The 115,343-nt window shown below is 52.9% G+C and carries 86 protein-coding genes, 1 tRNA gene and 1 pseudogene (2 of these 88 running past the window's edge); 39 read left to right on the forward strand and 49 right to left on the reverse strand.

Translation table 11 applies throughout. The annotated features are described in order from the left end of the window. The 4 genes from MKY64_RS16415 to MKY64_RS16430 all read right to left on the reverse strand — a co-directional run. Nucleotides 1–2,295, reverse strand: the 5' portion of a protein-coding gene (locus MKY64_RS16415; RefSeq protein ID WP_340954317.1) for a chitobiase/beta-hexosaminidase C-terminal domain-containing protein. Its footprint begins 6,432 nt before the window's first position; the window shows 2,295 of its 8,727 coding nt (coding positions 1–2,295); it begins with the start codon at nt 2,293–2,295; its stop codon lies beyond the left edge, outside the window. 86 nt (nt 2,296–2,381) lie between these two features. Continuing rightward, nucleotides 2,382–10,160 carry an S-layer homology domain-containing protein gene (locus MKY64_RS16420; protein ID WP_340954320.1) on the reverse strand — a complete coding sequence of 2,593 codons (7,779 nt, stop codon included), beginning with the start codon at nt 10,158–10,160 and terminating at the stop codon, nt 2,382–2,384. 27 nt (nt 10,161–10,187) lie between these two features. Further along, on the reverse strand, nt 10,188–15,788 hold the full coding sequence (locus tag MKY64_RS16425; protein WP_340954323.1) for a hypothetical protein: 5,601 nt from the start codon (nt 15,786–15,788) through the stop codon (nt 10,188–10,190). 362 nt (nt 15,789–16,150) lie between these two features. Then, a complete protein-coding gene (locus MKY64_RS16430) occupies nt 16,151–16,738 on the reverse strand; it encodes a TetR/AcrR family transcriptional regulator (RefSeq protein ID WP_340954326.1) in 588 nt (195 codons plus the stop codon). Between the two features lie 154 nt (nt 16,739–16,892). Here MKY64_RS16430 and MKY64_RS16435 point away from each other — a divergent pair, with 154 nt between their 5' ends. Next, nucleotides 16,893–17,582, forward strand: a complete 690-nt coding sequence (locus MKY64_RS16435; RefSeq protein ID WP_340954331.1) for an SDR family NAD(P)-dependent oxidoreductase — start codon at nt 16,893–16,895, stop codon at nt 17,580–17,582. 93 nt (nt 17,583–17,675) lie between these two features. On the opposite strand, the gene MKY64_RS16440 is transcribed toward MKY64_RS16435, so the two are convergent. Both MKY64_RS16440 and MKY64_RS16445 read right to left on the reverse strand, forming a co-directional pair. Continuing rightward, on the reverse strand, nt 17,676–18,329 hold the full coding sequence (locus MKY64_RS16440; RefSeq protein ID WP_340954335.1) for a deoxynucleoside kinase: 654 nt from the start codon (nt 18,327–18,329) through the stop codon (nt 17,676–17,678). Continuing rightward, complete coding sequence (locus MKY64_RS16445; protein ID WP_209874512.1) at nt 18,326–18,949, reverse strand: deoxynucleoside kinase; 624 nt, start codon at nt 18,947–18,949, stop codon at nt 18,326–18,328. Before MKY64_RS16445 ends, MKY64_RS16440 begins: the two co-directional genes overlap by 4 nt. Nucleotides 18,950–19,140: 191 nt before the next feature. Between MKY64_RS16445 and MKY64_RS16450 the strand changes: the two genes are divergently transcribed. The 3 genes from MKY64_RS16450 (at nt 19,141) to MKY64_RS16460 (ending at nt 22,336) form a co-directional block, all read left to right on the forward strand. Then, a complete protein-coding gene (locus MKY64_RS16450) occupies nt 19,141–20,673 on the forward strand; it encodes a stalk domain-containing protein (RefSeq protein WP_340954339.1) in 1,533 nt (510 codons plus the stop codon). A gap of 129 nt (nt 20,674–20,802) precedes the next feature. Then, the gene (locus MKY64_RS16455; RefSeq protein ID WP_339255203.1) at nt 20,803–21,309 is read left to right on the forward strand and encodes an RNA polymerase sigma factor; all 507 of its coding nucleotides are present in this window, start codon (nt 20,803–20,805) and stop codon (nt 21,307–21,309) included. Then, nucleotides 21,299–22,336: a hypothetical protein gene (locus MKY64_RS16460; protein ID WP_340954342.1), complete on the forward strand. Its 1,038-nt coding sequence runs from the start codon at nt 21,299–21,301 to the stop codon at nt 22,334–22,336. Before MKY64_RS16455 ends, MKY64_RS16460 begins: the two co-directional genes overlap by 11 nt. A gap of 173 nt (nt 22,337–22,509) precedes the next feature. Here the strand turns inward: MKY64_RS16460 and nspC are convergent, their stop codons facing one another. From nspC to MKY64_RS16475, 3 genes are all read right to left on the reverse strand, one after another. Then, the gene (nspC, locus tag MKY64_RS16465; RefSeq protein ID WP_340958099.1) at nt 22,510–23,646 is read right to left on the reverse strand and encodes a carboxynorspermidine decarboxylase; all 1,137 of its coding nucleotides are present in this window, start codon (nt 23,644–23,646) and stop codon (nt 22,510–22,512) included. A 26-nt stretch (nt 23,647–23,672) separates the two neighbouring features. After that, complete coding sequence (locus MKY64_RS16470) at nt 23,673–24,872, reverse strand: saccharopine dehydrogenase family protein (protein WP_036702452.1); 1,200 nt, start codon at nt 24,870–24,872, stop codon at nt 23,673–23,675. 520 nt (nt 24,873–25,392) lie between these two features. Beyond that, on the reverse strand, nt 25,393–26,214 hold the full coding sequence (locus MKY64_RS16475) for an AraC family transcriptional regulator (protein WP_340954345.1): 822 nt from the start codon (nt 26,212–26,214) through the stop codon (nt 25,393–25,395). Between the two features lie 187 nt (nt 26,215–26,401). Here MKY64_RS16475 and MKY64_RS16480 point away from each other — a divergent pair, with 187 nt between their 5' ends. Beyond that, nucleotides 26,402–28,273: an acyltransferase gene (locus MKY64_RS16480; protein ID WP_340954349.1), complete on the forward strand. Its 1,872-nt coding sequence runs from the start codon at nt 26,402–26,404 to the stop codon at nt 28,271–28,273. A gap of 319 nt (nt 28,274–28,592) precedes the next feature. Here the strand turns inward: MKY64_RS16480 and MKY64_RS16485 are convergent, their stop codons facing one another. Together MKY64_RS16485 and MKY64_RS16490 are read right to left on the reverse strand one after the other, a co-directional pair. Next, nucleotides 28,593–28,799 carry a hypothetical protein gene (locus tag MKY64_RS16485; protein ID WP_209874521.1) on the reverse strand — a complete coding sequence of 69 codons (207 nt, stop codon included), beginning with the start codon at nt 28,797–28,799 and terminating at the stop codon, nt 28,593–28,595. A gap of 19 nt (nt 28,800–28,818) precedes the next feature. After that, nucleotides 28,819–29,481, reverse strand: coding sequence for an ATP-dependent Clp protease proteolytic subunit (locus MKY64_RS16490; protein ID WP_379258861.1), 663 nt, complete (start codon nt 29,479–29,481; stop codon nt 28,819–28,821). Between MKY64_RS16490 and MKY64_RS33430 the strand changes: the two genes are divergently transcribed. From MKY64_RS33430 to MKY64_RS16500, 3 genes are read left to right on the forward strand one after another with little or no spacing between them, the layout of a single operon-like run. Further along, on the forward strand, nt 29,429–29,578 hold the full coding sequence (locus tag MKY64_RS33430) for a Kazal-type serine protease inhibitor domain-containing protein (protein ID WP_379258863.1): 150 nt from the start codon (nt 29,429–29,431) through the stop codon (nt 29,576–29,578). The genes MKY64_RS16490 and MKY64_RS33430 overlap by 53 nt on opposite strands. After that, nucleotides 29,575–30,345, forward strand: coding sequence for an RNA polymerase sigma factor (locus MKY64_RS16495; RefSeq protein WP_340954356.1), 771 nt, complete (start codon nt 29,575–29,577; stop codon nt 30,343–30,345). Before MKY64_RS33430 ends, MKY64_RS16495 begins: the two co-directional genes overlap by 4 nt. Nucleotides 30,346–30,396: 51 nt before the next feature. Then, entirely contained in the window at nt 30,397–31,296 is a 900-nt protein-coding gene (locus MKY64_RS16500) for an NAD-dependent epimerase/dehydratase family protein (RefSeq protein ID WP_340954358.1), read from the forward strand. On the opposite strand, the gene MKY64_RS16505 is transcribed toward MKY64_RS16500, so the two are convergent. Continuing rightward, nucleotides 31,276–33,372: a methyl-accepting chemotaxis protein gene (locus MKY64_RS16505; RefSeq protein WP_340954361.1), complete on the reverse strand. Its 2,097-nt coding sequence runs from the start codon at nt 33,370–33,372 to the stop codon at nt 31,276–31,278. The two genes, MKY64_RS16500 and MKY64_RS16505, sit on opposite strands and share 21 nt — an antisense overlap. A gap of 406 nt (nt 33,373–33,778) precedes the next feature. Here MKY64_RS16505 and MKY64_RS16510 point away from each other — a divergent pair, with 406 nt between their 5' ends. Continuing rightward, nucleotides 33,779–34,348: a YdeI/OmpD-associated family protein gene (locus MKY64_RS16510; RefSeq protein WP_340954364.1), complete on the forward strand. Its 570-nt coding sequence runs from the start codon at nt 33,779–33,781 to the stop codon at nt 34,346–34,348. Nucleotides 34,349–35,095: 747 nt separating this feature from the next. Here MKY64_RS16510 and MKY64_RS16515 read toward each other — a convergent pair. The 7 genes from MKY64_RS16515 to MKY64_RS16545 all read right to left on the reverse strand — a co-directional run bounded on the left by MKY64_RS16515 (nt 35,096) and on the right by MKY64_RS16545 (nt 43,816). Continuing rightward, nucleotides 35,096–36,271, reverse strand: coding sequence for an N-acetylglucosamine-6-phosphate deacetylase (locus MKY64_RS16515; protein ID WP_339255183.1), 1,176 nt, complete (start codon nt 36,269–36,271; stop codon nt 35,096–35,098). Next, nucleotides 36,268–37,047, reverse strand: coding sequence for a glucosamine-6-phosphate deaminase (locus MKY64_RS16520; protein ID WP_340954368.1), 780 nt, complete (start codon nt 37,045–37,047; stop codon nt 36,268–36,270). Before MKY64_RS16520 ends, MKY64_RS16515 begins: the two co-directional genes overlap by 4 nt. Then, nucleotides 37,041–38,684, reverse strand: a complete 1,644-nt coding sequence (locus tag MKY64_RS16525; RefSeq protein ID WP_340954371.1) for a response regulator transcription factor — start codon at nt 38,682–38,684, stop codon at nt 37,041–37,043. The genes MKY64_RS16520 and MKY64_RS16525 overlap by 7 nt, the downstream gene beginning before the upstream one ends. Then, nucleotides 38,677–40,503: a cache domain-containing sensor histidine kinase gene (locus MKY64_RS16530; protein ID WP_340954373.1), complete on the reverse strand. Its 1,827-nt coding sequence runs from the start codon at nt 40,501–40,503 to the stop codon at nt 38,677–38,679. The genes MKY64_RS16525 and MKY64_RS16530 overlap by 8 nt, the downstream gene beginning before the upstream one ends. Before the next feature lie 125 nt (nt 40,504–40,628). Then, nucleotides 40,629–41,990 carry an ABC transporter substrate-binding protein gene (locus MKY64_RS16535; protein WP_340954374.1) on the reverse strand — a complete coding sequence of 454 codons (1,362 nt, stop codon included), beginning with the start codon at nt 41,988–41,990 and terminating at the stop codon, nt 40,629–40,631. Between the two features lie 115 nt (nt 41,991–42,105). Beyond that, nucleotides 42,106–42,894 (reverse strand): carbohydrate ABC transporter permease, encoded by a 789-nt coding sequence (locus MKY64_RS16540; RefSeq protein ID WP_051478036.1) that lies wholly within the window; start codon nt 42,892–42,894, stop codon nt 42,106–42,108. Nucleotides 42,895–42,961: 67 nt separating this feature from the next. After that, a complete protein-coding gene (locus MKY64_RS16545) occupies nt 42,962–43,816 on the reverse strand; it encodes a carbohydrate ABC transporter permease (RefSeq protein ID WP_445671725.1) in 855 nt (284 codons plus the stop codon). A 631-nt stretch (nt 43,817–44,447) separates the two neighbouring features. Between MKY64_RS16545 and MKY64_RS16550 the strand changes: the two genes are divergently transcribed. Genes MKY64_RS16550 through MKY64_RS16560 form a run of 3 tightly spaced genes read left to right on the forward strand, consistent with a single transcriptional unit; the run spans nt 44,448 to nt 47,499 of the window. Then, on the forward strand, nt 44,448–45,212 hold the full coding sequence (locus MKY64_RS16550) for an SIS domain-containing protein (protein ID WP_339313497.1): 765 nt from the start codon (nt 44,448–44,450) through the stop codon (nt 45,210–45,212). Continuing rightward, on the forward strand, nt 45,209–47,020 hold the full coding sequence (locus MKY64_RS16555) for a family 20 glycosylhydrolase (RefSeq protein WP_340954383.1): 1,812 nt from the start codon (nt 45,209–45,211) through the stop codon (nt 47,018–47,020). Before MKY64_RS16550 ends, MKY64_RS16555 begins: the two co-directional genes overlap by 4 nt. Then, nucleotides 47,020–47,499 carry a GNAT family N-acetyltransferase gene (locus MKY64_RS16560; RefSeq protein ID WP_340954385.1) on the forward strand — a complete coding sequence of 160 codons (480 nt, stop codon included), beginning with the start codon at nt 47,020–47,022 and terminating at the stop codon, nt 47,497–47,499. Before MKY64_RS16555 ends, MKY64_RS16560 begins: the two co-directional genes overlap by 1 nt. Before the next feature lie 87 nt (nt 47,500–47,586). On the opposite strand, the gene MKY64_RS16565 is transcribed toward MKY64_RS16560, so the two are convergent. Continuing rightward, nucleotides 47,587–48,381 carry an SDR family NAD(P)-dependent oxidoreductase gene (locus MKY64_RS16565; RefSeq protein ID WP_340954386.1) on the reverse strand — a complete coding sequence of 265 codons (795 nt, stop codon included), beginning with the start codon at nt 48,379–48,381 and terminating at the stop codon, nt 47,587–47,589. A gap of 148 nt (nt 48,382–48,529) precedes the next feature. Then, the gene (locus MKY64_RS16570) at nt 48,530–49,537 is read right to left on the reverse strand and encodes an AraC family transcriptional regulator (protein ID WP_340954388.1); all 1,008 of its coding nucleotides are present in this window, start codon (nt 49,535–49,537) and stop codon (nt 48,530–48,532) included. Between the two features lie 223 nt (nt 49,538–49,760). On the opposite strand from MKY64_RS16570, the gene MKY64_RS16575 reads away from it, so the two are divergent. Next, a complete protein-coding gene (locus tag MKY64_RS16575; RefSeq protein ID WP_340954390.1) occupies nt 49,761–50,747 on the forward strand; it encodes a zinc dependent phospholipase C family protein in 987 nt (328 codons plus the stop codon). 501 nt (nt 50,748–51,248) lie between these two features. On the opposite strand, the gene MKY64_RS16580 is transcribed toward MKY64_RS16575, so the two are convergent. Continuing rightward, nucleotides 51,249–51,437, reverse strand: coding sequence for a hypothetical protein (locus MKY64_RS16580; protein WP_340754955.1), 189 nt, complete (start codon nt 51,435–51,437; stop codon nt 51,249–51,251). A gap of 352 nt (nt 51,438–51,789) precedes the next feature. Here MKY64_RS16580 and MKY64_RS16585 point away from each other — a divergent pair, with 352 nt between their 5' ends. The 3 genes from MKY64_RS16585 (at nt 51,790) to MKY64_RS16595 (ending at nt 55,832) form a co-directional block, all read left to right on the forward strand. Beyond that, nucleotides 51,790–52,947, forward strand: a complete 1,158-nt coding sequence (locus MKY64_RS16585; RefSeq protein WP_340954392.1) for a glycosyltransferase family 4 protein — start codon at nt 51,790–51,792, stop codon at nt 52,945–52,947. Between the two features lie 168 nt (nt 52,948–53,115). Next, nucleotides 53,116–54,513: a transcriptional regulator gene (locus MKY64_RS16590; RefSeq protein ID WP_340954394.1), complete on the forward strand. Its 1,398-nt coding sequence runs from the start codon at nt 53,116–53,118 to the stop codon at nt 54,511–54,513. Nucleotides 54,514–54,659: 146 nt separating this feature from the next. After that, on the forward strand, nt 54,660–55,832 hold the full coding sequence (locus MKY64_RS16595) for a copper amine oxidase N-terminal domain-containing protein (protein ID WP_340954395.1): 1,173 nt from the start codon (nt 54,660–54,662) through the stop codon (nt 55,830–55,832). A 314-nt stretch (nt 55,833–56,146) separates the two neighbouring features. Here the strand turns inward: MKY64_RS16595 and MKY64_RS16600 are convergent, their stop codons facing one another. Further along, complete coding sequence (locus MKY64_RS16600; protein WP_340954397.1) at nt 56,147–57,994, reverse strand: UbiD family decarboxylase; 1,848 nt, start codon at nt 57,992–57,994, stop codon at nt 56,147–56,149. A gap of 192 nt (nt 57,995–58,186) precedes the next feature. On the opposite strand from MKY64_RS16600, the gene MKY64_RS16605 reads away from it, so the two are divergent. Next, nucleotides 58,187–59,275: a low temperature requirement protein A gene (locus tag MKY64_RS16605; protein WP_340954399.1), complete on the forward strand. Its 1,089-nt coding sequence runs from the start codon at nt 58,187–58,189 to the stop codon at nt 59,273–59,275. Between the two features lie 111 nt (nt 59,276–59,386). On the opposite strand, the gene MKY64_RS16610 is transcribed toward MKY64_RS16605, so the two are convergent. Together MKY64_RS16610 and MKY64_RS16615 are read right to left on the reverse strand one after the other, a co-directional pair. After that, a complete protein-coding gene (locus MKY64_RS16610) occupies nt 59,387–60,790 on the reverse strand; it encodes an NAD(P)/FAD-dependent oxidoreductase (protein WP_340958101.1) in 1,404 nt (467 codons plus the stop codon). Nucleotides 60,791–61,245: 455 nt separating this feature from the next. Further along, the gene (locus MKY64_RS16615; RefSeq protein WP_051478024.1) at nt 61,246–61,608 is read right to left on the reverse strand and encodes a hypothetical protein; all 363 of its coding nucleotides are present in this window, start codon (nt 61,606–61,608) and stop codon (nt 61,246–61,248) included. Between the two features lie 165 nt (nt 61,609–61,773). Between MKY64_RS16615 and MKY64_RS16620 the strand changes: the two genes are divergently transcribed. Beyond that, nucleotides 61,774–63,063, forward strand: a complete 1,290-nt coding sequence (locus MKY64_RS16620; RefSeq protein WP_340954401.1) for a S8 family peptidase — start codon at nt 61,774–61,776, stop codon at nt 63,061–63,063. A gap of 77 nt (nt 63,064–63,140) precedes the next feature. Here the strand turns inward: MKY64_RS16620 and MKY64_RS16625 are convergent, their stop codons facing one another. From MKY64_RS16625 to MKY64_RS16640, 4 genes are all read right to left on the reverse strand, one after another. Next, complete coding sequence (locus MKY64_RS16625) at nt 63,141–64,466, reverse strand: amidase (RefSeq protein WP_340954403.1); 1,326 nt, start codon at nt 64,464–64,466, stop codon at nt 63,141–63,143. 157 nt (nt 64,467–64,623) lie between these two features. Continuing rightward, nucleotides 64,624–65,079, reverse strand: a complete 456-nt coding sequence (locus MKY64_RS16630; protein WP_340954405.1) for a hypothetical protein — start codon at nt 65,077–65,079, stop codon at nt 64,624–64,626. Nucleotides 65,080–65,113: 34 nt separating this feature from the next. Continuing rightward, entirely contained in the window at nt 65,114–65,551 is a 438-nt protein-coding gene (locus MKY64_RS16635) for a LytTR family DNA-binding domain-containing protein (RefSeq protein ID WP_036725417.1), read from the reverse strand. Nucleotides 65,552–65,774: 223 nt separating this feature from the next. Further along, on the reverse strand, nt 65,775–66,050 hold the full coding sequence (locus MKY64_RS16640) for a CD3324 family protein (protein ID WP_076086345.1): 276 nt from the start codon (nt 66,048–66,050) through the stop codon (nt 65,775–65,777). A gap of 375 nt (nt 66,051–66,425) precedes the next feature. On the opposite strand from MKY64_RS16640, the gene MKY64_RS16645 reads away from it, so the two are divergent. Next, on the forward strand, nt 66,426–68,117 hold the full coding sequence (locus MKY64_RS16645) for a M3 family oligoendopeptidase (RefSeq protein ID WP_076086342.1): 1,692 nt from the start codon (nt 66,426–66,428) through the stop codon (nt 68,115–68,117). 143 nt (nt 68,118–68,260) lie between these two features. Here the strand turns inward: MKY64_RS16645 and MKY64_RS16650 are convergent, their stop codons facing one another. Together MKY64_RS16650 and MKY64_RS16655 are read right to left on the reverse strand one after the other, a co-directional pair. Further along, nucleotides 68,261–68,647 carry an iron chaperone gene (locus MKY64_RS16650; RefSeq protein WP_340954407.1) on the reverse strand — a complete coding sequence of 129 codons (387 nt, stop codon included), beginning with the start codon at nt 68,645–68,647 and terminating at the stop codon, nt 68,261–68,263. 103 nt (nt 68,648–68,750) lie between these two features. Further along, entirely contained in the window at nt 68,751–69,683 is a 933-nt protein-coding gene (locus MKY64_RS16655) for an alpha/beta hydrolase (protein ID WP_340954409.1), read from the reverse strand. Between the two features lie 259 nt (nt 69,684–69,942). Between MKY64_RS16655 and MKY64_RS16660 the strand changes: the two genes are divergently transcribed. Both MKY64_RS16660 and MKY64_RS16665 read left to right on the forward strand, forming a co-directional pair. Next, the gene (locus MKY64_RS16660) at nt 69,943–70,437 is read left to right on the forward strand and encodes a sigma-70 family RNA polymerase sigma factor (RefSeq protein WP_340954412.1); all 495 of its coding nucleotides are present in this window, start codon (nt 69,943–69,945) and stop codon (nt 70,435–70,437) included. Between the two features lie 20 nt (nt 70,438–70,457). Then, nucleotides 70,458–71,978, forward strand: coding sequence for a DUF4179 domain-containing protein (locus MKY64_RS16665; protein WP_340954415.1), 1,521 nt, complete (start codon nt 70,458–70,460; stop codon nt 71,976–71,978). An 89-nt stretch (nt 71,979–72,067) separates the two neighbouring features. Here the strand turns inward: MKY64_RS16665 and MKY64_RS16670 are convergent, their stop codons facing one another. After that, a complete protein-coding gene (locus MKY64_RS16670) occupies nt 72,068–73,309 on the reverse strand; it encodes an RICIN domain-containing protein (RefSeq protein WP_340954418.1) in 1,242 nt (413 codons plus the stop codon). A gap of 306 nt (nt 73,310–73,615) precedes the next feature. Further along, a complete protein-coding gene (locus MKY64_RS16675) occupies nt 73,616–74,263 on the reverse strand; it encodes a hypothetical protein (protein ID WP_339255161.1) in 648 nt (215 codons plus the stop codon). Between the two features lie 174 nt (nt 74,264–74,437). Between MKY64_RS16675 and MKY64_RS16680 the strand changes: the two are divergent. After that, nucleotides 74,438–75,324: pseudogene (locus MKY64_RS16680) on the forward strand (fructose bisphosphate aldolase). Nucleotides 75,325–75,697: 373 nt separating this feature from the next. Here MKY64_RS16680 and MKY64_RS16685 read toward each other — a convergent pair. From MKY64_RS16685 to MKY64_RS16695, 3 genes are all read right to left on the reverse strand, one after another. Then, nucleotides 75,698–76,747, reverse strand: coding sequence for an Atu2307/SP_0267 family LLM class monooxygenase (locus tag MKY64_RS16685; protein WP_340954420.1), 1,050 nt, complete (start codon nt 76,745–76,747; stop codon nt 75,698–75,700). Nucleotides 76,748–76,907: 160 nt separating this feature from the next. Then, the gene (locus MKY64_RS16690; RefSeq protein WP_340954422.1) at nt 76,908–79,838 is read right to left on the reverse strand and encodes an insulinase family protein; all 2,931 of its coding nucleotides are present in this window, start codon (nt 79,836–79,838) and stop codon (nt 76,908–76,910) included. A 132-nt stretch (nt 79,839–79,970) separates the two neighbouring features. Then, entirely contained in the window at nt 79,971–80,336 is a 366-nt protein-coding gene (locus MKY64_RS16695) for a DUF4180 domain-containing protein (protein ID WP_340954425.1), read from the reverse strand. 63 nt (nt 80,337–80,399) lie between these two features. Here MKY64_RS16695 and MKY64_RS16700 point away from each other — a divergent pair, with 63 nt between their 5' ends. Further along, nucleotides 80,400–80,789: a VOC family protein gene (locus MKY64_RS16700; RefSeq protein ID WP_235191882.1), complete on the forward strand. Its 390-nt coding sequence runs from the start codon at nt 80,400–80,402 to the stop codon at nt 80,787–80,789. Between the two features lie 403 nt (nt 80,790–81,192). Here the strand turns inward: MKY64_RS16700 and MKY64_RS16705 are convergent. Together MKY64_RS16705 and MKY64_RS16710 are read right to left on the reverse strand one after the other, a co-directional pair. Then, a tRNA-Lys gene (locus MKY64_RS16705) sits at nt 81,193–81,265 on the reverse strand. Between the two features lie 145 nt (nt 81,266–81,410). Beyond that, nucleotides 81,411–82,721, reverse strand: a complete 1,311-nt coding sequence (locus MKY64_RS16710; protein ID WP_036725536.1) for an APC family permease — start codon at nt 82,719–82,721, stop codon at nt 81,411–81,413. 219 nt (nt 82,722–82,940) lie between these two features. Here MKY64_RS16710 and MKY64_RS16715 point away from each other — a divergent pair, with 219 nt between their 5' ends. The 4 genes from MKY64_RS16715 to MKY64_RS16730 are packed head-to-tail and all read left to right on the forward strand — an operon-like array spanning nt 82,941 to nt 86,759. Next, nucleotides 82,941–84,134, forward strand: coding sequence for a serine hydrolase domain-containing protein (locus MKY64_RS16715; protein ID WP_340954431.1), 1,194 nt, complete (start codon nt 82,941–82,943; stop codon nt 84,132–84,134). Further along, entirely contained in the window at nt 84,134–84,952 is an 819-nt protein-coding gene (locus MKY64_RS16720; RefSeq protein WP_340954434.1) for an ABC transporter permease, read from the forward strand. The genes MKY64_RS16715 and MKY64_RS16720 overlap by 1 nt, the downstream gene beginning before the upstream one ends. A 32-nt stretch (nt 84,953–84,984) precedes the next feature. Beyond that, entirely contained in the window at nt 84,985–85,767 is a 783-nt protein-coding gene (locus MKY64_RS16725) for an ABC transporter permease (protein WP_340954437.1), read from the forward strand. Next, nucleotides 85,767–86,759, forward strand: a complete 993-nt coding sequence (locus MKY64_RS16730) for an ABC transporter ATP-binding protein (RefSeq protein WP_036725441.1) — start codon at nt 85,767–85,769, stop codon at nt 86,757–86,759. Before MKY64_RS16725 ends, MKY64_RS16730 begins: the two co-directional genes overlap by 1 nt. A gap of 109 nt (nt 86,760–86,868) precedes the next feature. Here the strand turns inward: MKY64_RS16730 and MKY64_RS16735 are convergent, their stop codons facing one another. Further along, the gene (locus MKY64_RS16735; protein ID WP_339313464.1) at nt 86,869–87,936 is read right to left on the reverse strand and encodes an ABC transporter substrate-binding protein; all 1,068 of its coding nucleotides are present in this window, start codon (nt 87,934–87,936) and stop codon (nt 86,869–86,871) included. A 248-nt stretch (nt 87,937–88,184) separates the two neighbouring features. Between MKY64_RS16735 and MKY64_RS16740 the strand changes: the two genes are divergently transcribed. From MKY64_RS16740 to MKY64_RS16760, 5 genes are all read left to right on the forward strand, one after another. After that, nucleotides 88,185–89,291 (forward strand): FecCD family ABC transporter permease, encoded by a 1,107-nt coding sequence (locus tag MKY64_RS16740; RefSeq protein ID WP_340954441.1) that lies wholly within the window; start codon nt 88,185–88,187, stop codon nt 89,289–89,291. Continuing rightward, complete coding sequence (locus MKY64_RS16745) at nt 89,291–90,058, forward strand: ABC transporter ATP-binding protein (RefSeq protein ID WP_340954443.1); 768 nt, start codon at nt 89,291–89,293, stop codon at nt 90,056–90,058. Before MKY64_RS16740 ends, MKY64_RS16745 begins: the two co-directional genes overlap by 1 nt. A 181-nt stretch (nt 90,059–90,239) precedes the next feature. After that, nucleotides 90,240–90,758, forward strand: coding sequence for a sigma-70 family RNA polymerase sigma factor (locus tag MKY64_RS16750; protein WP_076085161.1), 519 nt, complete (start codon nt 90,240–90,242; stop codon nt 90,756–90,758). Further along, nucleotides 90,755–91,606 (forward strand): hypothetical protein, encoded by an 852-nt coding sequence (locus tag MKY64_RS16755; RefSeq protein WP_340954446.1) that lies wholly within the window; start codon nt 90,755–90,757, stop codon nt 91,604–91,606. The genes MKY64_RS16750 and MKY64_RS16755 overlap by 4 nt, the downstream gene beginning before the upstream one ends. A 346-nt stretch (nt 91,607–91,952) precedes the next feature. Then, on the forward strand, nt 91,953–93,095 hold the full coding sequence (locus MKY64_RS16760) for an asparaginase (RefSeq protein WP_036725449.1): 1,143 nt from the start codon (nt 91,953–91,955) through the stop codon (nt 93,093–93,095). A 181-nt stretch (nt 93,096–93,276) separates the two neighbouring features. Here MKY64_RS16760 and MKY64_RS16765 read toward each other — a convergent pair whose 3' ends face one another. The 5 genes from MKY64_RS16765 to MKY64_RS16785 form a co-directional block, all read right to left on the reverse strand. Further along, nucleotides 93,277–95,559 (reverse strand): beta-glucosidase family protein, encoded by a 2,283-nt coding sequence (locus MKY64_RS16765; protein ID WP_036725451.1) that lies wholly within the window; start codon nt 95,557–95,559, stop codon nt 93,277–93,279. A 38-nt stretch (nt 95,560–95,597) separates the two neighbouring features. Next, a complete protein-coding gene (locus MKY64_RS16770; protein ID WP_036725453.1) occupies nt 95,598–98,219 on the reverse strand; it encodes a glycoside hydrolase family 3 protein in 2,622 nt (873 codons plus the stop codon). Nucleotides 98,220–98,339: 120 nt separating this feature from the next. Continuing rightward, on the reverse strand, nt 98,340–100,049 hold the full coding sequence (locus tag MKY64_RS16775; protein ID WP_036725454.1) for a hypothetical protein: 1,710 nt from the start codon (nt 100,047–100,049) through the stop codon (nt 98,340–98,342). Between the two features lie 114 nt (nt 100,050–100,163). After that, nucleotides 100,164–102,674, reverse strand: a complete 2,511-nt coding sequence (locus MKY64_RS16780; RefSeq protein ID WP_340954456.1) for a glycoside hydrolase family 3 N-terminal domain-containing protein — start codon at nt 102,672–102,674, stop codon at nt 100,164–100,166. 34 nt (nt 102,675–102,708) lie between these two features. Further along, on the reverse strand, nt 102,709–103,203 hold the full coding sequence (locus tag MKY64_RS16785; RefSeq protein WP_162174691.1) for a carbohydrate ABC transporter permease: 495 nt from the start codon (nt 103,201–103,203) through the stop codon (nt 102,709–102,711). A 22-nt stretch (nt 103,204–103,225) separates the two neighbouring features. Between MKY64_RS16785 and MKY64_RS16790 the strand changes: the two genes are divergently transcribed. Continuing rightward, the gene (locus tag MKY64_RS16790) at nt 103,226–103,552 is read left to right on the forward strand and encodes a hypothetical protein (protein WP_162174692.1); all 327 of its coding nucleotides are present in this window, start codon (nt 103,226–103,228) and stop codon (nt 103,550–103,552) included. A gap of 44 nt (nt 103,553–103,596) precedes the next feature. Here the strand turns inward: MKY64_RS16790 and MKY64_RS16795 are convergent, their stop codons facing one another. Continuing rightward, nucleotides 103,597–104,496: an ABC transporter permease gene (locus tag MKY64_RS16795; RefSeq protein WP_036725541.1), complete on the reverse strand. Its 900-nt coding sequence runs from the start codon at nt 104,494–104,496 to the stop codon at nt 103,597–103,599. Nucleotides 104,497–104,725: 229 nt separating this feature from the next. Here MKY64_RS16795 and MKY64_RS16800 point away from each other — a divergent pair, with 229 nt between their 5' ends. After that, entirely contained in the window at nt 104,726–106,393 is a 1,668-nt protein-coding gene (locus MKY64_RS16800) for a sensor histidine kinase (protein ID WP_340954462.1), read from the forward strand. A 14-nt stretch (nt 106,394–106,407) separates the two neighbouring features. Continuing rightward, nucleotides 106,408–108,006: a response regulator gene (locus tag MKY64_RS16805; protein ID WP_036725458.1), complete on the forward strand. Its 1,599-nt coding sequence runs from the start codon at nt 106,408–106,410 to the stop codon at nt 108,004–108,006. Between the two features lie 34 nt (nt 108,007–108,040). Here MKY64_RS16805 and MKY64_RS16810 read toward each other — a convergent pair whose 3' ends face one another. The 3 genes from MKY64_RS16810 to MKY64_RS16820 are packed head-to-tail and all read right to left on the reverse strand — an operon-like array spanning nt 108,041 to nt 110,445. Further along, nucleotides 108,041–108,766, reverse strand: coding sequence for an ABC transporter permease (locus MKY64_RS16810; RefSeq protein WP_340954466.1), 726 nt, complete (start codon nt 108,764–108,766; stop codon nt 108,041–108,043). Nucleotides 108,767–108,778: 12 nt separating this feature from the next. Then, the gene (locus MKY64_RS16815; protein WP_445671704.1) at nt 108,779–109,531 is read right to left on the reverse strand and encodes an ABC transporter permease; all 753 of its coding nucleotides are present in this window, start codon (nt 109,529–109,531) and stop codon (nt 108,779–108,781) included. Continuing rightward, complete coding sequence (locus MKY64_RS16820; protein ID WP_340954468.1) at nt 109,528–110,445, reverse strand: ABC transporter ATP-binding protein; 918 nt, start codon at nt 110,443–110,445, stop codon at nt 109,528–109,530. The genes MKY64_RS16815 and MKY64_RS16820 overlap by 4 nt, the downstream gene beginning before the upstream one ends. A 163-nt stretch (nt 110,446–110,608) precedes the next feature. Here MKY64_RS16820 and MKY64_RS16825 point away from each other — a divergent pair, with 163 nt between their 5' ends. From MKY64_RS16825 to MKY64_RS16840, 4 genes are all read left to right on the forward strand, one after another. Beyond that, nucleotides 110,609–111,322 carry a response regulator transcription factor gene (locus MKY64_RS16825; protein ID WP_340954470.1) on the forward strand — a complete coding sequence of 238 codons (714 nt, stop codon included), beginning with the start codon at nt 110,609–110,611 and terminating at the stop codon, nt 111,320–111,322. Beyond that, complete coding sequence (locus tag MKY64_RS16830; RefSeq protein ID WP_340954472.1) at nt 111,322–112,704, forward strand: sensor histidine kinase; 1,383 nt, start codon at nt 111,322–111,324, stop codon at nt 112,702–112,704. Before MKY64_RS16825 ends, MKY64_RS16830 begins: the two co-directional genes overlap by 1 nt. 139 nt (nt 112,705–112,843) lie before the next feature. Next, nucleotides 112,844–113,407 carry a hypothetical protein gene (locus tag MKY64_RS16835; RefSeq protein WP_209874654.1) on the forward strand — a complete coding sequence of 188 codons (564 nt, stop codon included), beginning with the start codon at nt 112,844–112,846 and terminating at the stop codon, nt 113,405–113,407. A 55-nt stretch (nt 113,408–113,462) separates the two neighbouring features. Continuing rightward, on the forward strand, nt 113,463–114,770 hold the full coding sequence (locus tag MKY64_RS16840; protein WP_340954475.1) for a TerD family protein: 1,308 nt from the start codon (nt 113,463–113,465) through the stop codon (nt 114,768–114,770). 418 nt (nt 114,771–115,188) lie between these two features. Here the strand turns inward: MKY64_RS16840 and MKY64_RS16845 are convergent, their stop codons facing one another. After that, nucleotides 115,189–115,343, reverse strand: partial view of an Ig-like domain-containing protein gene (locus MKY64_RS16845; protein WP_340954478.1) — the 3' end only. 4,609 nt of this gene lie beyond the right edge of the window; only the last 155 of its 4,764 coding nucleotides appear in the window; its start codon lies off the right edge, out of view; the stop codon is at nt 115,189–115,191.

A 115,343-nucleotide genomic window follows, 5' to 3' on the forward strand; every position in this document is an offset into this window, starting at 1 on the left:
CGGGTCAGCTCCGGGAACATTCAGTACAGCTGAAGTAATTCCTGCTCGTGTGGCAGGAGCCTCTGTTCCTTCCGAATGTCCGGCAATCCCGCCGGCTTCAGCACGCACACCGCTGGCTTCAATAGACAGCTGAGTTACGGTAGCATTCACCAGTTGTCCGGCATTGAATCCGGTATTCCCGCCAAGCTGGTTATCTGCACCGCTCGCGGTGATGGCTACATTCTCCGCATGATTGAACGGAGCGGCTGCGGCTGAATGGTTCTCACCGAACATGCCGCCAGCTTTTACTGTAGCGCCTGTAGCCTTAATCTCGATACGATTCGTGTGCCCGTTGAACTGGGCAGCCGAGTTATGCCCTGCACCGCCGCCGAAGCTTACCTTATCAGCCTTCAGCTCTGTGCGGAGATCCTGCACTTGCACAGGCACGGCTGCAGATCCGATGACCGCATCCGCCGTCAGCTTGCCAGCGGCGCCGCCGATGGTGTACCCGCTTCTTCCGGCTTCATTCAGGAAGCTGATCCGCGAGGCCTTACCGCCGGTCAGCGTCAACGGCTTGTTGTTCACACCCACGAGTCCGCCGAACGTGATATTGTCCTGCCCGTCTGCCGCATCCGCTACTGCAGCCTGAAGCACCAAAGTGCTGTAGCCTGCCGATTCAGCATCTCCGGCCGTAACTCCGCTTACTGTACCCTGTGCGTTACCGGCAATCCCGCCGATAATACCGCCTGCCGAAGTAACCTGCAGTGTAGCATATTTAATAGAAGAATTATTCAAGGTTCCTTCCAGATAGCCAACGATTCCGCCGATTGTACCATCGGAAGTGATTGCCAGATGTTGCCCTTCCGTCTTGCCGGTCACTGATGATGCAATGGTTCCGCCGATTTCGTAACCCACGGTACCGCCGGTATATACATCCGCAGTCCCTTTAACCTTCAGCTCGCCTGTTGAAGAGGTCTGGGTGATGTTCCCGCCTGCATCATAACCGGCAATCCCGCCGGTGTAGACGCCTGTGCCGCCGTTAACCGAGATCAGCTCTTTATTCTCGAATACTCCCGCTGTAGCGTTGCTGGTGACCAGACCGCCTGCGGCGTATCCGACGAATCCGCCGGTAGCTACATTCTCTGACCCTGATGCTGTAATCTTTTGTGTATTCACATAAGGATGCGTCCAGGTGAATTTGCTGCCCGTATATCCGGCAATGCCGCCAGTATATACGTTTTTGCCACCGTTATTGGTAACCGGCGCCGTATTCACAAATGTAATGGAAACCTCACGGCTGGCTACTGTTCCTGTCGCACCTACCAGCGCCCCGGCTGCCGAGTTCACTGCCGTTGCTGCATTAACGGTAATTGCACCATTATTGGTAGTCATGTTGGAGAACACGATGGTATTGTCTACTTTACCGACAATCCCGCCTGCCGCAACCTGATTCCCGCCAGCGATGGTAACCGCCGCCGTATTGATGATAGGAGTGTCTTCATCATTTAGACTGAGCGGTCCTGTGGTATGACCTGCAATCCCGCCTGCGGTAAGCACGGAGCTGTCCGTCCCCTGGGCAAGAACCGCACCATTATTGACTATTTTTTTGATGATGATGCCTCTGGAGTCGCCATAGCCCATAATTCCTCCCACATCGGCTGAACCAAACGCTGTAACGGTTCCGTTATTGATTGAGTTCGAGATCATCCCTTCGCCCATCCCGACAATACCGCCCGTGTAGGAGTGATACGGGGAAGCGTCCGAAGTGATATTGATCTTGTTGGTAATGTCAAACACAATGCTGCTGCCGCTCATTTTACCTACGGCAGAGCCGGCATAGACATCATAGGTTACTCCGGTCACAGAGATGGTGCCTGATTCAAAACTCAGGCCGCCTAATGTACCGCCTTGCATATTCCCTACCAAGCCTTGGTATGAACGGTTCGCCACTACGTTCAAACCGTAAATCTTCTTGATTAATCCGCCTTCCGTGATTAAAGTTCCCCGGAAGGGATTCTCGGCCGTACCGATGGGCACCCACTGGTAAGCAGAAAGCTCCAGGTCGTCCGTAATCTCCATAATTTTACCGCTGAGTCCATTTACAGTGCCTTCATTCACGAGTTTGGCTACACCAGCAAGCTCTCTAGCATTGTTAATTTTGAAAGTATCATTCGTCGGCACGTACCAACTGGTATCGGCCGTGCTGTCCCAGGTCTGCGGATCAGCCTTGGCCATGATGCCTCCGGCAACTGCGGCAACGACAATTACCGCCAGTGCTATAAGATAACCTATCCATGATCTTCGCTTCAAAGCCATGTTGACACCACCTGAATAGTATTGTGACTTAAGGATTTCCCAGCAGAGTGTGCCCGCCCGCTTACGAGCGAACGGGCACATCCTTGTTATTGCTTAGCTGTAATGAATTGATCCAGACGGATGGCAATGGCTGCCGCCTGCTCACGCGTAAGCGGACTGGACGGATTCACCTTGTTGCCTTCCCCGAGAATAATGCCGTTCTTGATGCTCATTGCCACTGCTTGTCTTGCCCATGCCGGAACCTTGCCCTTGTCAGTGAAGCTGCTGAGGATCGAAGTGACTTCAGCCTCGCTAAGTTCACTGCCCGGATTGACCTGATTCAGCAATCTTCCGAGCATCGTCATCGCTTCAACTCTTGTCAGCGTATCCTTAGGCGCATACTTTCCGCCTTCGAGTCCGGTAACAATACCCATTTCAGCGGCAATGGAGACACTGCGGTTATACCAGCTGCTGCCGCTGACATCACTGAAGCCTGCCGAAGCTGCCTGCTTGTTCATGAGACCTGCAACGCGCAGCAGAATGGTTGGATATTCTGCCCGGGTCACTTTGCCTGCCGGATCGAACAGATCCGCAGATTTCCCTAGAACGAACAGCTTGGCGGATGCAGCCGCAATGCCTTCCTTGCCCCAGCCTGAAGGCATATCCTTGAAGGTCTTCTGGTTGCGGATGAAGAAGAGGCTACCTTCACCGGTCAGTTGTACATTCACTGCCGTACCGCTGCTGTCCAGCTTCCACGGTACCGTTGTCCAGTTGCCGTCTTTGTCCTTAAGCACCATAGCTGTAATTTCCTTGCCCGCAAGCGGCGCAGGAATGGCAATCTTGGCTGCAAGCGCCGGTGTCCAGCTGCTCTTCGGCAGATTAACGTTAACCGTTACACCTTGGCCTGCCGCCATCAGCGTGAAGCCTTGCTGATCGGCAATTGCCTTCATCGCCTGCTGGTCAACAGTGCTATTACCGCCGATGCCGATAGTAAGTCCGGCAGTCACACCTGCAAGATTCTCAGGAGCAATGATCAATTGGCCCATAGGAACTTCAATCACAATCTTCTTCTTCGCGCTCAGCTGCTGCTGAACCACACTCTGGTCTACACGGATACTGAATGCTTTGGCATTCGGATCGGTGGAGCTTACCGTGAGTTCACTGCCTGCTACAGCTTCTTTATCCGTAATGTGTACGATCGCAGTAAGTCCATCCCACTCTGCTGTCGCGGCCTGGCCGTTGACGGTAATCTGAGCTGCCTGCTCCGGTGCTTGTTCTTCAACAACTCCCGGTACGGCACCACCGCCACCGCCACCGCCTCCGCCAGCACCGCCTCCTCCGCCTGAACCGCTGCTGGTCCAGACCGATGCAGGAACACTGCCGGATGCCCTTACGAGCTTGTCCAGGGAGGTACGCTTGGCCACCACAACGATAGCACCTGGATGGGCTGTAACGATACCATCAAGCGGAAGCAGACTCCATGAGCTTACATTGTCATCCTTTTTCAGTTCCACCGGGTTGGACGAGAAGACCTTGTAAGCGATCTGCTGTCCAGTCATATCTCCGGCGGAAGTCACCGTAATCTTCGTATGGTTGCTGTCTCCGCCAATCGGAGAAGATACGGCTTGTACAGTACCTAATTCTTTCGTATCCGGAACAGCTACGGTTGCTGCAAGCATGCCCTTAAGCGTAACACCCTCGGACACCTTATACTCTGCCTCAATCAGGCTGGAGCCGGTGGCAAGTGCGGTAACACTGCCGTCTGCGAGCAATGACACTGCATCACCTACGGCAACTTCATAAGTCAGATTGGCCAGATCCTTGCCAGTAATCGGCTCTTCCTTGAATTTCGGCTTGCCGTTCCCGTCCTTGCCATCCGACACCTTGAGATAGGCCTGAATTTGGCCTGCCGCACCCGGCGTCAGCGTCTCCGCTCCCTTCAGAACGAGAGCAACCGGTACTTTGAAGCCGGCATTGGTAATATCCACAACCGCTGTGTTCTGATTGGTCGCATCGTCAGTTGCGACAATGCTTAGCGCCACTGAAGGCTCCTCAGAATTCACTTCCACCATTCCATTGAAATCTCCCGTCTTCGGATCTACCGTAAGCTCCTTGGAGATGACCTTGTCTTTGTATTTGCCGTCAGACTGTAATTGACTCACGGTATAAACTGCACTCAGCTTAGTTCCTGTAGTTGTCGTGCCGGCTACACGAACGGCGCCCTGTGCGGTACGTTCGCCCGTTACCGGCTCCGTCAGATAGAGGACCGGTGCGATCGTATCTACCGTCAGATAGAGCATGGTCACTGAGATATCCTTGGTCACCGTATTTCTGGCTCTCAGTTCAATCGCATACGGACCGTCCGTCTGGAACTGGTCTAGATTCAAGGTGCCTTCGCTTCCGCCGCCGGCCTTGTTCGTCAGGGCTACAGTCCCAATGGATTTGTCAGCATAGAATGCTTCCACCGTCATATTGGACTGTTTGGAAGAGAGCATCAGCTTCTGCTTCGTTTCATTCGTTAACAGGTTCACATAGTTCCCGGAGGAGGCATCTACCGTCCCCGATGAACTCAATACCGTCAGATCCGGCAGATTCGGAGTTGGCAGCAAGGTGCTGCTGCTCTCACGCCGCTCGGCATAATGATAGTTCTGATGCTTGTCGGCATCCTCGGTTGGAACCGTTGCGGCACTGACGCCGATGACGTAATTCTTCTTCACTTCCAGACCGACATATTTCACCTTGCTCAGATCAATCACTGAGCCTTCAAGGCTGCCCTTATAGACTTCATCTGTTGTAGATACAGCCTTCCAGCCGCCAATCAACAGACCTTCGTATTTGCCTGTGGAGGCGTTCCAGTAAGGCTTAAGCTCCTGTTCGGTATACAAAAGCTCTCCAAACGGAGCATATTCACTCAGTTTGCCTTCAGCATCCAGCTTCGCATCGACCACGTAGCTGTGCTCGAAGCTGCTGTGTCCCGATTTCTTCGCTCCCGGCTTGAAGGAGAGTGAGAACAATCCGTTGCCGGCAGGCTCAACCTTCACCTCACTCACACTCTGCGGTGCCAGCGGATCAATGATTTCAAAGCGTTGCGGGGAAGTCTTCGTTCCGAAGTTCGAGCTGGATTTCAGCTCGGCCCGCAGGTAGTAGTTGCCTTGTCTGAGCAGCCCGCGGATATCCTCGGGATTGCCCATCAATGTTACATTGGTTACATCAATCACTTTGCTGCCGCTTGTAATTCCGCCGCTGACCGAGCCGCCTGCTCCGACTGGCACGTCCTTGGCAATCAGCATACCAGGATCACCTGTCTGCAGAATCTCTTGACCATTCAGCATTTCCTTACGGTTCGTCACGGCATCCTCAGCCAGATACAGGTTCACTGTATCGCCTTCGGCTGCATTGGCAACTTTCCAGGAGGCTGTGAACTTATTCGCATTCGCGCTGTCATTCGCCAGGTTGACTTCATTCAGCGTAGGCAGCGTAGGAACGTTGAGCAGCTTGGTGTCAACCGCCGAGACGGCTGTCAGCTTCCAGGTACCGCCCTTTGTGGCTTCATTCTCCGGAATAATGATATACGCTCTGCGAATATCCACTTCACTGCTGAGCTTAGGCCCATTCTCCGTTTTATAGCTTGCAGGAATATATTGTGTAAAAGCATTTGCCGTAGGATCAGTGTTCGTGTTGTCGAATTTCACCGGATAATTTTTGCCTGAGGCATCCTGCAGCTTGAATTCCGGCATTTCCTTGCTGCTGTACTCCATTTCAATAATGGCATTACCGGCTACGCCGTCCATTGGAATCTCATGGATTCTGCCACCGTTCTTGACCGTAATGCCGCCTACACCGACATTGATTGATCCGTTCTCGACATATTTGACGCCTTCTTCTACCTCACGGTAGATAATTTCCTGATTCTCTTCCTCGGAAGCTACCTTGGAGGTGGCCAGCGTCTGCACGCCCGCACCAATCACCATGAGACGAGGTCCAAGCTCTGGATCATCCACCACCAGATGGATCATTCCTTCCGGCAGCTGATCGGTCGAAGTACCGAATTCAATGCCGCCACTCCAGTAGTAAGTAATACCTAAGGAGATCAGCAGAATACCGATGCTGCCCCAGACCTTATCATTGTTGACGCCAAGGAACATACTGGACAGCGGCATGCCGCCGACAACCGGTACATCGTTCGGAATCTGCACTTTGGAGCTGATATAGCCTTCAAAATCAGTGCGGTTCTTCTCCAGATTCTGTCCGACGAAGATACCCGCCTTCCCGATGATGATATCCCATCCGCCGATATCCATCTCTGCTTCCACGCGCACGAACCATGGGGTTACCCACTGCGCCTCGAGCAGCGCTTTAGTCAGCATCGGAAGCCGGTCATCTTTCTCCGCATCGGCTTTGGCAGCGAAATCCAGCCTGCCTTCCACCTTAAGGCCGGTACGCTTCACTGTCAGGTCCACATCGCCGAAGAAATACGCCGGAGCAATCCCGAACCGCATGCCTACGCCTGCTTGAATGGTTAACGGGAACGGGTCCTCTGCCGTGCCGCCGGCAATAGTGTCCGCCAGTTCACGTACTGCTCCCCGGATGGCTGTCAGGTACGTTGCACCCGTCACCAGGATACCCGGCTGCGGAAGCTCTGCCCCGAAGGCAATCACATCCGGAAGAATCCGGCCGTCTTTTACTTTTTTGAGCGAGAATTCAATCTCCACGCCCATCATATTCTTCAGCTGTGCTGCGAACTCCAGGCCGTATTCATTGCCTATGCCCCCGCCTTGCACAGCGTGCTTAATTGTAACTTTGCCGCTTGGAGCATCCGGACCTTTTTTCTTATCCGCATCCTTCTTCTTATCCGGTCCGAATAAGCCCATCTCCTGATTGAGATCGAAGCCCAGGGAGGCATCGACGCCATAGAAGCCGGCACTGTTGAAGATGACATTCTTGATCTCGGAGTTAATGATCTTCAGGGACAATGAGCCTCCGAAGGAAATCCCATTCTCTCTAAGAATGAAGTCATTGAAGGAGAAGCCAAAGCCGTCAATGGAGAAGCTTGGTGCCCCGAACAGAGACTGCTTGTTGAAGTACACATCCTCAATCATAATCTGGCGCAGCGGATTCAATCTGTCGCCCACGCCGCCGACAGCCCATTTCAGACTGCCGTTCTGTGTATCATCTTCCGGGTTGCCTTCATTACCTTTCTCATCCTTCTTATCGTCATCATCGTCTTTATCTTCTTCTTCTTTATCCTTTGTGGGATCGAAGTCCTCTTCTCCAAGCGACTTGTTGAAGCCGTTGAAGAAGTCGAGGGTCCATTCTCCTTTATGGAAAACGAATCCGCTGCTCGCTACACTCAGCGTTCCTTCACCCTTGACGAACAGGGTATCCAGGAAAGGCAGATCGCCGGGAAGGGTGTTGCCGAAGATATCCAGCTTACCGCGTACAAAAGACAGGTCCTTACCTTTATAAGCTACAGCATCATTAATAATTGCCGGTTCTGTCTTGGTATCCACGATGACCTGCTCTTCGTCACCTGTGCCGACCTGCTTGATCATGCCGCGGACGGTAACCAGAATCTCACGGTCGAATTCCGGGTCCTTGGCTTCCGCTTCTTCCTTGAATTCCTCGAAGTCCTCTTCTGTCGCAAACAGCTTGTAAGCATACATTGGAGTCTCTTTCAGCGCTTCCTCATCCATGAATTCGCTGATATCAAACTTCGGATCAACTGCTTTGCTCGCTGCGCCGAACAATGCCTTGGTTTTCTTGTACTCGGTAACAGCCTTGTACAGGAACGAACCGTCCTTGAAGGGCTTGCCAGGGAACAGAGAGTTCAGCTGATCCAGCAGCTCATCCTTTACCGTAGCGCCGTTCGCAAGACCGCTGATATCTACAGCTTCCTTGTAGACCGCCATTACTCCGGCTTCACGGATTCGTGTGTCGTTATTATCAGTGACCAGGAACGATTGCGGAGTTGTCATATCATAGAGAGCCGCTACTTCCTCATCTCCGCCGGCATCGCCTTTGTAATCAATCTCCACCTGGTATTCACCGAGCGGCAATTCCGGTCCAAGCCCGGCTTCGAGCACATTGCCGCCTGAATCCACCTGCTCACCGCCGCGGTACGTAATCCGCATAGCGCCGGAGAATCCATCGTCTGTCGGCTGCATCACCACTGCATCCTGAACATTGACCTTATACCTGCTACCATCCGCCTTATTCTTGAGATACAGGTCAAAGTTCGGAGCGGTCGTTGCATTGCCTGTATTGTAAGCTTCAATATTCGACAGATTGACCGTCAGATATTTCACATCTGTGCTGTACAGCTCTGCCGGTGCTAGTGCGTAGGAATACGTAGCTGTTGCTTCTCCCACCGGCGGCAAAAGAATGAAATTAGTGCGGGTCGATTCATACTGGGCTTTAATGCCCTCATCCTTGACGCCTTCGATTTTGCCTTGCGTTTCCGGGCTTCTCGCGGAAATCATATACTCCCGGGTAACCGGCCAAGGTCTGCCTTTGGCCTGAACGCGGAAGGTAGCGGTAATCGCATCACCCGGCTTGTACTTCGGCTCAATGCCCATCGCCGCTTCATCAGGTGTGGCTGACTTTTTGAACTCTAGCATTTTGCTGCGGGCATTCTCCAGGACCGGATTCCCGTTTGCATCCAGGACAGTTTCTCCCTTTTCATTCTGCCTGACGAAGCTGAGGCCGCTCTCCAGGGTCATCTCGACTTCAATTTTGGAGTGCTCCATATTGTAAGCCTGAAGGTTCTCTACTTCTGCTATAACGTCGAAGACACCATTTTTCTCATATTTCGTCGGTACGCCTCCGCCTTCAACCGGCTCGGTAGCCAGTTGCTGTACCTGATCTACATAACGGATCGAGAACACTTTATCAGGGGCTGTCAGCTCACCGAGACCGTATACAGTCTCGAAGCTCTGGAAGCCTCCCGGCGCCAGCTTCTCCGGGTTCCAATAGAAGGCAACCGCAGAATCCGCTGTGCCGAAATCATTGGTATCTCTGGTGAAGTCCAGATTCGGATTAATTTTATAATCCCATTTCGTATTCGCCAGGCCGTTCCAGTGCCCGACGATCATTTCATCCACAATATTAATATTCTGTTCGGCAAAGTTATTGAAGCCGTAGGCCACCACATTGGTTGCCTGAGGATTCGTCAGATCCAGCTTGTCGCGCATCACCCAATAAGCAGGAATCTTGAAGTAAGCTCTATCTTCAAAGGGAATCCCCTTATCGTCCTCCGGATTGTGGACCAGCTTCCGCTCCACCTGCAGCGGTGACTTGTAGGCTGTGCCAATCTGGAACTGCGGCCCGTCGTTGCCGCCGACCATCGTATCCAGCAGAATCCGGCTGCCGATCTGCACCTGCGCACCGCTCTTGTTGTTCACTTCATAGCGGATGTTGACATTCCCGGAATTCACAGCATCCTTGCTGTCGGTGTAGAGCATTAGAATCTGCTTGATCTCTACGCCTTTAATCTTCCAGATCATCTCCAGCTGCTTGGTGCCATTTGAATTCTCCACCACTTTAGGTGCACTAGTCTCTGAATAGTGGCTGGCGTCGAACTTGTATTTATTACCGTAGATATAATCCGTTCCATCGATCCGGAACGTCGTGAACGACGTCTCCGGGTCATCTCCCTGGAACAGCAGGTTTACATTATTGTCGTTCTTGCGGATCGGTTGACCCTCTACAGTGCGAATGCCGTAGCGGCCCGTTTCGTTATCCACGGTGACCTTAATAAAGTCATTCTGGATCATGGTTGTCTTGGTACTGCTGGCCGCCTCGACGAGAGCATGGAAGCTCTCGGAGGTGGACAGAAATACCATGATTAAGGTGAGCATTACCGCTACTGTGCGTTTCAACAACTTCACCAAGTATTCCCCCTGTTCTTGTTTCAACTATTTCAGATTGCCGACAAAGAAGGTAGCAAATTCGCGGTCACGTTCCTGGGTTCTCACCACAATGGTGTACCAGCCTGTTTTCGGGAAGGTGACCTTGAAATTACTGCTCACCAGTTCAGCATAGGTCAGCTTCTGCTTCACCAGCTTCAGCTGTCCTTCGCGGTACAGACCAGGGTAATACAGAATATCGAATGTTCCAGCCTGGTTGACCTTGTCTACTCCGCCTACCTTCATCAGATTGAAGCCGGATACCTTGAAGGTAATGGTGTTGGTATTGAACAACGCAGATTCGCCGGAGGAAGCCGAGATTAAGGTATCGTTACCGAAGACCAGCAATCCGCCGTCCTTCACGACCACCACATCCTGATAGACCACCGTCTTATTGCCTACCTGATCAACTGCTGTGTAAGCTACGCGCTGGCGTCCAAGCTTGCTCAGATCCAGCCCGCTGACCGATACTTTCACGTTAGCTTCAGCCGATACATTATCAGAAACGGTGAACCCGCCGAGATCCGTACGGAAGTTAAAGTCTTTCTTGTTCTGAACAATCCCTACGGTTTCCTTGTTCAGTGTCAGCTCAGGTGCTGTGTTATCAAGTCCTGCAATGGTCACCGGAACCTTGTTCACATTGCCCAGCAGATCCGAGATGGCCATCACCGCTGAACCGCTGCTCTCAAAAGCACGCGAGTAGCTGTACGTTCCATCCGCTTTACTGATCTGGTTCGTATAGGCGGCTCCATCTGAAATAGGTCTTACGCCTGAGAACATGTGGTTAGGGGCAGCAACTGTGCCGCTAAGCGTAACCTTCACTTTGCCTTTGGCATATTTCTGTCCGCCGATGGTCACAATCTGATCGGCCGGAACCGCTTTGCCTTCGGCATCTACAAAGGTATAGGCCACTTTGTCCGGTACTGGCGGCGCAGAGAGAACATTCGTTACCTTTTCTTTGATAACTGTTGTATTGCCGTACACATCCGTCACAGTGAATGAAGCCGTTCCATTCTCCATGAGTGTAATGCTCTTATCGGCACTGATGACATTGAATGCCTTAGCCGATGCATCTGCCTTCTCTACGTTAAGTGTTACACCTGTGGAGAACAGCACATTGCCGCTGTTATCCTTCAGGGTGCCGAAGGTTTGGCTTCCATTCTCGCCATATTGGTAGGAACGGACTACTTTTACTCTAGGCACTTCCTTGTTAATGTTCGCAACCGTTGCTTCAACCGTATTGACATTTCCGGCCGCATCCTTAATTTCGAATTCGAACTTGCCGTTCTCAGTGAAGGTGTAGGCTGTCTTGCCGCCATTGTTCACCACCGTCACCGGCTCAGAGGTGCTCTGGAGGAGGGCAACCACATTACCATTCGTACTCTCCATGTATGAATATTCAATGGTTCCTTCAGGAGGCGTACCGTCAATATTCTTCACGACCAGATACAGCGTATCTGTCCGGTCCGGATCACTTAGATCGGTCAGATCGAAGCTGTAGTAGCCGTTCTCGTAGATCTTGAATGAATTGCCGGTCCGTACAGGCACCGAAGGATTAATCTTCGATGGCATGACGCGGATACCCGGCGGAAGCGTAATCTCAATATCTGAACCCACCTTGGCATTAACCGGGCTGTTCACGCTGAGTGAAGCAAGCGCATAGACCGGCTGTACGGTAGTAAGAGGAAGCTTGATTTCAAGCTGGGCCGGCTTGCTGATCAGACCGCCCGGCGTTCTGTACTTCACCCACACCTGAAGCTCCTCAGCCTTACTCGTCGGAACCTTCACGGCTACGAAGTTCGTATAAGGCTTCCAGTTCAGCCAACTCACTCCGTTATCCGGTGAGACTGAATATTCGTAACCGGTCTTGTCTTCCGTTTCGAGACTCAGCTTCATAATGGCTGTGTAGCCGTCCGCTGTATCACCGGACAGATAGATCAGAGAAGACTTGGCATCCGACACCGGCGCATCAGGCTTGGTCGTTGCCGAGACCTTGAAGGTTCCTGCACTTGCCTTGATTGTGCTGTTGCCTGCTCCATCAACCGCAAGTACATATAAGCGGAACTCAGAGATTTCCCCCGATTTCAGCGATTTGTCATCGATGGAGACTGAGCCGCCTGCCGGAACATCTGTCCATTTTGTCGACGACTCTGTAGGTACTTCTGCGCCTACTTCTTGTTTGACCCATTGATACTTGCTGACCAGTCCTGTTTTGCTGTAGAATTCCGACACGCTAATCTTCGTCTTCTGCAGCGGCAGCGGATAAGCAACACTATCAGGGCTGAAATACACTGCCGGTGCTTCATTATCAAAATAATAAGCCTTCGAGTAGTAGTACGTTTTGTCGCTGTGTTTGACCATAAGATGAATGTATTGCGTTCCGTTCAATACTGTTTTAGCAGCAGGAACGATATAGCTGTAAGTAGCTTCACTTACAGAAGCGCCAAGGCCCTTGGCTGCCAGCTTGGCATCGGTGCCGGCTTCTGGCGAAGCAGCAGGCGTCGCTGACGGTTCAGTTGCTTCTGCTGAGCCAGTTGGTGTCGCTGACGGTTCAGTTGTTTCTGCTGAAGCAGCAGGTGTTACTGTCGGCTCAGCACTGTTATCCGGTGCCGGAGTCTCTTCCGATTCAAGCGGCGTCAACGAAGGCGCTGTTGGCCCGGAGGACAGGAACTTCATAATGGCTACCGGCCCGATGCTTGCTATAACTTCCGGCTCGGCCGGAGAGTTGGGTTCAGTCGGCGCGCCAGGCTCCGCCGGTTCGGCTCCGTCTTCAAGCAGGCTTTTCTCAGACAAAGGTGATATATCCGATACCATAGAAGCATCCAGTCCGGTGAAATCACTATCCTTTGGACGAAGAGAGCTGTCGCTGATGGCATAGCCTACATAATCGGGATGCACACCGCTGATCTGGAAGGTGACATCATGACTTTTCACATAGTTAGGATTGGCTTCCGGTGTGAACTGTGTCGGAATAGCCGCTTCCGAACTCACAACTACCGCTCTTTCCTGCGGAGTCTTAATCGTCTCATTGCCCGCATTATCTAGCGCCTTCAGATAGAGCCAGTATGATCCGTCCTCATCAATATCCTCATAGGTAGACCGGGTTACGGTTGTGCCGGAATATGGCGTAGCTGCCCACTTTCCGTCCGCCGGGGAATCCCCGTCCTTCACCCATTGATACTGCACACTTTTGACGCCGCTATGCTGGTCCTTCACAAGAGCCTGTACCGTAGCTGTATCCTCTGCGGCCAGCGTAATGGCAGGTCCCTGGTTGTCCAGCTTCAACACGCCAACTTCGTGCTTCCAGTTAGAGTCGTCATTCTTGAAATCCTCAAGCGGCCAGACACTCTTATCGCCGTATTGTCCAACAGCCGCCAGCGCCTGATTATCGGCATAGAAGATTTTATCTGCCTTGGAACCCGGTGCTTCTTCTATCCAAGCGTCATACTGCGCCTGATGGGTATTCTTGTAAATGTCTTTCTTCTTATGCTGCATCAATTCTCTGGCAGAATCCCAAGACATATCGGCAGTCCATGTATGCAGATACCACTCGCCGCTGTTCCCTTCCTCGAAGGCTTCCGCCGGAGGAGCGAGCAGGTTCGTCTTGTTATTCACTACCGACAGCTCTACATTCTCGAATTCTCCCGGATACAGCTCTTCCGACGGCTGCTTGGCGGAGAGTGCGTAACGCTTAAGCGCTGCATAATGATCTCCGGCTACACCAGCGAATGGATCAGCCTTATCCTGGCTCCACCAGTAGTACACCAGACCTACCGAAGGTGAGGCTTCCGCACTCATATTGGAAGGGCGGTAGATCCCGCGGCTCGGCCGCTCTGTTCCACGGTCAGCTACAGTAGGATCAAGATGCGGTACTTTAATGGAAGGATCGTTGGCGTCAATCGTAACTTTTCCTTTTTTGGCATAGGTTGTATCGGTTGCTCCGCCTGTCTCGAACCGGTACCCGATCACCGGCTCTGTGTTGTCGATGAACAGGTTCGCCCAGTCAATCTTGGAGTTGGCGAGTGAGAGATCACTGCCGTAAGGATTAATTTTCTCTTCGTGTACTCCATCGAAGTTAGCAGGCTGAATCATCAGGTTGCCTGCGTAATCCTGAATGACATCGGTATCCATCTGGATCGGCTCGCTGCCGCCCTTGGCATCATTGGATATGGCTACGGCCTTAAGCAATGGGGTTTCCACCGTTTTGCCGTCAGGCACGGTCATGCGGAAGGTCCAATTTTTTGTATTCCTGCCTATAACATAATAGGCTTTCATTCCGTTATTGAAGAGGATGAAGGTTTTCTTCTCATCCCAGCCGGTTTTGGCAATCGCCTCTTCGGTCATCTGCAGGGTGAAGTCAATGACATCTCCCTTGTTGAGCGTAACCCCGGTCAGAATCTCCGGCTGAATGCCGTTCGCGGTCTTGGAATACTTCGGACGCACAGCATCGACAATGACGCGGTATCCGCCCCGGTCGAAGTCAAACGGGTTCCCGGCTTTGCGCTCCACCCAGGAATTGCTGCCGCTGCTTGGCACAGCGTTGAGATTGAAAACCGCTTTATTGCCAGCTGCATCACTGAGCACGGCTTCTTTCAATTTATTCTCCAGCGACAGATCCATCTGCGCACCGCCAGTGGTTCCCCCGGTAATTAAGGGTCTCAGCGGAAGGTTACTGCTGTTATGGAAAGGAACTCCCGTATATCTATAGGCAATTTTTTTCTGGTATGAACTCAGATTGTTCTCATTAAAGGATATATTCTGCAGATACTGCTGCTGTCCGGCCGCCGGAAGTCCGGTGTCCGGATCATTAATGAACAGCTTGTGCCGCAGGAAATAATCAGAATTGGCCTTCACTACCGTGCTCGGTCTGACCGGCTCGCTGAAGTTGTAGCTTAGGGTGATGTTCTCATCTCTTTTGACATACAGCTCTTTCTGGTTAATATTCTCGTTGAGCCGCTCTGCACCATTCCCGGTGAAGGTATAGTTATCTATGACCGGACGTTTGAGATCCTGGAACTTGAGGTAAAATCCGCGTACACCGGCTGCTTCACCGTCGTCGTCGCCTTCACCCCAGACCTTAATGGTAATAACAGAATTCGGTTTGATGAGGGACTTGGCCGACTTGTTATACCGCTGGCTGCTGCCCGTTCGTTCATTAATAATATTTTTTCCGTCAATGTTTACTGTAATGGACGAATGACGGGTCCATAAGAACCCGGAGTGACGCCGCAGCACGGAGAATCCTGTAAGCATCTCCGCATGTCCGCTCTCCGCCATATTCTTTAGAATGGTATTGTCGGCTACCTTCACCTGGAATTCAACCGTTGCTTCATTATCATCGACACCCGCAAAGATATCTCCCTTGACCCAATCATATTTGGCATCTTTGTCTTTCTCTGTCTGCTTGAAGCCTTCCACCTCGGTATAAAAGTTGAGGAATGTATTGTCCGCAGGATAGCTTAGGTTCCCAACATGTTGTCCGTTTGGAAACGTGACTTCATAATCATCACCCGCAGCCTGTGCCAGTCCGCTAAAGGAACTGGGTATTAACGATAGCAACATACTAAGAATTAAGCTTAGCGAGGTATATCTCTTCAATCTCCTGCTCATTAACAATTGGTGCTCCCCCTTATTCGTTCATCATGTCCTGTCCGGCGTGCAGCAAGCTTCGCTGTAGTCTAAGATTCACTCCCTATGCTTCCGCATTCTCCTTTCGGCCTGCCCTCCCGTGGACAAAAAATACTAGTTATAAAACTACCTATTTTTTCATATCTGCGTTTATTCTATCAGGCGGCTCTAAACAAACTCTTAACAAATCTCGACAAAAGCTGCGTCAAATGCCCCAAAATAGGGTTAATACACTCGGAAAACGAAAAAAGTCCTGAATTTTTAAGAGAAAATGTCTGAAAAGCAAAATAAACCGCACTGAGAACGGCTCAGTTGCGGTTTATTGGTGTGGATTAGTTATTTTTCTATCTAGTATTCTTCAGCAAGTCAACCATGTTATGATAATGAATTTCACTCAGATGGTCGATAAAGTCATCCATCTTATAATTCTCACGTTCAACAATCCATAGACAAATCGCACCTACCAATCCCGATATCATGTACTCGAGGCCAATTTCCATCCTTTCATCGTGGCGGAAATCGCTGTTTCCGGCGAAGATGAACGTTTTAAAAGCGTCTTTTAAGTAGATGGGGAAGTTTGGGTGAATGTTTTGAGTGAGCATGGTTTTAAAGAATATCATGTTTGCATCGATATTGTCGAAAATCGTTTTTATCATCGTACTGAACATATCCTTGTCCATCTCATGGATCGAGCTCACCTCCAGGCTCAAGCAAGCATTCAAATTCTGTACGCTCTCCTGAAATAACTTGTCCATGAATTCAGGTTTATCTAAATAGTGTAAATAAAATGTGTTTCGATTTATCATCGCTTCGTCGGCAATGTCTTGTACAGTAATTCGTTCGTAGCCTTTGGTTTGCACTAGTCTCAAGAAGGCTTCCTTAATCGCTTTTCGCGTTTTAAGAATACGCAGATCCACCCTATTCTTGCCCAATAAAAAGCCACTCCTTCATAAATAATAGTCAAATATATATAAAATGATGTTTAAATGTCATGTTGACTCATATCAACCATTGAACGTTTTAATTGTAGATTTTACAATTAAAATTGTCAATTACACTCACGTATTCATAAAAGGAGAATCAGATATGAAAACACTAGCGATCATTGGTGCAGGTAAGGGATTAGGAATGTCTATTGCGAAGAGCTTTGGAAAAAATAACTTCCAAGTAGCATTAGTCGCAAGAAACGCCGCAAAGCTGCAAGAAATGGTGGATGAATTGAAAGCGGAGGGTGTTGTGGCCTCTTATTTCATAGCGGATATTTTCAGTAAAGAACAAATTGAACAGGCGATCAGTAACATTAAAGCACAGTATGGCCAGATTGATGTGCTGGAATTCAGTCCTACAGCAGGCAACTATCCTCCCACCTCTGTATTGGAGTTAACCGTAGAGAATGTAAGGGACGCATTTGAGGCCAATGTGGTCAGTGCCATCCAAGTTGTCAATGCTGTTCTCCCTGATATGCTCGCTAAGAATGAGGGTTCCATACTCTTTACCACAGGATTATCTGCCATGTACCCCGTCCCAATGATGGGGAATATCGGTATTGCTCTTTCAGGACTGCGCAATTATGTAGCTAATCTCCATACTTCATTGGCTGCTCAAGGCATTTTTGTTGGTCACCGTTCTTTAGGCTTGTTGATTAAGGAGTCGGGTACTGGCGCAATCAATGATCCGGATGTGATTGGCGACATGTGGTATCAAGCCTATATGGACAAAACCATATGGGAGGAAGAATATCCCAAGGGTGTAACCCCCGAAACCATTGTATTTTAACATTCTGTGATGGATTTGGCCTCATTGGAGGAAGGCGGATCAAAAAAGCAGCTCCAGGATAAACCCCTGGTGCTGCTTTTTCACTCTAACTATTTATTTCCCCACCGCAGTCCGGTTAATTACCGCGCTGACCCGGGTCAGAATCTCCGACACCGAAGCCGGGTCCTTCACATCATACTCATCAATATTCAGCCGCAGCACCGGGCAGGCGCTGAATTCGTTGATCCACTGGGAATAGCGGTCGTGCATATGCTCCCAGTAGGAGACGTCGGTCTGAATCTCCATCTCACGCCCGCGCTCATTGATGCGGGTCAGGATCGAAGGCAGGCTGCCTTCAATATAGATTAGCACATCGGGATGCGGGAAGTATGGCGTCATCACCATTGCCTCATAGAGGCTGGTGTAAGTGGCATAATCGGTCGGGGACATGGTGCCTTGATCGGCGTGCATTTTGGCGAAAATCCCGGTGTCTTCATAAATCGAACGGTCCTGCACGAAACCGCCGCCCAGCTCGAACATCTTCTTCTGCTCCTTGAAGCGTTCCGCCAGGAAATAGATCTGCAGGTGGAAGCTCCACCGCTCGAAGTCGTGATAGAACTTCTCCAGGTACGGGTTATGATCTACCTGCTCCAGTGAGGTCTGGAAGCCCAGGCGCTCCGCCAGTGCTGCGGTCAGTGTCGATTTGCCGACGCCTACGGTTCCGGCCACAGTGATAATGGCATTGTTCGGGATATTGTAACTGTTCATTTCATAAGCTCCTTTACTTGTTCCGCGATGGCGGTGAAGTCTTCGGGGTTCTCCACGAAATCCACCTGGTTTCCGTCGATCGTGACGATTACGGTGGATGGTTCGCGGAGGGCCAGTGATGCCATCGCATCGTCGTAATCCTCAATTAACTGCTCGAGGTAGGCAGGGGCAATGATCTCTTCGAAGGTACGCGCACGCTTGGCAATCCGGGCCAGCAGCGTATCCAGATCCGCCCGGATATACAGAATAATGTTCGGCTTGGGGAAATCATCGGTCAGAATATGATAGATCTCACGGTATTTGTCCCGTTTCGATCCCTTCAGCGTCCGTTCCCCGAAGATCAGATTCTTATAGATATGATAATCCGAAATGACCGGCTTCCCTTGATCTATGTACTGCACAGTCGTGTCTTCCAGCTGCTTGAACCGGTTGCAGAGAAAGAACATCTCAAGCTGGAAGCTCCAGTCGTCCATATTCTGATAGAACTTGTCCAGAAACGGATTCTCGTCGACAATTTCTTTAATGACCGGAAGCTGCAATTCGGTGGCGAGCATCGTGGCGAGGGTGGTTTTACCGGCTCCAATCGGGCCTTCCACGGCTATAAAAGGTGCATGTTTCATTAACGCTAATTTCCTCCTCAAGTACGGACAATTCCAAAAAACAGACTAAATTATTGTACCACAGGAGCGCCGCCAGCAACGGTTAATTTTCAAAGAAACTTTTCGCACCTATGCAGCGTCTATATTCAAGGTAATATATTCATTTATTTACCTAATTCAGTAATTTCCTAAAGAGAGTAGAGGATATCTTGATGAAAAAAAGAAATTTGCTTGTGAGCATGGTGATGGGTTTGACGGCGTGTCTGACTGTTGGGACTCCCGAGGCTGCAACAGCAGCAGCTAGTGGCGGTAGCTCCGGCATCGCTTCCTACGGACCCGATTATCTGATTAAGGATGACGGGAGCCTGTGGGTCTGGGGTGAGACGAAGTCTGTACCTACACAGGTACATGGACTAAGTGATGTACAGTTTTCTTTCCCGCTATATTACAGCGCAATGGTAACCACCAAGGATGGCTCGGTCTGGAAGTGGGAGAGCAACGCCCGGACGATGGCCATCGAAGTTACGCCAGTGCCGGAATTGAAGAATATAACCAGTTTCCAAAGAGTATACCCGCGTCATTTAGCAGTCACCGGAGAGGGTACGGTATATACTTCAGTTACGTCAACTGACGATAATACGACCCCACCGTTTGCGCCTGTTCCGGGCCTGGATCACGTTGCAGCTATCTCTCAATATTACGAGAGCAATAAGCTTAACGATAAGGTTAGCAGCTGGGATCGTTATCTGTTCCTGAAGACAGACGGGACGGTCTGGACCAGCATTGACGAACTTGCCACTTTTACACCCGTCCCCAATCTGAAGGATATTGTGCAGCTCGAACAGAATTATGCGCTCAGCAAGGATGGCAGCGTCTGGACCTGGCCGGACCAGGATAGTTATTTACCTGAAACCTATAGTGACCCGGCGCAGATAACTGCAACCCCTTTTTCCGGCTTAAAAGATATTCAGGCGCTGTACAACAATGGCCGCAGCCGGCTCGCGATTGACAAGCAATCCCGTCTATGGTTCTGGGGCTCCACGGTCACCGGATATTCGGATGGAACCACATATCAGGATGAACCCGTTCCGGTAGTCTTCTCAGGAATCAGCAAGGTGACCGATGCCTACATTGTTGAACAATCTATTGTCGCCCTGACCTCAGACGGCAAAGTCTATGCAGCTTCGATTGCTGCAGAGCTTATGTCGCCGAATGCAAAGTTCACCTTACTTGCTTCCGATATTCAGTCGATAAAAGGCGGCGGAAGACATGTCATTATGCAGAAAAACGATGGCACGCTCTGGGGCTGGGGCGTGAACAAGAATGCTCAACTAGGGTACGGTACTTATGAATTCAGCTATAAGCAGCCTGTCCCGATGCAGAAGCCGATCTCCGTTACCCTGAATAGCGAATCCATCGCCTTCACGAACGGAGTAATTACCCGTAACGGACAGAATTTCATTCCGCTGCGTTCGCTGTTCACCAAGATGGGCGCTACTATCGGTTATTCCATGGACAAAGTAGTAACGATCACCGGTACCGCTGCCGATAAAACTCCGCTATCCATCGTCATCAATACCGTGAACGGAGCCACCACCGTCAATGGCAAAAGTGTCACTCTGGCCACGCCGCCGTTTGTAGTGAATGGCACCGTCTACCTACCGCTTCGCTTCATCAGCGAACAGCTTGGAGCGAAGGTTGACTGGCTGCCGCAGGAGAGCAGAATTGCGATTAGTATGAAGTAAGGGGATTCTCTCCTGACATAAGAACATAGCGGACTATTCTCAAATGGAGAATGGTCTTTTTTTAATCTAAAATTCGCCTTTTGAGATATTTTGAAACCTTCAATCGTGTTGTTTATAGGAGGCGAAATAATGAAATCCAGCTCTTTGTTAGACACAGATAAAGAATTCGCTGAACTCTATCAACGACATGCAGATATGGTCTACCGGCTTTGCTATATATATTTAAAAAACCCTGTTGATGTTGAAGACGCTGTTCAATCTGTATTTCTCAAACTAATTAACACTCCAATGGTCTTTAACGACCACGAGCATGAAAAAGCATGGTTGACAGTAACCACTAGGAATTACTGCAAAGATATCCTTAAACATTGGTGGAGAACCCGCCGTGTGGCATTGGAACCTTTGCCGGAGATTGTCATTTGGAATGGTATTGAGCCTTCGGGTAAAGTCGTTTCAAAACTTCTTTCACTCCCCGAAAAATACAAAACCGTTTTGTATCTATATTATTTAGAGGAATACACAGTAAAGGAAATCGCTGAAATGTTAGGTCGCAAAGAAAGCACGGTCCAAACACAATTATTTAGAGGCCGCAAACGACTTAAGATGGATTTGGGAGGGAATTATATTGAAGATTAAAAATATCCGTAAGGTTTTTGAAGCTTTGACTCCAACAAATGATCAAAAAGAAAAAATCTTTCAAAATCTTTTAACAAGTAGCCAGATCGAATATAGAAGTCAAAGAAAAACTTCTCCTATAAAACTTAGAAGATATACTATAATTGCTGCTGTACTGATGGTTGGTTTAACCACTACAGCTTTTGCAGCAGTATATACAGGACTTGATGAAGCACTGATTCAATTTCTTAAACCATCCAATAAGAATCAGGTTGTACATATGTCCAATGGCGCTTATACAATAAATAAAATAATTAAAAATAAGCAGGGGTCTGTTGCCATGAAGCAGGTGATCGGTGACAGCAATCTAACTTACATTTTAATGGACTTTACCGCTCCTAAAGGCACTATTTTGAATGCAGCCCGCTATCGTTTGCATGCCCTTATCAACTCTAATCAAAGCTCGTACAGTACAGGATACGAGGTACTCGATGACGGGAATCCTTATGACAACAAAATTAGCTTGGTTATGAATATAATGACCGATAACTCCTTAGCTGGTCAAACTGTTGATATTACTTTTAGAGATCTAGAAGCTGCTGATCCGTTTCCCGGTATTTTTGAAACCGTAGTATCTGGTTCCTGGGAAACCTCACTTAAGCTTGATTTCAAAGAGTATTCTACCCTTCATCAGATTAATCAGGCCATTTCACTGTATGGTTATAAGGCAATCTTAAAGACGATCTCTGTCTCCCCCATCTCAATCACCTTAAAAATTGAGAGCGATTCATTAAAGGAGATAAATAAATTCGTCTTCAAATCAAAGGAAATTGGTCCAAATATATATTTGGATGACTTACCTATCACAATTAACTTTAAGGACGGCACTTCAGAGACAACCCGCATTTTTACCGGAATGTCTTCAAGTCATTATGTGAGCAACCAGCTGATTACACTAAAAACGTTTGATAATGTTATAAATGATAAAGAAATCGAGTCTTTCGTATTCTTTGGTAAAAAGATTCCGATTAACACGGTTCCGCGCTGATTGTTAGTCCGGTTTAAATTATGCACATAATGCAGGATTTCTGGCTGGTTGAGGAGCAACGGTGGATATTGTTTCACTTTTTTCAGGATTCCCCCCAGTTGGCACAAAAGCGCCCCAACAGCCAAAGCTGAAGGGGCGCTTCTATTATGCATCTATATATTCGCAGCTATTCCTTAAGACAACCGGCCGCTGAAGTCACTATATTCGAACTCGCGGATCACCTTGAGTCCTTCTGCTTCATTATAAGAAGCGATGGCCGGGAGGTTGACGCCGTTGAACATGTGGTTCTTCACCATGGAGTAATGCGCCATGTCGGTGAAGATCAGCTTGTCGCCGTATTTCAGCGGCTCCGGGAAGGAATAATCGCCGATAACATCCCCCGCCAGGCAGGTCATGCCGCCCAGCCGGTAGGTGTGGGCGAATTCACCCGGTTCTCCGGCACCGATAATGCCCGGACGGTAAGGCATCGCCAGCACATCCGGCATATGGCATTCCGCCGAAGTATCGAGAATCGCAATATCCATGCCGTTATGCATGGTGTCGAGTACCGTTGCAACCAGATAACCGGTATTCAAGGCAACGGCCTCGCCCGGCTCCAGATAGATCTCTACATTATAAGTCTCTTTCATGTGCAGAATACACTTGATCAAGGTGTCGAGATCATAGTCAGGACGGGTAATATGATGCCCGCCGCCGAAGTTCAGCCATTTCATACCGTGCAGATATTGGCCGAACTTCTCCTCTACGACCTTAAGCGTACGCTCCAGCGTATCCGAGTTCTGTTCGCACATGGTATGGAAATGCAGGCCGTCAATGCCGTCCAGCTCGTCCGGCCGGAAGTTCGGCAGGGTTACGCCCATGCGGGAGAAGTTGTAGCAAGGGTCATAGAGCGGCACTTCAATCTCGGAATACTCCGGGTTGACGCGAATCCCGCAGCTAATCTGCTTCGGCGCGTTCTGCACGCGCTGCTTGAACCGGCTCCATTGGTCAAACGAGTTGAACACCATATGATCGCTGTAGCGAAGCAGCTCATCGAACTCGCGGTCGACATAAGCCGGTGCATAGACATGGACCTCTTTGCCCATCTCCTCAAAGCCCAGCCGGGCCTCGAACAGGGAGCTGGAGGTTACCCCATGCAGGTATTTGCCCACCAGCGGGTACACGGCGTGCATGGAGAAGCCTTTTTGCGCAAGCAGAATCTTGGCTCCGCTCTTCTCCTGCACATAATTCAGGGTCTCCAGATTCTTCGTCAGCAGCCGTTCATCCACCAGATACGCAGGGGACGGCAGATTGCTGATATCAATATCGATGTCCTTGTTCTTCATGGTCATACGCCTTAATCCAGCAGCGTCGGCGAGAAATCTTCTTGCCAAGGCAGGCCGTGTTTGTTAAGAGCATCCATGAACGGATCTGGGTCGAACTCTTCGATATTGTGTACACCCGGCTTGTTCCAGATGCCTTTGATAATCATCATTGCCCCAATCATCGCAGGAACGCCGGTAGTGTAGGAAATGGCCTGGGAACCAACCTCTCTATAGCACTCTTCATGATCGCAGACATTGTAGACATAATAGGTTTTGGGCTGGCCGTCTTTGGTGCCCTGAATGATACAGCCGATATTGGTTTTACCTTTGGTTCTTGGTCCCAGGGAAGCCGGGTCAGGCAGAATGGCCTTTAGGAACTGCAAAGGAATAATCTCTTTACCTTCGTAATTAATGGGCTCAATAGAAGTCATGCCGACATTCTCAAGCACCTTCAGGTGAGTCAGATAGTTCTGCGAGAAGGTCATCCAGAAGCGGATTTTTTTGACGCCAGGAATGTTAACAGCGAGTGATTCTAACTCTTCATGGTACAAAAGGTAGATATCCTTCGGGCCGATCTCCGGGAGATCGTATACTTTCTTCTCGGACAGCGGCGCTGTCTCAATCCACTCGCCATTCTCGAAGTAACGTCCGTTCGCAGTAATCTCGCGGATATTAATCTCAGGATTGAAGTTAGTGGCAAACGGATAACCATGGTCGCCCGCATTCGCATCCACAATATCAATCGTATGAATCTCGTCAAAATAATGCTTCTGCGCATAAGCCGTGAACACACCGGTTACGCCAGGGTCAAAGCCGCTGCCGAGCAGCGCCGTAATTCCGGCCTTCTCGAATCTTTCCTTGTAAGCCCATTGCCAGGAATATTCGAACTTCGCCGTATCCTGCGGTTCATAGTTCGCTGTATCCACATAGTGCACTCCGGTAGCCAGGCAGGCATCCATGATCGTCAGATCCTGGTAAGGAAGAGCCACATTAATCACGACATCCGGCTGGAAGCTCTTGATCAGTTCAATAACCTCTTCCGTGTTGTCAGCATCCAGCTTGGCCGTAGAAATCTTAGTCAGGCCCCCGTCCAGCTTCTCCTTGAGCGCATCGCACTTCGACACCGTACGGCTGGCAATGCAGATCTCTTCGAATACATCCGGGTTCTGGCAGCATTTATGAACAACAACGCTCGCTACACCGCCAGCGCCAATAATTAACGCTTTTCCCAAATTAATAACCCCCTAATTATGCTTAAGTTATTAGTTATTAGCCTCGCACTCTGGAACAGGCTACATCCTATGAAAAATCAACAACGCTGATTATACAGAAACTTTCTCAATAAATCAATAAAATCCGACAAAAACTGTGATCTTCCGTGTAAAATCTGCAGTTTTCTACATTAATACTCTGTAATTCACTTCATTGCACTGAAATCCTTCATTTTCCTTCGCTTTTAAGCTTAATAAATTGAAAATCAGCTTAGAGTCCCTTCCACATTTCAGTCCATCAGGCCAACCGGATAATTATATCACAACGGCGGTGTTGTTCAACTTATTTATTTCAAATTTAAGCAAGGTCAGCCGGACAAAAGTGCAAATGATACACATGATAATAAATTACCCGTTTTTCGCTGCTGTTAACTGATCATTGTAAAGGCCGCCCAGTGTGGACTACTCTGATCTTGTCCATCCGTTTATTATGCGTAACCCTCTCTATCCCATACCTCTGTCGTGCCTAGCCGTTGCGGGATTAGCGGGACCTCATCGCAGACGGCGGCTGTCCGCTGAGCTGCTTGAAGGCTTTGCTGAAATGAAACTCATCGCTGTATCCGCAGGCGGCAGCAATCTCCTTCAGGGTTAGCCTGGTATACAGCAGCTGCTTCTTCGCATGCTCATAGCGGATTTCACTTAAATACCCTTTGGGACTCTTGTGCAGATATTGCTGAAAAAGACTGCGCACATACGAGGAGGAGATGCCGTAGCGCACCGCCAGCTCATGGATCTGCAAGGGTTCACTGTAGCGCCGCTCAAGCTCCTCCTTCATCCGTAAGAACAGTTCATAGCCTTGCCCCCGGTCAGGATTACCGCCATCCTTAGCCTGAAATATTTCGTACAAAAGCTGATAGATCAGCGCCTGAGTCTTAAGCTGGCTTCCGGGATTACCTGGAACAAAATCACCGGCAATCTGGCGGAACAGCTGACTCAGCTGTCTGCCTGGCTCCCTCCCCGGCTTCAGGTGGAACGGCAAAGGCAGTGCATGAAGCGGCTCCACCCTCCCCTGATTGTCCGCCGAAGGCGACAACGTATACAGTGAGAGCAGGATCATGGTGATCCTCAGGGGCTCCCCGCCTCCGCTGCTCATCTCCATGGACAGGCCCGGCCGCAGATAGAACAGCATGTCCGGCGACACCTGGTGCTCCTCTGTGTCTGTCCGGAATACTCCCTCCCCCTCCTGAATCCAGTACAGGCTGTGTACATGTATATTCTGACGGATATCCTTCCAGTGCGGGAAGGTGGTCTTGTCATGAATCCAGTGGATATCCATCACCAGATTCTGTGGAATCTCCTCCATGTATAGCTCCTCCGTTTCTCGGTTTGCCATTTACCAGAGATGGGATCAATCAGGAATGGGATTAACCAGAGATTAATACTGAAGCGTTTTTGACATGCCAATTCTGTTCATTATACCATGCCACTCCCCTGCATTCATTGCTACACTTAGGACATTAACGGCTGGAATGATGAAGGAGAGATACCAGATGACTGAAACCCTGTCCACCCAAGCACAAGCCCTGGATTACATGCCTTGGATTGGCTTGTCCGAGCAAGAACGGCTTCAGCAGGACCGCTACCAGCAGCAGCTTGCTGCGGATTATCCCTGCACCTTCGGAGAAGCCTGCTTCGTCTCGCCGCAAGCCATCGTGCTGCCGGATCAGCTGGCGCTCGGCGACCGGAGCTACATTGCAGGAGGTGCGATTATCCGCAGCACACGGCTGGTCACAGGCAGCGACTGCTCTATGAACAGCTATAGCATATTGTCAGGCGATATTACCATGGGTAATGGCGTGCGGATCGCTTCCCATGCAAGTCTATACGGCTTCAATCACGGCTACGCCGTGACGGATGTTCCGGTCTTCCGCCAGCCTTTGACAGTCAAGGGCATTGTCATAGGAGATGATGTGTGGATCGGGGCTAATGCCGTGATTCTTGACGGGGTGCGGATCGGCTCGCACAGCATTGTTGCGGCGGGGGCGGTAGTAACCCGCGATGTGCCGGCGTACAGCATTGTCGGCGGCAATCCGGCCAAGCTGATCCGCAGCCGGCTGGCCGGGGAGGCAGCTGCAACGGCTGAGCCCACCAAGGACAAGGAGGAATCAGTGATGAAGATGAAGGATGGAATGGGAATTGAGGAGGCTAATTTGGGGGGAGAATCTGGGCAGAGGGAGGAAGGAAGTAAGGGGCTGGGGAAAAACGGTGAGCGGTTGGAGACAGGCGTTGAACTGTTCGGCGAGGGCGTTGAGCCAGCGGGAGATAACGCAGGGCCGGGTGATGGAGTTGCCCCCTCTTTTAGGACACTTTATGGACTGTTGGCAGACTTCAGCAAGCAGGTGCAGGAGCAGCTAACTTCCCTGCTGGAGTTCTACTCCGAAACAATAGAGGGAGAGAAGCAGTTCCGGGACCGGCCGGGAGCGGGGCGGACCGTACGGGCCTACTGCGATGCTGTGGAGATTGCTGCGATGTTCGGCAGTCTGCCGCCAGGCTGGACGAAGGAAGAGCTGATCGCCACATTAGAGCAGTTCCAGAATAACCGGACCGGATTATTGCCCGACCCGTGGTCGCCGCCCGGACCGGAGGATCAGCCGGAGCGGTTAGCTGATCATCTCTCGCGTTATCATCTTCTTGCTGTAGGCTACGCGCTTGAGGTGTTAGGTTCTGCTCTGCCCCATCCCGTTGCTGTTGCCGAGAATATGGATACTGCTACACTGTATCATCAACTTAATAGTCTGCCATGGGCGGACAATGCCTGGGGCGCTGGCGACTGGATCGACTGTTATGCTACCGGCCTCTATCACAACCTGAAGTCCTTCGGCTCCGGCAAGCGCCCGGATGATCTGTTCGGCTGGCTGACGACGCATTGCCGCCGGGACTCCGGGCTGTGGGGTCTGCCTACTGCGAAGGAGGGGTGGCTACAGCCGGTGAACGGCTTTTACCGGCTTACCCGCGCTACCTACGCCCAGTTCGGTCTGCCCCTGCCGTACCCGGAGCGCAGCATTGATACCGTGCTGGCTCACAGCCGGGACCGCCGCTTCTTCCGCCTGGATGCGCTGAATGCCTGCAACGTGCTGGATGTCGTCCACCCGCTCTGGCTCTGCCAGAAGCAGAGTGATTACCGGCAGGCGGAGATCCGCGCGTGGGCGGAGAAGCTGCTCGGAGAGGTGCTGCCATTCTGGGTTCCCGGACGCGGCTTCGCCTTCCAGCTGTCCCGGCAGCAGGAGACCGGCCTGCAAGGCACGGAGATGTGGCTAAGCATTATCTATCTGTTGGCGGACCTGTGCGGGTTAAGCTCAGCCCTGAGCTACTCCCCGAAGGGAGTACACCGCCTGGAGCCTGCCTTCTCGTTATCCGTATAAGCGGGACTGGCGTTCATACGGCTGCCAGAACTTACTTCCATAAGTGGAAACGGCTTTGCCGTCCTTTTAAAAGACGGTACCGTTTCAGTGAGAAGTAGAAGGCCGCGTGCCACCACAATGTATGCTGTTTTTGGCATACATTCGGGCCATATGCAGACTCTACGAATCATTCGAAGAACTCTTATCCATACCTCTACACCTGCCTTATCCTCAGCAGACGGATACTATAATTTCCTATACAAGCGCAAAAACCCCGTCGTCTCCGCTCGTTCTGAGCAGGGATGACGGGGTTTTGTACGCTTTTACCTGCAGCTCCCGGTTATTGCCCGAAGCCGACGCGCGGACGCTCGCGTTCCTTGGTCTGCAGCTCTACCGCCCGGATCGAGGTAATGGGAATGTAGAGGGTCTGATACTCCGTACTGTATTTCACGAACCGATCATCCAGTTCCTCCAGTACGCCTCCCCTAACACTTGTACCATCCAAAAAATGAATATGAACTTCCTGTCCCTTCAGCGCTTCCAGCATGCTCTTCCTCTCCTTCGTCTCACAGATGGGTGATGATGGTGTCAATAATTCCGTATTCCAGTGCCTCCTCAGCCGACATGAAATAATCCCGGTCCATATCCTTCTCCACCTTCTCCGGCGGCTGTCCGGTCCGCTGCGCGGTGATCCCGACAATCTTCTCACGGATCTGGAGAATACGTCTGGCGCTGATGGCAATATCGCTGGCCTGCCCCTGCGCCCCGCCATGCGGCTGATGGATCATAATCTCGCTGTTGGGCAGCGCGGACCGTTTGCCAGTTGCTCCCGCCAGCAGCAGCAGAGAAGCGAACGAAGCAGCAAAACCGGTACAGATCGTGTTGACTTGAGGTTTAATTACCTGCATCGTATCATAAATACCGAAGCCTGCGGTAGTCGAGCCTCCGGGGCTGTTAATGAACATCTGAATATCCTTCTCCGGCTCATCCGCCGCGAGGAACAGCAACTGGGCAATAATGCTATTGGCCAGCCCGTCATCGATTGCCGCACCTACGAATACAATCCGGTCCTTCAGCAGCCGGGAATAGATGTCGTAGGACCGCTCTCCTCTAGCCGTCTGTTCAATCACATAGGGTATTACACTCATTCTGGTGTGCCTCCTCTGATCTGTTTTAGTGTGGATACCCTGTAAACGGTCAGCCTGCCCGAAAAGATACGGAAGACGCAGCGTGTGCGGAAATAGCGGGAGTGCGTATCTTTTACATTGTGCCGTTCGTTTATATAATAGAAGCAACACAACCCATCGAAGGAGAGGGCCACTATGACGATGCTTGAACATCACCGGACATCCGATAAGATAGCTATGGATACAAGACATCTGCAGGAGCTGGGAACAACACTCCAGCGGTACTGCCTGTCGCTCACCCGCTCCCGCTTCGACGCCGACGATCTGGCGCAGGAGACTTGGGTCAAAGCGCTGGGCTACCGCAAATTCACCATCAGCCCCAATCCCGAAGCCCTGCTGCTGCGGATTGCCAAGAATACCTGGATTGACGCCTCCCGCCGCCAGGGGTCGCTCATCCGTGCCATGGAAAGGTCTGGAGTGTCATCCGATCCAGCTTCTGCGGCGTCAGCCCTAGAGGAGCTGACCGAGACGGAGCTGACCTTTCAGGCGCTGCTCGCCCATCTCTCGCCGCCGCAGCGGACCGCCTGGGTCCTCCGCGATGTGCTGGGGTATTCAGCCTCCGAGTCCGCCGGACTCTTGGCAACCACGGAAGGCGCGGTAAAAGCGGCGCTGCACCGTGCACGCCAGGCCTTGAGCAAGGTCCGGGAGGAGCTGCTCCAGCATGAAGGACCCGCGCTTCCGCAGGATGCCGATTACCGGGGTTATCTGCGGGCTCTGGCTGGGGCTTATGAGCAAGGGCGGATTCCAGTATTGCTGGAGCTACTCCGCCAGGAGAACGCCGGGGAGGTGACCGCTGCTGTAAGCACGTTTACGGTTCAGTCCGTGGATTCCATGTATACAGACAACGCGAGATACGCCTATACCTATGGAGCGCCTGCATACGGTGAGCTTCGGATGGCTGCATAATACGGCTGAATGGAGCAGTAGCTCTGACTATAACTTAGGAGAGGTGATCCCATGAAGAAGGTGCTTGTGCTTGGAGGGACGAGATTTTTCGGCAAAAGGCTGGTGGAGCTGCTGCTCCAGGACCAGGACAGCGAGGTCAACATTCTGACCCGGGGCCTAACAGAGGATTCCTTCGGTGAGCATGTCACCCGGCTGGCCGCGGACCGGACGGATGAAGCGGCGCTTGAGCAGGCTGTCGGGGACACTGTATGGGATATCGTCTACGATAACATTTGCTACACGCCGGATGAGGCGGCGGCAGCTGTGCGGATCTGGGCGGGGCGAGCCAAGCGGTATATCCTGACTTCCAGCTTATCCGTGTACGATCCGCAGCCGGAGGCGCTGGCTGAAACGGACTTCGATCCTTGGCATTATCCGCTGAAGTCTGGCGGGAAGACGGATATCAGTTACCAGGAAGGCAAAAGACAAGCCGAAGCCGTTCTGCTCCAGACAGCCGATTTCCCGGTGGCTGCGGTACGTTTTCCGATTGTGCTGGGCACGGATGATTATACGCGCCGGTTGCATTTTCACATCGAGCATGTTCTTGCGGGAAGGCCGGTTGGCATCCCTAATCCGCAGGCGGAGATCTCGTTCATCCGTTCGGATGAAGCGGCTGACTTCCTGCATTGGCTGGGCCGGGAAGGCTCAGCCGTCACGGGACCGGTGAACGCCTGCTCAGACGGTACCCTCACCATTGGCGGCGTTATCTCCATCATCGAGCAGATTACCGTAAGGAAAGCTATCGTCCAGAGTGAGGCGGCGGAGACGGATCAATCGCCTTTTGGCATCGGTGCATCCTGGTTCATGGATACGGCAAAAGCCCGCAGCGCGGGCTTCAGCTTCCTGTCCTTATCAGAGTGGTTCCCGGAGCTGGTCTCTTCGCTGACCCATTCACTTCGCCAGGACCAGTAGCTCCTCCTCCAGCTCTTTGGAGATCTCTTTATCAGGTTCGTTAACAAGCGTACTCAGGCCGGGCGCAGGCTTATCTTGCACCGGTATTCCCGCAGGCAGGGGCTGGTGAATTCCGGCTTCTGCCCTTTTTGCTGTCTGTTCCGTCTGCTTCGTATGCATCTCCCGCTGTAGCTTGGGCTGGATTTCCCCGGCTGTCTCCGCTTCCTGCTGCTCTTCCGATTCCTGCACCATCCCGCGAACCTTTGGAGCTGCATGTGTTGAACTTGCATCTGAACTTGCATTTGAATTTGAATCTGAATCGGAATCTGGGTCTGCCTCTAGCTCAGACGCTGCTCCCAGCTCGAATCCGGCCTCAGCAGCCTCCGATATTTTGAACACATTGATCTCCCGGAACAGCCGCTGCGAGATTTCATTAATCTCCCCGGCCTGCTTGGCGATGTCCCCGATGGCCTGATCCTGCTGGGTGCTGGAGGCGTTCACCTCCTGAACTCCGGCCGCCGTCTGCTCAGCTACAGCCGCAACAGAATGTACAGATTCGGCAAGCCGCGAATTGAGGGTACGCGTCTGTTCCACCTTGTGGTGAATTTGCCCGATCTGTATGCTGATGCCTGTAATCGATTCGTCGATAGCGGCGAAGGAAGCCAGGGTCTGTTCCACCTGATGGTCCTGCTGCTCCAGACGGTCCCGGGTCTCCATCATATGTCCCTGGAAATCCGCCATACCGGCCCCAAGCTCCTGAATAATCCTGCTGATAAGTACCGAGGAGTCATTCGTCTGTACGGACAACTGCCGCACTTCATCGGCAATCACGGCGAAGCCTTTGCCTGCTGCCCCCGCCCTGGCAGCTTCAATCGCTGCGTTCAGTGAGAGAATATTCGTCTGCTTCGAGATTTCGGTAATCGAATGGGTAATACGCGAGATATCCTTGGACTGGCTCACCAGCTTGTCCAGCGCACCATAGACCTTGCTGATGGACACCCGGGAATCCTGGGAGCTCTGACGCAGCGCCGTAACGGTCTCCGAGCCCTGCTGCCTGTTCTGGTTAGCGGCTTCACTCGTAGTCAGCATGACATCCGTATAATCGGCAATCTCCTGAACCCCGCAGGCCAGCTCCTCCAGCAGCTGTGAGCTCTGCTCCGACTGGACAGCCTGCTGGTCTGCTCCAAGCGAAATCTCCTGGATGGTTCTGACAATATTCTGGTTCGTATGCGCTGTAACGGCCGAAGACCCCTGAAAAGATTGCGCGTAATCGGCAAGCGAGCCTGCCGCTGACAAGGTCTGCCGCAGCATCCCCTGTACCCTGCTGACCATATGGTCGAAATGATGGCTCAGTTGTCCCAGCTCATCATTGTACGGGGAGTTAATCTGCTGCCGCAAATCGCCCTCCGCGATCTGTCTGAGCGCCGCCTGCAGCTTGCGCACCGGTGACAGGAACGAGCGGATCAGCAGCCAGGCGAGCACCAGCATGAACAGGGACACTGCGATCGCAGCGTACGTCACGATGGATACCGTATCATCCAGCAGGGCGAAGGAGACCCCCTGGGCCTGATCAGCATTGGCAGCAGCAGCGGTGTACAGCTCACCGTTAGTCTTCAGCATGTCCTGATTCAGCGCAAGCGCCTTCGTATGTATACCATCGATTTTCTCCAAAACACTTAGCGGGTCAAGGGTCTCGTCCGACATTGTGGTTACCAGTTCCTTCGTCAGAGCGCTGTATTCTGCGGCCTGGGCAGACAGCAGCTTATAGCTCGCAGAAGCAGGCGTACCCAGCTCAAAATTTACCTTGGCCAGCTCCGTGGATAGCTGCTGCTGCTTCTCCTTCAAAGGCTCTGCCTGCTCCAGGTCACTGGATTCCGCCAAGGAAGTCTCCGCACGGTTCAGCTCCTGCAGCTGCTGGGTGATGGTTGAAACGGTAATTCTATTCTCCATCTCGCTCTTCTGCCGTTCCATAGATCGCTCGACCTGCTTGATTTTATGTCCCTGGTACACAGCCACGCCCAGAAAAATAAGTGTAATCGCCGAGAAACTCAAGATCAGCTTCCATTTCATCGAAAAGTGCAGCCGCTTCCCCTTCAAAAGTATCATCCCTTCATATCAAGCCTGATTATGCAATAGGTATATTATGCTAATAACCTCATTGTAAAAGCCGGATATTAATTACTCTCTCAAGTTGTGTATGCGCAGCGTAAAGAATGTGTTGCGAAAATGTTAACAAAGCGGCAAAATTTAAGGAATTAGGAGGATGTTGCACTAATTGCAACTTTGCTTTATGGATACTGGTGTAGGGGCAGGAATGTTGTATAAAATGCAGGAATTCTCGCCGCCTAGCCACTTAGAGTAGAGGGAATGCTGTCATTAGTGCAACAATTCCGGATTAGGGGCATTTTCTTGAAGGAGAAGTTGCATAATCTGCAGGATTTCGATCGGGCAGAGGGCAGACAGAGAGACGGAAGCAGAAGACAGAAGGGAATGAACCCTATCTATGAGTAGCGAAAATAGACTTGAAGCTGCAACGAGAGAAGATTTGAGAAAGTGGCTGATTGCAAATAGCACCACAGAGGGCTCTTGCTGGGTAGAGGTCAGTCTGAAGCCGCTCCCGGGGACAATACTGTATCTGGACGCCGTGGAGGAAGCGCTGTGCTTCGGCTGGATTGACGGGGTGAAGAAGGCGGCGGCTGACTCGAAGCTGGTACAGAGATTATCCCCGCGCAGCAAGCGCAGTTCATGGACCGAGCTGAATAAGGAGCGCGTCCGAAGGCTGGAGAAGCTGGGGCTGATGCGCGACGAGGGACGGCGATGCCTGCCGGATATGGATGTCGGAGCTTTTCGAATCGATCCCTTGATTGAACAGAGATTGAAGGAGGACGAGCAGGTGTATCGCCATTTCCTGGCCTTTCCGGCGCTGTATCAGCGGGTGCGGATCGACACCATTCAGAGCTATATCCGCCAGCCGGAGCTGTTCCAACGTAGATTGGACAAATTCATAGAGAATACCAGAGTTAACAAAATGTACGGCCAGTGGCATGACAACGGGCGTCTGCTGGAGGATTAGTTCTGCTGTACTCCTATAGCGTTCTGGAGGGATTCCGCAAACGGTACGGGTAGATGTAGATGTGCGACTTGAAAGTATGCGATTTGAAAGTAACTGGGGTTTACTTCTAGACGATACGGAATTAGTTGGAAAAATGCAGCTTAATCTGGCTCAGTTGGAGCGTTCGCGGATATTAATTGGATTTATGACATTTATTCTTGTGCAAACTCCCTCTAAGGCTCTGATGCCAGCATATTAAGTGCCTTTTTTCCAACTACGATTGGGTGTGGTCCCTTCCGCCCCTGAACAAGTGCCTAAAATCCAACTGTTCCCTGAGGGAGGGGCTGAGGTTGACGGTGAGGCTGGTGCTGAGGCTAATGCAGATACATATGTTGATGCTGATGCAGCTACTGGTCCAGGCGCTGGCGCAAACGTTGACGCAAGTGTGGATATAGTGCGGGTGCTAGTGTGAGTGTAGGCGGAAAACCGAAAACAATCGGTGCGCGAAGGCGAACGGAGCCAATGTAGGCGGAAAACCGAACACATTTCGCTGCGCGAAGGCGATCAGCGAAATGTATACGGAAAACCGAATACATTTACTATTAATGTTACTGGCGTGGTGCAGACGCTGGCGCAACAGCCATACCCATGCCCATGCCCAACCAATACCGCTCCTGCCCTCTGTAATCGCTCAATTTGAGCGATTCACTTCCAAATCAAAACAGGCCCCCGTAACCGGGGGCCTGTGCTCACCTTACCGCCGCTCACTCACTCCCGGCGGTACACCCAGCCGCCGGCCTGGCACAGCGCCGTCAGTGCAAGCCCGCCGCCACCCGGCCCGGTGCGGCGGATCAGCGCCAGATCCGCCGGCGCTCCGGCCGCCAGGCCCGCGGCCGCAGGCAGGGCCATGAAGCCTGCCGGATGCACGGACGCCATGTCCCAGGCGTCCGGCAGGCTGGCCAGGCCCGCGGCGCTAAGGCGCGCGATGTGGCGCAGCAGCATCTGCGCCGAACCCGCCAGCAGCCCGGGCTCGCCGGCGAGATGCAGCCGGCCCGCCGGGGTCAGCACGACACGGCCGCCGACCGGCGTGTCATAGCTGCCGGGCGCAAGCCCGGCGAGGGCAACGGCATCGCTGACCAGCAGCGCCCGCCGGCCCTTGACCTTCATCGCCACCTTCAGCACCTCATCCGGGAGGTGGAAGCCGTCGGCGATCAATGTGCACCACAGCTCATCTGCGGCGAGCTGGGCCCACAGATAGTTCGGATGGCGCGGCAGCATAGCATGGGCACCATTGCCCAGATGCGTGGACAACCGCGCTCCGGCGGCAACCGCCCCGGCAATCTGCGCAGCATCCGCTGACGTATGCCCGATGGAGACCGTCACTCCCCGCCGTACGCAGTGGCGGATGAATTCCGCGCTCCCCTCCCATTCGGGAGACAGCGTCACAATGGAGATTCGCCCGCCCGAAGCCTCCTGCCACTGGTCGAACAAGGCCGTATCCGGCGGACGGATATGCTCCAGCGCATGTGCCCCGCGAGGCCCGTCCTCCGGCGAGAGAAACGGGCCTTCCAGATGGATGCCCTTGATCGTCGCAGCGCTGGCCTCATCCTCCTCACAGGCCCGGGCAATCGCCCGCATCGCTCCGAGAATCGTATACGGAGCGCCGGTAATTACAGTCGGGTAGAAGCCGGTCACCCCCTCCCGCCACACCGCGCGGACCGCCTTCTTGACATCCTCTGCCCCCAGTGCCGGATGATTGAAATCATATCCGCCATAGCCGTTGATCTGCAGATCCACCAGGCCCGGCGCAACAATTGGAAGCCCCTCCCGTTCCTCCAGCGGCAGCTCCCGTATGCCCAAGGCTTCAATGGCAGCAATCGCCCCATCCTCCACGTGAACCCGAACGGGTTCGCCTGTCCGGTAATGCAGTGCGTCAATGTTCATGAGAAGACCGCCCCGAAGGAGTCGGTGTCCACGAACATCCGGCAATCCCCGTGCTCCCGCAAGATAGTGGACGGACATGCCGTGGAGATGGATTCATGCAGTGTGCGGGTAACCGCACCGCGCTTGGAAGCGCCCGGCACCATGCAGAACAGCCATTGCGCAGACAGCAGGACCGGAATCGTCAACGTTAAGGCCTGCTGCGGCACTTCCGCCAAGCTGGGGAAGCACCCGTCATTCACCTGCTGGTTCCGGCAGACCTCATCCAGTACTACCAGCTTCACAGGAAGCGGGTCATTGAAATCTGCCACGGGCGGATCATTGAAGGCCAGGTGACCATTCTCCCCGATGCCAAGGCAGACGATATCGATCGGTGCTTCCGCCAGCAGCCGTCCGTAACGCTTGCATTCGGCTTCCGGGCTGGCGGCAGGGTTCAGATAATGGACCGTTCCCGGCCGTACCTTGCCGAACAGCGCCTCCCGGAGGAAGCTGCCGAAGCTCTGCGGAGAGCCTGCCGGCAGGCCGATATATTCATCCATATGGAACGCGGTAATCCGGCTCCAGTCCAGATCAGGTGCAGCGGCAAGCTCCGCAAGAAATTCATTCTGGGAGGGTGCAGCGGCGAACACGATCCGCACCTGTTCCTTGGAGGCCAGTAGCGCCCGGATGGCCGCCGCTGCCTCACGCCCGGCAGCAGCTCCGAGCTGCGAGCGGTTCTTGTATACTCTGACAAGCATAGCGCCCGACAGTTCCGTATGAATCGGTTTGATGCTCAGCATGGGTAGTGCCTCCTTGTGCCTAATGTCTGTGCAGACCGGCTGCCTTCCTCCCCCCGGAACTCTCCGGGCGTAGTGCCTGTATGCAGCTTGAAGAGCTTCGTGAAATAGCTTTTATTCTCATATCCCAGCTGCTCCGCTACCTGCTCCACACTTTGCGGAGACTGGTCCAGCCATTCTTTAGCTTGCTCCATTTTGGTATGGGTGACATAGTGGATGAAGCTCATTCCGGTTTCCTTTTTGAACAGGCGGCTGAAATAGCTCGAATTCAAATGTGTGTATTCCGCCACCTCCTCCAGGGTGATTTTACGGTTCAGATGGCGGTCTACATACTGCTTCACCTTCTTGATCTCATCCCGGCGGGTCTCCTGGTACATCTCCCGGATCACCGGCAGGCGTTCGCTGAAGAACTGCTGAGACCATTCCTCCAGATGATCAATATGATCAATGGCCGTCAGGGTATCATGCAGCAGCTCCAGGGAAAAGGTGGACTGGTATTGCTGGCGGGCCATCAGCCGCATCTGGTTATCGTAGAGCAGCTTGAGCATCCACTCCTTCACCTGGCGCGGCGCATACCGTCTGGCACGGATGGTATCCATCCATTTCGACAGCAAGGCCGCAAGCCTGTCCGCCGCTTCCTCCAGGAAGGCCTCACGGATCTCCTGCGCGGCTTCGGCATAATGGAGAAACAGATCCTCCTCCGTGAACGGCGGGAGCGTCTTCAGGCCGTTCAGCTCTCCCGGCTTCAGATAGAAGGCATATTCGCGGCCTTGACTAAGCAGATCAATGATCCCCTCCCGGAAATGCCCGCTGCCCGCCGGTATACATAAATATTGAAAGGAAGCCGTAACCCCCGGCAGCGCTTGAATGGCGGAACGCAGCCTGCCCAGCATGGAGATATGGCCTGAGTCCGCTCCATTGCCCATACCGCCGCTGAAGACCAGCACACAGTCGCGGCCGCTGTAAGGCAGGCACACGGCAGCGGTATCCTCCTGCCTCACGGCTTCGGCGGCGGATTCCACCCATGACATTAGTGCAAGCTCCTCCGGTTCATTCTCCCCGGCGTTGCCGCTGATCCGGCAGAGCACGGCTACATGGGCCGTGAGATCCGGCATAATTCCCAGCTCGGCGGCGTCTGCCCGCCATTCGCTGTCCGGCAGCTCGCGGGCAGCGATTCGCCGCAGCACACTTTGCTTCAGCAGCACCTTCTGATGCTCGGCCATGCTTTTCCACTTCAGCGTCTGGGCCTTGTCCGCATCCCTGCGGCGCAGATCCTCGCCCAGCTCCCGCAGCAGCCCGGTAATCAGCTCGCGGCTGATCATCTCCTTCAGGATATAGTCGCTCACCATCAGCTTCACCGCCTGCTGGGCATATGTGAAATCATCCATGCAGGACAGCACCACCACACGCAGCTCTTCGCTGCGCAGCTTCAGCTCGCGGATCAGCTCCAGACCATCCATATAGGGCATGCCAATATCCGTAATGACAATATCGGGCATATCGGTCTGCGCTTTCTCCAGGGCAACCAGACCATTCTTGCAGGCCGAATGCAGCGTTAATCCAAGCTCGTCCCAAGGAATCATTGCCAAGAGAAAGTCCAGTACCGGCTGATCATCATCCACCAGCATTACGCTATACATCGCTTCCACGCTCCCTTTCATAGCCTTGATCCGGAATCTCTTCAGGCAGCACGAACCGGAAGGTCGTCCCTTGTCCGGGCAGGCTGTCAATCGTGATCTGGAAGGCTGCACCGTAAGTCAGATACAGCCGCTCATAGACATTGGACATGCCGATATGGGCCAGTCTGCTGGACGGCATCGCTTCCTTCTCCTGCCATTCAGAGCTTAACTCGGCGCGCAGGCGGTCCAGGGTCACCTCATCCATCCCCTGCCCGTTGTCTTCGATCTCGATAAGCAGCCGGTGATCCTGCGTCCGGGTCCGGATCAGAATACGTCCGCTCTCCTGATGCAGACCATGAATGTAGGCATTCTCGATGACCGGCTGCAGCAGGAACCGGGGGATCTTCACGCCAAGGCTCTCCGAAGTACAGTCTGTATCCAGCGACACCTCCTCGGACTGGCGGAAATTCAGCAGCTCTACATAACTCCTGACAATATGCAGCTCATCATGCAGGGTGGTGTACTCGTCCCGCTGCTGAATGGTCATCCGCAGCAGCCGGGAGAGCGAGAACAGCAGCTCCGCATTCTCCTCATCGCCCCGCATCATGATGCGCAGGCGGATCGAATTCAGAATATTGAACAGGAAATGGGGATTGATCTGCGACTGCAGCATGGCCAGCTCGGCCTTACGCTTCTGCGCCTGCTCCACCTTGATCTGGATAATCATCCGCTCCACCCGGTCCAGCATATGGTCGAAGGACTTGCCCAGCCGTCCGATCTCATCATAGCCGCGAACGCCTGAGCGGATGCCCAGCTCTCCTCTGTCCACCCGTGCTGCCACCTGATCCAGCCGGATCACCGGCTTGGTGAACTGCCGGACCAGCAGAACCAGAATCAGCAGGAAAAAAGCGCCTGATACGATCTGCACGGCACTGCTCCAGCGGTGGGTGGCACTGATCTGGCTCACGGCCTCACGGTATGGCGACAGGCTGACAATCCGGTAATTTCCGTAAGGAATCTCCAGGCTGCTCAGCAGATATTGCTCGCCCCGGTAATCCATAAACCCGGAACCTTCTGAATGCTTCACAGCATCCATAAGCGCGAACGTCCGGCCCAGCCGGGTCTTGTCCCTGGCGGCAAGAACGGTTCCGTCAGGCGCAATCAGCAGCGTCTCCTGGCCCTGCCGGTTGTCATTAAAAATCTGGCTGATCCGGCTCTCGGCGATGCTGATGATCAAGGTAGCATAGGTTGAATTGGAGGACAGCTTGAGATTCCTGGCAATGGTCAGCACCTGGGGGCTGCTTGGGGCAGCGGTCGGAATATAGTTGGCAAGCACACCCGCCCAATACAGCTCGAAGGCAGGCTGCTGGCGGGCTTGTTCCATCCAGGGCTGCTTCAGCAGTGCGCCGATATCCAGCTTGGCGTAAGCATAGTTTGAATAATATTGTCCATCTGAGGTGAGGACGGTGACGAACGTTTTTTCCATCATGGAGGTGACGCTGTTCAGCTTGTCCGTAACCTCTTTGAAATCGAGAATGTGCTTGGCGGTATCAGGCTCGTGCAGCTTATTGCGCTGCCAGTTTTCTTTGAGAATAAGAGTGATGCCGGGGTCGAACTGGATATAATTCGCCACCAGCACCATATTGCTGAGAAGGTTAGATATATATAGGCTCTCCTGCTCCAGCGAACGGCGTTCATTCTGAATCACCTGGGAGCGGAGGATATGCTCGGTGTAGGAATTGGAGATATACAAGGTAATAGAGGCGGGAAGCAGCAGACAGAGCAGAGATGCGACGAGCAGCTTATTGCGAAAACCGAGTCTCCATCCTCTAGGCAGCAATGGCAATCCTCCTTCACAATCAGACTATCGTTTTCTATGCCTCTATCATATCAGCTTTCCGCCTCCAGCAGCTCATTTCAATCTATTATTCCGGGTAAAAAAGGGCTATTCAGCGCTTCCAATTTTTACTTGTTGGCGTCTACAATCTTCTGCAGCTCAGCCTGCGCCTTCTTGATGGTAGTCTCCAGATCCTGCTGTTTCAGGATGTACAGCTCGGTTTCTTTGGTAAAGGCTGTTTCCAGCTCGCCTTGATAGGTCGGCGGCACGCTGAGCGGTGCGGGCTTGGCATTCTTAATTACATAGGCCAGTGAGGCTTCGTCAATCTTGTCGGGGCTCATGGCACCCGATTTGACGCCGGCAATGAACTTGTCCACATCCTGCTTCTTCCACGCGGAATATACATTCTGCATCTGCTCGCCCTCTGTGGAGTACCAGCGGATGAAATCATAGGCTTCCTGCTGATGTCCCGACTTCTCCAGGATACCTACATAGTTGCCGTTGGCAATGCTGACTCCCGCAGGTTGTCCGGCACTATTGGACGGCATCGGAGCGAACGCGGTAGTGAAGGTTGCAGGGAATTCTTCCGACCCGCCTGCTTCACCGATCATCCAGTTGCCGGTCACGATCATCGCGGCATGTCCAGTGAAGAATTCCGAGCGGTACGCGAGCTTCTGGGAGATGGTGTCGGCATACGGCACCGCTACTCCCGATGCCTCTGCCTTGCTGCGCAGCTCCAGGGACTGGCGGATACCCGCACTATCGATGTTTACGACACCATTGTTGACCAGATTATTGTCCTTCTCCTGGTTGATGACGGCCAGCTCCCAGTACATAGCCCAGGTATGGAAATACGTACCGAAGGTCTTGGACGGCCCGGTGCCGCTGGTCAGCTTAGCTGCGTAATCAAGGTAATCGTCCCAGCTCCATTCGGTGGGAACGGCTAAGCCCGCCGCATCCAGCTTGTCCTTGTTCAGCAGGACGAAATAATTCTCCAGCGTATCCGGCAGGGCATACACTTTACCGTCAACGGACGGATCAACCGTATACTCATCTGTCAGCGTGATGCCTTCCTTGCTGATCAGGTCATTCAGCGGAGCCAGCAGTCCGAGTCCGGCACGCTGTGAATAATCGGTTGCCCCCGGCATGAATACCACATCCAGGTTCTCGCCGGATGCGACGAGCAGATCCAGCTTCTTCATTCCGGCCACTGAATCACCGTTGTCAGCCAGCTCCACGTATTCCAGTGTAATTCCCGGATGGGAATCCTCGTACGCCTGCAGAATCGGTTCCATATCCGCCGCAGGCGACCAGTTAGCGACTTTGATCGTTACCGGTTCTGCTGAAGGTGCGGCACTCTCCCCCGCCTCCGGTGCAGCCGTGCTGCCGGAAGCGGGAGATGCACCATTTGTGTTGTTTGAGTTGCCGCAGCCCGCCAGGGCTACCAGAAGCACGATGATCCATACCAGAGCGAACACATTCTTTTTCATAACTAACACCCCTTCTAATGTGGTCTACAGTTCCATGCAGTTCTCATGCACATCCTGACCGTCCTATCCGTCCGCCTGTCTTCCGGTTATGCAGCTTCCGGGAACTTGCCAGCCCTCACCCCTTCACCCCCCCCAAGGAAATACCTTCGATTACCTGTTTCTGCCCGAGGATGAACACGACCAGCAGCGGGACAATCGCCGAGACCGAAGCCGCCATGATGAGCGAATAGAAGGCGCCGTTGCGGTCAGCGAAGGCATTCATGCCAAGCTGAAGCGTATAGAGTGTCTTGCTGTTCAGGAAGACCAGCGGCGTCTGAAAATCATTCCAGGTCCAGATGAACCGCAGAATGGCATAAGTGGCAATGGCGGGACGGACCAGCGGGAACAGAATCGAGAGGAAGATACGGATATGTCCCGCGCCGTCGATCTGCGCCGATTCGATATACTCATTCGAGAGTGAGGCAAAAAACTGGCGGAGCAGAAAGGTGCCCAGCACGCTGAACCCGCCAAGCAGGATCAGGCCCAGATGCGTATCGTACAGGCCGGTGGAGCGGAAGATAATGAACAGCGGCACCAGCGTGGCTTCCGCAGGAATCATATAAGTGGCCAGCACCAGTACGAAAAGTGCATTTCTGCCGGGGAAGCGGATTTTGGTGAAGCCATAGGCCGCCATGCTGGACACCGCTACGGAGAGAAGTGTTGTGAGCGCCGTGACTTTAATCGAATTCCAGTAATACAGGGTGAAGTTTGCTTTGCCGAACCAGACGGAATGATAGTTGAACGCCGCCCTCCATGTCTGCGGAATCCATTCGATCGGATATTTGAACACATCGGCCTCAGGCTTGAGCGAAGCGGACAGCATCCATATAAAAGGGAGCAGAAACACAATGCCCAGCAGTGCCATGATCAGGGTGATGATGGCTTTTCCCCAGTCCAGATTGCCTATTCTCACAGGTATGTGCCTCCCTTATCTAGTAATTGACCCAATAACGCTGTCCCAGCCACTGCAGGCCGGTAATGGCAAGCACGATAACGAACAGAATCATGACCATGGATGAAGCATAACCGGTCTGAAGATCAACAAATGCGGTCTGATACATGTCGTACACTACGACAGAAGTGGAGTTAGCCGGTCCGCCGTCCGTCAGCACCTTGACCAGGGCGAAGGATTTGAAATTGCCGATAATGCCGGTCACGAGCAGGAAAAAGGTCGTCGGCGTCAGCAGCGGAAAGGTAATGGAGCGGAACTGGGCGAGCTTGGAGGCGCCGTCAATCGTCGCCGCTTCATACAGGTCGGCAGGGATATTCTTGATCCCGGCAATGTAGATAATCAGCGAGACCCCAAGGTCAATCCAGATCATCAGCAGCATGACCGATGGAAGCGCATACGTTGGATCGGCCAGCCATTTGGGCGGATTGTCCACCCCGATCGCCGACAGGAAACCGTTGACCGGACCGTACGAAGGATGGAAGAGTACCTGCCACACTACCGCCACAGCAACTACACTGGATATCTGGGGCATGAAGTAGATGACCTTGAAGGCACCCGCCGCATATACATGACTCGTGATAATTACCCCGAGGATCAGCGCGATCGCCATCCCGACGGGTACGGCCAGCAGCATAATGAAGTTATTGCCCAGCGACTTCAGGAACACCTCATCCTGGAACAGCTGGCGGAAATTATCGAGGCCGCTCCAGCGGATCTTATCAAACCCGGTAACGAACGACCATTTGGTGAAGCTGAGCATGAAGGAGAATATCATCGGAATAAGCGTAAATACCAGCACCCCCAGCAGCATGGGACCGGTGAAAAAGTAGCCCATCCCCGCTTCTATCCGTTTTCTTTTTCTGCTGCCGGCGGTTGGTGTCTGATGGGACTGCGGTAAGGTAACTGACGTCTTCAAAGGCTCTGTCCCCCCTCTTGCGTGATCTTATCTCTCATTATAGAAAAGCAAAGAATTTTACATAAGTCACGATCCTGACCCGTTCAGAAAAATTTTTACCTGCCGCAGACGGGAGTTGTCCATTAGAGCGTCTGGCCCGGCATAACGGACTGAGGCGCGCTTATTCCGGATGAAAGTCTCCACTTTGGCCAAGGAACGGACCCTATGGTCCTTATTCTTGGAATTTCTACTTGAAAACATCTTATAGAGAGACGATAAGGGCTACTCCGTCCGTTAAACCGCAAAAAGTGGCGTTTTCCAGGGAGTAGGGGCTCTCAGGTCCGTTAGAAGCAAACTCATCGGCCGGTGCAGTTTCATTTCACGGAACCTCAGGGATCTGATCCTATTCACAGATTACATCTGATGCTGCTCTATGACATCCGGTTGGCCAAATCAGTCAAAAACGGTCCCCATTTGCGCAAAATAGTTGATTTACTTGGTTTGCCCGCTTTGTTATCTTCTAGGCAAGCACACACGGGCTTGTACTTATAAACTTTTAGGAGGAATCCAGATGAACGCCAAGCCAGATATTATGTCCGCTTATATGGATACTATTGTTGAGCTGCTGAATGAGATCCGGAACGAACCGCAGGACAAGCTGCAGCAGGTGGCAGAGCTGCTTGCGGATCATATCGCACAGGACAAGCTGGTCTACCTCTACGGCCCGGGCGGCCATTCCAATATGAATGCGACTGAGGTCTTCTTCCGCGCCGGCGGCCTGATGCATATTAGCGCCATATTAGATGAAGGCACAATGATCTCAAACGGCGCCCTGCGCTCGATGGCCGTTGAACGCACTCCCGGCTACGGAACGCTTGTTATTGAAGACAACCGGCTAGGCGAGGGCGATATTCTGATTCTTGCCAATGCTTACGGCATTAACACCGCCTGTGTCGATGCGGCTGTAGAAGCCCGGCGCCGGGGAGTCACAACGATTGCCGTTACTTCGGTCGGTCATGCTGAAGCTACGCCTAAGGATCATATTGCCCGCCACCCTTCAGGGCAGAATCTGTATGAGCTGTGCGACTATGTCCTGGACAGCAAGGTGAAGCCCGGTGACGCTGCGCTGCATATTGACGGGATTGAACCGAAGATGGGTTCGACCTCCACCTTCGCCAACGCTTTTCTGCTCAATTCCCTGATGATGACTACAGCGGCCTATCTCGGAGCGAAAGGGATCGAGGTGCCGGTCTGGCGCAGCGGTAACGCTCCCGGCGGGGATGAGTGGAATAACCGCTTCATTGAACGCTTCAAAGGCCGGGTCCGCTGGCTATGAACCTTCAGCTGATCCCTGAGCCTCAGGTGGTGCAGAGCCGGGGACCGGAGCCGGTCAGCGGTATTCGCGGCTGGACGGTGCAGCTTCAGCTCCCCGTGAAGGATGTCCGGCTGCTCACGGCAGCGCAAAGGATATTCACAGAGGTGACGGTGCGTACTACGCATGACGGCAGCGGTGTATTCTCCCTGGTCACGGGCGGTACCCCGCTCAACCCGCTGATGGCCCGGCGGGTTGAGGGCAAGCATGACGGCTACGTGCTGATTACAGACACGGACCGGATTGAGCTGTATGCGCTTAGTGCGTCCGGCCTGTTCTACGGCATTAAGACGCTGGAGCAGCTGATAACCTCCGGCAAAGGCACTGTGCCTGCACTTACGGTTGCCGACTGGGCGGAGCTGAAGCTGCGCAGCGATTATCTCGATCTGCGCACGGTCTATCCGACCTATGAGCATATCCTGGAGTATATCGCGGAGCTGGCCGATTATAAGATCAATACGCTGGTCATTGAATATGAAGACAAGCTGCCCTTCCGTAAGCTGGGCTTCCTGCGCCATCCTGAGCTTGCCTTCAGCGAAGAAGAACACCAGCGGCTGCTGAAGGCCGCACATGACCACTTCGTCACCGTGATTCCGAAGCAGCAGTCCTTCGGCCATCTGGAATATATCCTGAAGCATCCGGCTTATATCGGTCTGCGCGAGGTTCCGGAGACAGTCTCGGAGCTGTGCCCGCACCGCCCAGGCTCCTTCGAGATGATGGCCGGCATTCTGGAGGAAGTGGCTGCCCTGCATCCCCACAGCGACTATCTTCACCTGGGCTGCGATGAGGTCTGGACCCTCGGCACCTGTGAAGACTGCAAGCGGTCCGGGCTTACCCCGGAGGCTTCGTTCATCCGCTTCGTCAATCAACTGGCGGAGAAGACGGTCAGCCTTGGCAAGCAGCCGATGATCTGGCATGATATGATTATGCACGCTACTGCGGAAGAGATTGCGGCGCTGGACAAACGGATTGTAGTCGTCGTCTGGATCTATGGCGGACACCGGATGAAGGCCGATGCCCGGCTGATTCTCCATAAGCTGCGGGATGCGGGCATCGAGACTCTCGGCGCTTCCTCTGTCCGCTGCTGGGATGATAACGGGGACCAGAATTATCCGGTCATCCATAACCGGGTCAAGAATGTGTTGGACTGGATTGAGCTCGCCCGCTCCGAGCAGCTGGGCGGCATTATTCATACGAATTGGGGTTGCCCGTTCTCGCTGGGCAGTCCTTACGGGCTGTTCGAGACCTCGCGTTATCCGGCCTTCCTGGCCGCAGAGCAGAGCTGGAATGCCGGGGCAGATCTCTCTACCTTCCTGGTCCGGTTTCTGCACCGCTTCCACGGACTGCCCGCCGCTCTCCTTAGCGGGGAAGAATGGGCAGATTATGCGGTAACCGACTATTATGCCCTGATCCCGCAACTGCTGCCTGAGGTGAGGAAGAACCGCTTGACCGCCGAGCTGATCGACGCCATGATCCAGTATGAGATTCCGGCACAGCGCCGTTCCCCGTTGCATACCTTCCTCTTCCGGGGCGCGATGTCGCCGGACAGTGAGGAAGTGCTGACCTTCCTCCGGGACAAATACAGGAGCGGATACGGAGATCTGCGGAGAGCCAAGCTAAGAATGCAGAACGTGCTTGCCGAGCTGCTTCCGCCGCAGATGGCGGAGCTGTTCATCCGCTCCCGCTTCTACCGGCCGGAACTGTTTGAAGCAGACCTGCATGCCATGATTACCGATCTTGAGATCATAGAACAGAAAGCGGGGGATAGCTGATGCCTGATATGCTTGTGAAGCTGTACGATCTGCCGGACAACGGGGCGCTGCTGGAGCGTCTGCGTGGACAAGGCATTGTTATTAAACGGGCGATGACCGGAGATAAGCAGGCCATTGTGGATTTTGTCGGCCGCCATTTCACGGAGAGCTGGCGGAATGAATGCGAGGTAGCCTTCGCCCACCTGCCCGTCCACTGCTATATCGCAGTGAAGCAGGGCGAGGTGATCGGCTTCGCCTGTCACGAGGTTGTAATGAAGAACTTCTTCGGCCCGACCGGCGTGCTGGACGATTACCGGGGCCTGGGCATCGGGAAGGCCCTGCTGCTGGAATGCCTGTCCGCGATGCACCAGAACGGCTACGGCTACGCCGTCATCGGCTGGGTCGAGGACGCACTGGCCTTTTATGAGAAGACCGTCGGGGCGATAGCGATCCCTGACTCTTTTCCCGGAGTATTCCGTGACATGATCAAACTGGGCTGAAATCGGCCCTGATACAGCAAAACAGCGGCACTCCGGGGCTTAACCGTCCCGGGTGCCGCTGTTTGCTGTTGAGCATGTACACCTCCATCAATATATAGTCGGCACCATCCCTCCATCCATGCGGATGGGAGAACCTTTAAAGGCCGCCGCATAAGGACTGCATACGAAGGCAGCCAGCCTGCCGATTTCCACCGGCTTGATGAAACGCTGTAATTCCGATTGCGGCAGGTTGGCCGCCATGAATTTCTGCTCTTTTTCTGCAAAAGTTAAATTTTCGTCAGGATACATTCCCTCAATGATGTGATGCACTTTTTCAGAGAGTGTTGGTCCAGGCATAATGGTATTCACTGTAACCTCTGTTCCTGCTGTCACTTTAGAGATACTTTTGGACAGGGACAGCAGCATGGATTTGGTCATCGCATATTGAGGCATTTGTCCTGAGGGCATGACAGCCTCTTCGCTGGCAATGAAGATCACGCGGCCATAATTCCTGCTTAACATTCCAGGTAAATATAATTTCGTTAATCCGTTTGCAGCCAGCACATTCGTGCGGAAATACTTCTCCCAGATGTCATCGGCCACTTCCTCATACTGCATCAATTCATAAATGCCCATACTGTTGATCAGAATATCAACGCTGGGGAATTGGGCGAATAAGGCTTGTCTTTGTTCAGGATCGGCAAGATCGGCTGCGGCATTCTGAGGAGCGGTGGCTGGGTAATTCAACTTCAATTCACGGACAATCTGTTCTACCTCTTCCCTATTCCGACCATTGACCAATACGTTGACGCCTTCCTTGGCAAGCTCTATCGCGATAGCTTTTCCTATACCCTTCGTTGATCCTGTAACTAGCGCTGTTGTATTGTGTAATCCCATCTCCATAATGCACTTCTCCTTATTCATTCCTTGTTGTGTTGCGGATAGTGATTATATTATCTTGTTGGGATCGTTCAGTAACTAGCACCTTACGCCAAGCTTCTTGCCGGACACGCCAAAAGTTACAGCTCAGCAAATTCGTGCATTCAGGTGTTCAACTATTCAGGTGTTCCGCACGCCACTGTGAAGGCGTAACCCCTTCCCAATGACGGAAGGCACGGAAGAAAGAGTTCTGATCCTCATACCCGGTCAGAAACGCCACCTCTTTAAGATCAAGCGAAGGATTGGCCAAGTACTCCCGTGCCTGCTCATGTCTGACTTGTGTCAATAGCTGCTTGAAGGTCATCTTCTCGTCAGTCAGCCGGCGCTGCAAGGTCCGCCCGCTCATCGTAAGCTCCTTCGCAACTGTCTGGAGGTCGGGGCATCCACCTGCGAGACAGTGTGCAATGATCACCTTGACCCTCCCGGATACAGAGAAGCTGCCAAGCTGTTCGTCGAGTGAGCGGTCCAGTGCGGGAGCAAGAATCTCCAGCAGTTCTTTGTTATACGAAACAAAGGGAAGGTCCAGATGGCTTTGCAGCAGGGTCAATCGGTTATACTTCCCGCCCGTTTGAATCGCGCAGCCGAAATAAGCTTCGAGCACTTGTTCATCGCCCATGGAGTGGACAAATTCAGCGGCCTGCGCTTTCAAGGGCTGACCCGTCCCCTTTCTTCCAAGCTCCAAGAGAAAAGCCAGCGTGATCCCCGCCAGCACCGGCGGACCGGGCAGCCCTGTAGGCCCCCACTCCAGTTCTATGGTGCACTGCCCGTTCTCCTCAGTCATCCGCAGGCTTTCGGGCGGACACATCTGTTTGTACCTGACCATACGGTGCAAGGCATCGCGGTAGTCACGGGCGTGATACGTCGCTAATACGGCGGGAGGATACTGCGCGGTGTCAAAGGCGGCCGCAAGCCTGGTAATGCCTGACGCAAGATCCCCGGCGAGCTCGGAATACGCCTGCCAGATTGCGAAATATTGGGCAGTGGTAACCGTGGCTTCTGTTGTTATCGTTACAGGGAGCTGTGCCTGGCGGGCTACGTCGCGGGCAGCAATCCCCAGGCGGCTTATTCCTGTCCAGAATCCCGGAGGCATTTTAACGCGTTCAGAGGAACGGGACTTCATAGGTATGGGCCTCCTTTTGCCAGTTGCATATTACAGTGTTATGGTTGTCTTAAGGCCATATAAGAATACTCTTGTGCCCGTGATCATGTCTACCTTAATGTACGGGAATGTACAGCTCTGCCTAATTTCACACATATTTCTTATTTAGTTTTAACATATAGGCATTACAATGGATTAGATTATCACTGCATGGTATCCATCATAACTAGTAGGAGGATCAATCATGCCCAATATTTGGATGCATATCGAATTCGGTCAGCAGCTGGCCAGAGAATTCAGCAGCCGTTTCCCGTGTCTCCACCTGCTGGAACAACAGCCGCGGCTCTATAATCTCGGCTGTCAGGGTCCGGATTTCCTGTTATATCACAGCTTTCTTCCTTGGAGACGAGATACCGGGGCACTTCATCTCGGAGACCAGATGCATACACAGAGCTGCGGGCCTGTACTTGTTGATTTCTGGGAGGCTGCCCGGAGACTTGAAGGAACGGAAGCGGCCCAGGCCCAGCTCTATTTCCTCGGTTTCCTGACCCATCATCTGCTGGACCGCAACCTCCATCCCTATATTAACTGGAAGGCGGGCTATAAGTACCGTGCCCATCAGCGGTTTGAGATTGACCTGGACACTTTGTTCATGAAGCGGCTGCACGGGATGAACACCTGGCAGCACGCTGCCTGGGCTACAATTGACACAGGTGCCCGGCTGCCTGAGCCGGTTCATCGCATTCTTCATGCCACCGCCCTTAAGCATTACCCGGAGACTATGGATCTGCTGCCCGCAGAGATCTGGCAGAGCGCGTACCGCGATATGGTGCTGGCTCAGAAATGCCTTTATGATCCGAAGGGCTGGAAGAAGGCTATAACCTGGGGCCGGACCCGCCGGTTGTTCTCACGGAAGCTCACTGCCCGCGAGGAACGGCTGGATTATCTGAATGAGCGGCACTCCCGGTGGCGGCATCCCGCACTATATTCCGAGGTGCAGACCGAATCTGTGTGGGAGCTGTGGGAGGCAGCCCTTGCGGAAGGACGGACGGTGCTCGGAGCGCTTACCGATTGGCTGGAGTGTACGGAGGACTCCGCTGCGGCAAGCCGCAAGCTTGAGCAGTTCACACTGGCACTGGGCAACCGCTCCTACGATACCGGCAAGGATTGCAGCATGAATCTGCAGAATCAATACGCCGAGCCGATCTGGACAAGTCTCCCTGGGAGTTGAGGTTGGGCCTGCCAAACGTCAGCCAACGTCTCTATTACCGCCGAACCCTTTTCCAGCTGAGGAGACGGCTGCCTGCCGCAAACAATTGGAAAAACGTATCTTAATTTCGCCGGTTTCTCAAGAATATCGGGTAAGAAGTGCATTTTGTACATTTATTCCAGTTACTTTTCGCTACTTTGGAGGATATGTGCGAATTAAGTGTTGTTATTCCAACTATTGTTGCAGCAGAGGGCTTTTGGTCATCAGCAAGTGTACAAAATCCACCTATTTCCCTTTACAGTGACTTCTTGCTTGTCCGAACGCCCCTCCTGCTCGCGAGCACAATCTATGCTGTTTTTCACATACATTCTCCTTCTTTCCAAGAACTCATATCCACAAATTTACACTCACCTTTCCACAGCAGCAGGAAACTATAGTTTCCTATATAATCATAAAAACGCCCGGTTTCCCGGGCGCTCAGCACAATCTATACATTATCCTTCTGTCAGACAGCATTCCAGCTTACAGCGGATCATTCGGAAGAATCTCGGGCGGGGCCGGCGGCACCATATCCGGCTGCTCCGGCGGTGCGATTTCGGGATGCTTCTCCGGCACAATTTCCGGCGGGATCACAACCGGCTCCGGGAGGATATCCGGCTTCACATCGGGGACAACCTTCGGCGGAACCTCTGGCGGCAGATCTTTGCTCATCTCCTTATACCTCCTTCATTCCTGATACCTCATGTATACCCGATCCACGCTTCCTTTAACCTTGTTACCCTGGTCTTCCCTTGTCCTCCCTAGTCCTCCCTAGTCCTCCCTTGCCCTCCCTAGTCCTCCCCGGTCTTCCCTTGTCCTCCGCGGTCCTCCCTAGTCCTCCCTTGCCCTCCCTAGTCCTCCCCGGTCTTCCCTTGTCCTCCGCGGTCCTCCCTTGTCCTCCCTTGTCCTCCCTTGCCCTCCCTGTAAATTCCCCTCTTCATGCAAGATGTTTAACCTGCGGTTGATCTCCAAGTAATAGTTGGTTGTTAAGATCAAGGCAACAAGATTACTGGGAGGGATACCGATGCGTCTGGCTCTATTCACGGACACTTTTCTTCCGCAGACGAATGGCGTTGCCCGTACACTCGGCCGGCTGACCAGCCACCTGCACCGCCGGGGAATTGAACATCTGCTGTTCACTCCAAAATCCGCTCCAGAGAGCAGCTACCCCGATCCTGTCAGACCCGTGGCCAGCATCCCCTTTTTCCTCTATCCCGAGTGCAGACTGGCCCTGCCCGGCATGTCCTCCATGCAGAGTGAACTGGCTGCGTTCGCCCCTGATCTGCTCCATCTCGCCACCCCGTTCAATATCGGCTTAACCGGCCTCCGGTATGCCCGCAAGCAGCAGCTCCCCCATGTCGCCTCCTATCACACCCACTTCGACCGTTACCTCGAATATTACAAAATGAGAAGAATCCTCCCGCTCTACTGGAAATACATGAAGTGGTATCACCGGTCCTGCGATGCCGTCCTGGCCCCTTCCCGCGAGACCCTAACCAGCTTGCGCATGGAGGGCTTCACCCGGCTGCGCTTATGGTCCAGAGGCGTGGACTGTACCCTCTACTCACCGGAGAGACGAAGCGAAGAGACCAGGGAGCGTTACGGCAAGGGGGCAGCGCTGATGATGCTCTATGTCGGACGGATTGCCCCGGAAAAAGATCTCACCACCCTCCTTCAGGCTATGCAGCTCCTGCCGGAGTCCGTGCGTTCAAAGATTCAGCTGGTGATTGTCGGCGATGGCCCGCTGCTGCCTGAGCTGAAGTGGCAGGCACCGGAGAATGTCACCTTCACCGGTGCCAGACACGGCGAAGAGCTGGCAGAGCTGTACGCCTCCGCCGATCTGTTCGTCTTCCCCTCCTGCACGGAGACCTTCGGCAACGTCGTGCTTGAAGCCATGGCGTCGGGGCTTCCCGTGATCGCCGCAGATGCAGGCGGAACGCGGGAGCTGATCGCACCCGGTGTCACCGGCATGCTGTTCGGGCCGCGCAGCCCGGCAGCTATGGCAGAGCAGATCTGCACCGCCGCCGCCAGGCCCCTGCTGCGGAGCGCAATGGGCCGTGAAGGCCGGCACCAAGCCCTCCAGCGCTCCTGGGAGCAGATTTTTGACAGACTGATTAAGGATTATGAAGAAGTCATCGAGCGCCGCAGGATCAAGAATGAAGCAGGGATCTACACCGCCTGATCCGCTGTCTGCCCGCCTATGAAGACTAAGCGTTCCTGGGACCACGGGAATGCTTTTTTCCATTGTTCACGGTTTCTCCCCATCACTCTATTGACCATTGGAATAATGACTTATATTATACACATATACAATAATCCAAAATATGGAATTCAGTCAGGCGGTGATCCCTTGAAGCCTCTCACAACGATTCGCAGTCATCTTGAGGCTTATCTCTATTCCCAGCAGTTGTCCATCAACCAGTTCTCCATTCAGTCCGGCGTTAATTCCGGCACCTTAAGCCGTATCCTTAGCGGCCAGCAGCCGATTGCCATGAATCACCTGAAATTGATCACCCGGGGCATGTCATTGCCGGAGGATCATTTCTATAGCATGTATGTCGATGAATGCTTTTTATATTCGGCACCCACCTGGCGGCGGCTGCGCCCCTTCATCCTGAATTCGGCGGAGCTGGGGCGGCTGGACTGTATAGAGCTAGTAGTCAAAAATCTGCTGGACAACCTAACCTATGCTCCGATGCTTTTTGAAGTGGCCGAGGACTTGTTCCAGCAGCATCACTGGCAAGCGGCAGCCGTGCTGTACAAGAATATCAGCGCGAGCGAGAAGTATCAGCATTCCGAGCGGCTGGCCCTCTGCCAGTACCGTTTGTTCCGCATTGCCCTAGGAGACAGCCAGACACTCAACCTCCAGGCTGCTCTTTTATTCGAATGTTATATTGAACGGCTTGAGGTGTCTGATCAGCTCGATGGACTGAAAGCTCTGATGCATGTCTATTACTCGCTGCACAAGTGGGACAAGGTGGACGCGCTGGCACAGGAGATGCACCGTCTTGCCATGCTCAGCTACCACCATCTGCACCGGTCGCAGCGCAGAGACCGCCAGGATAAATGCCCGGAGAAGCCGGTATTCTTCTACGCGCTGTATTCGCATCTGATGCGGGCAAGCGTGTGCGAAGAATTCCGGGACTATGAATCGGCGCTGAAATACGTAGCTCTATATATGGATAGGAGCTGGATACGCGAAAAAGGGGAAGACACCCGGCACATCCTGGACCAATTTCAGGAGTGGGGCACGGCCAATACCCTCCTCTACCGGATGATGTCCGGCGACTATGGAGTGCTGCCTGAATATGTGGCCTATATTGCTCCGCATGCCAGTGAGATCTTTGTAGCCCTGTACCATATTGTGATCTCAGCCAACCGCTTCTCCTGGAATGTGGATGAGGTGCTTGAACAGTTCCCTTCCTATATCCCTTACCGGACCAATCTGAAGGACTTCGGCGAGCTTCACAACCAGCAGATCCTGGCCGACCAGTACTCTACCTTTCTAGCGGAATTAGCCAACTATTATTTACGCAATCACCGCCTGGAAGGAATGGCCTTCCTTCTGCAAAGTCTGGAATCTTCTGCTAAAATAAAGAGTGATAGCATAATCATTAAATGTGTGAATCTGTTTGAACAATTCCGGCATCAAGCCACTGAGGAACAGACAGAACAATACAGACTTCTGATTGGAGAGGTGCAAGAATCCAATGATAAGAAAAATGATTATGCTTCTAGTGTCATGTAGCTTGGCCGTTATAGCAGCTATTCACCCCCTGGAGGGTTATGAATCTGTAACAAAGGCTACTGTACAATCCGTGGTTCAGCCTATGGGTCACGGTACGGGGGACGGCTGATTTAGCAGCCGCCGCGCCCCCAGAAAGGATGATGAACATGAAGATCACCCGGAGGTTATTACTCCTCCCCGCACTTGCACTGGCTCTGGCCGGAGGAGCTGAAGCCGTTCCGGCTTCGGCCAAGCCCGCCCCGAAGGTGCAGCTTCAATTAACCTACAGCAACGGAAGCGGGATATCAGGCATGGCCGGAGGCACCGCACAGATCAAGAACGGAGTCTCTTATATGCCCGCTAACCTGGTCACAATCATGGGTCTTGAGGGCAAGTGGAGTAATGCAGACAAAACCGCTACCTTCAACGGGTGGAACAAAAGCTTCAGCATGAAGCTTGGTCAATCCACCGGCGTACTGGACGGGAAGAAGGTCTCCCTTGGAGGCACACCTTATATAGCGGATAAGCAACTGTATGTACCCGTCAAGTTTGTGGTAGCGGCTCTTGAAGGCGGGCCCGTAAGATGGGATGCCGCTACGAATACGATACGGGCCAACGGTCTGCATATGTACCGCGGTTATTCGGAAGTGTTCGACGGCGGAGTGTACTCCCTGTCGCTGGACAGCGGGGAGCTGTATCTGACCACGAAGCAGAACACCAGGCATAAGCTGGCTGTTCTCGGCAGAGGGCTGGATGTAGTGGATTTCACCTTCGAGCGCACACCTGCCGGTCTGACTCTGCTTCAGGTCGTGAATTCGTATGGCGAGCCCCATGTACACGCAGAGTATTACACCTATCTAGTGAAGAACAACAGTGTGATCCGCCAGGGGCATACGAATATCCATACCTCCTTCGGCACAGCCCCGGTCTGGGCCGAAGGCAAGCTGGTATTTAATGACGGCCGCACGCTAAGACTCATTGAGGATGGGACCGGAGCGGTCAGCGAGACCGTAGATATACCAAAACTGCTGGGTACCACCGTTGCCCAGGATGTCTACTACAATGTCGAAGCCGTATACCCGGATGCTCTGCTCGTCCGCCCTACAGACACCGCCTTCCTGACCCTTGTTGACCGTGCTACTGGTAAGCAGACAGTGTTATATAAGCAGCTGCTCAATGCAGAGCGCCAGCGCGAAGTAGAACAGCCCGACTTCATGTTCCCTGGAGACTATATCTATTTCACTGGACGTACAGACAATGTCTTCACCTTCAAGCTTCACAGAATGGACGGCAGCCAAGACATCATCAAGTCCTACACTTGGCCAAGCAACCAGAACTGAGCAGCTACACTCCACATTCGGTTGAGCCCGGTTTTTCGCCTACATTTTTTCGGCCGCAACAAAAAACGCATAAACGTCATTATAACAAACAATGACGTTTATGCGAGCAACATCCAACACCCACCAAATGAAAGACAGGGCGTCTACAAACGCCCCTGCCTTTTCATTCTCCGCGCTATTCTTCTCTCTCTTCTTCGTTCTCTTCTCCGTTTACGGTCCTTACGGTAGAGCAGGAGATCCAGCATAACTTCGAAAAGCACCCCGAATAGCTCAGCCATACAACCCCTCTTTTCAGCGGTTATAGAAGTGCTGCTTCACCCCTTACGGCTCCGCAGTCCACCCAAGCTTGCTCCTTCACTAAATACCCGTTCAATCCTCCGCTGCACCTCGGGGTCAGGAATTAACGGCGGCGCTTGATGCGGCTTCACCCGGGCATCGATGATCACATTATCACAAGCCCAGTGCTTATGCTTCACCGTGCTGTTCACCCCATGGATGTCATGGGACGGATTGCTGCGGGTGAAGGTCGCCCACAGGAAGTTGTTCAGCGACTCCGACATGAAGCTGCTGTCATCGCACAGAATAATCATCGGGCAGGAATCAAGCGCCCCCTGCGCTGCAATAGCAGCGCTCAGGCCGGAGATTTCCTCTGCCGCCGAGGAGTAATCCCGGAACGGCTTCCCCTGCATGGCGACAATCCCCGGCATAATCATCGCCGCCGGACCCCAGCCCTGCTCCACCCGCCGAAGAACCTCAGGCACCTCCGTGCACAAGCTCCGCTTCTGCTCCCCAACGGCTGCGAAGACTACCTTGCTTCCGCTGTTGATCCCGGTGCCGGAATAATCCAGCGTATCAATCGTTGTATTCGTCTGGAAGTGAATATCACGTCGCAGATTGATCCGCTCCAGGATGTAGGTCAGGAACCCGGCGATATCATGCGTGCTGACCGGCTTGTCCTCTTCTGCCGTGATGAACAGATATTTCGCCAGACTGAGCTGTCCGGTTCCGAGAATCCGATTGCTGATCGTCAACAGCTCTGCAGGCTGCTTAAGCTGCTGATACGGGGTATACCGCTCACTGCCGATCGCGAACAGCAGCGGGTGCACTCCCGCAGCATCTATCGCATGTACCTCCTTCACGCCGGGAATCTCCGAGCGGATCGCCCCGCCGGTCAGCTCATGGATGAGCTCTCCGAAGGCAGTGTCCTCCTGCGGCGGACGGCCAACCACCGTGAAGGGGAAGATAGCCCCTTTTTTGGCGTAAACCTTGTGTACTCTCATCACCGGAAACGGGTGAGTCAGGCTATAATAGCCCAGATGATCGCCGAACGGCCCCTCCGGCTTCGTCTCCCCGGGATGAATCTCTCCGGTAATCACGAAGTCAGCATCGCTGCTGACGCAGAAGCCGTCTACATAGCTATAGCGGAAATGACGCCCCGAGAGCAGCCCGGCAAAGGTCATTTCACTTAAGCCCTCCGGCAGCGGCATCACCGCCGAGAGCGTATGCGCAGGCGGGCCGCCGATGAAGCAGCTGACCTTCAGCGGCTCGCCGCGCCGGTTCGCGTGGGCCTGATGAATGCCGATGCCGCGGTGAATCTGGTAATGGACGCCTACTTCCTTATTCAGCTCGTATTCGTTGCCGCTAAGCTGGATACGGTACATCCCCAGATTGGAGTTCATGATGCCCGGCTTATCGGGATCTTCGGAGTACACCTGCGGAAGCGTGACGAATGCCCCGCCGTCGCCCTGCCAGTGCTTAATCTGCGGAAGATCGGAGATTTGAATCTCCTCGAATCCGGCCGGTACACCGCCGCCCTTCTTGATCGGCAGCGCTTTGCGGGCGGCAAGGCCTGTCCCGATATATCTAAAGGGCTGCTTGAGCGCCTTCATGGGATTGCTGCGCAGGGCGATGACCGCCTGCGACGATTCCCAAGTGTCGCGGAAGATGAACTTGCTGCGCTCGATTGTTCCGAACAGATTCGAGACCGCACGGTACTTCGAGCCCCGTACATTCTCGAACAGCAGAGCGGGACCGCCTGCCTCATAGACCTTCATATGTATCGCCGCCATCTCCAGATGCGGGTCCACCTCTTCATGTATGCGAATTAAATGCCCGTGCTTCTCCAGGTCAATAATACATTCTTCCATATTGCGATATGACATGCTTCTACTCCCATTCTCTCAAGAATATGAACCTCTTTATTATCAATGAGTGTGCCCGTCAGGTCAATTGCCGCCAGGGCAACCTCTCCAGTTGTCACAGATATTCTTGCCTTCTTCTGTGGAGAGCCATTATTATACTTGTAAACCGGACGGCTCCGGGCAAACATTCGGCAAGCAAAGGGGACTAACGCAATGATCATCAAAAAGGTAACCTGGCTGGAGCTCTTCTACGATCTGCTGTTTGTCGCTGCAGTCTCCAAAGCCAGCCATGTGCTGCTGCATGTAGAAGACGAGACCCTGTCCCTTGAGACACTGGGCAAATTCGTACTGATCTTCATTCCGATCTGGTGGGCCTGGGTCGGCCAGACGCTTTTCGTTAACCGCTATGGTCAGGATACGGTGATGCACCGGATTTTTCTGATTATCCAGTTGTTCTTCGTATTGATTATGACAGCCAGCCTGTCAATAGATTTCGATGCCAACTATCTGCCGTTTCTGATTGGCTACCTCGGACTCCGGATCATGACCGCGGTCCAGTATCATTACAGCCATTCCAGAGAAAGCGGGCATCTGCGCGACACGGCCCGCTATCTGGGATCACGTTTCTGGATTGGACTTGCGATTTCGGCCTGCTCCCTGTTCTTCGATTCTTGGCTGCGGTATGCGGTACTGTACGCAGGAATTATGCTGGACATCATTCTCCCGCTGACGGGACGGAGGATTCTGGTGAAGACGCCCCCCAATACCCATCACCTGCTGGAGCGCTTCTCCCTGTTCGCCTTGATCCTGCTCGGCGAATCTGTGGTTAGCATCCTCGCCGTGCTGCAATCCAGCCGCTGGACCGGGCAATCTGTCGGCTTCGCTGCGCTGACCTTTGTCCTGATCATCGCCATATGGTGGCAGTATTATGACAATCTGGAGAAGAAAGTCGATATGCATATCCAGACTGCCGGACAGACCATTATCTACGGGCATCTGTTCATTTATATGTCGCTATGTATGCTCGCTGCGTCAATCCAGCTATTGTTCCTGGATCAGCTTCATTATGAACAGATGCTGAACCTGTTGTTCGGCTCCGCGCTGCTCTACTTCGCTTCCACAGTACTGGTCTTCCAGGTCTACAGGCATAAGCAGCATCGGCTGGGAATGAAGCCGCTGGCAGGGCTGACCGTCATTCTGGCCTGCTTCTATGTGCTGGATCTTATAGTCCATGTACCGAATGTCCTGATCATGGGTGAGCTGGCGCTGTTCTTCGCGCTGTACGCCAGAATTACTGCCTGACCCGGCTGCCCGTCAGCTCTCAGGCACTGGCCCCCCATCTATTCGCTCTGCACGCCAAGAGGCTGCACCAGAGGTCATAGCCCGCCTCAGGTACAGCCTCTTCCGGCCGTCTTACTGGCCTGTAAATTCAATCTCATCGTACTCATAATAAGCCTGTAGGATCTGCTGCCGGTCATCCAGGAACAGCTGGTCAGCCACGCCGCTGACCAGTCTAGGAATCGCATTCCGCAGGCCCGAGATGGCCGATGCCGATAACCCGCAGCTGGCCAGTGCGGAATAGTTGAATACGAATAAGCCATGCAGCAGCTTGCGGCCCGCTTCATCCCGGCTCTGAAGCGCAAAGCCTGGACTAAGGTAAGGGTGCGCATCCAGCAGCGGATTCGCCGCTCCCGCAGGCGCCGTATACCGGTCGCTCCAGCGGGCAATATAAGGCTCCACCTGCCGCAGCTCCGGCCGCAGGGCAGGATCGCTAAGCAGGCCCGTGCTGACAATCAGATAGTCGAAGCTGAACTCTCCCGCGGGCGTAGTCACCACCGCCTGCTCCCCCGAAGCCTCCACCTTCAGCCACGGCGAGCCGAGGTGCAGCCGGAAGCCGGGCCATGCCGCTGCACGGCGGAAGGTATCGCTTGTCGGCGGCTGATTATACTGGAAGAAATGCGAGATCACTGCATATTTGTCCGCATCCGCCAAGGTATGGAACCGCTCAATCATACCTGAGCCCTCCATCTGGCGGATCGGGTTCACCCCCGGAAGCTGCGCCCGGCGGACGAAGACCTGGGCCTCAGCCGCGCCCTCCTGAAGCGCGTAATTGGCATTGTCGAAGGCGGACGCCCCGCCGCCTAGAATCCCCACCCGCTTGCCGCGCAGGGCAGCGAAGTCAATCTGCCGGGAGGTGTGGGCGTACAGGTGCTCCGGCAGATGATCTGCAATCATCGGCGGAACATGCCACTGCCCTCCGCCTTGAATACCTGTAGCCAGCACCACCTTACGGGCCAGCAGTGTTCCGGCCTGCGCACCCGCTCCTGTAACCTGCAGACGGTAGATTCCATCGTCACCAGGTTCAACCAGCCTTAGCTGCACCTCGTTACGTACCGGCAGCTTCAGAACCTGCCGGTACCAGCGCAGATACTCCATCCACTGGCCGCGCGGGATTTTGTCCACCTCACTCCAGGCCCCCGCCCCATGCTGAGCCTCCCACCAGGAGCGGAAGGTCAGCGACGGAATTCCGAGATCAATCGAGGTCAGATGCTTGGGTGTGCGCAGCGTCACCATCCGGGCATAGGTCTCCCACGGCCCCTCCAGCCCGTCACGATTCTCATCGATGATCAGCAGATTCGAGATCCGTTCGCGCAGCAAGCCAAAAGCCGCACCGAGCCCGCTCTGGCCCCCGCCCACAATGACGACATCATAGACATGGCCTTCATCATGCTCCACAGGGCGGACCCAATCTGCGCCGCCATAGGCGAGATAAGCGAGATCCGTGTTCACGCGTTCATTCAAGGCTTCCAGGCTCATCATTCCTCAGACCTTTCCGGGGCATCTTCAGCTCATAGCTGCTGCTCACTTTGCATTCTGTTCCATAATCCCTGTATACATCTATGGCGATATTATATAGGGTATGCCCCCGCTTTTGAACATTGATGGAAGGTTTATTGTCATAAGAGCTGAATTCAGTGGACGGGATTGTACATTAAGCCAATATTTTAACGCCAACTCGCCTTAATGCTTGACAAACGAAATATTATCTCACACGTATCCGCAAAATAAACCCCACAAAGTGAGGCTTTAGCTTCGATGATGACTCAGATACTTTGCGGGGACCCCAAAACATATAAATTCTTTCAAAAAAGAGCTGCCCCATCAGCCCTCCGGCCCCGGAAACAGCTCTTTCGTTCAGTCATTCACAGCTACACTATGCAATCTGGCTCTCTATCTTCCTCTGTTCATAGAATATAAATAGGTCCGCCACCTTAGAAGCGTGCTACAAAAAACTCGCGGTTCGACGGGACGAACTTCTGTGTGCGCTGCACATTATCCGCATCGATAATTCGGAGCGTGTAGCTGACTGTTGTCAGCGTACTGATCGTATTAAACTGGGCGACGCCGAATTCATCGAACTGAGCCGTGATCACAGTGCCGGAGCTCCTGGTCAGTGTAGCCGTCCAGCCCTGCGTTTCGTAAGGGACATTGTTATTGTTCACGGCAAGCACGATGAAATTATTAAGCACCTGTCTGATCCGCCGTCTCTTGGGTCTTACTACCGCCGCTGCTCTTGCTTTTTTAGCCATCAGTTGACGTTTTGCCAGCAATGCCTTCTTCTCTGATTCTTTCATTTGCTTCACCACTTTCTATTGGAATACAGTAGTAAATGCAAGAGAAGAATCAACCGAAACGCACGATTGCCTGTTATTTACATAAATGTATCGCTGTACTCATTCATGGTTTCGTACCCACGAGGCAGCTTGCCGCATACACTGCTTCATAGAGGTGATTACATTATGAAGAGTGTACCATCATGGGTCAGGCGTCACGCCGCCAAGCTCAACCGGCCCTTGAAGCATAAGATCCGCAGTGCTTATTCCACTAGTGCTGCAAATGCTGCTATACCGGTGATCATACAGTTCAGACAACCGATTACTCCAGCGGGACTCCGCGAACTAAGGACACATCTGGGACGGCATGTCCTCCCGGTCAAGCATCATCTGCGGCTGCACCAGGCCGTGGCTTCACAGGTATCCCTGAAATGTCTGGAGCATGTATGCCGCTGGAACGGAGTCCATAAAGTCTATCTGGACGGCATTAAGAAGGCTACGCTCAACATTGCAACTCCATCCATAGGCGCTACAGCGGTTAGACGCTCAAGAGGGCTTACCGGCAAAGGCATCAACATCGCTGTGCTTGATACCGGAGTCTATCCGCATCCCGATCTGACCCGGCCGGTGAACCGCATTCTGGCGTTCAAGGATTATATCAATCACCGGAAATGCCCGTATGATGACAACGGACACGGCACGCATATCACCGGGGATGCCGCTGGTAACGGCTGGTCCAGCCGGGGCAAGTACCGGGGACCCGCGCCGGAAGCGGGGATTGTCGGAATCAAGGTGCTGGATAAGTATGGGGACGGCTATGACTCCACCATTATCAAGGCAATTGAATACTGCATTACCCGCCGCAAAAAGCTGAAGCTGCGCATCCTCTCCATGTCCTTCGGAGGACCGGTGGCTCCGCATGTCAAGGATGACCTTCTCGTCCAGGCCGTTGAAAAAGCCGTCAAAGCCGGGCTCACCGTAGTCATCGCCGCCGGTAATGCCGGCCCCAGGCGCCGGACTATTGAGTCCCCCGGAATCAGCCCCTCCGCGATCACCGTCGGAGCCGTCAATGACCGCCGGACGCTGACGCAGAAGGATGACCGGATCGCTGTCTATTCCAGCCGCGGGCCCGCTCCCGGCGGCAAGGTGAAGCCGGATCTGGTCGCACCCGGCGATTCAGTGATCTCGCTGCGTGCCCCCGGCTCCCAGCTGGTCCGTGAACTGCCGCGCAATAAGGTCGGCAAGCGGTATTTCAAGCTGTCCGGCACGAGCATCTCCACGCCCATCGTGTCCGGTGCCGCCGCCCAGCTGCTCCAGCTCCGCCCATGCCTCACGCCGCGGCAGGTGAAGCTCTTGCTGAAGCGTAATGCCTTCCCCCTCCGCCTGAAGCCGAATACCGGCGGCAGCGGAGAGATCGACGTACGTTTCCTGAAGCGGCGCTGCTCCCCCAAGAAACCCTACAAAGCGAGACTTTAGCTTCGATGGATATTCAGGTACTTTGCGGGGACCCCAAAACAAAATAACCGGCACCGTAACCAACCGGTAACCGCTCCTTATTCCACGGGGAGCGGTTGCTCACCCGCCAGACACGGCCATAGCTGCCGTGCCCAAGCTAACAACTCCTCGTCTTCTCCATATCTTCCTATACACTGGAAGCCTAGCGGCATGCCTTCAAGCGTTGCCGCAGGCAGACTGACCGTGGGCACTCCCGCGAAGCCCCAGACCGCAGGCATCCCTGCCCAGCCCGTATTCCGCTCCTCAATCTTCGGCGCAGTCCCCCCCTGGGCCGGAGAGACCCACAGATCGATTCCTTCTTGTTCCATAAGCTCCATTAGGTCCTGCCGCAGCTCCCTTTGCCGGGTTCGGTACTGCTCCAGCTCCTCCTCCGGAATCTGCTGCCCTCTAAGGATCGCTTCCTGCACGGGAAGACCGTATTCCGCTCTATGCTCCGCGAATCTATGCTCATGCTCCCGTGCCAGCTCACCCTCAATGAAACGCAGCATCGCATTTCCGTAGATGAGTTCATCCTCCCAAGGCATTTGGACGTAACGGACTTCATATCCAAGCTGTTCAAGCCCTGTGATCTGAGCCCCGAACAGCCCTTTGACTTCCGCGCTCATCAGCTCCATATAGACTCCCTTGGGAATACCCAGAACCGGCTTGCGGGGCATTGGGGCAGCAGGAGCCTCCCAGTCTGGGACAAGCAAGGCCGCCGCAGCCTCCATATCAGGCAAGTTTTGTGTGAAGAACCCTACTGTGTCAAAAGACGGTGAGAACAGCAGCACCCCATCCAGCGGAACCCTCCCGTAGCTGGGCTTGAAGCCGACCACTCCGCAAAAGGACGCCGGGGCGATCACCGAACGCAGCGTCTGTGTGCCCACTGCCAGCGGACAGAGCCCCGCAGCCACCGCTGCGGCGGAGCCTGCACTGGAACCTCCAGGAGTATGCCCGGTATTATGCGGATTAAGCGTAGCAATCGACCCGTTATAGGCGAATTCCTCGGTCACCGTCTTGCCTGCAATCACGGCCCCTAGGGCACGCAGCTTAGCGACCAGAGATCCCTGGGCACCGGCTAACAGCTCAGCGGATAGCTGTGATCCCGCCCGGGTCGGCAGGCCGTCTACATGCAGCAGATCCTTAATGCCCACAGGAATGCCGAAGAGGGCCGGTTTACGCTCATCTCCGCTGTAGGTACGTTGCAGCAGAGCTTTTTCCGAATCCAGACGCCCTTCAGCCTCATCCTCAGGGACAAATGCATGGATATGCGGCTCAACCTGTCTGTAACGCTCCAAGTACGGGTCAAGCACAGTTTCGGGTGAATATCCGGGTTCGTGAATCCGGCTCATCATTTCTGTCAGGGATACCTTGTGAAGCAGCATAAGATCATCTCCATGGAAGATTATGTATAGCATTTGGCTTATTACGGTTCAGTCTGCAAAAGGTAACAGAAATCCCCAACCTTACTTAGCACCAAAAAAGCCACCCGGGCCGCTTCCCCTCCAAGATGGCTTTCATAACCCCTATCACCAGAGATTCCTAAAGCTCTTCTTCTTTTTGCTCCCCGTCCTGCTTATACTCATTCAGCTTCTGATTAAGCTGCCTGGCTTCCCGTTTCCCGTCGATGTGCATCATCGCGTACACCATACTTTTGACCACCAGAATAACAATAACGAATGGCACCAGCACTCCCTTATCCATCAGCGGACCGTCAGCGAACAGCCATAGCCAGAGAATCACCAATACATCAGCAAGGATGAAGCAGAGGTAGAAGCTGATCGTCTGCACTTTGGGATCAACCTCATACGTATTCACCAGCGCATAGCGGAAGCAGGTAAATGCCGCAGCCCCCAGGAACAATTGCACCAGCAGCGAGCCCCGGATCATCTCCGTTGAGTTCAGAGCCAGCACAACCGCCGCGAGCACCATCAGACCCCCGCAAGCCACCAGCAGATCCTTCACGAACAAAGACACATACTTTCTGGTTGTAATCATGAGTTTTCCTCCTAGTCAAGTTTGGACAGCACAGCTATAACCCTAACTTCCGTTTGAGCACCGGGACGTATTGTCTGGAGATGTAGACCTTCTCACCGTTGTGCAACAGCGCCTCGTATCTTCCGTAGAGCACCGGGCGGAGCGACTCGATCTTGGCCACATTCAGAATACTGGATTTGGATGCCCTGAAAAAATCGCCAGACTCATACTCCGTCTCCAGCTCATACAGCTTCAGCCTTGACTCATACACCTTCTCCTGGCAGTAGATGAACACCTTATGATCCACCGCCTCGAAATAATAGACCTCATGCGGATGGATGATATGCATCTGCAGCCCGTTCATACCAATCAGCTTCCTTGCGCCTGCGTTCACCGAGTAGATCAGCCCCAGCAAGGCTTCATCCGGGTCATTGCACCTGAGAATAATTTCAGGCTCACCGCCCTCCGGCACCTGTTCAATTGTGATTTTCACCGCCACCGCCTCCTGCCTTCTCTCCCTACAGCTACAGTATATTTTTGTAAAATGACTTATACAATGGCCTTTGCGCAAGCTGCACTCTAGCGGCTTCAAGCTGCAAAAACGGAATCTCAGTCCGCAACCTCGTCTGCAATTGGCTACACTTCTAATGGGTCCGCCTAATTTACAGGATTCAGTCGATAATGGCGTATCATCTGAGCAGCAAAAAACCCGCAGATCAGCTCTGCGGGTTCTTGGAATATACAATTTTGCGGATGCTGTCGATGGATAACCCGTATTGCTCGCACAATTGGTACAACTCTGCACCTTCTTGGAAGCGGCTACGGATCTCAGCATTGCGGACTTTATAGTAATCGGCTGCTCCTGAGCTTTCACCCCATTTTCGGCGTTTGCTCGGGCAGGTTGGAATATACAGGGCTTCCCCTTGAATATATTGCTGAATCTCCTTCAGCAGGTGTTCTGGCAATAGCTTTGCTGCATTTATACATTGCATCTCTGGCTCGCTCCTTAAAATATATTAATCTTTTAAGGGCAAAGCCTGTGTATAAATAACTGTATTTCTTAAAACATACTACAGGCGAATAAATCCGCTCCATGCCAAGCTTTCGCCTTAGTTATTTCACAGGCTTTGCATGGAGCGTGCCGTTCACATACTGACTCATCCGAAACATGGGTCATCACCTCCCGGGATTCTGGAATTGGTGCAGATTACCTCTATTCTAGAATAATTCCCATGTCCATTCAACCACTAGACGCTGCTGCACCCACAATTAGCTATAATCAAACTTTACGGCCTGAACATTAGTTTTTTGCGGGCGCCGATTATATAATAGAATCTATATGGTAAAGAAAGGATGCGATACAGCAAATGAAATTCTCAGAATATGTATACGAACGCCCGGATGTGGAGCAATTCAAGCAGGAGTTCACCACGCTGCTGAAGGACCTGGAGACAGGCAATCTGGAGGAGCAAAAAGCTGCCGTGGCAGCAATCAATAAGCTGCGCAGCCGCTTCGATACGATGGAGACGCTCGTGAGTGTCCGCCACTCCATTGATACGGAGGATGCATTCTACAAGGCAGAGCAGGATTATATGGACGAGACCGGACCGGTGATCCAGGAGTACATCACGGATTATTACAGAGCCCTCGTCAACTCCAAGTACAGAGCCGAGTTCGAGCAGGAATGGGGAACACAGCTGTTAAGCCTGGCCGAAATCTCACTGCGTACCTTCAGCCCTGAAGTGATTGAAGATCTGCAGCTGGAGAATAAGCTGTCCTCCGAATACTCCCAATTGATCGCGTCCGCCAAAATCATGTTCCAGGGCGAAGAACGCACCTTGGCACAGCTGATTCCGTTCGATTCTTCCACGGACCGTGAAGTTCGCAAAGGCGTATTCGAAGCCCGTAATGCCTTCATGGCAGAGCATGAACCCGAATTCGACCGGATCTATGACGAGCTGGTGAAGGTCCGGGCGGGAATCGCTGCCAAGCTGGGATACAAGAGCTTCGTGGAGCTCGGGTATGACCGGATGGGACGTACCGATTATAATGCTGAGATGGTAGCAGGCTTCCGCAAGCAGGTGCATGAGCATATCGTACCGGTTGCGGGGAAGCTGAAGCAGCGCCAGCGCGAACGCCTTCAGCTGGACGGACTGAAATTTTACGATGAGGGTATTAAGTTCAATTCCGGTAACGCTACCCCTAAGGGAGACCCGGACTGGATCGTGGCGAATGGTGCGAAGATGTACCAGGAGATGTCCCCGGAGACCGGTGAATTCTTCAGCTTCATGCAGGAGAACGGGCTGATGGATCTGGTCAGCAAAAAAGGCAAGGAATTCGGTGGCTACTGCACCTTCTTCAGCGACTACCGTGCTCCGTTTATTTTCTCCAACTTCAATGGAACCTCCGGCGATATCGACGTGCTGACCCATGAGGTAGGGCACGCGTTCCAAGCGTATTCCAGCCGGAATATGGAGGTTCCTGAATATACGTTCCCGACCTCCGAAGCCGCTGAGATTCATTCGATGAGTATGGAGTTCTTCGCCTGGCCATGGATGGACCTGTTCTTCAAGGAGGAGGCGGACAAGTACCGTTTCAACCACCTGGCGGACAGTTTGGAGTTCATTCCTTATGGCGTATCTGTCGATGAATTCCAGCATTTTGTGTACGAGCATCCGGAAGCTACGCCGCAGGAACGCAAACAGGCTTGGCGGGATATTGAACGGAAATACCTGCCGCACCGCGATTATGACGGCAACGCATACCTGGAGCAGGGCGGGTTCTGGCACAAGCAAGCCCATATCTTCCGTCTTCCGTTCTACTATATCGACTATACCCTGGCCCAGCTCTGCGCCTTCCAGTTCTGGAAACGCTCGAATGAGGACTTCGCCTCGGCCTGGCCGGATTATCTGAAGCTCTGCCAGGCCGGAGGCAGCCGCTCCTTCACGGAGCTGGTGAAGCTTGCCGGATTAACCTCCCCGTTCGAGGATGGCTGCATCGGCTCCGTCATCGGTGAGATTGAGAGCTGGCTGAACAGCATAGACGATAAGGCGCTGTAGGGACTGGGATTCATACACCGAATACAATTAAGTTATATTCACCATCAAGCGTAGCGTCAACTATTAGGGGCTGTCCCAAGTAGCCAGTTCACGGCTTCGGGACAGCCCCTAATTTTAAATTGGATCGACATGAGCCCGTCCTCTTATTTCTTCTTCCGCTTCTCTGCGGCCAGCTGCTGATTCTCTTCCACTCTGTATTTGACGATTCTGGTAATGAGCTCATAAGGGAGCGGCTCCTTGATGGGAAACTGCACCGAACCCTTGGCTCCTTTGTACTGCGCCAGTTCCTCCTTGAAGGCTTCGATTCCACTGGGTGCCGGGTAGAACCCAATATGCGTCTTGTAGGCGGCAATATGCACCAGATTCTTATGCAGGAACCAGGTCGGCATCTGATAGCTGATCTTCTCCACTGCCTCCGGCGCGGCTTCCGAAATGACCTTACGCAAGCTCTGCAGTAGCTCCTGGACCTCCGGCGCAAAGGCGGCAATATACTGGTCCACCGATTCATAGGTAACTTTATTCTTTTCCACTTCGGCTTCATCTCCCTTGGGTTGGTTCATAGACGCAGTTAAAGTAAGCCCAACTTATATGTAGCACACAGCTTTTCAAAATTCAAATTGTAATTCATAAGCGTCATGATCCCTTCGTTCTCCCGGCATAGAACTTCAAATATTCGTCCATGTGGCTCTTCCAATAGTCCCCGTCATGCTGGCCTGCTCTGAGGTGATATTCTACCGGCACGCCCTCCTCCTTAAGCAAGGTATACAGTTGCTCCGTGCCTTCATAGAACCGGTAGCTATCCTCCGCTCCGCAGTCCAGGTAGATACTCAACTTCGATAAGTCCCTGTTCTGCGCCAAAAGAAGCGGGTCACGCTCCTGCCGCAGCGCTTCCGTCGGATAGAGAAACTGGACCAGGCCGTTCTCGCCTCCGGCAAGAGACCAGTCATCCAGGAACAGCGCCGGGCTATGCCCGCCAACCCTACTATAGACATCGCTATGCAAAAATGCCGAATGCAGGCTGATAAAACCGCCCATCGATATACCGCCAATATAACGGGAACCGCGCTCAGCCAGAGTATTGAAATGCGAATCTGTATACTCCACAACATCCTTAACCAGATAATCCTCATACCGTTCACCGCCCAGCGCTGCGGGATCACCTGGATTAACTACAGCATTCAGTCCATAGCTGTTGTCCATCTGTGGAGCAACGATAATGATCGGTTCGATTTGATCGGCCTCAATCAGCCGGTCTGCATTCTGCTGAAGGTTCAGTCCGTCAAAAATATCCGTCTCCCGGCTGCCGTAGCCATGGATGAAATAGAGCACCGGATAACGCTGAGAGGCATTATACCCTGTAGGAAGATAGACACTGAGCTGCATATCCCGGTCGAGGGCCTCACTGTGAAAAACCAGATTCTGTACGCCCGGGCTATGCAGCGGTGCCGTCTCAACCTTGTCTGCTGCCCCTTGAGAGTCTTCGCCTGAGTTCCGTGAACAACCTCCCAGCACTATACACAGTATGATCAGAAGCAGATACAGCCTGGAGCTTGGAGAACCTTTCATATCGACCGCCTCCCGTTCTCCGCCACAATCGCAGCGCTTACAATTAACAGTACCACAAATCTGGATATTTATAGTAGTACAATTATACCGCTTGGCTGCGGCCTGTTTGTCACTGGTCGGCCTATCTGATATGTGTTTTAATAAAAATCAATCGTTTTTCCGGTCAGCTCCGTCTTACTTATGAAAACATATTTCGAGGACGACTTCTTCCATAGACCAACAGAACAAGGAAGAGGGGATGGTGAATGGGGGGAAGACAATGAACAAAGCCAATACAGCAGATCTGGCGCTTATGGATGAAGAGGTGTTCTATGAGCGGCTTGCAAAGGAGCACCGTAAACTGTATGCACTCGCGTACAGCTATCTGCGCTCAGAAGCAGATGCCCTGGAAGCGGTGCAGGAAGCCTCGTGCCGGGCCTGGATGAAGCGTAAACAGCTTAAGAACGAGCAGGCCTTCACACCGTGGCTGCTCCGGATTACCATCAACTGCTGCATGGATGAGCTAAGGCGTAAAAAACGCGTCGTGCTGGCGGAGAAGCTGGAGGAGAAGGAAGCCCAGGAGATGAGGAGCAGCGACCGCCTCGATCTGGAGCGGGCATTGAATCGGATGAAGCCGAAATACCGGCATACCGTGATGCTTAAGTATTACCAGGATATGACGACCACTGAAATTGCCAAGGTACTGAATAAGCCCGAAGGCACGATCAAAACCTGGCTGCGTGAAGGACTTAGGCTGTTGCGGAAATATCTGTGAGCAAATCGGAGGTGACAGAAATGTTGGAAAAAGAAGAGCGTGTCCTGAACCAGGATGCCCAGGAGGTCCATCTTCATACAAAGGAGATTCAGGAAATGAAAATTTATAATGCCATGCGCAGCGGAATGGCGCAAGGGAAAAAACGCAGCAAACGGCGTTTCTATTCCTATGGGGCCGGAGCCGTATTAGCCGCGGCCGCAGCCATTTTTGTGCTTGTCTCATCCATCGGCTTGCCGGCCGAAGGTACAGACGATTCGGTCCTCGGCGGTTCAGTGCAGGCGGCCAGTACCACAAGCTGGAATGATTTTGCGGACTATCGCAAACAGCCATTAAAAAACCAGCTGGTTGGCGGCATCCTGGAACGAAATCTGGTCCAACCGGTGCGTCAAAGCGCATCAAACAAAGGATATCGTATGGATGTGGATGGCGCCGTCACAGATGGCCGTAAAGTGTATATCCTATTCAATGTGCACAATGGTACGGATAAAGTAGTCAATCCTGGGCATACAAAAATTCAATTCGGTGATTATGAGGTTCCGGATCCGCATCGGGGCGCAGCCCTGGAATTAGTGTACAGTGGCGAATCCAGAATTCAGCCCGGCGAAGACAAGAAATTTATTTATTCCACTAACTATCCGGCTGCCATCACTGCATCCAAGGAGGTGAAGTTCACTGTAATTCTAACCGGAACGTCCGATCAGGCGCTCGTTTCCAGCAGCAACAAGTATCGGACCAGCCTGGAGGTATCGTTTCAGCTTGACCAGGACGAATTCAAAGACCAGGTGCACACTCTCTCTGTGAATCGCACGCTTACAGTGGACGGTCAACAGATCAAAGTGCGCCAAGTGCAGTATACTCCGTTCAATACTTATGTCGATCTGGAGTATGACGAGGCGAACACCAAACAGATTTTCAGCCTGCTGAATCCTGTTCTGATCGCAACGACCGGGAGTCAAACCGAGAAATTGGTTTATCCGGGCAGAATCACGGCCGATAATTCCGAGGTGTACAAAGACCACTCTCAGGCAACGCTGGTGTTCAGGTATACCCAGCTTAACCAGCCAGACTCCACCACGCTGAAGATTGCCGGGATCTCGGCGCTGGAGCCGGACCGTATGAAATTTGTGGTCGATCTGAATAAGCAGCAAGTGATTGAAGCACCGGCAAACGATTGGGAAATGATCACCTCCAAACAAGAACATAATGCAGCGGCTGAAGAGATTCTGCTCCGGCGCAAGGTGACCGACATGTTTTATTATACCGATTCGCAAGGGGCGGTACAGGCAGAGTCCATCGGCGTAGGACTGGACGACAAATTCACCGATGCCAGCGGCCAGGTGCATGATAGAACCAATCGGGAAACGCCACTAATCGAATTCGGCGGAACCACGGTCTCTAGAGATGGTACGGGAATTGTCGAGATGAGTTTATCTTTTGGCAGTCAAGCTGCAGATTACCCGCAGCCGCTTACCCAATCGGTCTGGCGCATTTGGAATCCAATTATGGAGACGCATAGTATCGAGTTGTTCGCGAAGAAATAGAAGCTTGCCGCAAACAGCAAGAAGCCCCGCCCAGCCGACAGGCTTGCGGGGCTTCTTGCTTATTTATCTGGACTTTGGAACTTCCACTCCTAATTAATTTTGGTAAGCTGCCATTTCTGGGCGTCGGTTCCGTTGTCCGTCCATTGCTGCACGACCGCTCCGTCTGCGGTAGAGGAGTTAGAGACATCCATGGCCAGCCCGCTGGCTTTGGAGATCAGCTTGTAATATCCGCCGCCCACATCGATGATGCTCCACCGCTGGGCGTTGCTGCCGTTGTCATTCGCCTGCTGAAGCTGGACTCCGCTTGCCGTGGAGGCATTCGGCACATCCAGCAGTTTGCCGCTATGCATCGCTGTAAGCTTGTAAAAGCCGTCCCCCGTGCTCTCCACTCTGAATTGCTGATTGGCGGCGGTGTAATTAGTCCACTGATGCATTTTGGCCCCGTCTGCCGTAGAGACATCCGTCACATCCAGTACTTTGCCGCTCGCCTTGTTCATCAAGGTGTAGACTCCGCCGCTGACAATTCCGCTCGAAGGAGCGCCCGCTTGATACACCCGCACAAAATCCACGAGCATCTGCGCCGGGAAGGGGGTGGAGCTGTTCGGAGCGCCCGGCCAGTTGCCGCCCACCGCGAGGTTCAGCAGCAGGAAGAACGGTTTCTGGAATTCCTCCGTATTGCCGGTTCCGTTCTCAATATAGAATTCATTGAACTGGTTGCCGTCGACGAACCATCTGATGTACTTCGAATCCCATTCCACACTGTATACATGGTATTGGGAGAAGTCCAGATTACCGGATACCCTTCCGAATTCAGCATGGCCGCCTGCATCCCAGTGCACCGTACCGTTGACGGCAGCGTTATTATTTACCCGCTCCATAATATCGATCTCTCCGCAGGCCGGCCAGCCGGGCGGGGTGTTGATATTGGAGCCGAGCATCCAGAACGCAGGCCATAATCCTTGCCCGGAAGGCAGCTTGATTCTGGCTTCAATTTTGCCATAGGTGAAATTCTTGAGTCCCTGTGTCTTAATCCGCGCCGAGGTATAATTCATGCCTTCATAGGATTCTTTCTGCGCCGTGATGACCAGGTTGCCGCCGGTAACCTTCAGGTTCTGTGAACGGTTCGTATAGTATTGCAATTCATTGTTGCCCCAACCGCCGGTACCTGTGCCAATCTCAGCCGTCCAGTTAGCGGTGTTCAGGGAGGAGCCGTCGAACTCATCGCTCCAGGCCAGATTCCAGGTTGCTGCGCTTGCGCTCCCCGCAGGGAGCAGTGCGATGAATAACGTGAACAGCATGAACAGACTTAAGAATTTACCTCTTTTAAGCATTATTGCCCTCCTCTATTGATTTCAAAATGGCCAGCCTTATTTCAATGCACGCGTACGTTCGTGCAGTTGAAACCTTACCCAACCGGTTTCGGACATGGATAATGGCAGCGCCTTCTTCTGCTACATCCCATATATATCGTTTTTGCTTCCTGGAAGAACCTGAAATTTGACAATTCAGCGAACCTGGAGGAAAAGGGGGGCCGGCCTTTCGTAAGACACTGCCTTGTCAGCCCCAAGCACAGCAAAAAACCGCTCTCCAACGGAGGCGGTTCATGCTTTTGCAAAGATGATACCTTGATTGTCGTACTACTCGAGTCCGTGCTCTTCGCGGATCTTATACATCCCTTGCACGAGCAGCTCCGAAGGATCACGGTTAAGCTGCAGATGCGTCAGTAACAGATGGAGCGGGATAGCGCATACGTTATTTCCGTCCGTGATTGCAGGGAAGCCTGCTTCAAAGACCGGTCCATGCTCCTCGTTCCAGGCCAGTCCGGCATGCACCTGCTCCGGTGCGAACTCCTCCGTTACAGCGGCGATACACATCGGAACCAGCACATTATCGACAGCGGCCTTGGCTTCCTCTTCACTGGCGAGCGGCTTAGGCATGGAGTTGCCTCCCTTGGTCTTCATCAGCTCGTGGAAGAAGGAGGCCATCCAGATCTCCGGACTGTTGCCGGACTGGAACCGGGCAGCCAGCTCACGAAGGAAGAAGCCGCAGTAATAATCAGCGTTATCTTTATCCTTCACACGGAATACAAATACCGGCCCGTAGTTGTCCAGGTTCAGCACCTGTCCTTCCACATCGCTGAAGCTCATTTTGAGCGCTACAATGCCGTTATGAAAAACAGCCTTGAGCAGCTCATTCCAATTCTCTTCGGTCATGGCCTGCCCGGCAGCTTCCGCTTCACCGTTCACCGGCTCATTCGTGGTCTCATTGGTAGTTTCGTTTGTCATAATTAAATTCACCCCACTTTCTATCATACCATCCTATTGAACAAGGTAACATACCATATCTCTCAACTCAAATGGAAAGCTCTGCCGGACCCGGATGTATGTCCTTATGCGCAAGTGCTATACTAGACAGGGTACAGTAACCATCTCATTTTGCAGAAGGGAATGAACCTAACCATGAATACTGAACAATTGGACCGGATTCACACTGGCCAAGGCTTTATAGCTGCTCTGGATCAGAGCGGAGGAAGCACCCCCAAAGCACTGCTGCAATACGGTATTAAGGAAGACCGTTATTCAGGGGACGAAGAGATGTACACCATGGTTCACAGCATGAGAACACGCATTATTCAGAGTCCCGCCTTTAACCGGGAGCATATTCTAGGTGCAATTCTGTTCGAGAACACGATGGACCGCCTCATAGACGGGCAATATACCGCCGATTACCTGTGGGAGCAGAAGGGCGTCGTGCCTTTTCTCAAAATAGACCAAGGACTGGCCGCTCCTCAGCACGGAGTCCAGCTCATGAAGCCTATCCCCGCCCTCGATGATCTGCTGAAGCGGGCAGTCAGCAAGCATATCTTCGGCACCAAAATGCGCTCCGTAATCCATGAGGCGAACCCGGAGGGTGTCCGGCAAGTCGTGGAGCAGCAGTTCGAGCTGGCCCGGCAGATCGCCGCCTTCGGACTCGTTCCGATTATTGAACCGGAAGTAGATATCCTCAGCAGGACAAGCAGGAGTCAGAGCAATTGCTGAAACGGGAACTGGCCGCACGCTTGTCTGAGCTGCCAGATGGCGTGAAGGTCATGCTCAAGCTGTCGATCCCGACAGAGGATAATTTATACAGTGAGCTCGCCGCAGATCCCCATGTGGTTCGGATCGTAGCACTCTCAGGAGGGTATACCCAGGCTGAAGCCAACGAGAAGCTGGCCCGCCAGCATGGAGTGATTGCCAGCTTCTCCCGCGCCTTATCCCAGGGGCTTAGCGATCAGCAGACGGAAGAGGAATTTGGCCGCACCCTCGCTGCGTCGATCCAGGCCATCTATGAGGCTTCGATTACTTGATCAGATCCATGCTCATTTAAGCTCACAGCTCCATATACAGAAGAGGACCCCAGGCCTAGTGCCGCGGGGTCCTCTTCTGTATATTCCGAATATAAGTTCCGAACTCAAAACTACGCCTGATAAATCACCGGCTGATCGCTGCTGGTACCGCAACAAATCTAAAGTGTTGCAGGATCTGCAACTTCCAGCCCTGTATACCTGGGTATGCGGGAGAGATGTTGCATGATATACAGGATTTCTCGAGCTAATCCGCACAAAAGAGGGGGAAATGCTGCCTTTCCTGCAACAATCTTCGATCAAGACCTGTTTAGTGGAGAGAATGTTGTATTTCAGGCAGGATTTCATAGCAGTAGCGCTCTTGCTCTAGCAGGAGCTATGCTTGCTTCAACCGCTTAATTCCCTCCCGCACCCTAGGCGCTACCTCTGTCCCGAAGAGGCGGATGGCCTGCATCACCTCGGCATGCGGCATAGAGCCGTGCGGGACATGCAGCAGGAAGCGGGTGATCCCTACGTGCTCGTAGAGGTGGAGGATTTTACGGGCAACTGTGTCCGGGTCGCCCACATATAGAGCACCGTCAAAGCTGCGGGCAGCATCGTAATCCGCACGGTGATACGAAGGCAGCCCTTTCTCCACCGCCCGGATATTCGTCCGCGCATGTGTAGACGGGAAGAAGCCCTCTACCGCAAGCTCGTCCGTCTCCGCAACATAACCATGAGAGTGTGAGGCAATAGGAAGCTTGGACACATCATGACCGGCCTTGGCCGCTGCCTCCTTGTAGAGCCGTACATGCATGGCATAATCAGAAGGGTTCACATTGCCGATAATCGCCAGAGCAAAGGGCAGGCCCAGGTTACCCGCACGGACCGCAGACTCCGGAGTTCCCGCACTCGCAATCCATACCGGCAGCGGATTCTGCTCCGGGCGCGGATAGATCTCCAGATTCGTTATAGCCGGGCGGTGCTTACCGCTCCAGCTCACCTTGCCGGGCTCCCGCAGCTTGAGCAGCAGGTCCAGCTTCTCGTCAAACAGCTCTTCGTAGTCCTTCAGATCATAGCCGAACAGAGGAAACGACTCGGTGAACGAGCCCCGGCCCACCATAATCTCGGCACGGCCCCCCGATATCCCGTCCAGTGTTGCGAAATCCTGAAATACCCGCACCGGATCGGCTGAGGACAGAATCATGACCGCACTGGTCAGGCGGATTCGGGTCGTCAGCGGTACAGCCGCCGCCATTAGCACAGCAGGCGATGAAGCTGCAAAATCAGGCCGGTGATGCTCACCCACGCCGTATACATCCAGTCCGACCTGATCCGCAAGCACGATCTCCTCCACCACTTCGCGCAGCCGCTCCGCATGGCTTAGAGTCACTCCGGTATTCACATCAGGCGTTGTCTCGACAAAGGTGCTTATTCCAAGTTCCACTTGTGTTCCTCCTAAAAGTCAGTAATCTTTATATTCTAAAACTAAATAGTCAAATATTCAAAGAAAACTTTAACCCGCAGCAAACAGGGCGCCCCGGCTGTGTCAACAGCTCTTGAGGCACCCTATTGTGTGTTAGCTGGTTAATCGTAGCCGCTCCCGCTTATTTCACCAGTTCCTCCAGGCTGCCAAAGGCACCTGAAGCCGATTTCAGCTTGGATTCGCCTCCGACCACACAGAAGTAATTCTGCTGCGTTACCGCCTCAAGCAGACTGGCATAGCTCCTGATATCCCCGGCGGTGGCCGACAGGATTTCATTACGCTCCTGCTGAAGGTCTTCCGCCGTAACCTGCTCGAAATAATGCCGGTCCGCCTGACGGCCTGTAGCGCCGGGACTCAGCGGCTGGTCCAACATGGCCAGGGTCCCGATAATTGCCCTCTCCATCTCCGCTTCATCTGACGAATATTCTCCGGCAAACTGAGAGGCCCGGTCATAGACCTCCAGCGTCTCCAGCAGGTTCGGATCGCGGTAGGAAGTGAACAGGATTACCCCGTCGCGGCGCAGGAGCAGATTGCCGCCATACGCTCCGCCCTTGACCCGGACCGTATTCCACAGGTAGGTCAGGCTGAGGATCTTCTTAAGCACCTGCAGCTTGCCGGAATAGGCGAAGCCCAGCTTCTTGTAATCATAACCTTTGACTACATATTGCACCTGGCTCGCGGACATGAAGCCTTCGTTGACCGCCTGCCCCTGTGCAGATAAGAGCGACTGGGACTCTACTACCCGTCTGCTCAGGTCCAGCTCCTGCACATGTGCGGCGAATTCCGCATACGAATCCGCCGTACCGGTGAGGGAGAGCGTCAGATTCTGCGTATTGAACAACAACCCGCAGATTTCCTTCAAGGTATCTGCAAGCCCCTCAGCCTGCTGGTCAATGCTGCGGGCAAGCTCCTTGATAAAGCGGTAATACGCCACGCCGCCAAGCTGCTCCTCGTACATCCCCCGGTCCGAGAAGTAGGACAGCACCCGGCTGGCTGCAATCTCATTGCCTTTCTGGGTCAGCATCGCTTCCATGCCGGAGGCTTCCCGGCGGACAATCTCCTGCAGCTTGGACAGGTTATCCAGATTGCTGCCGTAGAGCAGCTCATGCAGCAGCTTCAGGGAACCGCCGATGTTGCCCTGCATGACCTTGATGCGCGCGCTGAATTTGGCCTGATAGCTTCCTTCCGCAGACTTCCCGGCTCCGAACACCTCATTCTGGAAACGAATGCCGCCCGTAGTAATCCCGATCTCACTGGTCAGCTCCTCAATACTGTAGGCTTCCGTCTCCAGCTGTCCGAGCACTCTCGCCAGCAGCTCCAGATAAGGAATCTGCTGCGCTGCAAGCACGCTGGTGTCCCAGTACAGCTTGATATAGGCAATTGCACCGGCAGCCACTTCATGATGCAGCACCTTAATCCCGTCCAGCGCAACCTCCACTGTGGGTACCCCGGCCGGGGCAATAGGGTTAACATCCTGGAGGGTCAGCTTCGGCAGCTTCTCCAGCTCCTCTGCGGGGTCCGGTGTGTTCTGCCGAGCCAGCAGCTTCTGCGTGCTAAGCACCAGTTCATCCAGCTGGGCCGGGGCCAAAGACGCTTTGTATGACGCCAGACGGCTGCGGACCGCCGCATCCTTTTCCCCCGCCAGGGTCTGAGAGGGATGGAGGACAACGACACTACAGTGGTTACTGTTCAGCAGGTAGGTCTCAATCAGGCGCTCGAAATAACGGTTGGCACTTTGTTCACGGATCGCCGCAAGCGCCGCTTCATATTCCAGATACGTGGACGGCAAGCCGTCATACAGCCAGGCCTTCATCACTTCCATGTTGTAGGTGAGACCCTTCGGATATTGGCTGAAATCGGCTTCACGCAGTTCAAATTCCTTGCTGTTCACCGCAGCGAGCACCAGCTTCTCATCCAGACCGTCCGCAGCAAGGCGGCTCAGAGTTGCTCTGACCAGATTCACGAACTCCTCCATGGCTTCAGGATTAGAATGTGTCAAGGCAATACCCAGCATAGGTTGAACCATACTATCTGAATAAAAAGCAACCACATCCTTGCCCAGGCCGCTCTCCAGCAGCGCTTGCTTCAGCGGGGCCGCATTGCTGTCCATCAGCATGCTTTTCAGAATGGCAAAGGCCAGATTCAGCTCCCGGTCCAGAGAGGTCCCAATTACATAATTCAAGCTCAGGTATGTCTTGTCGGCAGCCGTTTCCGTCTCCAGAATGGGATACTCCCCCGTAAGCTGGGTCATGCCGGTCGGTGCCTGTAGTGCAATCGAAGTATCCATAGCCTTGCGGGTATAGCGGCTGAGATATTCTTCATGGATAAACTGCAGCCGTGCTTCGATATTCAGGTCACCATAGAGATAGAAATAACTGTTCGAGGGGTGATAATAATTCCGGTGCGCCTCCAGAAACTGTTCATAGGTCAATGCAGGGATATGCTGCGGATCGCCGCCGGAGGAGTGACGGTAGATCGTACCCGGGTAGAGCGATTTTTTGATCCGGTCAATCAGCACCGTCACCGGCGAGGAATACGAGCCCTTCATCTCATTGTAGACGACACCCTTATAGATCAGCTCATCCCCGGAATTGGGCAACTCATAGTGCCAGCCCTCCTGCTCGAAAATCTCCGGCTGACTGTAAATGTTCGGCTGAAAGACGCTGTCCAGATAGACCTCCATCAGATTGGCGAAATCCTGGTCATTCTGGCTGGCTACCGGATACATCGTTTTGTCGCCAAAGGTAAAAGCGTTCAGGAACGTCTTCATCGAGCCCTTCAGCAGCTCCACGAACGGTTCCTTTACCGGGAATTTGCCGGAGCCGCAGAGGACCGAATGCTCCAGAATGTGAAACACTCCCGTGCTGTCCGCAGGCGGAGTCCGGAACGTAACACTGAACACCTTATTGTCATCCTGATTCTGTACATAGAGCAGCCGTGCGCCGCTCTGCTGATGCTCCAGCGTGTATACGGAGGATTCGATTTCCCGTATGTACTCCTTGCGTATCACTTGAAACCCGGAATAGACCTCACCTGCTATTAAGCTGCTCATATCTTTCCCCTCCTTAGTTCAGGGCTGCCCTGATTCCATGAGCTTATCATATCCGGGGTTTCCGGTTCCACTATGAGCTGCATAGAGGACCAGGCTAACGGATGCAGCCCTCAGCTCTTAAGCTGCGAGAATCTAGACCCGGCTCAACCGCTCAACTGCCTGCTGCTCATCCGCTACGAAAAATACATCCTTCCCTTTGTTGCATTCATAGATGAAATCACGCAGGCTGCGGCTGGTATAGCTGCTGAAATCACCCACCACGGCTGCCTTCACCTGATAGTTTATGAACTTCTGCAGAATCTCACCGGCCAGCCGAGTCTTGAGGTCGAAGAACTCCTCGCTCAGCAGCGCCTTATGGATCACAATCCGGTCACAGTCGGTCTCATAGCGTACCGTTGCCATAAGATCCAGCGCACTCTGGACATCACTTACCACGGCTTCGTTGCCGCTCACTACAGCGATGATCGTGCCGCCAGCTTCTATAGTTGTTATGTTCATTGTTATAACCTCCTGATCAAATATGTTAAAATATGCGGATAGCTTATCTTAGCAGCAATTGAAATGTACAGCAAAGGATGGATCATGATGGAGCTCACGATGAATTGGATTACACTCAGGGTACGCAATCTGGAGGCTTCCCTTGATTTCTATCACCGGATTCTAGGGCTTCCTGTGGAGCGCAGATTTGAGAGCAGAGGGAAGCAGATCGTCATGCTGGGGATAGAGGGGCAGCCGAAGCTTGAGCTGATAGAGGGTAATGACCCGCCGGTGAAGCCGGAGTGCGGAGTGTCTGTAGGCTTCGAGGTCGCATCGCTCGACAAGGCTATGGCCGAACTTGCTAAGGAAGGAATCCCGGTAGCCCGCGGCCCCATCGCGCCGAATCCCAGCCTGCGCTTCTTCTATATTCTGGACCCAGACGGGTTCGAGGTGCAGCTTGCGGAGCATATGTAACGGCGTTCGGATGGGCTTGCTATCCACGGACTAGCACTAGTAGTGTACCTGATTTGCTGATTTAACCTGCGATTGGGCCTAATGAGATGCATTAGTGCTCCTCATTTGACCCACGCGCCTGCATGCCAGCACAATGTATGCTGTTTCCCGCATACATTTGGCCTATATACCGCTGTACCAGCCGTTTGTACTCGGTTTTTCGCATACATTCAGCCTTTTACCGATGAAATTAGATACACTCCTGCTCTCCCGGCGACCCTTCAGTCCCATTAAGCAACCAAGTCACTCTACGAATCATTCAAAGAGCTCTTTTCCACAAATGTAGACTGACCTTGTCCACAACAGGAGGAATTATAATTTCCTGCACAGCAAAAAAACGGCATTTCTGCCGTTTTTTAAGGTATGGACTCTCAGGGGCTCGAACCCTGGACAAATAGATTAAGAGTCTACTGCTCTACCAACTGAGCTAAGAGTCCGTATGGTGTCTATGTATGATTCTTCTAGACGATGATCTCTAAGCTGACTGCGTCCGCTCAAAAGTACTTTCATAGTATACTTTTTTGAACGGGCGCTGTCAACTGTTTTATTAAAAGTTTCTCACCCCCGGCTATGAACAGCTGTCTACACGCGATTCTTCCGCATCATCATCACCACATACACGGGGAGTCCGGCAAGCGTGATGCCAATCCCAATAAGCGAGCGCAGCGGATCACTGATGATCGTGCTGGCCAGAATATAGAGCCCCCCTGCTACGCCAAGGATCGGGGTGAACGGATAGAGCGGCACGCGATAGCGGCCTTGTACGGGCGGCAACTTCCTGCGCAGGAGGAACACGCCGAACACGCCCATGGTGAAGAAGATCCAGAGCACGAACACCAGCAGATCCGTCAGCGTATTGAAGGTCCCGGAGAAGATATAGATCACGGCCAGTATACTCTGAAAAACAAGCGCATTCGCCGGTGTCTGGAACTTCGGATGAATGCTGCTCAGCACCCGTGAGAACGGAAGCTGTCCCCGCTCCCCCATCACATGCGGCACCCGTGCTGCGGTCATGAGATAACCGTTCAGCGCACCCAGCACAGAGACAATAATGCCTGCCGTAATAAAGGCTCCGCCGCCGCTACCGAACAGCGCCTCTGCTGCATCGGCACCCGGAGTCGGGGACGACACAATCTGGTCATAGGGCAGCGCCTGGAACACCGCAATATTGAACAACACATATACGGCAATGACAAAAATAACACCGATCGAAATGACCTTCGGCAGCGTCCTGGCCGGGTCTTTGATCTCTCCCGCCATATTGGTTACGCTGATCCAGCCGTCATAAGCCCAGAGTGTGCCGAGCACTGCAGCCCCGAAGCCTGCACCCGCAGCCGCTGTACCGATGCCGCCGAAGCCTGGAGCCAGATCCGAGAACAGTCCGACGCCCACAATGCCCACCACCGGAATCAGCTTCCCAACCGTAGCCACCGTCTGAATGATCCCGCCGAACTTCGTCGCTATAACATTCATCAGCAGAATAAAGGCCAGAATGCCCACGGCAAGCAGCTTCTGCTGCCATGCATTCAGCGGCAGGAAGTAACCCGAATAGGTCGCGAAGGCAATAGCCAGCGCCGCCACAGAAGCCGGATAGGAGATCACCGCCTGCACCCAGCCAAGCAGATAGCCGAATACCCCTCCGTACAATTCACTTAAATAAGTATATAGGCCTCCCGACTTTGGAATGGCCGCAGCGATCTCCGCCACACTAAGCGCCGAAGCCAGCGTAATGATCCCTCCAACACCCCAGGCCAGAATACTCATCCATGGGCTACCCGCATTATTCAATACAATTCCGGGCTTCAAAAAAATCCCCGATCCGATAATCATCCCGACCACCAGGGCCAGGGCTTGCATGAACGTAATACTTTTGGTTAACGGCTTTGTTGTCATGATGTGATTCATTGTCCTTCCGTTCTGTGAAATATTTATCATGCTTTTATTTCTCTATTTGTCCTGTTCACCCCTCTTTTTGAGACGGAGAAATTGGTTATAAACCAAACTTCCCATTGTAACTAAAACTATATGGAAGATATACTGAAGCCTGGGCGTATTTCCCTGGGCATAGCTGGTTCGCTCAGCGCCACAACCTTCGAGGAGGCATATACCTTTATGCTGTACACTCCAGGCATTACCGACTGCTCACCGGCAGAGGTGAATTATGACGCAACAAGAATCGGGGTATTGCATACCCACTTCCAGCAACTGATCGATGACAAAAAGATTCAAGCCGCCTCATATTGTATATCCAGATACGGCAAGACGTTCATGCACGGCGCCATCGGCCCCCTCTCCTACCGCGAAGAGCGGACGGAGCCGTTGTTGCCGACTACCGTTCATAGAATTGCTTCAATCACCAAAGCCATTACCTCCGTGGCCATAGCCAAGCTTGTGGAGGATGGCGTGCTCCGGTTGGACCTTCCCGTCGGCACTTTTCTGAAACCGTTTAACGTGGAGCCCTTTGCCAAAATCGATATCTACAGCCTGCTTACCCATACCTCCGGCCTGTTTCCCGACTGCGCGGGCAGCATGATTCCCTATCACAAAAGCTATTGGCAGCTTATCGGCGAATACTTCGACAGCTACAGGCCGGAGGACGGGGAGCCGGACTGGATCACCGCCGCGCTGAGCTGCGGCGTGAATAAGAAGGTAGGCGAGGAATGGCAATACTGCTCCTTCGGCTTCTGTATTCTTGGCGAGATTATCAAGAAGGTGACTGGCGTTACCGCCGAGCAGTACATAGAGGAGAACATCCTGAAGCCGCTCGGCATGAGGGATACGATGTGGGAGCCGACGCCGGAGCTGGCGGGGCGCTTCATTATCCGCAACGAAATGCGGGAGAAGCAGTTGAATGAGCTGGCCCAAGGCATCCAGCCCGAGGTCTCTGCGGCAGAAAAGCTGTGGGAGACGGTATCCAGCACCGGCGGAGGGCTGTCCTCCACACCGGCTGACCTGATCCGCTTCGCCAACATGCTGCTGGGCATGGGCCGACTGGGCGAGACCCGCATTCTCGGCCGCAAAGCCGTCGAGAAGCTCACCACCCGTACACTCTACGGGGTTCCCGACTACTGTTGGGGCAATGATGTCAAAGACCGGAGCTACGGCATTGGACTGGATATGCGGAAGGGTCCCGCCTTCTTTTACTCCGAGGGCAGTTATTTCCATGAAGGAGCCGGAGCCTGCTGTATGGTGATGGACCCTGCCGAGCAGCTTGCTGCGGTATGGTTCGTGCCGTTCAAGGACGATAACTGGTATGCGGAGGCGCTGTTCAATGTCACCAATATTATCTGGTCAGGCGTGATCTGATGAACCGCCTTAAGCATAATTGGAGGATCTGCCGCTCCGTGGCGGCGGTAACCTATAAGGAGTGGAGTGCCTACCGCACCCACTCCCTGGTGTCCGTAATCGTCGGTCCTGTCTATTTCATGGTGCAATATTTCATCTGGACCGCAGTCTATGGAGGGCAGTCTACACTGGGCGGGCTTGATCTCCAGCAAATGATCCGCTACTTCGGGGCAACGGCGCTGATTGGCTACCTGATCATGGATTTCGCCGACTGGAATCTGTCGATGCTTGTCCGCACCGGCAAGTTTCTGACCTTCCATCTGCGTCCGGTCGATCACCGTTCCTTCGCGCTGTTCCAGAAGCTCGGACACCGCTTCCTCGGCTTCGTGTTTGAATTTCTGCCGTGCCTGCTGATTTTCATCTTTATCTTCGGCATCGATATGCGGCCGGCAAGCCTGCCGTGGACCATAGTGTCCGTGCTGCTCGCTTTTCTGATGAATTTCTATGTCAACTATACGATTGGCCTCACCTCCTTCTGGCTGGTGCAGTCAGGGGGCATACGTAGCGCGTTCATGCTGGTGTCGGGGATTTTCTCAGGTGCGCTCATTCCGCTGGATTTCTTCCCGCACTGGCTTCAGGTGACCCAGTTGTTCCTGCCATTTCAATACATTGCTTATATGCCTGCCATGGTGTTCACCGGCCATTATTCACTCGGCGGCCTGGAGTTATCCATCCCGGAGGCTGTCGGCATGCAGGGAGCGGCTGTACTGGTAATGTTCGGGTGCAATGAGCTGGTCCGCCGCCGGGCCATGAAGCAGTTTACTGCGGTCGGCGCGTGAATGAATGCCCTGAAGAAAGGAACATTCTTGACATGAAAAGGTATGTAGATGTATACAAGCAGTGCATGTACTCCGCCGTGCAGACGGCTTCGGCCTATAGAATGAACTTAATCGTCAGCAGTCTGATTACCCTCATCGGTAATATACTGTTTCCGCTGGTGACCCTGCTGATCTACCGGGCAGGCACCAGCTTCCCCGGCTGGAGCTTATACGAGGTCTTGTTGATCCAGTCCGTATTCACGATGTCCAGCGGCCTCTCCAGCCTTGTCTTCGGAGGGGTCATGTGGACCACCATGTCGCATGTCCGGGAGGGCAGCTTCGAGGTAGTGCTGCTTAAGCCGCTGAATCCGCTGTTCTACCTTGTGGCTACGACCTTCTCCACCGAAAGTGCCGGGCTGTTCCTGGGCGGAGCGGCGTTATTCGTGTTCTCCGCCTGGCATGTAGGCGCGATTCCGGCCTTAGCCTGGCTGCAATTCGCAGGCATGTTCTTCGCCGGAACGGCAGTCCTGGCCGGGTTATCACTGATGATGGCGGCGATGTCTTTCAAATGGGTCGGTAATTCGCGGATTTCCGAGCTGGCCGACAGTGTACTGAGTGTCGGCAAGTATCCGCTGCCGATCTTCCCGAAGGCGGTGCAGGCGGCAGCGACGATGATCATTCCTGTGGGCATGGTCGGCTTCCTCCCGGCCTCGGCGCTGCTTGGCCGGGTAGGAGCCAGTGATTTTGCAGCGATACTGCCCTGCTTTGTCTTTCTCTGGGCAGGCATTTGGGTCTACCGGCACATGATCAGATTATATGAGGGGGTTGGCGGCTGATGCCGGTTATAGATGTGAAGCATTTAACGAAGACATACACCACTTATAAGCGGGGCGCAGGTATGGGACAGACTTTCAGGAGCTTCTTCAAGCGTGAAGAAGTCTCGGTCCAGGCTGTGAACGATATCAGCTTTGCCATTGAGCAGGGCGAAATCTGCGGCATGCTGGGGCCTAACGGGGCCGGCAAATCGACGACGATCAAAATGCTCTGCGGCGCACTCTACCCGACAAGCGGGGAGATTTCGGTCCTCGGCTATTCCCCGGCCCGTGACCGGAAGCGGTATGTCGGCAAAATCGGAGCTGTCTTCGGCCAGAAATCCCAGCTCATTTGGGATATTCCGCCCATCGACAGCTTCAATATGAACAAGGCCATCTACGGAATCTCCACCCCGGATTTCAATCATCGGCTGGAGGAGCTCGCGGCGCTGCTGGAAATCTCCCAGGTCATTGAGAAGCCTACCCGGGTGCTGTCGCTGGGCGAACGCATGAAATGCGAATTCGTCATGGCCATGCTGCACCAGCCGGACATCCTGTTCCTGGATGAGCCGACGATCGGGCTGGATGTGATCGCCAAGGTCAAGATCCGCGAATTCATCCGCCAGATGAACAAGAAGCTGAATATGACCTGTATCCTGACTACCCATGATCTGGAGGATGTGGAGGAGCTGGCGCACCGGGTCATCGTCATTAACCATGGCGAGAAGGTGTTCGATGATTCGCTGCAGCGGCTTAAAGTCTTTCTGGGAGAGAAGAAGCAGGTCAGCTTTACCTTTGTAGAGTCTGTGCAGAACACCCCCTTCGACAACGATTACACCAAGGTGGTAGAGCGGCCGTCAGACTTCCAGGTTACGCTGGAGGTGGACACCGCCCGCATCTCGATCAGCGAGTTCATCGAGAATATCTCCCGCAAGCACGGCTTCTCGGATATTTCGGTCAAGGAGCTGCCGATTCAGCAGGTGGTCATGAATATTTATGAGAGTGCACAAGCATAAACCAACAAACAGCCTGAACCGTCACTTTACCGTGACAGCTCAGGCTGCTTTTTTCCAGGCATTTATTAGCTCTTATGGACGGAGTAACTCCCGCTTAGGCAGCTTCGTCTTACTTCCCGGCAGCCAGCTCAGACGCAAGCTTCTCCGCCCCGTCAAAGATGGAATAGCTATATCCCCAGAACTGGTTGAAGTCAATCTTATAGATCGCTTTGTTCTGGATCGCCTTCAGACTCTGCAGTGACGGATCGGCATAGAACGCTTTTATCGACTGGTCAGCATCAATACCGCCTGTGTACACCGAAATCAGCAGGACATCAGGGTTGGTCGCGATCAATTGCTCCTTGCTGATCTCACCGGTCACATCCGCGTAGCTGTTGGTCAGTCCAAGCAGTCCCAGCACATCTCCCGCAAAAGTATCCACATTCCCGCTATAGACGGCGATCGCGCCGTTGCCCCCGTCAGAGACGTAAGCAAAGGTCTTCCCTCCTGCTGCTGCCCCTTCCTTCAGCTTCGCTGCACGCTCCTTCAGCTCTGCAATATATGCAGTAGCCTTCTCCTGCACATCAAAGATCTGGCCGAGCTGTTCAATATCCTTGTACAGGCTGTCGAGCGTTGCCCCTTGCAGACTGGTGCTCTGCACGAAGGTCTTGATGCCCAGCTCATTGAGTCCGCCTACCGTCCCGACTCCCCAATCCGCATCCGCGAACAGGCCGCCGCGCCCCATCACCAGATCCGGACTTGCGCCTACAACGAGTTCTTTGCTGGCATAGTCCTGGGAAATCACAGGAATCTTCTTGAATTCCTCTTGAACCGCCGGATCGCCTGCACCGTAGAGAGCCGCAACTCCGACCATTTTGTCGGTAAGCCCCAGCTTAATCAGCAGTTCAGCCGCACCTTGGGTATTCGCTACTACCTTCTCAGGAGCCTTATCGAAGGTCTGCGATTTAGTCGTCCATTCGGTGCCTTCCCCGTTATTCGTATGGTTCTCAACAGTAAGCGGATATACCGTCTTGGCCGCCGCAGGTGCAGTCTCCGCCGGTGCGGGACTGGCCGATGCAGGTGCAGCCGTTGCCGCCGCTTCCTTCTCATTACCTGCATTGGAAGAACAAGCTGCCAGCATGACCGCCATCACCAGAACCGCCAGCAGCGGTACATATCTTTTGAATATTTTCTTCATTCTCTTAGGTCCCCTTTTCTGTATGTACGTTAGTTATCCTGCGGGTAGGGCATTAAGCCCATAGCCTTGCAGGGGATACCTCCGTAGAATATAGAAAGTTGGATCACATGTCAATGAGAATTATTATCATTGACAATCGTTCTCAATATCCTTTATATTTAAAAACATGTTACGATATTCTGCTCACAGTGTCTTCTGATGAGTCAGTCCATACTAATCTTTTAATGTAAAGGAGCCTTCCCATTGTCATGCATACTGATCTAGCCGTACCTTCACAGCCTAAGCAATCTCTCATTCATTCCCGTTACGGCTTCATGGCTGTTATAGGCGTCCTGTTCATTATCACCCTGCTGTCTGCCGGGGCTGCGGTCTCCTTCGGCCAGGTGGACATTCCTGTCTCGCAATCGTACCGGATTCTGCTGCATCACATCACAGGCATCCAGATTGGAGATATGCAGGAGCTGACGAACGGCTCGTTCGTGGATATTATCTGGAAAATCCGCTTCCCGCGTGTCCTGTTGGCGATGTTCATCGGCGCCGGACTTACGCTGTGCGGGACGATCATGCAGGCGGCGGTACAGAATCCCCTGGCTGATCCATACATACTCGGTATTTCCTCCGGCGCTTCGCTGGGCGCAACCTTCGCCATCCTGATCGGCTTCGGCTCGATGGGGCTGCTCGGCCAGTCGGGAGTCGCCTTTTGGGCTTTTGCAGGGGCGGTTGGCGCTTCTCTGCTAGTCCTCACACTTGCCAGTGCGGGCGGCAAAATGACCTCCGTCAAGCTGGTGCTGGCCGGGATGGTCATTAACGCGTTATGTACCGCTTTTGCCAACTTTATCGTCTATTTCGCAAACAATGCCGAAGGCATTAAGACAGTTACCTTCTGGACGATGGGCAGCCTGGCCGCCTCCAGCTGGGACAAGCTGCCGCTGATCTCGGTCACCGTTCTGCTCGCCGTTATCCTGTTCCTCTCGCAGTTCCGCGTGCTGAATGCTATGCTGCTTGGGGATGAGGCGGCGGTTACGCTGGGCATTCATCTGGGTGCCTACCGCAGAGTCTACATGATTCTCACGGCGCTGATTACCGGAGTTATGGTAGCAAGCTGCGGAATGATCGGCTTCGTGGGACTGATTATCCCCCATCTGGTGCGGGGACTGGTGGGCTCGGACCACCGCAGACTGCTGCCGGCGTCGATTCTGTTCGGAGCGATCTTCCTGATCTGGACGGACGTCATTGCCCGGACCATCGTCCCGAATGTGGAGCTGCCGATCGGGATCATTACCGCCCTGATTGGAGCGCCGATGTTCATGTACATGCTGATTAGAAAAGGCTACGCCTTCGGAGGGAAAAGCTGATGAATCTGAATGTTGAACGGCTAAGCGTCTCTTTCGGTGAGGCGAAGATTGTGCAGGAGGTCTCGCTGAGGGTTCAAAATAAGCAATTCGTCGGTCTGATCGGCCCGAACGGCTGCGGCAAATCGACGCTGCTCAAAAGCATCTACAAAGTCATCAAGCCCCGTCATGGAGAGGTCTTCCTCTCTGAGCTTAATGTGATCAAGGCCAGCCCAAAGCTTGTTGCCCGGAAGCTGGGCGTAGTCGGCCAGTTCAACGAGCTGAGCTTCGACTTTACCGTTCGTGAGATGGTGGCGATGGGCCGGACGCCCCACAAAGGCATGCTGGAAACGGACAGCCAGCAGGATGCCGACATTGTCTCGGCCGCACTCCGCAAGGTCAATCTGGAGGGGCACACAGGCCGCAGCTATAACTCCTTATCCGGCGGCGAGAAGCAGCGTGTCATTCTGGCGCGTGTGCTGGCCCAGCAGCCGGAATTCATGATTCTGGACGAACCGACCAACCATCTGGATATCAAATACCAGCTGCAGATTCTGAATATCGTCCGAAAGCTGGATATCGGCATTCTCGCCGCCCTCCATGATCTCACCCTGGCCGCTGAATACTGCGACTATCTGTATGTTATGAAGGAAGGCCGGGTCGCAGCCAGCGGAGTCCCTGAGGATATTCTAACGAAGGAATTAATCCGCGAGGTCTTCGATGTGGAGTGCGAGACCTACCGCAATCCGGTCACCGGAGCGCTGGGCATCGCCTATCTGGAGACAAGGTAATCCTTCGGACAAATGGAAACGGCTTTGCCGTCCTTTTAAAGGACGGTACCGTTTCAGCGAGAAGCTTCTACAGCCTGCGGCTCTGTGCCCGCAGGTTTATTCTTTTTGCAGGATGTTGAAACTATTTTCACCCCTTGACGGTCTAATGGTCAATCAAATGCTTCAAGAAGCCAATAAAGGAGTGAAAGAACTGAAAGCCCAGCCGCAAGTATACCAACCATTCGCTGAACAGCTTCAAGACTGCCGGAACAACCTGTTCCGCAAGGCCTACTGTTATGTTAAAAACGAGCATGAAGCGCTAGAAATTGTCTCGGAGGCTACCTATAAGGGGTATCTTGCGTTCGGACGGATGAAGACACCGCAGTATTTCGAGACCTGGATGACCCGGATTGTCATCAACACCGCTATTGACCATCTTAACCGAAACAAACGGGTGACTTACATGGAGGATCACCCGCAGAGCTATACCGGGGATGAGCATGCAGTTCCACTGGAAGAGAAGCTGGATCTGTACCAGGCTCTTGACAGACTACTGCCGGAAGAGAAGGCTTATATTATCCTGAAATTTTTTGAGGATCTGCGCTTCAGGGACATGGCGGACATTCTGGAGCTGCCGGAGAACACCGTCAAGACCAGGTTCTACAAGATTATCGGCAAACTGAAGGCTCACTTAAAGGATGGGGAGGTCGAGGGAATATGACAGGAAAAGACCGCTATGCACAGATCGAAATTCCCGCACAGCTTGGAGACATTCTGGAGGCAGCGCAGAGAAAGGCAGTGGCCCGGAGAAGAACAGTCCGGCTGAAACGATACAGCTCGCTGGCCGCAGCCATCATTGCCTGCCTGCTTGTCGTTAATATTCCCGATGTAGCAAACGCCCTGTCTAAGGTTCCCGTAGTCGGAAGCATCGTGAAGGTGCTGCAATTCGGGACTGGAGGCGAGCGGACCGACGGAGCCGCCGTGAGCACCGTTACTGCAGAGGATACCGTCCGCATTGTATTCGATCAGGAAGGCGATACAGCCGCAAGTGTACCTTCCTATACAGTCGACCAGAGGGAGGCTCCGGACCGTCTGATCTTCACCTTTAACGGTGTCCGCAGCTTCGATTATGATGCGCTGGAGCAGGATATCCTGGCCTCTCCGCTGGTCAGTGATGTGTACAGAAATATCATCCTGGATGATTCCGCCATGCGGTTCGTGGTTGAACTGAAGGAAGGTACGCGCCATACCCTTACCGAGTACAGCAATCCGGGTACGCTTGAGCTGAAGCTGACAGCAGAGGGCAAGGCCCCTGCATCTAAGGAAGTCTACTATGTACGCAGCGAAGGAATGCCTCCGGGAGAATCACTGGCTATCCTGGAAGAGATCTATCTGGATGACGATGTTACCTTCCTGAAGACAGCCTCTGGTGATTTCGCCGCTGTCATCGGCGGTTTCGCCACCCGTGAAGCCGCCGAGCAGAAGCTCGCAGCAATCTCCGCGCATGAAGACTATGCCGGAAACCTGCGCGTGGATAGCTGGATGAGCAATGGACATCCGGACGATTGACCGTATTCCCACAGGCAGGTTGTGAAGCAGCGGCCGCTTTTATTGCCCTACCCATCCGCGTCAGCTTTAAGGAGGGGAAGAGCATGAAAGCGGCCTTTTTGTGCGGCAATTGCAGCTCCAGATGAATTTCCCTCTATACACCTGATGGGCGATCGCTCATCGTTACGGACTTAAATGTAAAGTATGTGTCATTTATATGTTTTGTATAATCACATAAAATTAATTTTTATTAAATTTTTATGCATATTTATGAATTTATTTTACATATAAGTAAAATTATCATTTTGACAATTATGAATAATGTCATATATACTTACACAGAAATCAAATTAAGAGGAGGTCACTTATGAATCTTATGCACAAAAGAAGTCTAAGTCTCTTTACCGCTCTGTTGGTTCTCTTCACCATGTTATCCTTCCCTTCTATCACGAAGGCCGCCGAAGTCACCACTCCCGGGAGAATCATACCGAATGTCGTAGTAGTCGGTGTCGGAGGAACCATCACCTCCACTTCTCCTTCCAGAGAGCTGTTTCAGACGTACGGAACGCCAAAGGTACCCATTAATGATATTATCCAAAGACTACAGCCCGAGCTATCCAAAATAGCCAATGTCACCAGTACAGAGCTAAGCAATATCAGCTCGGCGCAAACCACCTCCAAGGACTTATACAACCTTACCATCGCTATCGACAAGGAACTGGCCAACCCGGCTGTTCATGCTGTAGTTGTTACTACCGGCACCAACATCATGGAAGAGTTGGCTTACTGGACTGATCTCACTGTCCGCAGTCCCAAGCCTGTTATCTTCACCGGGTCCATGCGACAATCCAATACGATCTCCTTCGACGGAGAAGCTAATCTGCTGAATGCAATCCGGCTGGCTGCAAGTCAGAAAACCACTTACTATGGTACAGTTTTGATGATGAACGATGAATTCTTTGCAGCCAGGGAAGTTACCAAGACGGATGCGCTGCGCCTGGATACCTTTGACGGGGGCCGGTACGGCGCTCTGGGAACGGTAGACGAGAACCGGATTCGTGCGGTTCGTGCGCCAGCCCGCGTCAGGGATGCCGGAACAGAGAAGTGGAAAACTCCTTTTGATCTCAGTACGATCCAGCCAGAGGATTTGGCTAAGGTTGATGTTGTATACAGCTATACAGAAGCCTCCGCTGCGCCCATTACAGCCTTGGCTAATGAAGGAGTTAGAGGGATTGTAACGGCGGGCCATGGTGCCGGCGGGATCTCTACCGCGCAGCAAGCAGCCCGTACGGCGGCTATCGAGAAGGGTGTTCTATTCGTAAGCGCTACGCGAGCAGGCTCAGGGGCAGTATACGACACCGGAGCCAAAGGCATCATCGGTGCAGGCGATCTACTCCCGCAAAAGGCAAGAATCCTGCTTCAGCTGGGCCTTACCTTCTCCAAGGACCAGGAGCAGATCCGTCAGTGGTTCTCTACCATTGGAATGCCGGATTACGATATGAGCAAATAATAACCGGCAGCTCTACAACTGACATTCAACTAGAAACATTTTGAGCGAAAATACAGAGCAGCGAGCCTCCAATCACAGGAGAATCGCTGCTCTGTTTAGCTTTTACTGTTATAACATATGAGTGGATCAAGTCAGATCAGATCCGGCAAATACTCTTCCTTCATTTCTTATCTTCACACACTCATTGAACCGAACCTGCTACCTGATTCAACTGGTCTAGCAGCTCGGGCAGCAGTTCCTCGTTCATCTCCCCTCCAACAAGGGACAAGAACGTGCGCAGCGGCAGATCCCGGAGCATGGCAGCCATCATCTCAGATGAAACGGCGTCGGAGGGTGCAAATCCCGTCTGCTTGTTCCTGTTTCTCAGCTGCTCAAGAATCGGTGCGGTCTTCGGATTGCCCATCAGCTCGCCAATCGTTGTATTCCGGTGGATCGGTGCGATGAATTCTTGCGTCGATTGAACTGTAACAGAAGTCCGGCTTGCAATATCCCGGGAGGAACTTCCGATCAACAGTTCGAACTCACCCGATTCCACGTGCCAGTCGCTCAGGTCAACGTTGTAATAGGCAAAGCTGCGTTTATTTAGCGTAAACGTTACCGTCTTCGTCTCAGAGGGCGCTAATTCTACCTTCGTGAAGCCCTTCAATTCTTTCTCCGGACGAATAACGCCGGATTCCACGTCGCGGACGTACAGCTGAACCGTCTCCTTGCCGGACCGGCTGCCCGTATTCTTCACATCTACGCTGACTTGCAGCGTATCCCGGTCTGTAATCTCCTTCGAGGCCAGCTTCAGATTGCTGTATTCGAATGTTGTATAGCTCAAGCCGTAACCGAAAGGGAATAGCGGCTCGATATCCTTCGCTTCATAATACCGGTATCCGACGAACAATCCTTCCCGGTACTCAACCCGATCCCTTTCCCCTGGAAAATATGGATGTGACGGATTCTGCTTCACATGCTTAGGGAATGTCTCGGCCAGCTTTCCGCTTGGATTCGCGTCGCCGAACAGCAGGTCGGCGATAGCTCCGCCCAGCGCCTGTCCGCCCAAATATGCTTCCAGCACTGCCTTTACCCGCCCGAGCCAAGGCATAACCACCGGGGCTCCGTTGCTCAGCACCACTACGATATTCGGCTGGACGGACGCGACTTGTTCGATCAGGCGGCATTGATTCGCCGGCAAGTCCAGATGCTTCCGGTCGTAGCCCTCCGATTCATACCGGTCAGGCAAGCCGATGAACAGAACAGCGGTTTGCGCTTCGCCCGCGATTCGCTTTGCTTCGTCCAGCAACACCTCATCACTGTCATCACTATCCAGATCATAGCCTTGTGCGACAATTATCTCTGCACCTTCGCCTGCCGCTTTCCTGATCTCCTCTTGAATCGAATCAAGCCTGGTGGGATTCACGTGAGAGCTCCCGCCGCCTTGATAACGTACCCGCTCCGACAACGCGCCGATGATCGCAATCTTGCCCGTCTTCACCAGAGGCAGCAGCTGATCCTCATTCTTCAGCAGCACCATCGTTTCCCGCGCGACTTCACGCGCCAATTGGTGGTGAGCCTCTTGATCGTATGCAGCACCCGATTGCTTCTGGTCTGCAGCCTTGAAAATAACCGTCAACAGCCTTTCCACCGAACGGTTCAGGACCTCTTCACCGAGCTCCCCGCTTTCCACTGCCGCTATGATCTTCTTCTGCCCGATTCCATGGCTCGACGGCATCTCCAGCTCCATACCTGCAGCAACGCTTGCAGCAGCTTCGTTCACAGCCCCCCAATCCGACACCACGATTCCCTCATGGCCCCATTCTTCCTTCAGGATAGAAGTTAATAATGCCTCATTCTCTGAGCAATAGGTTCCGTTTACACGATTGTAAGCAGACATGACAGTCCAGGGTTGAGCTTTCTTCACAGCGATCTCGAAGCCGGGCAAATAGATTTCCCGAAGCGTCCGTTCATCTACGATTGCATCTGCCGTCATACGGCGATGCTCTTGGTTGTTCACGGCGAAATGCTTGATCGACGAGCCGATCCCCTGACTCTGTACGCCCTCAATATGTGCAGACGCCAGTTCGCCGGTCAGATATGGATCTTCAGAGAAGTACTCGAAATTCCGGCCGCACAGCGGCGAACGCTTGATGTTCGCACCCGGGCCCAGCAGAATCGAAACCCCTTCTGCCTGAGCCTCCTTCCCCAGCGCTTCCCCGACGCTGCGAATCAATTCCCGGTTCCATGAGCTTGCTAATCCGGCCGCCGAAGGGTAGCAGGTCGCCGGCACGCTTTGGTTCAGTCCGAGATGATCTGCCGCTCCAGCCTGCTTCCGAATACCATGCGGACCGTCCGTCATCATAATTGAAGGAATGCCGAGACGCAGAACCGCCTTCGTCGTCCAGAATGTATCTCCGGAGCATAGTCCCGCCTTCTCCTCAAGCGTCAGCTGTTCCACGATTTCACGGATATTTCTCCCCATAAACTTCTCCTCATTTCTGATAAATGGTATGCTGTTCCTTAGCCCTGTGCCCTCTTAAGAACGACTTTGAGAAGATACCACACGTTCTTCTCCAGACGAACCCGCTCAATTCTTCCTTCATTCACGCCATTCACAATGGGGAGAACATACGTGTCGTCGTTCGTACCCGGCGTCATCCAGCAATTCCCCGCCTGTACAGCTTCAACTATATCTGCGGTTTCATAAGATCCCCAATCCGTCATGACATACCCGCCAAATCCGAGTTCTTCCCGGAAGATGCCTTGAATCATCTCTTCATCGGCGGCTGCAAACACGCCGTTCACTGCGTTATACCCCGTCATGATGGAATCCGGCTGATGGACTTCAAGCGCCACCTCGAAGGCTTTCAGATAGATCTCTCTCAGTGCGCGCTCCGTGATCAAGCTGTGATTGCGGTTGCGGACTGTCTCGCAGTTGTTCGCAACAACATGCTTCAAGCAGCTGGATACCCCGTGCTCTTCCAGACCTTTGCTGAAATAACCTGCCATCATGCCTGTAAGGTAAGGATCTTCGGAGAAGTACTCCGGGTGACGGCCGTTAAGCGGATTCCGGTGAATATTCATCCCTGGAGCGAGGATCATATGAATGTTATTTTCCGATGCTTCCTCGGCTATGACTCTGGCTACTTCATAGGATAATTTCGTATTCCATGAAGAGCATACGACAGTACTGGTCGGCATCCCTATATTCGGTTGTTTCAGATTAACCCCGCTGTTGCCATCGGCGACCACAAAAGGCTTCATATCATAGCGGTCCAGCAGGAATACCCTTCCGGCCTCGCCCTTCTCATGCATGCCCCAGCCGCTGGATCCGCACACAGACAATCGTGCCAGCTCTTCGTCGGAAAGCTGCTTCACAAAGCTGTCCAGCCGCTCCGGCTGCTTTATCACATCCGTAAATTTAATAATGGTGTCCGGTACTTCTGTGGCAACCGGCAACTTATCTTGATATTTCGGACGATTCGCCTTCGGTGTAAGCTCAGTAGCATCCGGCTTTAACCCGGAGAAGGCCCCTTGGGGATAGGTCGCTTCGGGATCAAGCTTGGACAGCGTCTGAATAGGAACAGGAGGGACCATTCGGTTAACGACTTTCTTCAGCGTACGATTCTCTGTGAGCTCGAATTCTCCGGCTTTTTGCACATGCATCACTGATGTACCCGCCCAGATGATATAGCGGCCTTCTTCCATCAGCCAGCAAGCCGTATCTGAGTCGAAGGAAGCATAACGTACAATAGGAATATGGCAAATAATCTCCTGCGTTTCACCAGGCTTCAAGGCTTCCGTCTTGGCAAAAGCAATCAGCTTACGGGACGGCTTCTCCAGCTTTCCGTCCGGCTCTTCTGCGTATACCTGGACGACCTCTTTCCCTGAGGTATTTCCTGTATTCTTAACCTGCACCTTCAATGTCGTTCCCTCATCGCCATGCTCCAAGCTGCTGATATTCAGGCCAAAGGTCGTATAGCTAAGCCCGAATCCGAAGGGGTAGGCTACCGCTTTCCGGAATGTCTCGAAATAACGGTATCCCACATAGATATCCTCTTCATAATAAGTGTCTACAAATTGCGGCAAGCTGCTGTTCAGAACCGGCTTCCCGTCCACAGCATCATAGAAGTTGCGGCTTGCCGGATGATCGTAATAGTCATAGCTCCATGTATCGGGCAGCTTGGCTGAAGGATTAACTCTTCCGTCAAGAATTTCAACCAAAGCCAGCCCGCCGAACATCCCGGCAAATCCGCAATTGATCAGCGTCTTGATGTTATACTTCTCCACCCAGGCCATATCCATCGGATACCCCGAGTTCACAATAGCAATCGTCTGTTCAAAGGTTCCGGAGACAGCGCTAATCATTGCCTCCTCGTCGGAAGACAAGTAATACTCGCCCGGGACGGCACTGTTGTCCAGATATTCTCCGGATCTCCTGGAGATCACGATCAGGGCAACCTTAGACTGCCGATATGCGGATTCCAAAATCCCCTTGTCTGGTAGTGTTTCTGTTCCGTTTCCATATAAGGCCTGGACTTCAGAATTCAAAGTGAACTCGCTGTGCTCCTCAATGGCCCGAATCATACTGATCAGGTATCGGGGGTTAATTTTACCCGCACCTACAGTACCCGCGCGAAAATCGAACAAGCCGGTGCCAAACACATTCAGCAGCTCACCCTTGCTTAGTGGAAGTATATTGCCTTCGTTCTTAAGCAGCACAATGCCCTCTCTGGCGGCCTCTAACGCCACACGGTCATGCTCTTCATATCCGGATACGGGTTCTTTACGGGGCAGAGTCGTAACGGTGATCTCTTGCGGCTCCATCATAACCCCTGTCATGTCTACGAATCCCTCGATTCGAACCTTATATGTCCTTCCATACTCCCGTATGATGTGACGTACAGGCAATCCAAGCACCTGTGTATTTTTTATTTGCGTGAACGTGCGCAACCAGACCCTGTCCAGCTCGATATCGTTCACCGTGACTTTCCCCTTAATAGTCTCATCCATTTTCCTGAACAGCGGAAGAACAATGCTTCCCGCAAAGCTCCGGTCGAACATGGAAATTTGTCCATCAACCTCATCTATATCAAACAAAACATCACCTTGTGTTATGGCAGTAGGAATTTCTTTCTCCATCCTAATTCTCTCCTTCACAGATTTTTGGGGTCGTAGCGGGGAAGAGTTACAATCCAATATATGAGTTCAATCTCATTTAAAACGGCCCTGGAATTTCTTAACCAAGGCCGTTACACCGTATTATTTTACAGAATCATACCATTCGTTGACTTCCTTCGTGATTTCGTCACCACCGGAGGATTTCCACTTACTGACGAACTCATCGAAAGCTTCCACCGGCTTCTTCCCATATAGAATTTCTGTATAAGTGTCCATTTGAAGCTTCTTAAGCAGCTCGCTTCTGGATAACATCGTGTCTGTAGTTGGACCCTGGAAATAATCCGGTACATCCGCGGATGTTTGTTCAGAAATAACCAGTAATCCTTTTCTTGTCGTCATGTCCAATGGAGTAATATCACCCGATACGATCCCGACATTCGCCAAGACTGCCAGATCATTATTGGTCAGTTCCTCACCTCTTGCCAGTTTGAGATCAACTGCCAACATTTTAGATGGATACATGGCATATACACCCGTCAGCGTATACTTGTCCGTCCCTATTTTGCCGCCGGGAATATCCTTGGTATCAGCGGTAGCCTTACCATCTTTGATTACATAGTCGTAGCCCTCTTGGTAACCTTTGAAGATAAACGGATCGTCACTTTCATAAGCGGAAAACATCTTATTCTGGTAGTGAAATAAGGCTTGAAGCGCTTCTTCCGATATATCCTTGCTGATCAGGATAACACCGTTATAAGGATCATTGACAGTTCTCATATTCGTACCATCGGCCCCTTTAGGAAGCGGGAACGGGGTAAACATTGCATTCGGATTCGAGCCAAGCGCCAGCGCTCCCGGATAGGTCATAAACCAGCTTTGGCCGCCAATGATACCCACCTTCCCCCCAGCAACCAATTCCACCATTTTATTGATATCATGAAGCGCGACATCGGTTGCAATATAACCTTTGTCTTTCCATTCCTTAAGCTTCGAGAGCGCTGTCTTCACACCGGGTTGAACAGATCCGTACTGAAGTTTGCCGTCTTCTCCCGGATACCATCTTTCAGGAATTGCTCCAAACAACCCATAAATCCACGATCCATCTCCAATGACATAGCCGCTAACTTTATCCTTCATGCCGAACGCCAGCGCAACCGAATCCTTCTGTCCATTGCCGTCAGGATCTTGGTTCGCGAAGGCATCCATGACCTGCTCCAATTCCTCAACGGTCGTGGGAGCCTTCAAATTCAGTTTATCCAGCCAATCTTGGCGAATCCACATCGCGGATTGGCTTCCCATCGAATTACTGATAATCGGAATGCCGAATTTTTGTCCGTCTCTGGTAAACGGAAGCCATGCCCTTTCATTCTCAGCCATCGCTTCCTTCCAGACCGGAGAGGCGTACTTCTCAAAAGCAGCCCCTGCATCCAGCACTTTGCCAGATTCGATAAACATGTTCGCAACATCTTTATCGTAGACGACGAATACATCCGGTAATGTATCATTGGCAGAAAGCATCAGCTTTAATTTCGTATTGTATGACCCATCCGCCATGGCCGATCCCCACAAGGTTTCAATATTGACTCCAAGTGTATCTCTAGCCCAGCGCGTGTGTACATTATCAGACCAGCTCTCTCCTTCTCTGAAGCTCCCGGTCGGATCCTCAGCTCTGATGGTTTTTATGGTGACCGCAGGCTCAATCTTGCCGTTTACGATGTTTAACTCCGCTCCGGCCGTGCTCTCCGGACTTGCTGCATCCGAGTTTTTGTCTTGCGCGGAGCAAGCCGCCAGTGTTCCTAACATGAGGACTGCTGCGAGTAATGCTGACAACTTCTTTCTTGTGTGATTCATACTGAACCCCCCGTATTTGTTTTCTATCTTACCCTTTGATTATAAAATCGCTGTCACTCCACAGATATAACGCATTCTTAACTTCAGATAACCTAATCCAAACATAGGTGTCACTTATTCCAGCCGAAAGCTCACCTCTTGAACATCCCGCGAATTCGGACCCACATAAATCTTGAAATCACCGGCTTCCGCTTTGAAGGTAAGATCCGCGGCATAATATTTCAGATCCTCTTCCGTAATTATAAAATGGATTTCCCTGCTTTCACCTGGGGATAAGCATACCTTTTCGAAGCCCTTCAGCTCCTTGACCGGTCGGACGACGCTGCCGCAGATATCCTGAATGTACAGCTGAACGATTTCTTCACCCTGAGCCTGCCCCGTATTCGCAACTGTAACTTGAACTGTCAGACTGTCTGCCCGCTTCAGTACATGCTTATCCAGCTTAATCTCCGAATAGTCAAAGGTAGTATAGCTTAACCCGAATCCGAACGGATACAGCGGATCATTGGAACCATCCAAATATTTGGAACTGAAGTGCTTCTCCTGTGATGCCGGTCTTCCCGTATTGAAATGATTATAATAGACTGGAATTTGACCTGCATGCCTAGGGAAGCTCATCGTCAGTTTTCCCGAAGGATTATACTGGCCGAATAACACGTCGGCGATAGCATGTCCAGCTTGGGACCCCAGAAACCAGGTCTCCACGATAGCATTGACATGACGATCGAACCAATCCAGTATCAAAGGACGCCCATTCGTTAAGACCAGCACCGTCGGCTTGCCGAGCTTCGCTATCTCTTCGGCCAGCTTCAATTGAACCTCAGGGAGTGTAATATTCATACGGGAAGCGGCTTCTCCGCTCATCCGGCTGGATTCTCCCAACGCCAATACGATTACATCCGCTTCTTCAGCAACCTGCAGTGCAGCCTCATATCCACCGTCAATGGGCTGGTCAACTGCGCAGCCGTCGGCAATGAACACCCGTCTTCCGCTAACAGCTTCCGTTACACCTTGTTCCAGGGTAACCGTCGCATTCCCATGTCTCGAGAATTGCCATGTACCCAGCAAATCCTTGCTTCTTGCGAACGGACCGATCAACGCAACCGTACCGGAACTTGCATTCAATGGAAGAACTCCGTCGTTCTTGAGCAGCACGATCGATTTACGCGCAAGCGCCCTGCTCTCCTGCAGATGTTCCTCAGAGAACTGACACTCCAGTGCTTTCTTCGGCCGGATATACCGGAATGGATCATCCATAATGCCGATTCTATATTTGTAGGTGAGAATACGCCGGACTGCCTCATCCAGCTGCTCTTCCTTCACGATGCCTTCCCCGATCAATTTCGGTAATTGGTTCGCAAATGCGCGGGTTACCATCTCGATATCCATCGTAGCATCAAGCGCCATTCGGGCAGCTTCGGCCTCATCCTCGGCGCAGCCATGAATCGAGATTTCTTCGATAGCCCCATAGTCGGAAAGCAGGATGCCATCGAAGCCGAGCTCGTTCCTGAGCAAATCCTTCATCAGGAACTTGCTTCCAGCCGCCGGAACGCCTTGATAAATATTGAATGCATTCATGACCGAGCCGGCACCGGCCTGAATTCCCGCTTGGAACGGAGGCAAATGAACATTCCTTAGCGTGCCTTCCGAGATATCGACTGTATTATAATCACGGCCGCCCTCCGCCGCACCATAGGCGATAAAATGCTTTAAGCAGGCAATAATCGTGTCCTGATCAAATAGGGAATTGCCCTGAAAGCCTCTTACTTGTGCTTCTGCAATCCGGGCGCCCAAATAAGGATCTTCTCCTGCACCTTCAACGACACGGCCCCATCTCGGATCACGCGTAATGTCTACCATCGGGCCATGATTATAGGTAATGCCTGCGGAGGAAGCTTCTTTTGCCGCAATCGCGCATGCCCGCTGAATTCCTTCTGTATCCCAACTGCAAGACCAGGCGAGTGGCACCGGAAAGATGGTCTGATGGCCGTGAATGACATCGGCATTGAAGAATAACGGGATGTTATGCGGTGATTGCTCAACAGCAATACGCTGCAGCTCAAGCACACGGTTGATATCGAAAGCCCCGAGAATGGAACCGGCCTTCCCCTCTGCAACGAGCTTCTCCGGCGGTTCAGAAGCAACCTCCTCCCCAAACGAGAAGTCCGACGCCAGGCACTGGCTCATTTGCCCCACTTTCTCTTGCAAGGACAACTGGCCGAGCAGTTGCTCCACAGCTGCCGCAATACTCTCCTCTGTTCGTTCCACGACTCCAGTCATACGATACTGGTCCAGTTCTTGTTCTAACAAATCAGTCAAAGATGTCCCTGGGCCACGCTCTCCCGCCAAGGAAAGGGTTCCAAAAGTTGGAATATTAAGAGTTCCTGTGAACTTATTTTGTGAGAATATCAGTTCAAGGTAAGCCTCCCCCTCCTGCAGGGACTTCGCTCTCCCGGATGCCCGCAGACCGCTGCCTTCCACTGTAACGTGATCGAAATCCAATGCTACCGGGAAGGATTCCACTACTGCCGATATGGAATACTCTCCATTTGGATCCTTTATGCTGAAAGTAATTTTCAGCTTGGCAATCTTCGTTTCCACTATCGCATGCCATGTTCCTATCATTCTCGTGACCTCCACAATATCCATGATTTTGTGCTTACTCCTTGACCGCCCCAATCACCAAGCCCTTCGTAAAGAACTTCTGCAGCACCGGATAAATGAGCAGGATGGGCAGCGCTCCAACCAGAATTTGTGCAGAACTGATCGAACGGCTGTTTAATTTGGCAATGTCTGCGGCATTATTCCCGTTCACCATCGGAACGGCGATAATCGTCTTCAGGAACGAGCTAAGCGGAAGATTATCCGCCTTCATATAGATCGAACCGGCAAGCCATTCATTCCAGTCATGAACAACCGTGAACAATCCAACCGTCGCAAGTACCGGAAGCGAGAGCGGCAAGAACAATTTCGAAAAAGCCTGCCAATGATTGGCACCATCCATGAAGACCGCTTCTTCCAGCTCCTTCGGTAATGCCTTGAAGAAGTTCATAATCAGGATTAAATAAAAGACATTCACCAAGCTTGGAAGCACAAGCGCCCAAATGGAATTGTAGAGCCCCACCTTGGTCACAACCAGGTAAGTGGGGATCATCCCTCCATTAAAGAGCATAGCGATGACGAAAAAAGCTACAAACGCTTTATACCCGGCAATTCCGCCCCGTCCCCCTTCTTTCGATAAAACATATGCCGCCAAACAATTGATCAGCAAGCCCAGGGACAAGCTTAGAAAGACCCGCTGCATGGATACCCAGAGGGAGTTGAGTAAACGGGGGTCCCCCAGCGTTTTCTCAAAAGCGTTAAAATTGAGACCAATGGGCCAAAATGTCACCTGGTTCGACAGGACAGCAGGGCTTGAACTCAATGAAATGGATACGACATGGATGAGAGGTAAAATACAAATCGCTGCCAGAAACAGCATGAATAGATTATTTATGGAATAAAACCATCGTTCTTTCGTTCTAGTTGCATGCATATGATACGCTCCTTAGAATATTTTGTAGCCTGCCACTTTATAGGCCAGCCTGTAGCCTCCGATGATCAAGAACAAGCCCACAACAGACTTGAATAACCCAATTGCCGTACCAAAGCTGAAGTTGCCGCCAATCAAACCGATTCGGTAAACGAACGTGTCGATAATGTCTCCTTTTTCATACACCAGAGAGTTATACAGGTTAAATACCTGATCGAATCCGGCATTGAGCACCTGGCTCAGCGACAGCGTAAAGACTACACAAATCGTGGGCAGAAGTGACGGGAGCGTAATACTCCGCATTTGCCGCCACTTCCCTGCCCCGTCCAGCTGCGCCGCTTCGTAAAGGGCCGGGTTAATCCCTGCCAAAGCCGCAATGAAGATAATCGATCCATACCCGAATTCCTTCCATACCTCACTCGATACCAGAGTAAACAAAAACCAGTTATTATCGCCAAGGAAGAAGATCGGTTGCATACCTAATGCTTGAAGCAGCCGGTTGACCAGCCCGTAATCCGGGTTCAACAATTCAATGAAGACACCTCCAAGCACGACCCACGACAGGAAGTGGGGAAGAAATACCAGAGTTTGAACCGCACTGCGTACAAATTTTACGCGCACCTCATTGATAAGCAAGGCGAAGGTTAACGTTGAGATCAATCCGAAAATCAGCTTGAGCACTGAGATCCGAAGTGTATTCCAGATCACCTGAACACTGTCCGGATACTCGAACAGGAACTTAAATTGATCGAGTCCGACCCATTTGGAGCCTGTGATGCCCAGATAAGGTTTGTAGTCCTGGAACGCCATGACAAGGCCTCCCATGGGTGCATAAACAAATATAGCGGTCAGCACAACAGCAGGAAGCAGCATTAGGTAGAGATGCCAGCTGTCATTTCTGTGCACTTTTTTCAGGCGCACCGCTTTCTTGGATGATGTGTTAATATAGGTTTCCATAAGCTCCCCCTGTGAAATGAATTTCTATGTCTCCTTTATTGTAAGACCCCTAAACTCCATACAGATATAGCGCGATCCAAAGGTGAATAACGCGATCTTAATATCCGCTCCGGGGGACATTGTAAAAAGACATAAGGAATCCTACAATGGGTGTACACCAGTCTATCTAATGAAGGAAAGATGCCTCATGTTCAAGCAGTACCGGACATTCTATACGATCCTTTCGCTCATCCTGCTATCCACAGTCATTGTGATGGTTATGTACACAGTCACCATTAATACCAGTCTTACCACCGTGAAAGAGGATATCAAAACTAACAATTTGAACAGGATGCGTTTTCTAATACAGAACCTGGATCATAACGTAGGACAACTCTCGATGGTAGCTACCGCGCTGGAGACGGATTCTATGGTCGGCCTGCTGCCCTCCATCGATCTAATGGACAAATATGATCAAATTAAATTGATTCAGGATCTGACGGACAAAATGAAGCTGCAAAGCTTCTCTGAAGGATGGAACAATCAGATTTCCATCTATTCTTCCCTGCTGCATCAATGGATCGGCTCCCCATCCTCCGACAGCAGCCCTCCGCAGGCTACGCCGGATAATCAATGGACATTGGAGACACAATCCGGGCAGTTCGTTGCTTATAGGATTCATCCGTCGTACTCCATTCGGGTTACTTTCCCCCAGGATAATCTGCGTGCAATGCTGAGCAGGTCCGACAGCAGCAGTAATAATTCGTTCTTCTACCGCAAGGGTGACTCCGTTATTCTAAGCGGCTACTCGGGCGACGACCAAGTGAACGAGCTCTTGCCGCAGCTGCTGCCTCTCCTGAACAATCGAATGGAAGGCTCTGAAATCATAACGGTAGGCGGGATCGGATATATGGTCAATTTCCTGCAATCCGACAAGCTGGGGTGGTACTTGGTAGATTATCTGCCATTGGACGAAGCACTGCGGCCTATTGAGAGAACCCGGAATTACTTCTACGCCGCTTGCGCTATGCTCTTTATGGGCGGCGTGGTAACAGCACTGTTCCTGTACAGGAAGGTACAAATTCCGATTCTCGAGCTGCTTAAGGGCGTGAGGCTGCTGAAGCACGGAGATTTTTCGCACCGGATTGTAAGACGCAGCCACAACGAATTCGATTATCTCTATATTAACTTTAACGAGATGGCCGCGCAGATCGAGGACTTGATCGAGAAGGTATATAAGGAGAAAATCATGTCGCGGGAAGCCTTGGTTAAACAGCTGCAAGCGCAAATCAATCCGCATTTTCTGTATAATTGTTTGTTCTTCATCGACAATATGACGCGCCTCGGCAATGACGAGGCTGTCACCGCGATGACGCAGAATCTCGCTCAATATTTCAGGTACACCACCCGGCTGGACAAGCCGACGACGACACTGGAGAAGGAATTGGGAGTCGTCGGGAACTACTTAAACATTCTGTGTCTGCGCATGGAACGTTTGAATTACGAAATCAGGGTGCCCGATTCGATGAAGCTGCTGTCCGTACCGAAGCTGCTGGTGCAGCCTCTGGTGGAGAACAGTGTCATTCACGGAATTGAGAAGAAGCAAGGCGAGGGGCTGATCCGGATTACCGGAATCGAAGACACCGGCCATTACCAGCTCATCGTTGAGGACGACGGCATTGGAATGTCGGGCGAAAGCATCCAACAATTGATGACACGTATCAAGCAGCCACCCGGGGAGGAAATGGGCTGCGCGTTGTGGAATATCGGGCAGCGCATGCAGATTTATTTCGATGCGCCCTCCCGCATGGAGATCGAACCCAGCACTTTAGGCGGCTTATGTGTTATTCTGCATTGGCCCAAGAGGAAAGATTAGGAGGATGGCCCCGTATGTATCAATTACTTATTGTCGATGATGAAACATCAGTTGTCGATAGCTTAGCACTTACCATTCCATGGGAAGAATACGGCATTGAAGAGGTGCACCGGGCTTACTCGGCCCAAGAAGCACTCCAGACCGCGACGAGACATGCCATTGATATCATCATTACCGATATTCGGATGCCGGAGATGGACGGTCTTGAGCTCATCGAACGCATCCGGCATTTCTCCCGCAAGATCAGGTGCATCATCTTATCCGGACATGACGAATTCGAATATGCCCAGAAGGCGATTCAGTATGGAACAATCCGTTACTTGTTAAAACCGGTTGACATCGCTGCCTTGACGCATGCCGTTGGGCAGGCGATAACCGATATTGAGCTGGAATGGGCCGAAATCAGCTCCTTCCAACGGATTAAACATACGCTGCACGCCAACAAGCCGCTGCTGCGCAGCCAGCTGCTCACAGACCTGCTCCAGAACAAACCGATGCAGGCCGACATATTGGAGGAACGCCTGGCCATGCTTGATATCTCGTTCCTCCCGGGCGACTCCTATATGCTGATGCTCATCCGGTTGGAGGAGGATTTCTCCAGATACAATCTTCAATCGCTGTCCCTTCTGGAGTTCGCTGTCGGCAACATCACCGAAGAGGTGTTTCAGGAGCTCTTCGAGCTATGGCATTGCAATACCGAGCAAGGCTATCTTGTTTTTCTGATCAAAAGCAACGAAGCGCCAGACCTTTCGCTAATCGATTCTTATGCGGTCAAGGTACAAAACAACGTGCAAAAATTCCTGTCAGGCTCCCTTTCGATTTGTCTAAGCAACATCCAGACATTCCCTGAGAACATATCAGAAACATACCTAGCCTCTGTATCCTCACTTATAAGAAATGTCGGCAAAAATAAAAGCTACTTCATTACAATTGACGAATCCGAGTCACAATCGCAAGGGCAAAACCTCAACCATTTGCACCTCCCCCCTCTTCTTCCTTCCTTACTGGAATCGGAAAACTGGGATGAGGCCCTTGCCAAGATCGGCCGGATTCTGTCCGTGAGCGAGCTTGACAACGAACCGACACATGACCAGTTATTTACAACGCTTCTATATCTATCATCCTCCTTCGCCGTGACGTTCTCCTCCGGGGAAGGAGATGTGGAAACCCAGCTCGGTGAAGAGTTCTACCTGCTCCTGCGGAAGAAATCGCAGCTTTCAAGACAGCGAATTTTCCAGTGGGCCGAGAAGCAGATCGCTGCCTTGCGCGCAAAGGCCTCCCGTCAGGTTGAGGATTCCCACCAGAAGATCGCCTCCAAGGTTCGGACATTCATCCAGGAGCATCTTGCCGAAGGGATCTCCCTTCAGACGGTTGCAGACCATGTGAAGCTGCATCCTGTATATTTATCCAAAGTGTATAAGACCGTGTCCGGCGAAACAATCGGCGATTATTTGTACCATACCCGAATGGAGCGGGCCGTTCACCTGCTGCGCAGCACCGACCTCAAAATCACGGAAGTCAGCGGGCAGCTTGGTTTCCTGGCTCCTCCCCACTTCATTAAAATCTTTAAGAAGCATTATGGCTGTACGCCGCAGGAATACCGGAACAAGTGAATGCATTGTCCGTTTCCCATCGTTCAGGCAGGGCTCAACCCGCATCATTATACCTCAGCCTGCGGATCGACCAGACTGACAGAACTACAAGGTACACTCCATTCATCAGAAAGAATAGCAGATTCTCCATAGCCGTCAGTCCGCGCTGGGTAAGCACGCCCATGCCAATGGTCAGCAGCGAATATGGGAACAGCAGCCCCAGCTTGAGCACATACAGGCCCAGCCCGACAAAAACCGCACATAGACTGATTCCGATGGGTGTGGCAAAGCTGCGGATACGGATGGACAAGCCGAGCTGCAGGGCAGCAATACTCAGCGAAGCCACCCAGCCGCGCAGGGTCCACAGGATGATGTCCATTGGAAAGTCCCCCGTCAAAGACAGCATCTGTCCTGCCGTCCAATACATTAGAAGGAATAGCGCCTGCGCTCCGGCAATCAGCATGCCCACAATAACAAGCTTGGCTATAAAGAGACTGGTTATGGATACCGGAGCAGCCAGGATCATGTTCCAGTTCCGGTTCACATGCTCCAGCCGGCAGACAAACGCGCAGCAGATGGCAATCAGAATCGGCAGGAAGAACTCTCCATAAAATAAGCTTACCTGAGTCCATAGACTATACCATTCTCCCTGTAAGGCCTCCCGGTTCATCACAAAATTAGCACAGCCGATCATCAGGCTGACCACAGGCAGACTGACCAGCACCAGCCCCATCCGCGAGCGGCGCAGCTTGGGCCATTCGGCAGCAACACTTCTAAGCATAAGTTCTCCTCCTTAGACCGATTGTTTGGAGACATGGGTATTCCCGGCAACATACAGAACCAGTGTCAGTATCAGAGCTGCACTTAACTGAATCAGAGGCATGCTTCCGGTAACATAGGTTCCTGATGAAGCCTTATACACATAAGTCACCGGACTGAGATCCAAATAATAAGACCAGACGACTAACTGACGGACAGCGGCAGGGAACAAGCTTGCGGTCGTCCCCAGGAACCCGCCCAGCATGCCAAGACACAGGGCAAATGCCTGATTCTTCACCGCCAGCGATATCCATTGCTGCATCGCAATAATCAGCAGACTGGCAATCAGAGTACCCGCAGTGAACTGCAGCAGCAGGCCTGCCGGAAGCGGTTCTGCGAGTCTATGGAACATACCGAAGCCGGCAATAAAAACAACCTGGGCCAGAATGCCGTAAAGGATCAGACTTCCGGCACAGACGAATTTGGCGGCATACACCGTCTGGCGTCCGACAGAAGTAGTCATCAGCATTTTCCAGGTATCCCCTTTATGCTCCATGTCGCAAATCCTTGACACCACAATCGCCGACAGAATTGGCAGGAACAGCCCGTTCATGGACGAGAGGCTGAAAATCAACGCTTCCCAGGTAGCATTGTCCGCACTCCGCGAGATCGAGATGCTCATGGACATGGCCGCCCAGCCCAGCTCGGCGGCCAGAAAGAGCGTCAGCATCGCCCATACCTTTCTCCGCCGGATTTTGTAATATTCCAGGAACAAGGCTTTCATCACAGGCTCCGCTCCTTTCCGGTGAGATCCAGGAAGATATCCTCCAGACTCTTCCTCGACTCCACGATCCGGCTCACAGCAATCTGGCCGGACACCAGAATCTCATTGACCCGGGCCACCTCAGAGTCCGGCATGGCGCTGAACACCAGCTGCTGCTCCTGCATTATGGGCCTATACCCGTGCTCCGACAGTATCCGGACTGCCCGGGCGGGATCATTGATCCGAAAGTGAACCGCCGCCCGGTTCTGCGCCTGAAGCGCAGCCATCGCCCCCTGGAACAGCAGCTTGCCGTCACTGATGATGCCAACCGAGGTAGCAGTCTGCTCAATCTCCGACAACAGGTGGCTGGATACCACAATCGTCATGTCATACTGGGCAGGCAAGGATTTAATCAGCTCCCGGATCTCTCCGATCCCCGCAGGATCGAGCCCATTCGTAGGCTCGTCCAGAATCAGCAGACTCGGGAAAGCCAGCAAGGCCATAGCCAGACCCAGGCGCTGCTTCATTCCGAGTGAATACTGTCCGGCAGGCTTGTGCCGGTGATTATCCAGCCGGACAATCTGCAGCACCTTATCGATATTCTTGGCGGGCAGGCTGCGCAGCCGCTGCATAACTCTCAGATTCTCAAGGCCCGTCAGATGTCCGTAATAGGAAGGCGACTCGATCAGCGAACCCGTCCGGTTCAGAATCTCCAGCCGGTGGTTCCGCAGCTCTTGGCCGAACAGCTTAACCATTCCCTGGGTAGGCTGCACCAGTCCCAGCAGCATCTTGAGCGTAGTCGTCTTCCCTGCTCCGTTCGGACCAAGGAAACCAAAAATCTCTCCCTGCTGCACCTTCAGATTTACTTGATCCACCCGGGGCGTTCCCCCATAGGTCTTGGTCAATTGCTGTGTCTCAATAATTGGATGAGTGTTCATAGGGTTCAGTTCATCTCCATTTCTATCAAGTTGGCTCTTGCTTCCAAGCATAGAGGCCTTCCCTTGCTCCAGACTGAAGATAACCTTACGTCTACCTTAAATACACCGGCACCTCCCATTCTTCACCGCCTGATCGTGTATACTAATTCATGGGTGATGACGATTGAATAACATGAAGAACCGCAAAATAATGATCGTTGAGGACGAACCGAAGATACGCGAGATGATCGAGCTTTTTTTACGAAAAGAAGGGTATTACCGCATCTATGCAGCTGGAGATTATAGCAGTGCCCTCGCCATATGCCGCCAGGAAAAACCGGATATCGCCATTCTCGATGTGATGCTGCCGGATGGGGACGGGTTCTCGCTCCTCTCCGCCATACGAACCTTCTCCGATATGCCGGTACTCTTCCTGTCGGCACGGGGCGAAGATGAGGACCGCTTGCTGGGGCTGGGCCTGGGAGCCGACGATTATATCGTCAAGCCTTTTCTGCCGAGGGAGTTAATGCTGCGTCTGAGCGCTGTGCTGAAGCGGGTATATGCCTCGCCGATTCCAGAACGGCTGCCTGTCTTCAGGTCAGGTGAGCAGGTGGTGGATCTGAACAGCGCTGTGGTACGAAGAGACGGCCAGGAGCTGCCTCTGACGGCTAAAGAGCACGCCATTCTGGTCAAGCTCTATGAGAACCGCGGCCGGATTGTGACCAGCGATGCTCTCTGCCTGGCGGTATGGGGAGATGACAGCTACGGGTATGAGAATACCTTAATGGTGCATATGCGGCGTATCCGCGAGAAGATCGAAGCCGATCCCTCGAAGCCGGTACAATTGCTGACGGTCAGAGGGCTTGGGTATAAGCTCTTGGTGCAGGAGGCGCTCTAATGGACAGCGCGGTCCGTATTTTACGCAAATTCGTAGGTTCTACCCTGCTGGTCTCTACGCTTCTGCTCCTGTTCAATCTGATTCTGCTGGGTTCCCTGATCTTCAAGGAAACGCATCAGGAGGCTTCACCGGAAAAGGTTGTGCGGGAGATATCCTCAGCTCTGCAAGGGTCTGACGGCAAGTATTCCCTCAATCCCAAGGGGGGTGCCCTGCTTCAGCAGAACCGGGCCTGGGCTATGCTGCTGAACGCGGAAGGCAAGGTGACATGGAGTGAGCAGCTGCCTCCGGAGATTCCGCACGCTTACAACATCGTAGAGGTGGCGAAGTTCTCACGCTACTACTTGCTGGAATATCCTGTGTATATCTGGGAGCATCCAGAAGGACTTATTGTCGTAGGCTATCCTAAATATTCATATGAAAAATATCAGCTCGGATACATGACGGACTGGCTGCGCTCCCTTCCCTTAAGAGTGCTGCTGCTCCTGATCTGCAATGTGGTACTGGCCGTGGCCCTCTCCTTGTTCATCGGCACCCGGCTGATCCGCAATATCCGGCCCCTGATCAACAGCATTCATGCCCTGGCCAAAGACAAGCCGGTTAACCTGGAGACTGCCGGACTCTTCAGTGATTTGTCCGAGAGCATTAATTCGGCTTCCGCTACCCTGCAGACCAGGAGCTCGCAGCTGAAATCACGGGATGAAGCCCGATCCAACTGGATCGCCGGGATCTCCCATGACATCCGCACCCCGCTCTCGATGATCCTTGGCTACGCGAGCAATCTGGAGGAACAAGACAACCTGACCGGAGAGCAACGCCAGCAGGCTGCCATTATCCGCCGCCAAGGCGAGCAGCTAAGGTCGCTGGTCAGCGATTTGAATCTCGTCTCGATGCTGGAGTATGACATGCAACCGTTGCAGCTTAAGCCGGTACGCTTATCCGCTCTGGCCCGGACCGTGGTATCCGACTTCATTAATAACGGCCTGGAGGAGCGTTATTCACTGGACCTGTGCATTATGGACGAGCGCCTGCAGGTGATGGGAGATGAGAAGCTGCTCTACCGTGCAGTAAGCAATCTGGTCCAGAACAGCATCCGGCATAACCCGGATGGGTGCGGGATTACGGTAACGGTTTCCCGCAGCCCGGAGGAGCCGGAATGTTGTCTATCCGTATCCGATGACGGGCCAGGGGTTCCAGCAGAGCTTTTGCCTGAGCTGGTCCTCCTGCCTTATTCCGGGAAGCGGACCCATCCCGTCCGCCAGGGCCACGGGCTTGGCCTCCCGATGGTCGCCCGCATTGCCGAAGCCCATAAGGGCAAGCTTGTTCTGGAGAGCAACACCGACCATGGACTGCGGGCCACCCTGCAGTTTCCCCCTTTGGCGTGAAGACGGATGGACAGCGAATGGAAGAACCTCTTGCGGCGCAAGAGGTTCTTCCATTTAGGCTAAAATCCTCTCTCCAAGATTCCCCATTTTCTGCTATGCTAATAGAAATCCAAAGTAGAAGCAGGAGGCGCGCAATAGAATGGATGCATTTCAATACGAGCTTACATCTGAGACAGCTATCAACTTGAGATATGAGTATGGGGGTGAATATTTTACATTCAACCTGTTCCGGGATGACAGCGGGTGGGTGCTACATCCGTTTGACGGGATGCTGCTGAGGAATCAGGCAATGTGTACGCTGGTTGCGCAGGAGCTGTTCAAGCACAAGCCTTTTCAGGTGATGCTGGCCAAGGAGGGGATTCTGTTCACCGACATACGCTCCACGGTCAATCTGGATAATGTCAGCGCGCCGGTTGCCGCACGCAATGAACGCGAGTCACGCGGTAATCCTGCAGACGACCTGATGGAATTCGTTCAGCAGCACTCGATTGAAGAGGTCATTGACTACGAATGCAAGCTGGTGGGGAGCCGTATCTCCTTTTACCAAGAAATTCTACAGCGCATGTTCATGGACAACCTGGGCCCCTCGGACCCCGAGTTCCAGAAGATACAGGATATTGTACGGATCTACGAGCAATCCTTGGAGCGCCTGACGGATCTGAATGGTCCCAATCTGGATGCCGGAAGCCGGGGCAGATTCTGAGTCTGCCACCCGCACTTATACAAGCTTGAACTACTCATAGGAAAGGCTGGTTCTCATGACACTTGAGCTTATCAAGGGGCAAAAATGCAGCTTAACCAAAGACAATCCTCTCCTCGGCCGCATCATCGTAGGCATGGGCTGGAATGAGGCAAGGGCTGGGGTCGAGATTGATTTCTCCGTTTTTTTACTTACCGCGTCGCAGAAGGTTGCAACAGAGAAGGATCTTATTTTCTATGGCAATCCTGCGGCTCCGGACCAGTCTGTAGTGATATTGCCGCCCGCGCAACGAGTCCATAGCGGACCCGCTGACGATACACAAATTGCTGTAGAGCTTAGTCTAATTCCTGCGGAGGTTGAGCGGATTGCCTTTGCCCTGACGATCTATGAGGCGGAATCAAGACAGCAGAGCTTCTCGCTGCTCTCCGATCCCTATCTGCGCATTATGAACGCTGCGGATGGAACGGAGCTCCTCCAGTACCGCCTGGGCGGCGGTTATTCCGTGGAGACTGCCATTGTGGCAGGGGAGATCTACAGATATCAGAACGAATGGAAATTCAGCGCGGTCGGCTCCGGTTATGCGGGAGGCTTAGCCGCGCTCTGCCACAGCTTCGGAATACAGGTCAAGGACATCCTGCCCGTTGTTCAAGCTTCCAGAACAGCCGAACCTGCCCGCAACTCCCCCTTTGTTCTTCCGGAGCTGCGGTCACGGCCTAAGCCGGTCGATTCATTGCCTCCCGCAGCACCAGCCGCTCCTTCCGCTTCGCCCTTGAACCCGGACACCATCGTACTCAGGCGGCACGGGGAGACCCTCCGTCTCCAGCAGGGAGCAGGAGCCGCAGGAGAGATTCTTATCAATCTTAACTGGCTTCAGACTCCATCCTCCGGGTGGTTCGGAAGCAGAGGCATTGACCTGGACCTCGGCTGTCTGTTCGAGCTGAAGAACGGCCTTAAGGGTACGGTCCAGGCGCTCGGCGAATCGTTCGGCAGCTTGAACCGGCCGCCCTACATCTCGCTGGACGGGGATGACCGCACCGGCTCCATCGTCACAGGCGAGAATCTGCGGATTAACGGACATCACCTGTCCGAGATCAGCCGGATCGTCATCTTTGCTTTTATCTATGAAGGCGTTACGAACTGGTCGCAAGCCGGCGCGGTTATAACCATCAGCCAGCAGGGCGGGCCGGAGATTAAGGTACAGCTGGACGAGCATAACAACGATAAGGGGATGTGCGCCATCGCCATGCTTCGGAGCCAGCCAGATGGAAGCTTCAGCGTGGAACGGCTTGTAGAGTATTTCAGCGGGCACGAGGAGCTGGACCAGCGTTACCACTGGAATCTGCGGTGGGAGTTGGGCAGTAAGTAGGGAGTAAGTAGCGGCCAGCATGATCAGGAACAACGTCCCCTGGCGGGCGGGTGATACCGCCGATAGCGCTGAGCCACCTTCTGCCGGACCAATGTGGTCGGTTTTTCGACCACATTGGGCTCACTCGCTCCACGCCGGACAAATGTGGTCGGTTTTTCGATTACATTAGGCCCACTCGCTCCACGCCGGCCCAATGTGGTCGGTTTTTCGATTACATTGGGCCCACTCGCTCCACGCCGGACCAATGTGGTCGGTTTTTCGATTACATTGGGCCCACTCGCTCCACGCCGGACCAATGTGGTCGGTTTTTCGATTACATTGGCCCACGTGCTCTCGTGGCAGCCTATAGCTTCAGCCGCACACAAAACAGCCCTTCCCCGTCTAAGACGGTTGGAAGGGCTGTTTGTTACGTGATTTTTTATTCCGCAGTATGATCTACAGATGCTGCCTGGATGCTGCCGAATGCCCAGTAGCTTGCCGGGACATCTGCCCATTTCTGGGCTGCGCTGGTCAGAGGAGCGATCTTCAGAGCACGGTTGATGATGGTTACGGCTTCCGCACGTGTTAAAGTCT

The organism is Paenibacillus sp. FSL R7-0210 (assembly GCF_038009085.1).
Classification (GTDB): Bacteria; Bacillota; Bacilli; order Paenibacillales; family Paenibacillaceae; genus Paenibacillus_AQ; species Paenibacillus_AQ silagei.

Bases quoted from the DNA above. Each gene is read 5' to 3' on its own strand.
- MKY64_RS16425 (WP_340954323.1), bottom strand. From the start codon at position 15,788: ATGAGCAGGAGATTGAAGAGATATACCTCGCTAAGCTTAATTCTTAGT.
- MKY64_RS16435 (WP_340954331.1), top strand. From the start codon at position 16,893: ATGAAAACACTAGCGATCATTGGTGCAGGTAAGGGATTAGGAATGTCT.
- MKY64_RS16440 (WP_340954335.1), bottom strand. From the start codon at position 18,329: ATGAACAGTTACAATATCCCGAACAATGCCATTATCACTGTGGCCGGA.
- MKY64_RS16445 (WP_209874512.1), bottom strand. From the start codon at position 18,949: ATGAAACATGCACCTTTTATAGCCGTGGAAGGCCCGATTGGAGCCGGT.
- MKY64_RS16450 (WP_340954339.1), top strand. From the start codon at position 19,141: ATGAAAAAAAGAAATTTGCTTGTGAGCATGGTGATGGGTTTGACGGCG.
- MKY64_RS16455 (WP_339255203.1), top strand. From the start codon at position 20,803: ATGAAATCCAGCTCTTTGTTAGACACAGATAAAGAATTCGCTGAACTC.
- MKY64_RS16475 (WP_340954345.1), bottom strand. From the start codon at position 26,214: ATGGAGGAGATTCCACAGAATCTGGTGATGGATATCCACTGGATTCAT.
- MKY64_RS16480 (WP_340954349.1), top strand. From the start codon at position 26,402: ATGACTGAAACCCTGTCCACCCAAGCACAAGCCCTGGATTACATGCCT.
- MKY64_RS16485 (WP_209874521.1), bottom strand. From the start codon at position 28,799: ATGCTGGAAGCGCTGAAGGGACAGGAAGTTCATATTCATTTTTTGGAT.
- MKY64_RS16495 (WP_340954356.1), top strand. From the start codon at position 29,575: ATGACGATGCTTGAACATCACCGGACATCCGATAAGATAGCTATGGAT.
- MKY64_RS16500 (WP_340954358.1), top strand. From the start codon at position 30,397: ATGAAGAAGGTGCTTGTGCTTGGAGGGACGAGATTTTTCGGCAAAAGG.
- MKY64_RS16510 (WP_340954364.1), top strand. From the start codon at position 33,779: ATGAGTAGCGAAAATAGACTTGAAGCTGCAACGAGAGAAGATTTGAGA.
- MKY64_RS16515 (WP_339255183.1), bottom strand. From the start codon at position 36,271: ATGAACATTGACGCACTGCATTACCGGACAGGCGAACCCGTTCGGGTT.
- MKY64_RS16520 (WP_340954368.1), bottom strand. From the start codon at position 37,047: ATGCTGAGCATCAAACCGATTCATACGGAACTGTCGGGCGCTATGCTT.
- MKY64_RS16525 (WP_340954371.1), bottom strand. From the start codon at position 38,684: ATGTATAGCGTAATGCTGGTGGATGATGATCAGCCGGTACTGGACTTT.
- MKY64_RS16535 (WP_340954374.1), bottom strand. From the start codon at position 41,990: ATGAAAAAGAATGTGTTCGCTCTGGTATGGATCATCGTGCTTCTGGTA.
- MKY64_RS16540 (WP_051478036.1), bottom strand. From the start codon at position 42,894: ATGGCACTGCTGGGCATTGTGTTTCTGCTCCCTTTTATATGGATGCTG.
- MKY64_RS16545 (WP_445671725.1), bottom strand. From the start codon at position 43,816: ATGGGCTACTTTTTCACCGGTCCCATGCTGCTGGGGGTGCTGGTATTT.
- MKY64_RS16550 (WP_339313497.1), top strand. From the start codon at position 44,448: ATGAACGCCAAGCCAGATATTATGTCCGCTTATATGGATACTATTGTT.
- MKY64_RS16555 (WP_340954383.1), top strand. From the start codon at position 45,209: ATGAACCTTCAGCTGATCCCTGAGCCTCAGGTGGTGCAGAGCCGGGGA.
- MKY64_RS16560 (WP_340954385.1), top strand. From the start codon at position 47,020: ATGCCTGATATGCTTGTGAAGCTGTACGATCTGCCGGACAACGGGGCG.
- MKY64_RS16565 (WP_340954386.1), bottom strand. From the start codon at position 48,381: ATGGAGATGGGATTACACAATACAACAGCGCTAGTTACAGGATCAACG.
- MKY64_RS16570 (WP_340954388.1), bottom strand. From the start codon at position 49,537: ATGAAGTCCCGTTCCTCTGAACGCGTTAAAATGCCTCCGGGATTCTGG.
- MKY64_RS16575 (WP_340954390.1), top strand. From the start codon at position 49,761: ATGCCCAATATTTGGATGCATATCGAATTCGGTCAGCAGCTGGCCAGA.
- MKY64_RS16580 (WP_340754955.1), bottom strand. From the start codon at position 51,437: ATGAGCAAAGATCTGCCGCCAGAGGTTCCGCCGAAGGTTGTCCCCGAT.
- MKY64_RS16585 (WP_340954392.1), top strand. From the start codon at position 51,790: ATGCGTCTGGCTCTATTCACGGACACTTTTCTTCCGCAGACGAATGGC.
- MKY64_RS16595 (WP_340954395.1), top strand. From the start codon at position 54,660: ATGAAGATCACCCGGAGGTTATTACTCCTCCCCGCACTTGCACTGGCT.
- MKY64_RS16600 (WP_340954397.1), bottom strand. From the start codon at position 57,994: ATGTCATATCGCAATATGGAAGAATGTATTATTGACCTGGAGAAGCAC.
- MKY64_RS16605 (WP_340954399.1), top strand. From the start codon at position 58,187: ATGATCATCAAAAAGGTAACCTGGCTGGAGCTCTTCTACGATCTGCTG.
- MKY64_RS16610 (WP_340958101.1), bottom strand. From the start codon at position 60,790: ATGAGCCTGGAAGCCTTGAATGAACGCGTGAACACGGATCTCGCTTAT.
- MKY64_RS16615 (WP_051478024.1), bottom strand. From the start codon at position 61,608: ATGAAAGAATCAGAGAAGAAGGCATTGCTGGCAAAACGTCAACTGATG.
- MKY64_RS16620 (WP_340954401.1), top strand. From the start codon at position 61,774: ATGAAGAGTGTACCATCATGGGTCAGGCGTCACGCCGCCAAGCTCAAC.
- MKY64_RS16625 (WP_340954403.1), bottom strand. From the start codon at position 64,466: ATGCTGCTTCACAAGGTATCCCTGACAGAAATGATGAGCCGGATTCAC.
- MKY64_RS16630 (WP_340954405.1), bottom strand. From the start codon at position 65,079: ATGATTACAACCAGAAAGTATGTGTCTTTGTTCGTGAAGGATCTGCTG.
- MKY64_RS16640 (WP_076086345.1), bottom strand. From the start codon at position 66,050: ATGCAATGTATAAATGCAGCAAAGCTATTGCCAGAACACCTGCTGAAG.
- MKY64_RS16645 (WP_076086342.1), top strand. From the start codon at position 66,426: ATGAAATTCTCAGAATATGTATACGAACGCCCGGATGTGGAGCAATTC.
- MKY64_RS16655 (WP_340954409.1), bottom strand. From the start codon at position 69,683: ATGAAAGGTTCTCCAAGCTCCAGGCTGTATCTGCTTCTGATCATACTG.
- MKY64_RS16660 (WP_340954412.1), top strand. From the start codon at position 69,943: ATGAACAAAGCCAATACAGCAGATCTGGCGCTTATGGATGAAGAGGTG.
- MKY64_RS16665 (WP_340954415.1), top strand. From the start codon at position 70,458: ATGTTGGAAAAAGAAGAGCGTGTCCTGAACCAGGATGCCCAGGAGGTC.
- MKY64_RS16670 (WP_340954418.1), bottom strand. From the start codon at position 73,309: ATGCTTAAAAGAGGTAAATTCTTAAGTCTGTTCATGCTGTTCACGTTA.
- MKY64_RS16675 (WP_339255161.1), bottom strand. From the start codon at position 74,263: ATGACAAACGAAACTACCAATGAGACCACGAATGAGCCGGTGAACGGT.
- MKY64_RS16690 (WP_340954422.1), bottom strand. From the start codon at position 79,838: ATGAGCAGCTTAATAGCAGGTGAGGTCTATTCCGGGTTTCAAGTGATA.
- MKY64_RS16695 (WP_340954425.1), bottom strand. From the start codon at position 80,336: ATGAACATAACAACTATAGAAGCTGGCGGCACGATCATCGCTGTAGTG.
- MKY64_RS16700 (WP_235191882.1), top strand. From the start codon at position 80,400: ATGTACAGCAAAGGATGGATCATGATGGAGCTCACGATGAATTGGATT.
- MKY64_RS16710 (WP_036725536.1), bottom strand. From the start codon at position 82,721: ATGACAACAAAGCCGTTAACCAAAAGTATTACGTTCATGCAAGCCCTG.
- MKY64_RS16715 (WP_340954431.1), top strand. From the start codon at position 82,941: ATGCTGTACACTCCAGGCATTACCGACTGCTCACCGGCAGAGGTGAAT.
- MKY64_RS16720 (WP_340954434.1), top strand. From the start codon at position 84,134: ATGAACCGCCTTAAGCATAATTGGAGGATCTGCCGCTCCGTGGCGGCG.
- MKY64_RS16725 (WP_340954437.1), top strand. From the start codon at position 84,985: ATGAAAAGGTATGTAGATGTATACAAGCAGTGCATGTACTCCGCCGTG.
- MKY64_RS16730 (WP_036725441.1), top strand. From the start codon at position 85,767: ATGCCGGTTATAGATGTGAAGCATTTAACGAAGACATACACCACTTAT.
- MKY64_RS16735 (WP_339313464.1), bottom strand. From the start codon at position 87,936: ATGAAGAAAATATTCAAAAGATATGTACCGCTGCTGGCGGTTCTGGTG.
- MKY64_RS16740 (WP_340954441.1), top strand. From the start codon at position 88,185: ATGCATACTGATCTAGCCGTACCTTCACAGCCTAAGCAATCTCTCATT.
- MKY64_RS16745 (WP_340954443.1), top strand. From the start codon at position 89,291: ATGAATCTGAATGTTGAACGGCTAAGCGTCTCTTTCGGTGAGGCGAAG.
- MKY64_RS16755 (WP_340954446.1), top strand. From the start codon at position 90,755: ATGACAGGAAAAGACCGCTATGCACAGATCGAAATTCCCGCACAGCTT.
- MKY64_RS16760 (WP_036725449.1), top strand. From the start codon at position 91,953: ATGAATCTTATGCACAAAAGAAGTCTAAGTCTCTTTACCGCTCTGTTG.
- MKY64_RS16765 (WP_036725451.1), bottom strand. From the start codon at position 95,559: ATGGGGAGAAATATCCGTGAAATCGTGGAACAGCTGACGCTTGAGGAG.
- MKY64_RS16770 (WP_036725453.1), bottom strand. From the start codon at position 98,219: ATGGAGAAAGAAATTCCTACTGCCATAACACAAGGTGATGTTTTGTTT.
- MKY64_RS16775 (WP_036725454.1), bottom strand. From the start codon at position 100,049: ATGAATCACACAAGAAAGAAGTTGTCAGCATTACTCGCAGCAGTCCTC.
- MKY64_RS16780 (WP_340954456.1), bottom strand. From the start codon at position 102,674: ATGATAGGAACATGGCATGCGATAGTGGAAACGAAGATTGCCAAGCTG.
- MKY64_RS16785 (WP_162174691.1), bottom strand. From the start codon at position 103,203: ATGATCCCCACTTACCTGGTTGTGACCAAGGTGGGGCTCTACAATTCC.
- MKY64_RS16790 (WP_162174692.1), top strand. From the start codon at position 103,226: ATGACGAAAAAAGCTACAAACGCTTTATACCCGGCAATTCCGCCCCGT.
- MKY64_RS16800 (WP_340954462.1), top strand. From the start codon at position 104,726: ATGTTCAAGCAGTACCGGACATTCTATACGATCCTTTCGCTCATCCTG.
- MKY64_RS16805 (WP_036725458.1), top strand. From the start codon at position 106,408: ATGTATCAATTACTTATTGTCGATGATGAAACATCAGTTGTCGATAGC.
- MKY64_RS16810 (WP_340954466.1), bottom strand. From the start codon at position 108,766: ATGCTTAGAAGTGTTGCTGCCGAATGGCCCAAGCTGCGCCGCTCGCGG.
- MKY64_RS16820 (WP_340954468.1), bottom strand. From the start codon at position 110,445: ATGAACACTCATCCAATTATTGAGACACAGCAATTGACCAAGACCTAT.
- MKY64_RS16830 (WP_340954472.1), top strand. From the start codon at position 111,322: ATGGACAGCGCGGTCCGTATTTTACGCAAATTCGTAGGTTCTACCCTG.
- MKY64_RS16835 (WP_209874654.1), top strand. From the start codon at position 112,844: ATGGATGCATTTCAATACGAGCTTACATCTGAGACAGCTATCAACTTG.
- MKY64_RS16840 (WP_340954475.1), top strand. From the start codon at position 113,463: ATGACACTTGAGCTTATCAAGGGGCAAAAATGCAGCTTAACCAAAGAC.